The 111,282-nt window shown below is 72.3% G+C and carries 107 protein-coding genes and 1 tRNA gene (2 of these 108 running past the window's edge); 61 read left to right on the forward strand and 47 right to left on the reverse strand.

The features are described 5' to 3' along the window. The 5 genes from ACFYUZ_RS14180 to ACFYUZ_RS14200 form a co-directional block, all read right to left on the reverse strand. Positions 1-149, reverse strand: the 5' end (the start) of a protein-coding gene (locus ACFYUZ_RS14180) for a DUF6190 family protein (protein WP_389308753.1). It extends 388 nt beyond the left edge of the window; 149 of the gene's 537 nt are visible here — the first part of the coding sequence; it begins with the start codon at positions 147-149; the stop codon falls past the left edge of the window. After that, on the reverse strand, positions 139-1,317 hold the full coding sequence (locus ACFYUZ_RS14185; protein ID WP_389308755.1) for a pyridoxal phosphate-dependent aminotransferase: 1,179 nt from the start codon (positions 1,315-1,317) through the stop codon (positions 139-141). Before ACFYUZ_RS14185 ends, ACFYUZ_RS14180 begins: the two co-directional genes overlap by 11 nt. 220 nt (positions 1,318-1,537) lie before the next feature. Beyond that, positions 1,538-2,239: a DsbA family protein gene (locus ACFYUZ_RS14190; RefSeq protein WP_190160097.1), complete on the reverse strand. Its 702-nt coding sequence runs from the start codon at positions 2,237-2,239 to the stop codon at positions 1,538-1,540. 37 nt (positions 2,240-2,276) lie between these two features. Next, a complete protein-coding gene (locus ACFYUZ_RS14195; RefSeq protein WP_389308757.1) occupies positions 2,277-3,077 on the reverse strand; it encodes an MBL fold metallo-hydrolase in 801 nt (266 codons plus the stop codon). 69 nt (positions 3,078-3,146) lie between these two features. Further along, entirely contained in the window at positions 3,147-4,085 is a 939-nt protein-coding gene (locus ACFYUZ_RS14200) for a DMT family transporter (RefSeq protein WP_389308759.1), read from the reverse strand. A 122-nt stretch (positions 4,086-4,207) separates the two neighbouring features. On the opposite strand from ACFYUZ_RS14200, the gene ACFYUZ_RS14205 reads away from it, so the two are divergent. After that, the gene (locus ACFYUZ_RS14205) at positions 4,208-4,876 is read left to right on the forward strand and encodes a TetR/AcrR family transcriptional regulator (protein ID WP_389308761.1); all 669 of its coding nucleotides are present in this window, start codon (positions 4,208-4,210) and stop codon (positions 4,874-4,876) included. Here ACFYUZ_RS14205 and ACFYUZ_RS14210 read toward each other — a convergent pair. From ACFYUZ_RS14210 to ACFYUZ_RS14225, 4 genes are all read right to left on the reverse strand, one after another. Then, positions 4,859-5,548, reverse strand: a complete 690-nt coding sequence (locus ACFYUZ_RS14210; protein ID WP_389308763.1) for a TetR family transcriptional regulator — start codon at positions 5,546-5,548, stop codon at positions 4,859-4,861. The genes ACFYUZ_RS14205 and ACFYUZ_RS14210 overlap by 18 nt on opposite strands. Positions 5,549-5,762: 214 nt before the next feature. Further along, the gene (locus ACFYUZ_RS14215) at positions 5,763-6,677 is read right to left on the reverse strand and encodes a DMT family transporter (RefSeq protein ID WP_389308765.1); all 915 of its coding nucleotides are present in this window, start codon (positions 6,675-6,677) and stop codon (positions 5,763-5,765) included. Between the two features lie 79 nt (positions 6,678-6,756). Next, on the reverse strand, positions 6,757-7,452 hold the full coding sequence (locus ACFYUZ_RS14220) for an ArsR/SmtB family transcription factor (RefSeq protein ID WP_389308767.1): 696 nt from the start codon (positions 7,450-7,452) through the stop codon (positions 6,757-6,759). An 18-nt stretch (positions 7,453-7,470) separates the two neighbouring features. Next, positions 7,471-8,157 (reverse strand): TetR/AcrR family transcriptional regulator, encoded by a 687-nt coding sequence (locus ACFYUZ_RS14225; RefSeq protein ID WP_389308769.1) that lies wholly within the window; start codon positions 8,155-8,157, stop codon positions 7,471-7,473. Positions 8,158-8,227: 70 nt separating this feature from the next. On the opposite strand from ACFYUZ_RS14225, the gene ACFYUZ_RS14230 reads away from it, so the two are divergent. The 3 genes from ACFYUZ_RS14230 (at position 8,228) to ACFYUZ_RS14240 (ending at position 10,440) form a co-directional block, all read left to right on the forward strand. Then, positions 8,228-9,379 carry an acyl-CoA dehydrogenase family protein gene (locus tag ACFYUZ_RS14230; RefSeq protein WP_389308771.1) on the forward strand — a complete coding sequence of 384 codons (1,152 nt, stop codon included), beginning with the start codon at positions 8,228-8,230 and terminating at the stop codon, positions 9,377-9,379. A gap of 61 nt (positions 9,380-9,440) precedes the next feature. After that, positions 9,441-9,728 carry a YiaA/YiaB family inner membrane protein gene (locus tag ACFYUZ_RS14235; RefSeq protein WP_123450699.1) on the forward strand — a complete coding sequence of 96 codons (288 nt, stop codon included), beginning with the start codon at positions 9,441-9,443 and terminating at the stop codon, positions 9,726-9,728. 85 nt (positions 9,729-9,813) lie between these two features. After that, positions 9,814-10,440: a TetR/AcrR family transcriptional regulator gene (locus tag ACFYUZ_RS14240; RefSeq protein WP_389308773.1), complete on the forward strand. Its 627-nt coding sequence runs from the start codon at positions 9,814-9,816 to the stop codon at positions 10,438-10,440. On the opposite strand, the gene ACFYUZ_RS14245 is transcribed toward ACFYUZ_RS14240, so the two are convergent. After that, positions 10,431-10,892, reverse strand: coding sequence for a MaoC family dehydratase (locus ACFYUZ_RS14245; protein ID WP_190160086.1), 462 nt, complete (start codon positions 10,890-10,892; stop codon positions 10,431-10,433). The two genes, ACFYUZ_RS14240 and ACFYUZ_RS14245, sit on opposite strands and share 10 nt — an antisense overlap. Positions 10,893-11,012: 120 nt before the next feature. Here ACFYUZ_RS14245 and soxR point away from each other — a divergent pair, with 120 nt between their 5' ends. After that, positions 11,013-11,489: a redox-sensitive transcriptional activator SoxR gene (gene soxR / locus ACFYUZ_RS14250; protein WP_389308775.1), complete on the forward strand. Its 477-nt coding sequence runs from the start codon at positions 11,013-11,015 to the stop codon at positions 11,487-11,489. Positions 11,490-11,878: 389 nt separating this feature from the next. On the opposite strand, the gene ACFYUZ_RS14255 is transcribed toward soxR, so the two are convergent. The 4 genes from ACFYUZ_RS14255 to ACFYUZ_RS14270 all read right to left on the reverse strand — a co-directional run bounded on the left by ACFYUZ_RS14255 (position 11,879) and on the right by ACFYUZ_RS14270 (position 16,595). Beyond that, a complete protein-coding gene (locus ACFYUZ_RS14255) occupies positions 11,879-12,475 on the reverse strand; it encodes a hypothetical protein (RefSeq protein WP_389308777.1) in 597 nt (198 codons plus the stop codon). A 112-nt stretch (positions 12,476-12,587) separates the two neighbouring features. Further along, positions 12,588-13,790 carry a serine-threonine protein kinase gene (locus ACFYUZ_RS14260; protein ID WP_389309324.1) on the reverse strand — a complete coding sequence of 401 codons (1,203 nt, stop codon included), beginning with the start codon at positions 13,788-13,790 and terminating at the stop codon, positions 12,588-12,590. Between the two features lie 126 nt (positions 13,791-13,916). Then, on the reverse strand, positions 13,917-15,260 hold the full coding sequence (locus tag ACFYUZ_RS14265; protein ID WP_389308778.1) for an erythromycin esterase family protein: 1,344 nt from the start codon (positions 15,258-15,260) through the stop codon (positions 13,917-13,919). A gap of 78 nt (positions 15,261-15,338) precedes the next feature. Continuing rightward, positions 15,339-16,595 (reverse strand): exo-beta-N-acetylmuramidase NamZ domain-containing protein, encoded by a 1,257-nt coding sequence (locus ACFYUZ_RS14270; protein WP_389308780.1) that lies wholly within the window; start codon positions 16,593-16,595, stop codon positions 15,339-15,341. 142 nt (positions 16,596-16,737) lie between these two features. Between ACFYUZ_RS14270 and ACFYUZ_RS14275 the strand changes: the two genes are divergently transcribed. Both ACFYUZ_RS14275 and ACFYUZ_RS14280 read left to right on the forward strand, forming a co-directional pair. Continuing rightward, positions 16,738-17,520 (forward strand): SDR family oxidoreductase, encoded by a 783-nt coding sequence (locus ACFYUZ_RS14275; protein ID WP_389308782.1) that lies wholly within the window; start codon positions 16,738-16,740, stop codon positions 17,518-17,520. A gap of 78 nt (positions 17,521-17,598) precedes the next feature. After that, positions 17,599-18,192, forward strand: coding sequence for a TetR/AcrR family transcriptional regulator (locus ACFYUZ_RS14280; protein WP_389308784.1), 594 nt, complete (start codon positions 17,599-17,601; stop codon positions 18,190-18,192). Between the two features lie 7 nt (positions 18,193-18,199). On the opposite strand, the gene ACFYUZ_RS14285 is transcribed toward ACFYUZ_RS14280, so the two are convergent. Both ACFYUZ_RS14285 and ACFYUZ_RS14290 read right to left on the reverse strand, forming a co-directional pair. Continuing rightward, positions 18,200-19,414 (reverse strand): acyl-CoA dehydrogenase family protein, encoded by a 1,215-nt coding sequence (locus ACFYUZ_RS14285; RefSeq protein WP_389308786.1) that lies wholly within the window; start codon positions 19,412-19,414, stop codon positions 18,200-18,202. Between the two features lie 6 nt (positions 19,415-19,420). Next, positions 19,421-20,443, reverse strand: coding sequence for a phosphotransferase family protein (locus tag ACFYUZ_RS14290; protein WP_389308788.1), 1,023 nt, complete (start codon positions 20,441-20,443; stop codon positions 19,421-19,423). A gap of 131 nt (positions 20,444-20,574) precedes the next feature. Between ACFYUZ_RS14290 and ACFYUZ_RS14295 the strand changes: the two genes are divergently transcribed. After that, on the forward strand, positions 20,575-21,855 hold the full coding sequence (locus ACFYUZ_RS14295) for an enolase C-terminal domain-like protein (RefSeq protein ID WP_389308790.1): 1,281 nt from the start codon (positions 20,575-20,577) through the stop codon (positions 21,853-21,855). A 299-nt stretch (positions 21,856-22,154) separates the two neighbouring features. Here ACFYUZ_RS14295 and ACFYUZ_RS14300 read toward each other — a convergent pair whose 3' ends face one another. Beyond that, on the reverse strand, positions 22,155-23,066 hold the full coding sequence (locus ACFYUZ_RS14300; RefSeq protein WP_389308792.1) for an MBL fold metallo-hydrolase: 912 nt from the start codon (positions 23,064-23,066) through the stop codon (positions 22,155-22,157). Positions 23,067-23,146: 80 nt separating this feature from the next. Further along, the gene (locus ACFYUZ_RS14305; RefSeq protein WP_389308794.1) at positions 23,147-23,497 is read right to left on the reverse strand and encodes a winged helix-turn-helix transcriptional regulator; all 351 of its coding nucleotides are present in this window, start codon (positions 23,495-23,497) and stop codon (positions 23,147-23,149) included. Positions 23,498-23,568: 71 nt separating this feature from the next. Between ACFYUZ_RS14305 and ACFYUZ_RS14310 the strand changes: the two genes are divergently transcribed. Next, positions 23,569-24,204 (forward strand): NADPH-dependent F420 reductase, encoded by a 636-nt coding sequence (locus ACFYUZ_RS14310; RefSeq protein ID WP_389308796.1) that lies wholly within the window; start codon positions 23,569-23,571, stop codon positions 24,202-24,204. A 45-nt stretch (positions 24,205-24,249) separates the two neighbouring features. Continuing rightward, on the forward strand, positions 24,250-25,185 hold the full coding sequence (locus ACFYUZ_RS14315; protein WP_389308798.1) for an NADP-dependent oxidoreductase: 936 nt from the start codon (positions 24,250-24,252) through the stop codon (positions 25,183-25,185). Positions 25,186-25,228: 43 nt separating this feature from the next. On the opposite strand, the gene ACFYUZ_RS14320 is transcribed toward ACFYUZ_RS14315, so the two are convergent. The 5 genes from ACFYUZ_RS14320 to ACFYUZ_RS14340 all read right to left on the reverse strand — a co-directional run bounded on the left by ACFYUZ_RS14320 (position 25,229) and on the right by ACFYUZ_RS14340 (position 28,038). Then, positions 25,229-25,546: a DUF202 domain-containing protein gene (locus ACFYUZ_RS14320; RefSeq protein WP_389308800.1), complete on the reverse strand. Its 318-nt coding sequence runs from the start codon at positions 25,544-25,546 to the stop codon at positions 25,229-25,231. After that, positions 25,543-25,938 (reverse strand): YidH family protein, encoded by a 396-nt coding sequence (locus ACFYUZ_RS14325; protein ID WP_389308802.1) that lies wholly within the window; start codon positions 25,936-25,938, stop codon positions 25,543-25,545. The genes ACFYUZ_RS14320 and ACFYUZ_RS14325 overlap by 4 nt, the downstream gene beginning before the upstream one ends. Positions 25,939-26,057: 119 nt before the next feature. Next, the gene (locus ACFYUZ_RS14330; RefSeq protein WP_389308804.1) at positions 26,058-26,603 is read right to left on the reverse strand and encodes an NUDIX domain-containing protein; all 546 of its coding nucleotides are present in this window, start codon (positions 26,601-26,603) and stop codon (positions 26,058-26,060) included. A 12-nt stretch (positions 26,604-26,615) separates the two neighbouring features. Next, positions 26,616-27,380, reverse strand: coding sequence for a glucose 1-dehydrogenase (locus ACFYUZ_RS14335; protein ID WP_389308806.1), 765 nt, complete (start codon positions 27,378-27,380; stop codon positions 26,616-26,618). Between the two features lie 28 nt (positions 27,381-27,408). Further along, entirely contained in the window at positions 27,409-28,038 is a 630-nt protein-coding gene (locus ACFYUZ_RS14340) for a TetR/AcrR family transcriptional regulator (RefSeq protein ID WP_389308808.1), read from the reverse strand. Between the two features lie 82 nt (positions 28,039-28,120). On the opposite strand from ACFYUZ_RS14340, the gene ACFYUZ_RS14345 reads away from it, so the two are divergent. Beyond that, positions 28,121-29,776: an FAD-binding dehydrogenase gene (locus tag ACFYUZ_RS14345; protein ID WP_389308810.1), complete on the forward strand. Its 1,656-nt coding sequence runs from the start codon at positions 28,121-28,123 to the stop codon at positions 29,774-29,776. 155 nt (positions 29,777-29,931) lie between these two features. Then, a complete protein-coding gene (locus ACFYUZ_RS14350; protein ID WP_389308812.1) occupies positions 29,932-30,816 on the forward strand; it encodes a TIGR03619 family F420-dependent LLM class oxidoreductase in 885 nt (294 codons plus the stop codon). A 53-nt stretch (positions 30,817-30,869) separates the two neighbouring features. On the opposite strand, the gene ACFYUZ_RS14355 is transcribed toward ACFYUZ_RS14350, so the two are convergent. Both ACFYUZ_RS14355 and ACFYUZ_RS14360 read right to left on the reverse strand, forming a co-directional pair. Next, the gene (locus tag ACFYUZ_RS14355) at positions 30,870-32,267 is read right to left on the reverse strand and encodes a gluconate:H+ symporter (RefSeq protein WP_389308814.1); all 1,398 of its coding nucleotides are present in this window, start codon (positions 32,265-32,267) and stop codon (positions 30,870-30,872) included. Between the two features lie 55 nt (positions 32,268-32,322). Continuing rightward, entirely contained in the window at positions 32,323-32,847 is a 525-nt protein-coding gene (locus ACFYUZ_RS14360; protein WP_389308816.1) for a gluconokinase, read from the reverse strand. 157 nt (positions 32,848-33,004) lie between these two features. Here ACFYUZ_RS14360 and ACFYUZ_RS14365 point away from each other — a divergent pair, with 157 nt between their 5' ends. The 4 genes from ACFYUZ_RS14365 to ACFYUZ_RS14380 all read left to right on the forward strand — a co-directional run bounded on the left by ACFYUZ_RS14365 (position 33,005) and on the right by ACFYUZ_RS14380 (position 37,184). Next, a complete protein-coding gene (locus tag ACFYUZ_RS14365) occupies positions 33,005-33,706 on the forward strand; it encodes a FadR/GntR family transcriptional regulator (protein ID WP_041128413.1) in 702 nt (233 codons plus the stop codon). Positions 33,707-33,886: 180 nt separating this feature from the next. Continuing rightward, the gene (locus ACFYUZ_RS14370) at positions 33,887-35,347 is read left to right on the forward strand and encodes an amino acid permease (RefSeq protein ID WP_389308818.1); all 1,461 of its coding nucleotides are present in this window, start codon (positions 33,887-33,889) and stop codon (positions 35,345-35,347) included. A 122-nt stretch (positions 35,348-35,469) separates the two neighbouring features. Continuing rightward, positions 35,470-36,555, forward strand: coding sequence for an S-(hydroxymethyl)mycothiol dehydrogenase (locus ACFYUZ_RS14375; RefSeq protein ID WP_389308820.1), 1,086 nt, complete (start codon positions 35,470-35,472; stop codon positions 36,553-36,555). Next, positions 36,555-37,184 (forward strand): MBL fold metallo-hydrolase, encoded by a 630-nt coding sequence (locus tag ACFYUZ_RS14380; RefSeq protein ID WP_389308822.1) that lies wholly within the window; start codon positions 36,555-36,557, stop codon positions 37,182-37,184. The genes ACFYUZ_RS14375 and ACFYUZ_RS14380 overlap by 1 nt, the downstream gene beginning before the upstream one ends. Here ACFYUZ_RS14380 and ACFYUZ_RS14385 read toward each other — a convergent pair. Together ACFYUZ_RS14385 and ACFYUZ_RS14390 are read right to left on the reverse strand one after the other, a co-directional pair. Then, the gene (locus ACFYUZ_RS14385; protein ID WP_389308824.1) at positions 37,168-38,094 is read right to left on the reverse strand and encodes a pseudouridine synthase; all 927 of its coding nucleotides are present in this window, start codon (positions 38,092-38,094) and stop codon (positions 37,168-37,170) included. The genes ACFYUZ_RS14380 and ACFYUZ_RS14385 overlap by 17 nt on opposite strands. Positions 38,095-38,160: 66 nt before the next feature. Beyond that, positions 38,161-38,248: transfer RNA gene (locus tag ACFYUZ_RS14390), tRNA-Leu, on the reverse strand. A 209-nt stretch (positions 38,249-38,457) separates the two neighbouring features. Here ACFYUZ_RS14390 and ACFYUZ_RS14395 point away from each other — a divergent pair. The 3 genes from ACFYUZ_RS14395 to ACFYUZ_RS14405 all read left to right on the forward strand — a co-directional run bounded on the left by ACFYUZ_RS14395 (position 38,458) and on the right by ACFYUZ_RS14405 (position 41,098). Beyond that, the gene (locus ACFYUZ_RS14395) at positions 38,458-39,783 is read left to right on the forward strand and encodes a M20/M25/M40 family metallo-hydrolase (protein ID WP_389308826.1); all 1,326 of its coding nucleotides are present in this window, start codon (positions 38,458-38,460) and stop codon (positions 39,781-39,783) included. 128 nt (positions 39,784-39,911) lie between these two features. Then, positions 39,912-40,145, forward strand: a complete 234-nt coding sequence (gene chpH / locus ACFYUZ_RS14400; protein WP_015032475.1) for a chaplin ChpH — start codon at positions 39,912-39,914, stop codon at positions 40,143-40,145. Positions 40,146-40,285: 140 nt separating this feature from the next. After that, complete coding sequence (locus ACFYUZ_RS14405) at positions 40,286-41,098, forward strand: chaplin (protein WP_389308828.1); 813 nt, start codon at positions 40,286-40,288, stop codon at positions 41,096-41,098. An 81-nt stretch (positions 41,099-41,179) separates the two neighbouring features. Here ACFYUZ_RS14405 and ACFYUZ_RS14410 read toward each other — a convergent pair whose 3' ends face one another. Continuing rightward, positions 41,180-41,368: a DUF5703 family protein gene (locus ACFYUZ_RS14410; protein WP_015032473.1), complete on the reverse strand. Its 189-nt coding sequence runs from the start codon at positions 41,366-41,368 to the stop codon at positions 41,180-41,182. Between the two features lie 47 nt (positions 41,369-41,415). Here ACFYUZ_RS14410 and ACFYUZ_RS14415 point away from each other — a divergent pair, with 47 nt between their 5' ends. Further along, the gene (locus ACFYUZ_RS14415) at positions 41,416-42,075 is read left to right on the forward strand and encodes a hypothetical protein (RefSeq protein WP_389308830.1); all 660 of its coding nucleotides are present in this window, start codon (positions 41,416-41,418) and stop codon (positions 42,073-42,075) included. A gap of 58 nt (positions 42,076-42,133) precedes the next feature. Here ACFYUZ_RS14415 and ACFYUZ_RS14420 read toward each other — a convergent pair whose 3' ends face one another. Further along, positions 42,134-44,515 (reverse strand): helix-hairpin-helix domain-containing protein, encoded by a 2,382-nt coding sequence (locus ACFYUZ_RS14420; RefSeq protein WP_389308832.1) that lies wholly within the window; start codon positions 44,513-44,515, stop codon positions 42,134-42,136. Continuing rightward, positions 44,512-45,489 (reverse strand): aldo/keto reductase, encoded by a 978-nt coding sequence (locus ACFYUZ_RS14425; RefSeq protein ID WP_389308834.1) that lies wholly within the window; start codon positions 45,487-45,489, stop codon positions 44,512-44,514. Before ACFYUZ_RS14425 ends, ACFYUZ_RS14420 begins: the two co-directional genes overlap by 4 nt. 128 nt (positions 45,490-45,617) lie before the next feature. Between ACFYUZ_RS14425 and ACFYUZ_RS14430 the strand changes: the two genes are divergently transcribed. Beyond that, positions 45,618-46,667, forward strand: a complete 1,050-nt coding sequence (locus tag ACFYUZ_RS14430; protein ID WP_389308836.1) for an LLM class F420-dependent oxidoreductase — start codon at positions 45,618-45,620, stop codon at positions 46,665-46,667. A gap of 311 nt (positions 46,668-46,978) precedes the next feature. Continuing rightward, positions 46,979-47,764, forward strand: a complete 786-nt coding sequence (locus ACFYUZ_RS14435; protein WP_389308838.1) for a ferritin-like domain-containing protein — start codon at positions 46,979-46,981, stop codon at positions 47,762-47,764. A gap of 22 nt (positions 47,765-47,786) precedes the next feature. Here ACFYUZ_RS14435 and ACFYUZ_RS14440 read toward each other — a convergent pair whose 3' ends face one another. Continuing rightward, positions 47,787-48,779 (reverse strand): magnesium and cobalt transport protein CorA, encoded by a 993-nt coding sequence (locus ACFYUZ_RS14440; protein WP_389308840.1) that lies wholly within the window; start codon positions 48,777-48,779, stop codon positions 47,787-47,789. A gap of 176 nt (positions 48,780-48,955) precedes the next feature. Here ACFYUZ_RS14440 and ACFYUZ_RS14445 point away from each other — a divergent pair, with 176 nt between their 5' ends. From ACFYUZ_RS14445 to ACFYUZ_RS14465, 5 genes are all read left to right on the forward strand, one after another. Beyond that, positions 48,956-49,645, forward strand: coding sequence for a histidine phosphatase family protein (locus ACFYUZ_RS14445; RefSeq protein ID WP_389308842.1), 690 nt, complete (start codon positions 48,956-48,958; stop codon positions 49,643-49,645). Positions 49,646-49,711: 66 nt separating this feature from the next. Next, positions 49,712-50,302: a DUF3090 domain-containing protein gene (locus ACFYUZ_RS14450; protein WP_093876934.1), complete on the forward strand. Its 591-nt coding sequence runs from the start codon at positions 49,712-49,714 to the stop codon at positions 50,300-50,302. Then, a complete protein-coding gene (locus tag ACFYUZ_RS14455; protein ID WP_389309327.1) occupies positions 50,266-51,102 on the forward strand; it encodes an SCO1664 family protein in 837 nt (278 codons plus the stop codon). Before ACFYUZ_RS14450 ends, ACFYUZ_RS14455 begins: the two co-directional genes overlap by 37 nt. Before the next feature lie 166 nt (positions 51,103-51,268). Next, positions 51,269-52,498, forward strand: coding sequence for a cysteine--1-D-myo-inosityl 2-amino-2-deoxy-alpha-D-glucopyranoside ligase (gene mshC, locus ACFYUZ_RS14460; protein ID WP_389308844.1), 1,230 nt, complete (start codon positions 51,269-51,271; stop codon positions 52,496-52,498). A gap of 116 nt (positions 52,499-52,614) precedes the next feature. Then, a complete protein-coding gene (locus tag ACFYUZ_RS14465) occupies positions 52,615-55,674 on the forward strand; it encodes an NPCBM/NEW2 domain-containing protein (RefSeq protein ID WP_389308846.1) in 3,060 nt (1,019 codons plus the stop codon). An 87-nt stretch (positions 55,675-55,761) separates the two neighbouring features. Here ACFYUZ_RS14465 and ACFYUZ_RS14470 read toward each other — a convergent pair whose 3' ends face one another. The 6 genes from ACFYUZ_RS14470 to ACFYUZ_RS14495 all read right to left on the reverse strand — a co-directional run bounded on the left by ACFYUZ_RS14470 (position 55,762) and on the right by ACFYUZ_RS14495 (position 63,165). Next, positions 55,762-56,844, reverse strand: coding sequence for a PAC2 family protein (locus ACFYUZ_RS14470; protein ID WP_389308848.1), 1,083 nt, complete (start codon positions 56,842-56,844; stop codon positions 55,762-55,764). 154 nt (positions 56,845-56,998) lie between these two features. Beyond that, entirely contained in the window at positions 56,999-58,060 is a 1,062-nt protein-coding gene (locus tag ACFYUZ_RS14475; RefSeq protein ID WP_389308850.1) for an LLM class flavin-dependent oxidoreductase, read from the reverse strand. 132 nt (positions 58,061-58,192) lie between these two features. Next, the gene (locus tag ACFYUZ_RS14480; RefSeq protein ID WP_389308852.1) at positions 58,193-59,797 is read right to left on the reverse strand and encodes an FAD-dependent oxidoreductase; all 1,605 of its coding nucleotides are present in this window, start codon (positions 59,795-59,797) and stop codon (positions 58,193-58,195) included. A 6-nt stretch (positions 59,798-59,803) separates the two neighbouring features. Continuing rightward, on the reverse strand, positions 59,804-61,330 hold the full coding sequence (glpK, locus tag ACFYUZ_RS14485; RefSeq protein ID WP_389308854.1) for a glycerol kinase GlpK: 1,527 nt from the start codon (positions 61,328-61,330) through the stop codon (positions 59,804-59,806). A gap of 34 nt (positions 61,331-61,364) precedes the next feature. Beyond that, positions 61,365-62,123, reverse strand: a complete 759-nt coding sequence (locus tag ACFYUZ_RS14490; RefSeq protein ID WP_389308856.1) for an MIP/aquaporin family protein — start codon at positions 62,121-62,123, stop codon at positions 61,365-61,367. 277 nt (positions 62,124-62,400) lie between these two features. Next, positions 62,401-63,165 carry an IclR family transcriptional regulator gene (locus ACFYUZ_RS14495; protein WP_093876943.1) on the reverse strand — a complete coding sequence of 255 codons (765 nt, stop codon included), beginning with the start codon at positions 63,163-63,165 and terminating at the stop codon, positions 62,401-62,403. Between the two features lie 244 nt (positions 63,166-63,409). Between ACFYUZ_RS14495 and metH the strand changes: the two genes are divergently transcribed. From metH to ACFYUZ_RS14515, 4 genes are all read left to right on the forward strand, one after another. Further along, on the forward strand, positions 63,410-66,925 hold the full coding sequence (gene metH / locus ACFYUZ_RS14500) for a methionine synthase (RefSeq protein WP_389308858.1): 3,516 nt from the start codon (positions 63,410-63,412) through the stop codon (positions 66,923-66,925). A gap of 139 nt (positions 66,926-67,064) precedes the next feature. Continuing rightward, positions 67,065-67,763, forward strand: coding sequence for an HAD family hydrolase (locus tag ACFYUZ_RS14505; protein WP_389308860.1), 699 nt, complete (start codon positions 67,065-67,067; stop codon positions 67,761-67,763). Between the two features lie 444 nt (positions 67,764-68,207). After that, the gene (locus tag ACFYUZ_RS14510) at positions 68,208-69,797 is read left to right on the forward strand and encodes an ABC transporter substrate-binding protein (protein WP_389308862.1); all 1,590 of its coding nucleotides are present in this window, start codon (positions 68,208-68,210) and stop codon (positions 69,795-69,797) included. A gap of 67 nt (positions 69,798-69,864) precedes the next feature. Further along, a complete protein-coding gene (locus ACFYUZ_RS14515) occupies positions 69,865-71,448 on the forward strand; it encodes an ABC transporter substrate-binding protein (RefSeq protein ID WP_389308864.1) in 1,584 nt (527 codons plus the stop codon). A gap of 65 nt (positions 71,449-71,513) precedes the next feature. Here the strand turns inward: ACFYUZ_RS14515 and ACFYUZ_RS14520 are convergent, their stop codons facing one another. Both ACFYUZ_RS14520 and ACFYUZ_RS14525 read right to left on the reverse strand, forming a co-directional pair. Then, positions 71,514-72,191, reverse strand: a complete 678-nt coding sequence (locus ACFYUZ_RS14520; RefSeq protein ID WP_030691890.1) for a response regulator transcription factor — start codon at positions 72,189-72,191, stop codon at positions 71,514-71,516. Between the two features lie 58 nt (positions 72,192-72,249). Next, complete coding sequence (locus tag ACFYUZ_RS14525) at positions 72,250-73,152, reverse strand: RecB family exonuclease (RefSeq protein WP_389308866.1); 903 nt, start codon at positions 73,150-73,152, stop codon at positions 72,250-72,252. Positions 73,153-73,331: 179 nt separating this feature from the next. Here ACFYUZ_RS14525 and ACFYUZ_RS14530 point away from each other — a divergent pair, with 179 nt between their 5' ends. The 3 genes from ACFYUZ_RS14530 (at position 73,332) to ACFYUZ_RS14540 (ending at position 76,207) form a co-directional block, all read left to right on the forward strand. Next, a complete protein-coding gene (locus tag ACFYUZ_RS14530; protein WP_389309329.1) occupies positions 73,332-74,465 on the forward strand; it encodes a site-2 protease family protein in 1,134 nt (377 codons plus the stop codon). A gap of 18 nt (positions 74,466-74,483) precedes the next feature. Further along, complete coding sequence (locus tag ACFYUZ_RS14535; RefSeq protein WP_015032448.1) at positions 74,484-75,371, forward strand: tRNA (adenine-N1)-methyltransferase; 888 nt, start codon at positions 74,484-74,486, stop codon at positions 75,369-75,371. A gap of 257 nt (positions 75,372-75,628) precedes the next feature. Further along, complete coding sequence (locus ACFYUZ_RS14540) at positions 75,629-76,207, forward strand: hypothetical protein (protein WP_389308868.1); 579 nt, start codon at positions 75,629-75,631, stop codon at positions 76,205-76,207. Between the two features lie 4 nt (positions 76,208-76,211). Here the strand turns inward: ACFYUZ_RS14540 and ACFYUZ_RS14545 are convergent, their stop codons facing one another. Then, the gene (locus ACFYUZ_RS14545; RefSeq protein ID WP_389308870.1) at positions 76,212-76,523 is read right to left on the reverse strand and encodes a ferredoxin; all 312 of its coding nucleotides are present in this window, start codon (positions 76,521-76,523) and stop codon (positions 76,212-76,214) included. 240 nt (positions 76,524-76,763) lie between these two features. Here ACFYUZ_RS14545 and arc point away from each other — a divergent pair, with 240 nt between their 5' ends. The 5 genes from arc (at position 76,764) to prcA (ending at position 82,400) form a co-directional block, all read left to right on the forward strand. Beyond that, positions 76,764-78,530 carry a proteasome ATPase gene (gene arc / locus ACFYUZ_RS14550; RefSeq protein ID WP_389308872.1) on the forward strand — a complete coding sequence of 589 codons (1,767 nt, stop codon included), beginning with the start codon at positions 76,764-76,766 and terminating at the stop codon, positions 78,528-78,530. A gap of 180 nt (positions 78,531-78,710) precedes the next feature. Continuing rightward, a complete protein-coding gene (dop, locus tag ACFYUZ_RS14555) occupies positions 78,711-80,222 on the forward strand; it encodes a depupylase/deamidase Dop (protein ID WP_389308874.1) in 1,512 nt (503 codons plus the stop codon). A gap of 160 nt (positions 80,223-80,382) precedes the next feature. Next, positions 80,383-80,595, forward strand: coding sequence for a ubiquitin-like protein Pup (locus tag ACFYUZ_RS14560; protein WP_015032443.1), 213 nt, complete (start codon positions 80,383-80,385; stop codon positions 80,593-80,595). Between the two features lie 159 nt (positions 80,596-80,754). After that, positions 80,755-81,594: a proteasome subunit beta gene (gene prcB / locus ACFYUZ_RS14565; protein WP_352020559.1), complete on the forward strand. Its 840-nt coding sequence runs from the start codon at positions 80,755-80,757 to the stop codon at positions 81,592-81,594. A gap of 53 nt (positions 81,595-81,647) precedes the next feature. After that, positions 81,648-82,400 carry a proteasome subunit alpha gene (gene prcA, locus ACFYUZ_RS14570; protein ID WP_389308876.1) on the forward strand — a complete coding sequence of 251 codons (753 nt, stop codon included), beginning with the start codon at positions 81,648-81,650 and terminating at the stop codon, positions 82,398-82,400. A gap of 64 nt (positions 82,401-82,464) precedes the next feature. On the opposite strand, the gene ACFYUZ_RS14575 is transcribed toward prcA, so the two are convergent. Then, positions 82,465-83,484 carry a LacI family DNA-binding transcriptional regulator gene (locus tag ACFYUZ_RS14575; protein ID WP_389308878.1) on the reverse strand — a complete coding sequence of 340 codons (1,020 nt, stop codon included), beginning with the start codon at positions 83,482-83,484 and terminating at the stop codon, positions 82,465-82,467. Between the two features lie 133 nt (positions 83,485-83,617). Between ACFYUZ_RS14575 and ACFYUZ_RS14580 the strand changes: the two genes are divergently transcribed. The 13 genes from ACFYUZ_RS14580 (at position 83,618) to ACFYUZ_RS14640 (ending at position 97,341) form a co-directional block, all read left to right on the forward strand. Continuing rightward, entirely contained in the window at positions 83,618-84,889 is a 1,272-nt protein-coding gene (locus ACFYUZ_RS14580; protein WP_389308880.1) for an MFS transporter, read from the forward strand. A 69-nt stretch (positions 84,890-84,958) separates the two neighbouring features. After that, positions 84,959-86,320, forward strand: coding sequence for a Pup--protein ligase (gene pafA, locus ACFYUZ_RS14585; RefSeq protein ID WP_351193271.1), 1,362 nt, complete (start codon positions 84,959-84,961; stop codon positions 86,318-86,320). A gap of 117 nt (positions 86,321-86,437) precedes the next feature. Further along, a complete protein-coding gene (locus tag ACFYUZ_RS14590) occupies positions 86,438-87,379 on the forward strand; it encodes an FKBP-type peptidyl-prolyl cis-trans isomerase (RefSeq protein WP_389308882.1) in 942 nt (313 codons plus the stop codon). A gap of 58 nt (positions 87,380-87,437) precedes the next feature. Further along, a complete protein-coding gene (locus ACFYUZ_RS14595; RefSeq protein ID WP_389308884.1) occupies positions 87,438-87,815 on the forward strand; it encodes an FKBP-type peptidyl-prolyl cis-trans isomerase in 378 nt (125 codons plus the stop codon). Positions 87,816-87,941: 126 nt separating this feature from the next. Then, entirely contained in the window at positions 87,942-88,895 is a 954-nt protein-coding gene (locus ACFYUZ_RS14600) for a helix-turn-helix transcriptional regulator (RefSeq protein ID WP_389308886.1), read from the forward strand. Between the two features lie 16 nt (positions 88,896-88,911). Beyond that, positions 88,912-89,865, forward strand: a complete 954-nt coding sequence (locus ACFYUZ_RS14605; RefSeq protein ID WP_190160463.1) for a YafY family protein — start codon at positions 88,912-88,914, stop codon at positions 89,863-89,865. 100 nt (positions 89,866-89,965) lie between these two features. Next, on the forward strand, positions 89,966-90,229 hold the full coding sequence (locus ACFYUZ_RS14610; protein WP_123450571.1) for a hypothetical protein: 264 nt from the start codon (positions 89,966-89,968) through the stop codon (positions 90,227-90,229). A gap of 35 nt (positions 90,230-90,264) precedes the next feature. Further along, a complete protein-coding gene (locus ACFYUZ_RS14615) occupies positions 90,265-90,462 on the forward strand; it encodes a hypothetical protein (protein WP_389308888.1) in 198 nt (65 codons plus the stop codon). Between the two features lie 185 nt (positions 90,463-90,647). Beyond that, complete coding sequence (gene tatA, locus ACFYUZ_RS14620) at positions 90,648-90,935, forward strand: Sec-independent protein translocase subunit TatA (protein ID WP_030691908.1); 288 nt, start codon at positions 90,648-90,650, stop codon at positions 90,933-90,935. Between the two features lie 105 nt (positions 90,936-91,040). Then, positions 91,041-91,940, forward strand: coding sequence for a twin-arginine translocase subunit TatC (tatC, locus tag ACFYUZ_RS14625; protein WP_389308890.1), 900 nt, complete (start codon positions 91,041-91,043; stop codon positions 91,938-91,940). Positions 91,941-92,102: 162 nt separating this feature from the next. Next, entirely contained in the window at positions 92,103-94,931 is a 2,829-nt protein-coding gene (locus ACFYUZ_RS14630) for a DEAD/DEAH box helicase (RefSeq protein ID WP_389308892.1), read from the forward strand. A 165-nt stretch (positions 94,932-95,096) separates the two neighbouring features. Next, the gene (locus ACFYUZ_RS14635; protein ID WP_389308894.1) at positions 95,097-96,512 is read left to right on the forward strand and encodes a cytochrome P450; all 1,416 of its coding nucleotides are present in this window, start codon (positions 95,097-95,099) and stop codon (positions 96,510-96,512) included. A 25-nt stretch (positions 96,513-96,537) separates the two neighbouring features. After that, positions 96,538-97,341, forward strand: a complete 804-nt coding sequence (locus tag ACFYUZ_RS14640; RefSeq protein ID WP_389308896.1) for a class I SAM-dependent methyltransferase — start codon at positions 96,538-96,540, stop codon at positions 97,339-97,341. A 67-nt stretch (positions 97,342-97,408) separates the two neighbouring features. On the opposite strand, the gene ACFYUZ_RS14645 is transcribed toward ACFYUZ_RS14640, so the two are convergent. From ACFYUZ_RS14645 to ACFYUZ_RS14655, 3 genes are all read right to left on the reverse strand, one after another. Continuing rightward, positions 97,409-98,341 carry an ADP-ribosylglycohydrolase family protein gene (locus tag ACFYUZ_RS14645; protein WP_389308898.1) on the reverse strand — a complete coding sequence of 311 codons (933 nt, stop codon included), beginning with the start codon at positions 98,339-98,341 and terminating at the stop codon, positions 97,409-97,411. Positions 98,342-98,412: 71 nt separating this feature from the next. Next, the gene (locus ACFYUZ_RS14650) at positions 98,413-98,862 is read right to left on the reverse strand and encodes an ABA4-like family protein (RefSeq protein ID WP_389308900.1); all 450 of its coding nucleotides are present in this window, start codon (positions 98,860-98,862) and stop codon (positions 98,413-98,415) included. Continuing rightward, entirely contained in the window at positions 98,859-99,782 is a 924-nt protein-coding gene (locus tag ACFYUZ_RS14655) for a hypothetical protein (RefSeq protein WP_389309331.1), read from the reverse strand. The genes ACFYUZ_RS14650 and ACFYUZ_RS14655 overlap by 4 nt, the downstream gene beginning before the upstream one ends. Before the next feature lie 197 nt (positions 99,783-99,979). Here ACFYUZ_RS14655 and ACFYUZ_RS14660 point away from each other — a divergent pair, with 197 nt between their 5' ends. Next, on the forward strand, positions 99,980-100,690 hold the full coding sequence (locus tag ACFYUZ_RS14660) for a MerR family transcriptional regulator (protein WP_389308902.1): 711 nt from the start codon (positions 99,980-99,982) through the stop codon (positions 100,688-100,690). 40 nt (positions 100,691-100,730) lie between these two features. Here ACFYUZ_RS14660 and ACFYUZ_RS14665 read toward each other — a convergent pair whose 3' ends face one another. Then, complete coding sequence (locus ACFYUZ_RS14665; RefSeq protein ID WP_389308903.1) at positions 100,731-101,567, reverse strand: siderophore-interacting protein; 837 nt, start codon at positions 101,565-101,567, stop codon at positions 100,731-100,733. A gap of 91 nt (positions 101,568-101,658) precedes the next feature. Then, positions 101,659-102,564: a 5'-3' exonuclease H3TH domain-containing protein gene (locus ACFYUZ_RS14670; protein WP_389309334.1), complete on the reverse strand. Its 906-nt coding sequence runs from the start codon at positions 102,562-102,564 to the stop codon at positions 101,659-101,661. A gap of 275 nt (positions 102,565-102,839) precedes the next feature. Between ACFYUZ_RS14670 and ACFYUZ_RS14675 the strand changes: the two genes are divergently transcribed. The 4 genes from ACFYUZ_RS14675 to ACFYUZ_RS14690 all read left to right on the forward strand — a co-directional run bounded on the left by ACFYUZ_RS14675 (position 102,840) and on the right by ACFYUZ_RS14690 (position 107,140). Further along, entirely contained in the window at positions 102,840-103,916 is a 1,077-nt protein-coding gene (locus tag ACFYUZ_RS14675; protein WP_389308904.1) for a glycine betaine/L-proline ABC transporter ATP-binding protein, read from the forward strand. Further along, positions 103,909-105,720 carry an ABC transporter permease/substrate binding protein gene (locus ACFYUZ_RS14680; protein ID WP_389308906.1) on the forward strand — a complete coding sequence of 604 codons (1,812 nt, stop codon included), beginning with the start codon at positions 103,909-103,911 and terminating at the stop codon, positions 105,718-105,720. The genes ACFYUZ_RS14675 and ACFYUZ_RS14680 overlap by 8 nt, the downstream gene beginning before the upstream one ends. 141 nt (positions 105,721-105,861) lie before the next feature. Further along, positions 105,862-106,413 (forward strand): helix-turn-helix domain-containing protein, encoded by a 552-nt coding sequence (locus ACFYUZ_RS14685; RefSeq protein WP_389308908.1) that lies wholly within the window; start codon positions 105,862-105,864, stop codon positions 106,411-106,413. A gap of 13 nt (positions 106,414-106,426) precedes the next feature. After that, complete coding sequence (locus ACFYUZ_RS14690) at positions 106,427-107,140, forward strand: helical backbone metal receptor (RefSeq protein WP_389308910.1); 714 nt, start codon at positions 106,427-106,429, stop codon at positions 107,138-107,140. Here the strand turns inward: ACFYUZ_RS14690 and ACFYUZ_RS14695 are convergent. After that, a complete protein-coding gene (locus ACFYUZ_RS14695) occupies positions 107,067-108,227 on the reverse strand; it encodes a TDT family transporter (protein WP_389308911.1) in 1,161 nt (386 codons plus the stop codon). The genes ACFYUZ_RS14690 and ACFYUZ_RS14695 overlap by 74 nt on opposite strands. 70 nt (positions 108,228-108,297) lie before the next feature. On the opposite strand from ACFYUZ_RS14695, the gene ACFYUZ_RS14700 reads away from it, so the two are divergent. From ACFYUZ_RS14700 to ACFYUZ_RS14715, 4 genes are all read left to right on the forward strand, one after another. Next, on the forward strand, positions 108,298-109,239 hold the full coding sequence (locus ACFYUZ_RS14700; protein WP_389308912.1) for a LysR family transcriptional regulator: 942 nt from the start codon (positions 108,298-108,300) through the stop codon (positions 109,237-109,239). A gap of 282 nt (positions 109,240-109,521) precedes the next feature. Next, a complete protein-coding gene (locus ACFYUZ_RS14705) occupies positions 109,522-109,902 on the forward strand; it encodes a hypothetical protein (protein ID WP_389308913.1) in 381 nt (126 codons plus the stop codon). Between the two features lie 77 nt (positions 109,903-109,979). Then, positions 109,980-110,561 carry a carbonic anhydrase gene (locus ACFYUZ_RS14710; RefSeq protein ID WP_389308914.1) on the forward strand — a complete coding sequence of 194 codons (582 nt, stop codon included), beginning with the start codon at positions 109,980-109,982 and terminating at the stop codon, positions 110,559-110,561. A gap of 11 nt (positions 110,562-110,572) precedes the next feature. Continuing rightward, positions 110,573-111,282, forward strand: the 5' end (the start) of a protein-coding gene (locus ACFYUZ_RS14715) for a SulP family inorganic anion transporter (RefSeq protein ID WP_389308918.1). The gene runs 760 nt beyond the window's last position; 710 of the gene's 1,470 nt are visible here — the first part of the coding sequence; its start codon is at positions 110,573-110,575; its stop codon lies beyond the right edge, outside the window.

A 111,282-nucleotide genomic window follows, 5' to 3' on the forward strand; every position in this document is an offset into this window, starting at 1 on the left:
GCGTCCCCGGCGGCCAGCCGGCCGGCGAAGAAGGCCTTGGCGCCGGTGCGGACGGCGTCGTCCTCGCTGTGCATGCCCATGAAGAGGGTGGCGTCGACGAACACCGTGGGGGCGTGGTCGGTCGCTTCGGGGGTGGCGTCAGGCCGCATAGCGCTCGAGCACCTTCCGCATCCGCTCCATGGCGCCGGCGAACACCTCGGGCTCGCGGGCCAGGGCCAGGCGGACGAAGCGCTCGCCCTTCTCCTTGGAGTTCCAGTAGAAGAAGGTGCCCGGCAGGACGTACACCTCCTCGTCGAAGAGGACGGCCTGGAGCTGGGTGGCGGTCAGGTGCTCCGGCTTGATGCGGAACCAGGCGACGCTGGTGCCGACGACCGGCTCCTGGAACTCCAGGATGGTGCCGTCGAGGGCGGCGCGGGCGGCTTCGCCGTTGGTCTTGATGATGTCGCGGACGGAGGCGAAGCCGTCCTCGATGGAGTCCTCGATGTACTGCGTGACCATGTTGAGGACGAACGGCGAGACGTTCAGCAGGACGCTGGTGTGGAGGTTGTAGACCTCCTCCTGGATGTCCCGGCTGGCGGTGATCATGGCGCACTTGGCGTCCTGGATCGGCCAGGTCTTGCCGGTGTCCTCCATGACCATGTAGGTGACGCCGGACTCCTCCAGGAGCTTGTAGATGTCGACGCGGCCGATGCCCTCGTCGCACAGCGCGAAGGAGGCGAAGCAGAAGTCCATCACCAGGACCTTGTTGTGGTCCACGCAGTAGCGGACGACCTCGGCGAAGCCCTCGAGCTTCTCGGCGAGCAGGGTGAAACCGGTCGGGTTGTTCGGGTCGACCAGGTAGATCGCGTCCGCGTCGATCGACTCGACCAGGCGCTCGTAGATGGCGTCCTTGTCGTGCAGCACGGACTCGTCGACCGGCCCGAGCGGCACCTGCATGTTGCGCAGCAGGTCGACCAGGTTGTCGAAGCAGGGCTCCACCAGCTGCACGGACATCCCGCGCTGCTTCAGGAACATGCCGGCCACCATCGTGGAGACGCTGGCGGAGTAGGAGAGGAGCGTGCGGTCCATCGCCCGGGCGGTGGGCTGCTGGTGCAGGCGGAAGAAGGCGTCGATGAACTGGCGCTCGAAGTGGGCCTGCTGCTTGGACTCGGACTCGTGCCAGAGCTCGGGCAGCCGGGAGACGATCCGCTCCTGCGAGGCCGACTGGCGCTGGTGGGTGTGCGCGTCGGCCAGGTTGAACCGGGTCTTCAGAGCCTCGATCTCGTGCTGGGTGAGGTCGACGAAGGTGCTGACGTCTGCCTTGTCGGTCAACGACATGAAGAACTCCCGCTGTCGATACGAATCTCCGTCCGGAATTCCGGCGGCGTGAACGACTTTAGGAGCTTCGAGCGGCCTTGCGAATAACGGCCGGGTCACGCAATTAATAATCACCGCGATGTTCTGCGGAAGGGAAAAGGGAACGACGGCCAGGCATTCCTCGAAAAGGAATGCCTGGCCGTCGTTCTTTTTGTTGGGCCGCTTCTGGCGGCTTGTCCCACTATTCAGTGGCGGCCCGCAGCAGGATGTCCTCGTACACCTTCGGGTCGTCCGAGGCGATCACCGGCCAGCCGATGCCGTACGCGCCCTCCCAGCCCACGTCGATGCCGGGGTTGGCGTGGTCGGAGCCGTCGGGCAGGAACAGGTGCGGGCTGCAGTTCACGCGGTCGCTCTTGGACAGCGCGGCCTGGTCGGCGAGGGCCCGGCGGGCCCGTCCGTCGTCCAGCGCCTCGGTGAGGGCGTCGACGTCGACGGCGCCCGTCTCCGCGGCCACGTCCAGGATCACCTTGCGGTGGCTGATGCAGCGCGACTCGGCCCAGAAGGCCCGGCGAAGCCCGAGGTCGAGCTGCTCCGAGGCGTTCAGGCTCTGCTCCTTCGCGGCGAGCACCGCCTCCAGGGCGGGCAGCGTCGTCGAGGGGTACAGCCAGTCCTTGGCCTGCCACAGCTGCCAGCCGGCGGCCGGCTCCAGGCTGGCCATCCGGGCGACCTCGCTGTCCGTGCCGGGGCGCGGGCTCGGGGCGTCGTTCAGCAGCTCCAGCGGGAAGGCGCGCAGGTCGAAGGAGACCTGCTCCTCCAGGCCGAGGCGGGCCCGGGTGGCGTGCAGCCGGTGGATGGCGATGTGCGCGAAGGAACACCAGATGTCGGAGAAGACGGTGACGACTCCGCGCGGCGGGGTCAGGTCGGCGGTGGTCGGGTCGGACATGGTTCTCCTCTGTTCAGGTGCGCGGGCGGAGCGGTGCTCAGCCGGCGCTGGACTCGTGGGCGTCGAGCGCCGCCTCGAGGTCGAGGTCGGCGTCCGGCAGCCAGGCGGGCAGGGACGGGATGCGGGCCATCGCCTCGAAGAGCCGGGGCACGGCGCTCTCCTCGACGGTCGGCCCGTGGGCGCTGAGCAGTCGCGCGGGGCGCAGGGCGGCCAGCTCGCGCACGGGCCGCAGGAACTTCGCCTCGTCGACCAGCGCGGTCCACGGGGCTATTGCACGGTTCAGTACTTCGAAGCCGTGGAAGAATTCTTCCTCGGAAAGGTCGGTGAAGTCCTGGCGAATTTCTTCGACGACGGTGCCGAAGCTGTCGGAGCTGTAGAGCGTTCCATCGGAATGGTCGAACACGGCGAGGGTTCCGGGTGAATCGAAGGTGGGCGGCCGGTGGAAGCTCAGCTCGCGATCTCCGACTTTCACACGACTTCCCGGGTTCGCGGTTACTACCCGTTCCTGCGGAATGCTGAACTCCTCCGATATTCGCGTCACTGATATCGCGTTGGCCAGCACCTTCGCGCGCGGCGCGGCCTCGAGGATCCGGCCCAGCGCGCCGGTGTGGTCCCGGTCGTCGTGGGTGACGACGACCCAGCGCAGGTCGGCCGGGTCGATCAGCGACCAGAGGGAGTCCAGGAAGCCCTCCCGGTCGACGGGCATGCCGGTGTCCACGAGGAGCGGCTGTCCGGACCGTACGAGGAAGGCGTTCACCGGCTGGTCGCCGAGGCCGGGGATGGGCAGGGCCGAGGGGAGGACGTGGATGTCCGGCCCGGCGGTGTAGGAGGTTCTCACGATTCACCTTTCATGACGCACCGAGCGGGCCGGGGGCCCCGGGCGGAGGCCCGGGGGCGCCGGCCTCGGTCAGACGAGCTGGATGGTCAGGGAGCCGGCGATCAGCAGGGCGAGGCCCAGGGCGCGCGGCTTGGTCAGGGAGCGCTGCGGGAGCTTGAAGAGGCCCTTGTGGTCGATCAGCGCGGAGGTCAGCTGCTGTCCCGTCACGGTGAGGGCGATGGTCACGGCCGCGCCGATGGTGGGGATGAGCAGGAAGGTGCCGGTGACGTACGCGGCGGCGCAGGCGCCACCGAGCCAGCCCCACCAGGGCATCTTCTTCAGAGGGGCGATCTTGGGCTTCGGGGTCTTCCGGGTCGCGTAGAGCACCAGCAGGACGACGGCGATGGTGAAGGTCGCCACGGCGAAGCTGATCACGGCGACGGTGATGGGCTCCTTCAGCTGGGCGCGCAGCTGGGCGTTGACCGCGCCCTGCACCGGCAGCACGCCGCCGGCCACGATGCCGAGGGCGAGCCAGCCGACGCGGCCGGCGCTCGACATCTTGGGGGCGCCGGGAGGGGCCGCGGCCTTCATGCCCCGGATGATCACGACGATGCCCGCGAGGACGGCGAGGGCGCCGAGGACGATGCCGACGCTCAGGTCCTTCTGCTTCAGGCCGAGGAGGCCGAAGAGGTCGAGGGCGAGCGAGGCGAACATCTGGCCGGTGACGAAGAGTCCGACGGCGGCGAGGGCGCCGAGCCGTGGGAACAGCAGGATGCCGCTGGTGATGTAGAGGGGGCTGGCGAGTCCGCCGAGCAGCTGCCACCACTCCACGTCGGGCAGCTTGCCGAGCGCGCCGAGCGCGCCGGCCGCCACCGCGAGCACGACGAGCAGCGTGGTCGCGACGCCGAGCTGGATGGTCGAAGCGCCGTACGGGGTGCCGACGGCCGAGTTGAGCTGGAGGTTCACCGAGGCCTGGACGGCCAGGAGGCAGCCGACCAGCAGGGCCGCGGCGAGGAGCGCGGTGTGCATCTGGATCTCCCTGGGGCGGGATGGCGAGCGGGTAAGTGGACACTGAGTCCGTTTAGCATGCCATGCAACATGGCAAACGGACAAGGTGTCCACTTAGCCCCGGGGGAAGTAAGGTCTGGTCCATGAGCGAGGAAGAGCAGCGAAGTCGTGGAGCCGCCTCCGTGCACCGGGTCGGCGGCCTCCTCGGTGATCTGCAGGCCGCGGACGAACAGCCGGTCGCCCCGCGCAGACGGGCGGACGCGGAGCGCAACCGCGCCCAGATCCTGGCGGCGGCCGAGCAGCTCTTCGCGGAACAGGACCCGAGATCGGTCACCATGGACCGGATCGCCAAGGCGGCGGGCGTCGGCCGCGCCACGCTGTACCGCAGCTTCCCCGACCCGTCCTCGGTCGCCGTGGCGCTGCTCGACGAGCACGAGCGCCGGCTGCAGGGGCAGCTCATCTACGGACCGCCGCCGCTCGGACCCGGCGCACCGGCCGGGGAGCGGCTCGCGGCGTTCTATCTGGCGATGCTCGATCTGCTCGAACGGCATCTGCCGCTGGCGCTGGGGGCGGAGACCGGCCCCGCGCGCTTCCGGACGGGCGCGTACGGCTTCTGGCGCGTCCACGTACGCACCCTGCTGGTCGACCACGGGGTCGAGGACCCCGACCCGCTGATCGACATCGCGCTCAGTCCGCTGTCGCCCGAACTCTTCCAGTTCCAGCGACACCAGCTCGGCCTGTCGGCCGAGCGCATCGGATGTTCACTGACGGTCTTCGCCCGTCGCCTGCTGGAGTCAGGAGGCGGTCGCTGACCTGCCCTGCGAGGGTGCCTTCGGCGGCACCGGGGCCGCGGGGTGGACGAGCCCCGGCAGGATCAGCTCCCAGATGCGGCGGAGCCGTTCCTCGGCCGGATCGTGCAGGGCGCCGCTCTCGGCGGGCCATAACTCGTCGGCCGGGGCGCTCGGACGGCGCATCTCCAGCTCGACCCCGGTGATCACGTAGCCGATCAGCGCCGCGACCGCCGTCGCGTCCACGCCCGGCCGCAGGGCCTTCTCGGCCACCGCGTACCGCGCGAGACGGCCCACCTCGCGCCGCCAGGGGCATTCCTGCCCGGGCCCGGGGTCGGTCGACTGCAGCTCGCGGGCGAGGCGCTCCCCGGCCCGTGCCACGGGGTCGGTCTCGAAGAGCCGGATCAGCGCGTGGGTGGTGATCACCAGCTTGTCGATCGCGGTGCCGCCCACGCCCTCCATGGACAGACAGGCCGACTCGACCGTGATCCGGGTGATCGCGCGGGCCCGTCCGCGCACCGCGGTCGCCAGATCCGCCTTGGTCGCGAAATGGAAGACCAGGGCGCCCGTGGTCAGCCGGGCCTCGCCGGCGATCCGGGCGAGGGACGCCCGCTCGTACCCCACTCTGTCGAAAACCCGCGCGGCCGACGACAGGATCTCCTGTCTCGTCCGCTCCGCCCTCTGCTGAATCGCCATGAGCTCCCCCGTGGGCTTGCGAGAAGGTGCCGGAGCGTTATGTTCCGGCCTGCGCCTGTGACCGCCTCGAAACTATCCGGCCGGGGAGCGGCGAAACGTGGCTTCTCGCCCGCCCGGCCGGAACTGAGGCTTGACGCGGTCCTTCCTCCCAGGTCGCGGGCGCCCGCCCCCCACGGGCCGCCCGCGAACTGACCGGAACCGGAGGTATGGCCTGTCAGGTGGATTCAGCCGTTCCGGCGGTCACGGCGGCCCGCGCCCGGGAGCGGGATACGGCCACGCCCGCGAGGCACAGCGCGCCCCCGGCGAGCGTGAGCAGACCCGGCAGCTCGCCCAGGAACACCCACGCGAGGACCACGACGAGCGCGGGCACCGCGTACGTCGTCGCGCCCATCCGGCCCGCGGTCGTACGGGCGAGGGCGTAGGCCCAGGTCGTGAACGCGAGCGCGGTCGGGAACACCCCCAGGTAGACCATGTTCAGGGTCGCCGACAGCGGGGCCCGGCCCGCCTCCTCGACCAGCTGTCCGGCGAAGGGCAGGCAGGCCGCCGCCCCCACCAGGCACCCGAAGGTCGTCACCTGGAGCGCGCTGGCGTGCGCGAGCGCCGGCTTCTGGGACACGACCCCGCCCGCGTACGCCATCGCCGCGAGCAGACAGAGGACCACGCCGAGCACGGAGGCGTGCCCGCCGGAGCCGCCGCCGGACATCGACAGGCCGACGGTCACCGCCCCCGCGAAGGAGACCGCCATGCCCGCGAGCAGCCGGGGCGGCAGCGACTCCTTGAGGAACCGCGCGCCCAGCAGGGCGATCAGGATCGGCCCTATGTTCACCACCATCGCCGCCGTGCCCGCGTCGACCTCCTGCTCGCCCCAGTTCAGGACCACCATGTACGCCCCGAACCAGAGCAGCCCCGAGGTCACGATCCCCGGCCAGGCGGCCCGCGGCGGCAGCCCCTCCCGCCGCACCAGGAGCACGGCCCCGAGGACGAGCGCCCCGGCGAGCAGTCGGCCGAGCGCGAGCGCGCCGGGGGAGTAGGCCGCCCCGGCGCTGCGGATGGAGACGAAGGCGGAGGCCCACAGGACCACGGTGACACCGGCGGCGACCAGCGCGAGCCGGGAGGATTGCTTCTGCATGCCCCGACCGTAGGGGCTGGACCGTTCGGCGCTCACCGCAATATCGAGCGGGGCGGTGCGGGACGGGGCCCCGGCCCGTTCAGCGCAGGGCCGTCGTCGGGATGCCGAGGCCGGTCCGCAGGGCCGTCTCGCCCGCCGGCGTCACCTTCACCGCCCGCTCGGACCCGATCCGCACGCACCACCCGGCGTCGAGCGCGTGCCGGCAGAGCGCGGCGCCCGCGAGGCCGGCGAGGTGCGGGCGGCGCTCGGTCCAGTCGAGGCAGCCGCGCGCGACGGGCCGCCGCCCCTTCCGCACGAGGGGGATGCCCTGCTCGTCGAACCAGGCCAGGCCCCGGTCCGTGAGCGCGAACCCGGTGTCCTGGCGCAGCAGTCCGCGGTCCGTCATCGCGTCGGCGATCGCGATGCCGAGCCGTCCCGCGAGGTGGTCGTAGCAGGTCCGGCCGCGGGCCATCGCCTGCCCGGCGCTCGCGGCGCGCAGCGAGCGCGGCGGCGCGGGCACCTCGGGCTCGGACCGGGCGGCGAGGTCCTCCACGAGGTGGGCGATCCCGGGGTCGGCGAGGCGCACGTACCGGTGCCTGCCCTGCCGTTCCTCCGCGAGCACCCCGCCCGCCACCAGCTTCCCGAGGTGCTCGCTGGCGGTGGAGGGCGCCACCCCGGCGTGCCGGGCGAGCTCCCCGGCGGTCCAGGCCCGCCCGTCGAGCAGGGCGAGCAGGAACGCGGCGCGGCTCTCGTCCGCGAAGAGCGCCGCGAGCGCGGCGAGATCACTGGCTGCCATGGGGCAAGCCTGCCGCACTCACGCTTCGGCGCCGCCCGAACCGTCGGAGGCGGTCGCGGAGCGGCGGGCCGGGACCGCCTCGTACTGCAGCCGCAGACCGTCGAGCAGCGCCCGCAGGCCCGTCTCGAACGCGCCCTCGTCGACCTTCTGGCGGCGCTCCGCGAGGAGGTGGGCCTGGCCGAGGTGGGGATAGTCGGCGGGGTCGTAGGCCGTCTCGTCGTCGACGAAGCCGCGCGCGAAGGAGCCGAGGGCCGAGCCGGTGATGAAGTACCGCATCAGCGCGCCGATGGAGGTGGCCTGGGCCGGGGGCCAGCCCGCCCGGACCATGGCGCCGAAGACGGCGTCGGCGACCTTCAGGCCCGCGGGGCGGCGGCCCGGCCCCTGGGCGAGGACGGGGACGATGTGCGGGTGGTCGGCGAGGGCCGCGCGGTAGGAGACCGCCCAGTCGTGCAGCGCCGTCCGCCAGTCCCGGCCGTCGTCCGCCGCGAACATCGACAGGTCGATCTTCGCGCTCACCGCGTCCGCGACCGCGTCGAGGATCTCGTCCTTCGTGCGGAAGTGGTTGTAGAGCGAGGGGCCGCTCACGCCGAGTTCGGCGGCGAGCCGCCGGGTGGAGAGCGCCGCGAGGCCCTCCGCGTCCACGAGCGCGCCCGCCGTCTCGACGATGCGTTCTCGGCTGAGCAGGGGCTTGCGCGGTCGGGCCATGGCGCACATAGTAGGCCCGCACCAGAAAAACTAGCAGTGGTAATTAAATGGCCGAGTGGGGTGGCACCGCATGAATCTGGAACTGAGCGAGGAGCAGGAGGCCGTACGGCGGCTCGCCGAGGACTTCGTCGCGCGCGAGGTCACCCCGCACGCCGTCGCGTGGGACCGCGCCGAGCAGGTGGACCGCGCCGTCGTGAAGAAGCTCGGCGCCGTCGGCTTCCTCGGGCTCACGATCCCGGAGGAGTACGGCGGTTCGGGCGGCGACCACCTCGCGTACTGCCTCGTCACCGAGGAGCTGGGGCGCGGGGACTCCTCCGTGCGCGGCATCGTCTCCGTCTCCCTCGGCCTGGTCGCCAAGACGATCGCCTCCTGGGGCACGGAGCGGCAGAAGCGGGAGTGGCTGCCCCGGCTCGCCTCCGGCGAGGCGCTCGGCTGCTTCGGCCTCACCGAGCCCGGCACCGGCTCCGACGCCGGGAACCTGGCCACCCGCGCCGTGCGGGACGGCGACGCGTACGTCGTCAACGGCGGCAAGATGTTCATCACCAACGGCACCTGGGCCGACGTCGTGCTGCTCTTCGCCCGCACGAACGACACGCCCGGCCACAAGGGCGTCTCCGCCTTCCTCGTCCCCGCCGACACCCCCGGCCTCACCCGCCGCCCCGTCCACGGCAAGCTCGGCCTGCGCGGCCAGGCCACCGCCGAGCTCGTCCTGGAGGACGTCCGCGTCCCGGCCGACGCCATGCTCGGCCCCGAGGGCAAGGGCTTCGCCGTCGCCATGTCCGCCCTCGCCAAGGGGCGCATGTCGGTCGCCGCCGGCTGCGTCGGCATCGCGCAGGCCGCCCTCGACGCGGCCGTGCGGTACGCGGGGGAGCGCGAGCAGTTCGGAAAGCCCATCGCCTCGTACCAGCTGGTCCAGGAGCTCCTCAGCGACATCGCCGTCGACGTGGACGCCGCCCGGCTGCTCACCTGGCGGGTCGCCGACCTGATCGACCGGGGCCGGGACTTCGCCACCGCCGCCTCCAAGGCCAAGCTGTACGCCTCCGAGGCCGCCGTCCGCGCCGCCAACAACGCCCTCCAGGTCTTCGGCGGCTACGGCTACATCGACGAGTACCCGGTCGGGAAGCTGGTGCGCGACGCCCGCGTCATGACCCTCTACGAGGGCACCAGCCAGATCCAGAAGCTCATCATCGGCCGGGCGCTGACGGGGGTCTCGGCCTTCTGAGTACGTCGCTGAGTACGCGGACGGATGTGGCGCCCGCCACATCCGTCCGATCCTTGGCTCCATGAGCGACACACCGGTCAAGCAGCAGAACACCGCCGCCTACTACATGCAGGCCGTCATCTCCTTCGGGATCGCGATCGCCGCCGTGGCCATCGGCGTCTACCAGCTCGACGCCAGCGCCTGGGTCCGGGCCTTCCTCGCGATCTCGGTCCTCTACCTCACGACCTCGGCCTTCACCCTCGCCAAGGTCGTCCGCGACCGCCAGGAGGCCGGCCAGATCGTCAGCCGGGTCGACCAGGCCCGCCTGGAGAAGCTCCTCGCCGAGCACGACCCCTTCCAGAAGCTCTGAGGGCGGCCCGCCGCTCGGACTCTAAGCGCTTGCTCACCCTCGTTGTATGGTGTTCGTCCTGACGGGGTCCGAGAAGGAGTGTGGGATGAGCGCGGCGGAGGAGACGCCCGGGGGCGAGGACATGCCCTGGGACGAGGTCACGCCCGAGGCGGCCCGGCGGCTGCTCGTGGCCGCCGTCGAGGCGTTCGCCGAGCGCGGCTACCACGCCACCACCACCCGGGACATCGCGGGCCGCGCCGGGATGAGCCCGGCCGCGCTCTACATCCACTACAAGACCAAGGAAGAGCTGCTCCACCGGATCAGCCGCATCGGCCACGACAAGGCCCTGGAGATCCTCCGGGCCGCGGCCGACGGCGACGGCACCGCCGCCGAGCGGCTCGCCGACGCCGTCCGCTCCTTCGTCCGCTGGCACGCCGAGCGCCACACGACCGCGCGCGTCGTCCAGTACGAGCTCGACGCGCTCGGGCCCGAGCACCGCGCCGAGATCATCGAGCTGCGCCGCGAGTCCGACGCGACCGTCCGACGGATCCTCGAAGAGGGCGCGGCGGCGGGCGAGTTCGACGTGCTCGACGTGTCCGGCACCGCGGTCGCCATCCTCTCCCTCTGCATCGACGTCTCGCGCTGGTTCAACACGCAGGGCCGCCGGACGGCCGACGAGATCGGCGTGCTCTACGCCGATCTCGTCCTCAGGATGGTCGGCGCTCAGAAGTAGTAGCGGGAGACCGACTCGGCCACGCAGACCGGCTTCTCGGAGCCCTCGCGCTCCACGGTCACCGCCGCCGTCACCTGCACGCCGCCGCCCGCCTCCTCGACCTTCGTCAGGACCGCGGTGGCGCGCAGGCGCGAGCCGACCGGGACGGGGGCGGGGAAGCGCACCTTCTCCGTCCCGTAGTTGAGGCCCATCTTCATGCCCTCGACCCGCAGCACCTGCGGGACGAACAGCGGCAGGAGGGACAGCGTCAGGTAGCCGTGCGCGATCGTCGTGCCGAAGGGGCCGGTCGCGGCGCGCTCCGGGTCCACGTGGATCCACTGGTGGTCCCCGGTCGCCTCCGCGAAGAGGTCGATCCGCTTCTGGTCGACCTCCAGCCAGTCGCTGTGCCCCAGCTGCTCGCCCACCCCCGCGCGCAGCTCCTCGGCGGAGGTGAAGATCCTCGGCTCGGCCATGTGTCCTCGTCCCTTCTCGTACGGCATACCCGATGGTCGGTGTCTAAGCGCTTGCTCAGCATGTGGGGTGCGGGGGCCGCTGTCAACGGTCTCCTGCGGCCCACCAGTAGGGTTTCCCGAGTGCCGCATATTCCAGAGAAGCTCCACGAACTCACCGTCGGCCAGCTCTCCGCCCGCAGCGGGGCCGCCGTCTCCGCCCTGCACTTCTACGAGGCGAAAGGGCTCATCAGCAGCCGCCGCACCAGCGGGAACCAGCGCCGCTACGGCCGCGACACGCTCCGCAGGGTCGCCTTCGTCCGGGCCGCGCAGCGGGTCGGGATCCCCCTGGCCACCATCCGGGAGGCACTGGCCCAGCTCCCCGAGGAGCGCACGCCCACGAACGAGGACTGGGCCCGGCTCTCCGAGGCCTGGCGCACCGAACTCGACGAGCGCATCAAGCAGCTCGGCCGGCTCCGGGACCATCTGACGGACTGCATCGGGTGCGGGTGCCTCTCCCTGGAGACGTGCGTGCTGTCCAACCCCGACGACCGCTTCGGCGAACGGATGGCGGGCTCCCGGCTCCTCCCGGTGCGCCCCGCCCCGGGCACCACGACCTAGCCCCCCGCCGCCGTGCGGGCGGTGCACGGCGGGGCGGTGCCCCCGTCCACCGCCGTGTGGGCAGTCGTCCCGCTGGGCGGGACGGGTGGGCACACGGGACGGCGCCCTTTCGCGGCGCCTCCGCGTTCCGCGCCTGGACCCGCACCCCGGGCTCGGCGCGCAACGGGGTGCGGGTTCAGGCGCGGGAGCCTCTGGCGCCGGCAAGGGGCGCCGTTCCGTTGTGCCCACCCTCCCCCAAGCTCTCGGCTTCGCTCGAGCAGGGGGGACCCCCCTCGCCCCAGCGGAACGCCTGCCCACAACGGGGTGGCGGGGGCATCGCCCCGGTGAGTGCGGGCCCACGACGGGGGGCGGGGCGCCGCCCCGGCGGGGGCGCCCCGTACCGGAAGGGCTTACGCCGCTGAGGCCAGGCGGCGGTGTCGGTCGTCGCGGGCCCGCGCCAGCACCCCCGAGGTCAGGACCGCGCGCGGGACGCCCACCCCGCAGTCCCCGCACACCGGACCGCGCCCCGGTCCCGCCCATTCGATCCGCGGCCCCGCGCACACCGGGCACGCCTCGCCCGGTCCCCGCTCCAGGGCGCTGATGAGCCGTCGCAGCACCTCCGGCAGCGGGTCCGAGGGGTGCACCGCCGGGTCCTCGCAGCGGACCACGCCGTTCCCGCCCCAGACCCGCCGGTGCCAGTCGTCGAGCGCGCCGAGCCCGCGCAGCCCCTCCTGCTTCTCGCGCCGCCGCCGGGCGGCGAACCGCTCCTCGTACGCGAGCCACACGGCCCGCGCCTCCTCCAGTTCGTCGAGCGCGGCCACCAGCCGCCCCGGGTCGAGCTCCCGGTCCTCGGGACCGAACCTGTGCCGGCGGCACAGATGGTCCCAGGTCGCGCGGTGCCCGTAGGGCGCGAACCTCTCCAGGCACTTGCGCAGCGAGTACCTGCGCAGCGCCGTGTCGCACCCCGGATCGCGCACCTGTCTCGCGAGACTCCGGAAACCGGCCATCCCTCGCCACCTCCGTCGCTGTTCCTTCGGCGATATCAGAGGGACGAACGGGAGCCCCGCCGTGTTCCATCGAAAATCCGATGGGAGCCATCAGTGGGGCGGAAGGGACGGTTCACCGGCCCGTCCGGGACGCCGACACCACCACCCGGGCCAGCTCGGGACGGCATATGTCGCTGTGCGAGCGGACCGCCTCGGCCGCGTCCACGCTCACGCATCCCGAGCCCGGCACCCCCTCGCGCAGGACCTCCGCGAGGGTCCGCGCCACCGTCCCCGGCACCGCCTGCACGCCGTCGTGCCCGATCGCGCCCCAGCGCGGGTCGTCCGTGCCGAGCAGTCCCGCCCCGGCACCGGTCAGCGACGCGGAGTCGTTCGCCAGCCGGGACGCCAGCGGGTACATCACCCCGAGCGCCGTGTCGTGCCGCGAGTGGCAGGCCACCACCGGCCCCCGCACCCGGTGCTGGAGGTCCCGCAGCGCACCGGACCGCCCGGGGTCGTGCGGCAGCCGCGCCGCGAACGCGTAGTGCGAGAAGGCGCCCTGAAGGAGCGTCACGGAGGCGACCGGCCGGGCCCCGGCGGGCAGCCCCCGCAACGCGTACGCGACGAGCCGGGCGCCCATGCTGTGGCCCACGAGGTGGACCCGGAGTCCGGGGGCGGTCCGCGCGACCTCGCCGAGCAGCGCTCCGAGCCCGTGCTCGCCGACCTGCCCGGCCCGCTTCTTCATCACGTAGTACGTGGCCTGCCGCAGCGCCTCCCCGGCGCCCTTCCAGTACTTCCTCAGGCTCGCGCCGAAGGTCTCCGGCGGGCGTCCCTCCACGCCCTCCACCGCCCCGGTGAACAGGGCGCACACCGCCACCGGGTCCGCGACCAGGAAGTCCGGGACCGGCTCCCCCAGGGCCACGGACTCCACGCGCACGTCCGTGAGTTCCCGCAGCAGTGCCCCGAACTCGTCGAACGCCGACTCCGACGCGGGCGCCGCGTCGAGCAGCTCCATGAGCCGCCCGACGACCGGCTCCTTCTCCGGAAGGACCGTCACGAGCGCCCGGTAGTCGGGCACCGGCTCGTCCGAGAACATCATCGAGGGCCAGATCACCCCCGCGTACCCCGCCTCCACCCCGGGCGCGAGCAGCCCGGGGAAGGGGGCGAAGAAGTCGGAGCACAGGCGGGTGGCGCCGGACGGCGAGCTGTTCCACCCGTGGGCGAAGACCACCAGGTCGCCGACCCCCCGGCGCGCCAGCGCGGCCAGTTCCGAGGCCTGTCCCGGCGGCCCGTCGCCGTCCTTGTCGAAGGTGATCTCCCGGTACGGCTCCACACTCATCCCGGTCACGGCCAGACCGTCCCTCCACGTCGAGGGGGCCGCAGCGCCGAGTGCGCCCCGTGCGCGGGCGGCGGCTCCTCGGCGAGCATGCCCGCGCACGGTCCCGCTCAGACGTGCGACGCCGCGTCAGCGCAACCGGGCCGCCGAGATCCCGGGGAAGTGGATCAGCAGGTCGTAGGCGGCGGAGAGCCGCATCGGCACCGCGTCGCCGGGCCAGGGGAAGGCCGTCCCGATCTGCCGGACCGGCCGGGGCGCGGACAGCCAGTCGCGCGCCCCCGGAGCCGTACGCCTCATGTCCAGGTAGAACGGGCCGGACGCGACCCGGTCCAGGGTGTGGGCGCTGCTGTCGGGGCCGAGCGGGGCGACGGTGAAGACCCGGACCGGTTCGCCCGGGGCCCCGGTGTCGTGCGCGTTGAAGGAGCCCCGCCCGAAGGAGGCGCCCACGCTCACGTAGTCCCGGCCGAGGGCGTCCCGCAGGAAGGCGCCCTGGGGCCGGGGGTACCGGTCCGGGTTCGACGTCTCGTAGCCGACGTGCCCGTTGTGCGCGGAGAGCACGATCCGGTCGCCGGTCCGCCGCTGCCACCACACGGTGTTCTCGGCCATGACCCGGTCGCGGTAGAGCATCGCCGCGGCGACCCCCTCCGGTGCCGTCAGGTCGTGGGCGTACTCGGTGCCGACCTGGGCGATCGCGCGCGCGTGCTGCACCGCCCAGAGGTGCGCCTCACGCGCCCCGGGGCCCTTGCCGGGGCTCTGCCGCTCCAGGAGGGCGAGGGCGCGGTTCACGTCGCCGGCCATCCGCTGCCGCTCGGCGCGGGGCCGCTCCATGTAGCCCTTCATCCAGGCCTCGACCTCGCCCGTGGGCCGGGAGTCCCGGTACAGCTCCCGGAAGCGGGGGAGGAGCGCCGGGTGGACGCGGGCGACGTACGAGGCGACGGCGTCGAAGAGGTTCGGGCCGGCGTAGCCGAGGTCGTTGCCCATGAAGCGGACCTGGTGTGCGGGGTGGAGCCGGTTGTGCTCGCGCATCCAGAGGAAGAGGTCGAGGTACTCCTCGGTGTTCCAGAGGCGGTACGACTCCTGAAACTCGTCCCGCATGATCGCCCGGATGTCGCCCCGGCCGGTGCGGACCCACTCGTCGACGAGGAGGCCGGTGGACCAGTTGGCCTCCAGGGCGAAGGTGGTGAACCCCCGGGACTCCACGAGGTGTTCGAAGATCCGGTGCTTGGCGGTGAAGAACTCCGCCGAGCTGTGGGTGGCCTCGCCGAGGCCGACGACCTTGGCCGAGCCGACCATCCGGTCGAGCGGGCGCAGATCGGTCAGGGGCCGGGCGGAACGGGCGAGTTCCCGCGCGGGATCGGGGCCGGCCGGCGCCGCGGCGGCGGCCGCGGCGGGCGCCAGGGTGCCCAGGCAGGCGGCGAGGAGGAGCCCGACGAGCGGCAGGCGGTGCGGACGGCGGCGTAAGGAGAGGTTCATGTGCCCCAGCGTGGTCGGCGGGACGCCCGGGGGGCCATCCCGCCCGCACCCGTACCGCACGGGGGTTCACCCCCCCTCTCAGCGGTACAGCAGGTACTCCTCGCGCACCGCCCGGAAGGTCCTCAGGTCCGCTTCCCAGGCGCCGACGACCTCGTCCACGCCCGCGCCCGCGTCGATCAGGGTCCGCACCCGGGTCGACCCCGTCAGCTTGTCGATCCAGTGGTCGGCGCGCCAGGCGAAGCCGGACCACGAGTTCCGGGCGGTGACCAGGAGCCCGATGCCGGTCCGTACCGGGTCGAAGGACTCCCGGTCGTGGACGTGCAGCTGCACCCCGCCCACCGTCCTCCCCTGGAACTTGGAGAAGGTCGGGGCGAAGTACGCCTCGCGGAACCGGACCCCGGGCAGGCCGAGGGCGTTCGCCGCCTCCGCCCACCGCCGGTCGACGCCCTCGGCGCCGAGGAGTTCGAAGGGCCGGGTGGTGCCCCGTCCCTCGGAGAGGTTCGTGCCCTCGAAGAGGCACGTGCCGGAGTAGACGAGCGCGGTCTCCGGCGTCGGCATGTTCGGGCTGGGCGGCACCCACGGCAGTCCGGTCGCGTCGAAGAACTCCGTCCGTCGCCACCCCGTCATCCGTACGGTCTCCAGGGCGACGGGCGCGGCCAGGAACTCGCCGGCGAAGAGCTCCGCCAGCTCCGCCACCGTCATGCCGTGCGCCTGCGCGATCGGCTCCCGTCCGACGAAGGTGGCGAACGCCCGGTCCAGGACGGGGCCGAGCGCCGCCCGTCCGGTCACCGGGTTCGGCCGGTCCAGGACCACGAACCGCTTCCCGGCGAGGGCGGCGGCCGCCATGCAGTCGTACAGCGTCCAGATGTACGTGTAGAAGCGGGCGCCGACGTCCTGGACGTCGAAGACGACGGTGTCCACCCCGGAGGCGGTGAAGACGTCCGCCAGCGGCTGCCCGCTCTTCAGGTACGTGTCGTAGACGGGCAGACCGGTCGCCGGGTCGTCGTACCGCCCCTCGGAGCCGCCCGCCTGGGCGGTGCCCCGGAAGCCGTGCTCGGGGCCGAAGACGGCGACCAGGTCCACCCGCTCGTCGGCGTGCATCACGTCCACGACGTGGCGGGCGTCCGGGGTGACGCCGGTCGGGTTGGTGACGACGCCGACCCGTTCGCCCGCCAGGAGCGCGTATCCGTCGGCCGCGAGCCGTTCGAAGCCGGTCCGCACGCGGCCGTGACCGGACGCGACGGGGGCGGGGGCGGCGTTCGCGGCCGTGGAGCCGGCCGCCGCCGCCCCGAGGGCGCCTCCGGCGGCCAGCAGACTCCGACGCGACAGGCTCATGCGGGACCTCCTCGCCAGCGACACGAGCACGCACGCTAGCGCTCCTGACCGCTCCGGGGAACGAGGCGTGCGGAACGGGTCTTCCGCCACTCCATACCGACTGGTTAGTCTGTCCCGGTCGTCACAGCCGAGAGGTGGGTCCATGTCCGCGGACACGAACGAGCTCCAGGGCGCCGGTGTCGTCGTCACCGGCGCGGGCGGCGGCATCGGCGCCGCCCTCGCCCGCCGCTTCGCCGCCGAGGGCGCCCGCGTCGTCGTCAACGACCTCGACCCCGGGCGCACCAAGGCCGTCGCCGAGGAGATCGGAGCCGTCCCCGTCCCCGGCGACGCCTCCGCCGTCGTCGACGAGGCCCGCGAGGCCCTCGGCGGCACCGTCGACGTCTGGTGCGCCAACGCCGGACTCTCCTCGCCCGGCGACGCCTTCGCCGACGAGGACGTCTGGGCCGCCGCCTGGGACGTCAACGTCATGGCCCACGTCCGCGCGGCCCGCGCCCTCCTCCCGGAGTGGCTGGAGCGCGGCAGCGGCCGCTTCGTCTCCACCGTCTCCGCCGCCGGACTGCTCACCATGATCGGCGCGGCGCCGTACAGCGTCTCCAAGCACGGCGCGTACGCCTTCGCCGAATGGCTCTCCCTCACCTACCGCCACCGCGGCCTGAAGGTCCACGCGATCTGCCCGCAGGGCGTCCGCACGGACATGCTCACCGCCGCCGGATCCGCCGGCGAGCTCGTCCTCGCCCCCACCGCCATCGAGCCCGAGGACGTCGCCGACGCGCTCCTCGACGCCATCGCGGCCGACCGCTTCCTCGTCCTGCCCCACCCCGAGGTCGCCGGCTACTACCGCAACCGCGCCACCGACCCCGAGCGGTGGCTGAGCACCATGAACCACGTCCAGCGGACCTGGGAGACGGGCACCGGTCGGCCGTAGGCCCCGGCGGATGGGAAGATCTCACGGCGGGAACGCGTTCCCGTGACCGAAAACGATCATCGAGGAAGGCGGCGGAGCATGGCCAGGACGACGGAAGGGAGCGGCGCCCCCGTCCCCCAGAGGCTCCTCGCCGCCGCCACCCGGCTCTTCGCCGAGCGGGGCTACGACCGCACCTCCGTCCAGGAGATCGTCGAGGCCGCCGGGGTCACCAAGGGCGCGCTCTACCACTACTTCGGCTCCAAGGAGGACCTCCTCCAGGAGGTCTACTCCCGTGTCCTGCGCCTCCAGCAGGAGCGGCTCGACGCCTACGCGGACGCCGACGCGCCCGTCGAGGACCGGCTGCGCGACGCCGCCGCGGACGTCGTCGTCACGACCATCGAGAACCTCGACGACGCGTCCATCTTCTTCCGCTCCATGCACCACCTGAGCCCGGAGAAGCACAAGCAGGTGCGGGCCGAGCGGCGCCGCTACCACGAGCGCTTCCGGGCCCTGATCGAGGAGGGCCAGCGGACGGGCGTCTTCTCCTCCGCCACGCCCGCCGACCTCGTCGTCGACTACCACTTCGGCTCCGTGCACCACCTGTCCACGTGGTACCGCCCGGACGGCCCCCTCACCCCCGAGGAGGTCGCCGCCCACCTCGCCGACCTCCTCCTCCGGGCCCTCCGTCCATAAGCCGCGCCTACAGGTACTTCTTCAGCTCCCGGCGCGCCAGCGACCGCTGGTGCACCTCGTCCGGACCGTCCGCCAGCTTCAGCGTCCGGGCCGCCGCCCACAGCTCGGCCAGCGGGAAGTCCTGCGAGACACCGCCCGCCCCGTGCGCCTGCACGGCCTTGTCGATGATGTCGACGACCGCGCGCGGGGTCGCGATCTTGATGGCCTGGATCTCGGTGTGCGCGCCCTGGTTGCCGACGGTGTCCATGAGCCAGGCCGTCTTGAGGACGAGCAGCCGCAGCTGCTCGATGGTGACCCGGGCGTCGGCGATCCAGTTCTGCACCACGCCCTGCTGGGCGAGCGCCTTGCCGAAGGCGGTACGGGAGACGGCGCGCCGGCACATCAGCTCGACCGCCCGCTCCGCCATGCCGATGAGCCGCATGCAGTGGTGGATGCGGCCGGGGCCGAGCCGGGCCTGCGCGATGGCGAAACCGCCGCCCTCCTCGCCGACGATGTTCGAGGCCGGGACCCGGACGCCGTCGAAGACCACCTCGGCGTGGCCGCCGTGGGAGTGGTCCTCGTACCCGTAGACCTGCATCGCGCGCCGGACCTCGACGCCCGGGGTGTCGCGCGGCACGAGGATCATCGACTGCCGGCGGCGGACGTCCGGGCCGTCGGGGTGGGTCTTGCCCATGACGATGAAGATCCTGCAGTCCGGGTTCATCGCCCCGGAGATGTACCACTTGCGCCCGTCGACGACGTACGAGTCGCCGTCCCGCCGGATCCGGGTCTCGATGTTGGTCGCGTCGGAGGAGGCGACCTCGGGCTCGGTCATCGCGAAGGCCGAGCGGATCTCGCCGGCGAGGAGCGGCTCCAGCCACTGCTTCTTCTGCGCCTCGTCGCCGAACTGGGCGAGCACCTCCATGTTCCCGGTGTCCGGGGCGGCGCAGTTGAGGGCGGTCGGGGCGAGGTGCGGGCTGCGGCCGGTGATCTCGGCGAGCGGCGCGTACTGGAGGTTGGTCAGCCCGGCACCGTACTCCTCGTCGGGGAGGAAGAGGTTCCAGAGCCCCTGCCGCCTGGCCTCCGCCTTGAGCTCCTCCACGACCGGCGGGGCGTCCCAGGGGGAGGCGAGCCGGGCGCGCTGCTCCTCGGCGACGGCCTCGGCCGGGTAGACGTGCTCGTCCATGAAGGCGAGGAGTTTCGCCCGCAGTTCCTCGGTGCGGGCGTCGTACGCGAAGTCCATGGCGGATCAGCCTTCCTGAAGGGTGGTGAGGCCGTGCTCGATGAAGACGGGGACGAGTTCGCCGATGCGGTCGAAGCCGGCGCCGACCGTCTGCCCGAGGGTCCACCGGTAGTGGATGCCCTCCAGGATCACGGCGAGTTTGAACCAGGCGAAGGCCGTGTACCAGGCGAGCCCGGAGGTGTCGCGGCCCGAGCGGGCCGCGTAGCGCTCGACCAGCTCGGCCGCGCTCGGATGCCCGGCGGCGGTGGCGGTCGTGGAGATGGGGGAGCCCGGCAGGTCGAGCGGGGTGCTGTACATGACGAGGAGGCCGAGGTCGGTGAGCGGGTCGCCGAGCGTGGACATCTCCCAGTCGAGGACGGCCCGGATCCGGTCGTCCTCCCCGACGAGGACGTTGTCGAGCCGGTAGTCGCCGTGGATCACGGTCGGCGGCGGGGAGGCGGGCAGCGCGCGCCCGAGGGCGGCGTGCAGCTCGTCGATCCCGGGTAGTTCGCGGCCGCGCGAGGCGTCGAGCTGCTTGCCCCAGCGGCGCAGCTGCCGGTCCAGGAAGCCGTCCGGGCGGCCGAAGTCGCCGAGCCCCGCGGCCTCCGGATCGACGGCGTGCAGGTCGACGAGGGTGTCGACCAGGCCGAGGACGGTGGCGCGGGTGCGCTCCGGGCCGAGCGCGGCGAGCTCACGGGCCGAGCGGTACGGCGTCCCGTCGACGAAGTCCATGACGTAGAACGGCGCGCCGAGCACCGACTCGTCTTCGCAGAACAGGACCGTCCCGGGGACGGGCACGCCCGTCGCCCCCAGGGCGCTGATGACGCGGTGCTCGCGCCGCATGTCGTGGGCGGTGGCGAGGACGTGGCCGAGCGGGGGGCGGCGGACCACCCAGCGGCCGGTGCCGTCGCTCACGGCGTACGTCAGGTTCGACCGGCCGCCCTCGATCAGCCGGGCCTCCAGGGGGCCGGAGAGCAGCCCGGGCCGCTCGCGGTCGAGGAACCGGCGCAGCTGCTCGGGGTCGAGTCCTGGCGGCGGGGCGGAGCTCATGGGTGCGTACCTCCGGATCGGGTTCGTCGGCGCTCATGATGACCGACCAGTCGGTATGCAGTCCAGAGGAGGCGGCGGGAAAGCGTGTCCGCATCCTGGTGGCGGGTCTCATCCATGAATAGGGTTCACATATGGATGCGAAGCTGATCGTCGACGAAGTCCGGCTCACCCCGATCCTCATCTCCGACCCGCCCCTCCTCAACACCCAGGGCGTCCACCAGCCGTACACGCCCCGGCTCGTGGTCGAAGTGATCACCAGGGGAGGGGCGAGCGGACTCGGGGAGACCTACGGCGACGGCGTCTACCTGGACACCGCCCGGCCGCTGGCCGAGGCGCTGCCGGGCCGACTGGTCACGGATGTGAATGGCCTCTTCGCGCTGGCGTCGGAGACCGCGGGCACGGCGGACGCCGAGGTCTCCGAGCTCTCCGGGGACACCGGCGTCGACGCGAGCGGTCTGCGCGGGGTCCGCACCGCCGACAAGCTCCGGCTCTCCGTCGTCTCCGCCTTCGAGACCGCCTGCCTCGACGCGCTCGGCAGGACCCTCGGCCTGCCCGTCCACGCCCTCCTCGGAGGCAAGGTCCGCGACGAGGTCGAGTACAGCGCGTACCTCTTCCACAAATGGGCCGGCACCGACGACTGGGGCGCGGCCCTCGACCCCGCCGGCATCGTCGCCCAGGCCCGCCGCTTCGACCGGGAGTACGGCTTCCGGTCCTTCAAGCTCAAGGGCGGGGTGTTCGAGCCCGCGCGGGAGATCGCCGCGATCCGGGCGCTCGCCGACGCCTTCCCCGGCCGCCCGCTCCGCCTCGACCCCAACGGCGCCTGGTCCGTGGAGACCTCGCTCGCCGTCGCCCGCGAACTGAAGGACGTCCTGGAGTACCTGGAGGACCCGGCGAGCGGCACCGCCGCCATGGCCGAGATCGCCGCCCGCACGGACGTCCCGCTCGCCACCAACATGTGCGTGACGACCTTCGAGGAGGTCCCGGAGGCCTTCGCCGCCGGAGCGGTACGGATCGTCCTCTGCGACCACCACTACTGGGGCGGACTCCACCGCACCCGCGAACTGGCCGCGCTCTGCCGGACGTACGGCGTCGGGCTCTCCATGCACTCCAACACCCACCTGGGAATCAGCCTCGCCGCCATGACCCAGGTCGCCGCCACGCTGCCCGGCCTCCACCACGCCTGCGACACCCACTACCCGTGGCAGACGGAGGACGTCGTCACCACCCGCCCCGTCTTCCGGGCGGGCCGGCTCGCGGTCTCCGACGCGCCGGGCCTCGGCGTCGACCTGGACCGCGAGGCGCTCGCGACGCTGCACCGGCGCTGGCTCGACGACGACGGCACGTTCAGGGACCGGGACGACGCGGCGGCGATGCGAACGGCCCACCCGGACTGGACCCCGACCACGTGGTGACACCGGTGCGGACCGCGCCCGGCTGGGCGGTGCCGCCCCGCCCCGCCCCGTGTGGGCAATCGTCCCGCTGGGCGGGACGGGTGGGCACACGGGACGGCGCCCTTCAGCGGCGCCCCCGCGTTCCGCGCCTGGACCCGCACCGACAGCGGCGGCGCACAACGGGGTGCGGGTTCAGGCGCGGGAGCCTCTGGCGCCGGCAGGGGCGCCGTTCCGTTGTGCCCACCCGTTCCGCCCCTTGCGGAACGCCTGCCCACAACGGGGGTGGCGGGGGGCACCGCCCCCGTGGCGGGCGGGGGAGGTCAGGCGTGGCAAGCCACCGGCACGCCTCCGTTCATCGCCGCCATGTCCCCGAAGACCGCCACCGGATCGAGCGGCGACCCCTCCGGCAGCCCCTCCAGTTCCGCGTACGCCCGGTGCAGGTTCGCCACGAGCCGCTCGCTCTCGCGCCACGCGGCGAACTCGCCGAGCTCCGCCCGCCGGGCAGTCTCCAGGGGCGTCGCCCCCTTCGCGTACCCCTCGACGGCGAGCTCCCGCACCCAGAGCAGGTACCGCTCCGTGGTGTCGTACGCCGTGGGGTCGGTCACCCGTCCGTGCCCCGGCACCACCGTCGACGCGTCGAGGGAGCGCAGCAGGTCGAGCGCGCGCAGCGAACCGGCGAGCGAACCCATCGGCAGGAACGGCGTCCCGCCGTGGAAGATCAGGTCGCCGGTGAAGACGACGCCCTGCTCCGGGAGATGGACGATCGAGTCGCCGGTGGTGTGCGCGGCGCCGGGGTGGAGCAGCCGCACCTCGATCCCGCCGACGTACAGCGTGAGCCGCTCGCTGTACGTCACGGAGGGCGGCAGGATGTCGACCCGTCCGAAGTCGGTCTGCGGCCACAGCAGATGGAGCTGGTGGCCGGCCGCGAGCTGCTCGGAGCGGCAGTTCTCGTGTCCCACGATCCGCGCCTCGGGGCGGAAGACCCCGTTGCCGTAGGTGTGGTCGCCGTGGTGGTGGGTGGAGACGATGGTGCGGGGCAGCGGCAGCCCTTCGGCGAGCACCGCCTCGCGCAGCAGCTTCGCGCGCCGCTCGGTGGCGGCGGTGTCGACGAGCAGCGACTCGTCCGCGTCCCCGACGAACCCGGCGTTGTTCAGGCACCAGCCGCCGTCGGGCTGGACGAAGGCGTGCACGTGCGGAGCGAGCGTGACCACATAGGGATCGGTGGCAGACAAAGGGATTCCCCCGGATGAGAGCCCGACTGGACAGGGGGAAGACTGCCAGTCGGCCCCGGCCCGGGGGAAGCCGGAACGGACTACTCCTCGTCCCATCCCTGCGCCGCCGCGAAGGCGTCCCCGTACTCCGCCGACCACCGGCCCAGCGCCTCGATCGGTCCGAGCAGCGAACGGCCCAGCGCGGTCAGCGCGTACTCGACCCGGGGCGGCGTCTCCTCGTACGCCCGCCGTTCCACCAGGGCGTACCCCTCCAGGCGCCGCAGCGTCTCCGTCAGCACCTTCGCGCTGATCCCGCCGATCTCCGCCCGCAGTTCGCCGGGGCGGCGCGGTCCGTCCGCGAGGGCGTACAGCACGACCCCGTTCCAGGTGTGGGAGAGCAGGTCGAAGCCGAGCCGCGCCCGGCAGTCCGCGAGGAGCCGGTCGGTAACCATCTGGTAAGTCGCCCCCTGCCTACGGTCGTTCACGACAGCACGCGGCAACGGTACGTGAGGGAGGACGCCCCATGCGGGTGGGAGTACTGGGTACGGGAGCGATGGCACGGGCGCTCGGCGGCGGATGGGTCGGGGCGGGCCACGAGGTCCTCGTCGGCGGCCGGGACGCGGAGCGGACCTCCGCGCTCGCCGCGAGCACGGGGGCCGGGCCGGGCACCCTCGCCGAGGCGGCCCGCTTCGGGGAGGCGACCCTCCTGGCCCTGCCGTACGACGCGGTCCTGCCGGCCCTCGAAGCGGCGGGCCCCGTCGGCTCGTTCGGCGGCCGGATCCTGATCGACTGCACCAACGCCGTCGGTCCGGGACCTGTCCTCACCACCGGCGAGGGCCCCGGCGCCGCCCGCACCATCGCCGCGGCGACGGGAGCCCGGGTGGTGAAGGCCTTCAACCACGTGACGCCGGCGGTGTGGAGCCGTACCCCGCCCGTCTTCGCGGACGGACCGGTCGCCGTCCCCCTGTGCGGGGACGACGAGGAGGCCCTCGCGCTCGTCTCCGCCCTCGCCGCCGACCTGGGCTGCGCCCCGTTCGTCGCCGGTCCGCTGGCCCACGCGGACCTCCTGGAGGCGACGACCGCCTTCCTCATCGGCCTCTGGACCTCGGGCCGCGACCCGCGCGCCATGCTCCCGCCGCCGGCGGCGCTCGGCGGCTGACGCCCCGGCTTGCGGGCCGGCCCGGTCGCACCGAGGGTCGGGGGTATGAAGGCGATCAGTTACAGCCGGTACGGCGGCCCCGAGGTGCTGGAGTACGGCGAGCTGCCCGATCCGAAGGTCGGCCCCGACGAGGTCCTGGTCGAGGTGCGGGCGGCCGCCGTCAATCCCGTGGACTGGAAGGCGCAGGCCGGGTATCTCGACGGCATGCTCGACGCCGTCTTCCCGGTCGTCCCCGGCTGGGACGTCTCCGGCGTCGTGGTCCGGCTCGGCGTCTCCGTCCCCGAGTACGCCGTCGGGGACGAGGTCATGGGGTACGTCCGCGAGGACGTCCTCGCGCACGGCACCTTCGCCGAGTACGTCGCCGCCCCCGTCCGCACCCTCGCCCGCAAGCCCCGCGCCTTCGGGTTCGAGGAGGCCGCGGCCCTCCCGCTCGTCGGCCTCACCGCGTACCAGGTGCTCCAACGGCCCCAGGCCCTCGCGGTGCGCCCCGGCGACACCGTCCTCGTGCACGCGGCGGCCGGCGGGGTCGGCTCGATGGCCGTGCAGATCGCCCGCCACCTCGGCTGCCGGGTGATCGGCGCGGCCCGGGAGGCGGGCCTGGAGCGGATCGCGGAGCTCGGCGCCGAGCCCGTCCGCTACGACGAGGAGACCTTCACCGACCAGGTCCGCGCCCTCGCCCCGCAGGGCGTCGACGCCGTCCTCGACACCATCGGCGGACCGTTCCTGAAGCTCTCCGCCGGGCTCCTCGCCCCCGGGGGCCGCCTGGCCTCGATCGCCGACGGCGAGGTCCTCGCCCTCGGCGGCCGCTACTTCTGGGTCCGTCCCGACGCGGCCGACCTCGCGGTCCTCGCCGACCTGGCAGACGCGGGCGTCCTCACCGTACGGGTGGCGAGGACGTTCCCCCTGGAGCAGGCGGCCGAGGCCCAGCGCGCCAACGCGGCGGGCGGCCTGAACGGCAAGGTCGTGGTGACCGTCCCCTAGCCCTTCTCCGGGCCTGCTCCGCCGGACGGCCCCTGGCGCGGTCTCACCAGATCACCGTCGCCCCGAGGGCGGCGAGCGCGATCGTGCACACCGTGGCGAGCAGCGCGCCCCGACGGGAGAGCGGGAGCGGCCGGGCCGCGCCCAGGGAACGGATCCTGCGGTGGGCCACGGCCAGGAAGGCGACCCACACCAGGGACGAGAGCGCGAGCCCGGTCAGCTCCCGCGCCGTGACCTCGTCGCTGACCACCAGCTTCACGGCGAGCACCGCGACGACCGTGCACGACAGGGTCGTACGCCGCCACGCCAGCCGGGTCCGCTCCGGCTGGAGTCCCGGATCCCGGGCCTCACCGGCCGAACTCACCGTCCGGCCCAGCCGAAGACGACGAGCACCACCATCGCGAGGGCCACGACGGCCACCGCGAGGCTGAGCAGCGCCGGGAACCGGGACACCGGGAGGTCCTCGCCCCGGCGCATGGCCCGTTCGCAGCGCACCCAGTGGTTCACCGCCCGCAGGGCGCACAGCACACCGGCGGCGAGCAGCGCGAGCGCGAGCCCGACGCGCACGCCCCAGCGCAGGTCCGGCAGGAACTGGTCGACGGCGAAGCCGCCGCCGATCAGGGCGAGCGCGGTCCGGATCCAGGCCAGGAAGGTCCGCTCGTTGGCGAGGGAGAAGCGGTAGTCGGGCGTGTCGCCCTCGTCCCGGATCCGCTGCGGCGCGAACCACAGTCGCAGGCTCTGCACGAAATCGCTCACCTGTGCACCCTAACGGCCGGGTGATCGGCCCGCCCGGCACCGGCCGCGGGCCCCGTTCCACGAGATCGGCCCGCCGGCACCGGCACCGGCTCCCGGTCCGTTCCGCGCCGGCCCGGGTCTCAGCCCGCCGGACGCGCGCCGCCGTTCTCCTCCGCCCGCAGCAGCTCGTACGCGGCGAGGCCGTCCGGCACCCACTCCCAGGCGTCCGCCGTCCCGGGCAGCCGGGCGGCCAGCTCCTCGTCGGTGAGGAAGCCGTGCCAGGCGACCTCCTCGGCCTGCGGGTCGACCGGCAGTTCGCAGCGGACCTCGTAGACGGCCGACCACCACTTCCCGGCCACGCCCCCGGAGTCGTACAGGAACCGCGTCACCGGCTCGGGGCGGGGCAGCCCGGACACGCCGAGCTCCTCCTCGGCCTCCCGCAGCGCGGCCTCGTCGTAGGACTCGCCGGCGCCGACGACCCCGCCGACGAACATGTCGTACAGGGAGGGGAAGACCAGCTTCGTCGGCGTCCTGCGGTGGACGAAGACCCTGCCCTCGGCGTCCCGGACCCGGACGAAGACGCATCGGTGGATCAGGCCCCGCGCGTACACCTCACCGCGCGGGGCCTGCCCGATCACCCTGTCCTGCTCGTCGACGACGTCGAGGATCTCTTCGGAGGCGCTCATGCGCCCATGAAATCACTGCCCCATGACGTACTTGACCGTCGGACCGGTCGTCCAGCCGCCGTCCACGGCGAGCTCCGCGCCCGTCACGTACGAGGCGGCGTCCGAGAGGAGGAAGACGACCGCGCCCGCGATCTCGTCGGCCTCGCCGACCCGGCCCATCGGCGTGTTCGGGTACCTGCCCTCCCCGCGCTCGATGCCGACGGAGGCCGTCATCGGGGTGTAGGTCATGCCGGGGTGGACGGAGTTGACGCGGATCCTCGCCGTGCCGAGCTCCACCGCGCCGATCTTCGTCAGACCGCGCACGCCCCACTTGGAGGCGCCGTACCCGGCGGTCAGGGCCAGGCCCATCAGGCCGGCGGCCGAGGAGATGTTGACGATCGAGCCGCCGCCGGCCTCCTTCATCGCCGGGATCGCGGCCTTCATGCCGATGAAGACACCGGTCAGGTTGATGTCGAGGACCTTGCGGAAGTGCTCGACGGACTCGGTCTCCAGGAGCGCGCCGGTGGATATGCCCGCGTTGTTCACCAGACCGTGCAGCCCGCCGAACTCCGCCACCGCGAAGGCGACCGCCGCCGCCCACTCCTCCTCGGAGGTCACGTCGTGGTGGAGGAACCGGGCCCGCTCCCCGAGCGCCTCGGCGGTGGCCTTGCCGTCCTCGTCGAGGACGTCGGTGACCACGACGTTCGCGCCGGCGGCCACGGCCTGCCGGGCGGCCTCGGCGCCCAGGCCGCGGGCGCCGCCGGTGATGAGCACGGTCTTGCCGGTGAGGTCGTTCATGAGGGATCCCTTCGGGGTCTTCGGGTCTTCAGACGCTCCGGGGCTGTGCGGCCCGGAGAAGCGCGGTGGTGGTCTCGACGAGGTCGGCGAGGAAGAGCGGCTCGTCCGTGAGGGGCTCGGTGCCGTCGAGGTACTGCCGGGCCCGGTCCGCCATCGCCGCGCCCACCACGGTCAGCGCCAGGTCGAGGCGCTCCAGGAGCAGCGGCTCGGGCAGGCCGTCGGCGGCGAGCCGGTCCGCCATCCGCTCGATCAGGCGCCAGTAGGCGGTGCCGGCGAGCGTGGGGTGGGGGGTGCGGGTGCGCACGCCGCTCTCGTGGCTGAGCTGCGCGGAGATCCGCAGGCAGCGGCGGCCCCGGTCGGTGCGCAGCTCCCCGGACTCGGCGGTGACGAGTGCGGCGACCAGGTCCGCCAGGTCCTCGCCGGCGGCGTCGAGGAGGGGGGCGAGCACCTGTTCCGTACGGGCCTGGCGCCCGGCCATGACCGCGTCGAGCAGCCCCGCGCGCGAGCCGAAGTGGTACTGCACGGCGGAGGGGTTGGCCTGTCCGGCCCGTGCCACGACGTCGCGCAGCTGTGCGCCGTCGACGCCCTGGGCGGCGAAGAGCTCCTCCGCCGCGCGGATCAGTTTCTCCCGGGTCTCGGGCCCTGACGTCCTTGCCATGTCCTCATATTAATGCTCGACATTAGAAAACGGAAAGGCCGGACGGTTGACTCGATACATCCGTGTATCCAAGATGCGGTCCATGTCCTACGACGCTGATGTGATCGTGATCGGAGCGGGCCTCGCCGGCCTCGTCGCCACCGCCGAGCTGGTCGACGCCGGCCGCTCCGTGATCCTCCTCGACCAGGAACCCGAGCAGTCCATCGGCGGCCAGGCCCACTGGTCCTTCGGCGGCCTGTTCCTCGTCGACTCGCCCGAACAGCGCAGGATGCGCGTCAAGGACAGCCACGCCCTGGCCCTGCAGGACTGGTACGGCACGGCGGGCTTCGACCGCACCGAGGACCACTGGCCGAGGAAGTGGGCCGAGGCGTACGTCGACTTCGCCGCCGGCGAGAAGCGCGCCTGGCTCCACGCGCGCGGGGTGCGGTTCTTCCCCGTGGTCGGCTGGGCCGAGCGCGGCGGCTACGACGCGAACGGCCACGGCAACTCCGTCCCCCGCTTCCACATCACCTGGGGCACCGGGCCCGGCCTCGTCGCCCCCTTCGAGCGCAAGGTCCGCGAGGGCGCCGCCCGCGGGCTCGTCGACCTCCGCTTCCGCCACCGCGTCACCGGACTCGGCCGCACGGCCGGAGCCGTCGACACCGTCTCCGGCGAGGTCCTGGCCCCCTCCACCGCCGCCCGCGGCACCGCGTCGAGCCGCGAGGTGACGGGTGCCTTCGAACTCCGCGCCCAGGCCGTGATCGTCACCTCCGGCGGCATCGGCGGCAACCACGACCTCGTCCGCGCGCAGTGGCCCGCCCGGCTCGGCACCCCGCCCGCCAAGCTGCTCTCCGGCGTCCCCGCCCACGTCGACGGACTGATGCTCGGCATCGCCGAGAAGGCCGGTGCCCACCACATCAACCGCGACCGGATGTGGCACTACACCGAGGGCATCGAGAACTGGGACCCCATCTGGGCCCGCCACGGCATCCGCATCCTGCCCGGACCCTCCAGCCTCTGGCTCGACGCGACCGGCAAGCGGCTCCCCGTCCCGCTCTTCCCCGGCTTCGACACCCTGGGCACCCTCGAACACATCATGCGGACCGGCCACGACCACACCTGGTTCGTCCTCGACAAGCGCATCATCGGCAAGGAGTTCGCGCTCTCCGGCTCCGAACAGAACCCCGACCTCACCGGCAAGTCCGTCCGCGACGTCCTCGGCCGCGCCCGCGCCGACGTACCGGCCCCCGTGCGGGCCTTCATGGACCACGGCGTCGACTTCGTCGTCGAGGACGACCTTTCCGCCCTCGTCCGCGGCATGAACGCGCTCACCGGCGAACCCCTGATCGACGAGGCCGCCCTGCGCCGCGAGATCACCGCCCGGGACCGCGAGATCGCCAACCCCTTCACCAAGGACCTCCAGGTCACGGCGATCCGGGGCGCCCGCAAGTACCTGGGCGACAAGCTGATCCGCACGGCGTCCCCGCACCGCATCCTCGACCCGAAGGCGGGCCCGCTGATCGCCGTCCGCCTCAACATCCTCACCCGCAAGTCCCTGGGCGGCCTGGAGACCGACCTCGACTCCCGCGTCCTGACGGAGGGCGGCGAGCCCCTGGAGGGCGTGTACGCGGCGGGCGAGGCGGCCGGCTTCGGCGGCGGCGGGGTCCACGGCTACCGCTCCCTCGAGGGCACCTTCCTCGGCGGCTGCGTCTTCTCGGGCCGGGCGGCGGGCCGGGCGGCGGCGAAGGCGGTCGGCTGACGGGCCCCACCCGGCTGACGGGCCCCGCCCGGCTGACGGCCCCCCGGCCCGCGGTCCGACGGGCCCGCTGTCCGACGGGCCCGACCCCGCATGTGGTACGGGTCACACGCCGGGCCCTTCGTGTCGCGACCCTCCCCGGCGCCCAGGATGAGGCCATGGAGATAGGCATCGCACTGCCCCAGTACGGCACCCATGCCCGCGCCGACCGCGTCGCGGCCTTCGCGCGGGACGCCGAGGACGCGGGGTTCGACTCGTTCTGGGTCGGCGACCGCGCCCTGACCCCGGTCGAGCCCGGCGACCTCTACCCGGGGCACACGCCGGAGAACCCGTACCCCCACCAGTACAGGACCTTCCTCGACCCGCTGACCGTGCTCACCGTCGCCGCCGCCGCGACCTCCCGCGCCCGGCTGGGCATGAGCACCCTCAACGGGCCCTGGTACCCGCCCGTCCTGCTCGCCCGCTCCCTCACCTCGCTCGACCAGGTCAGCGGCGGGCGCCTCGACGTCGGTCTCGGCATCGGCTGGCTGCGGGACGAGTACACCGCCGTCGGCGCCGACTTCGGCCGGCGCGGCCCCCTCCTCGACGAGCTGCTCGACGTCCTCCACGGCTTCTGGACCCGGGAGGAGTTCGGCCACGAGGGGCAGCGGTGGACCATCCCCGTCTCGTACGTGGGACTCCGCCCCGTCCAGCAGGCCGGCCCGCCCGTCTACCTGGGCGGCTTCAGCCCCGCGGCCCTGCGCCGGGTCGGCCGCCGGGCCGCCGGCTGGGTCGGCGCCGTCCTGCCGCCCGGGGTGGCCGAGGGCCTGTGGGACGTGGCGCGGCGCGCCGCCGAGGAGGCGGACCGCGACCCGGACGCGCTGCGCCGGCAGATCCGCTTCAACCCCGCCCCCGGCGCCACGGCGGACGCGATCGCCGGCGTGCTCTCCGGCGTGCGGGACACCGGCGCCGACGGCTGCTTCGTCGACCTCCAGCAGTCGGTCGACTCGCCCGGCGAGGCCCTGGAGCTCGGGGTGAAGGTCCTGGGCCTGCTGCGGGGCTGAGCACGGCGGAGGGGCCCCGGACACCCGGGGCCCCTCCACGCGGACGAGGTCGGCTACAACACCAGCGACAGCAGCAGGACGAGCACGATGCCGACGACCGAGATGATCGTCTCCATCACCGACCAGGTCTTGATCGTCTGGCCGACGTTCATGCCGAAGTACTCCTTCACCAGCCAGAACCCGGCGTCGTTGACGTGGCTGAAGAAGAGCGAACCGGCACCGATGGCGAGGACGAGGAGCGACACCTCACCGGTCGACATGCCCTCGGCGAGCGGGGCGACCAGGCCGGCGGCCGAGATCGTCGCCACCGTGGCGGAGCCGGTCGCGAGCCGGATCGCGACCGCGATCAGCCAGGCGAGCAGCAGGGCCGGGATCGACCAGCTCTTCGAGAAGTCGAGGATCATCTGACCGACGCCGATGTCGATCAGGGTCTGCTTGAAGCCGCCGCCCGCGCCGACGATCAGCAGGATGCCCGCGATCGGGGCGAGCGACTTGTCGACGGTGGAGGACAGCTGCTCCTTGGTGAAGCCGGCCGCGCGGCCCATCGTGAACATGGCGACGATGACGGCCGCGAGCAGGGCGATCAGCGGCGAGCCGATGACGTCGGTGACCTTCTGCACGCCGTTCTCGGGGTCGTCGACCACGATGTCGACGAGCGCCTTGACCAGCATCAGGACGACGGGCAGCAGGATGGTCGCGACGGTGACGCCGAAGCCGGGGCGCTTCTCCAGGTCCTCGGAGGGCCGGGCCGGGATCATCTTCTCCGGGGCCTGGATGTCCACCCAGCGGGCGGCGTACTTGGAGAAGACCGGTCCGGCGATGATCACGGTGGGTATGGCGACGACCAGGCCGAGCGCGAGGGTCACGCCCAGGTTGGCGCCGACCGCGTCGATCGCGACCAGCGGGCCGGGGTGCGGCGGGATGAGGCCGTGCATCACGGACAGGCCCGCCAGGGCCGGGATGCCGATCCGCATCAGCGAGTAGTTGCCGCGCTTGGCGACCATGAGCACCACCGGGATCAGCAGCACGATGCCGACCTCGAAGAAGAGCGGCAGGCCGATCACGGAGGCGATCAGGACCATCGCCCAGGGCATGGCCCGCTTGCCGGTCTTCGCCAGGATCGTGTCCACGATCTGGTCGGCGCCGCCGGAGTCGGCGAGCAGCTTGCCGAGGATCGCGCCGAGCGCGATGAGCACGCCCACGCCGGCGACGGTGTTGCCGAGTCCGGTGCTGAACGACTTGATGGTGTCCGCGAGCGGAGCGCCGGCGAACGCGCCGAGCGCCAGTGAGCCGATGGTCAGCGCGAGGAACGCGTGCAGCTTGAACTTGGTGATGAGCAGGACGATGACGGCGATGCCGGCGAGCACGGCGATCCCGAGCTGGGCGTTGCCTGCCGAGGTGATCGGTTCGGCGGCGTCCGCTGCCAGGATCTCGACGCTGAGACTGGTCACGGTGTGTCCTTCGTACGGGCAGGTGGGGGACGGGGTGCGGGGGGCCGGGGGAGGGTCAGCCGGCCAGGCCGCGCAGGGCGGCGACGGCGCGGGCGGTGATCTCCTCCGGGGTGCCGGAGACGTCGACGGCGACGCCGGCCTCGTCCTCCTGCAGGGGCTGCAGGGTGGCGAACTGGGAGTCGAGGAGCGCGGTGGGCATGAAATGGCCCTTGCGTGCCGCCATCCGCTCCTCGATCAGCTCCCGGTCACCGGTCAGATGCAGGAAGACGACCCCGGGCGCGGCGGCACGCAGCCGGTCCCGGTAGATCCGCTTGAGCGCGGAGCTGCTCACGACCCCGCCGAGTCCGGCCCGGCCGTGCGCCCACTCCCCGATGGCGTCGAGCCAGGGCCCCCGGTCCGTGTCGTCCAGCGGGACGCCGGCCGACATCTTGGCGACGTTGGCCGCCGGGTGGAAGTCGTCGCCCTCGGCGTACGGCAGGCCGAGCGCCTCCGCGACCAGCGGACCGATGGTGGTCTTGCCGGTCCCGGCGACGCCCATCACGACGACGACCGGGGGAGCGGTGAGGGGGGTGGTGCTCATGGGGGGTGCCTCGCTGTCTTCATCGACATCGATTCGGTGAATCCGTCGCGCTCATGAAACCCATTGGGTACGACGTATTCAAGAGTCTGTGACATAAAAGTCGTACTTTTAATTCCCGGGTGTGATCGCCCGGACCCGCGCGCATAGGCTGATCACCATGACGACACCGGCCCAGGGGCTCCACTCCCACGTCCTGGCCACCCTGGGCCTCGCGATCACCGCGGGGGAGTACCCGCCGGGCACCGTGCTGCGCACCGACGAGCTCGCCCAGCGCTTCGACGTCTCCCGGACCGTCGTCCGCGAGGTCGTGCGGGTCCTGGAGTCCATGCACCTCGTCGAGTCACGCCGGCGCGTCGGCGTGACCGTGCTCCCCACGGCCAGCTGGAACGTGTACGACCCCCAGGTCATCCGCTGGCGGCTCGCCGGCGCCGACCGCCCCCGCCAGCTCCGCTCGCTCACCGTGCTCCGCTCGGCCGTCGAACCCGTCGCCGCCGGCCTGGCCGCGCTGAACGCCACCCCCGAGCAGTGCCGCGAGCTCACCGAGCAGGCCCTCGGCATGGTCGCCACCTCGCGCGGCCGGCGCCTGGAGGAGTACCTCGTCCACGACATCGCGTTCCACCGGGTCGTGCTCAACGCCTCGGGCAACGAGATGTTCGCCCGCCTCGGCGACGTGGTCGCCGAGGTCCTCACCGGCCGCACCCACCACCACGTGATGTTCGAGGACCCCGACCCGGCCGCCGTCACCCTGCACGTCCAGGTCGCCGAGGCCGTACGGGAGCGGGACGCCGCCCGCGCCGAGGAGCTCACCCGCCAGATCGCGGTCGGCGCCCTCCAGGAGCTGGACGTCCTCGCCCCGTAGTTCATCCGGGCGTTACCCGCCCGTAAGCTCTGAACTAGCTCAAATATGGGCGTTCAGTGACATGCGTCACAGTCAGTGGGGCGCCGTTGCCGTGAGTATGTGCGCTGGCCGTGCCGGGGAGACCCCCCATCCAGGTACGGCCGGGTACCGCACAGACCCCTCACGAAGGCGAACAACTCCATGACTGACCGCGTCACCGCGGCCGAGCCGCTGTCCGCCGCTCCGGCGAACCCGGCCGCCTCCCCCCACGTCGACGCAGGCGACGCCGGCTACCGCAAGGACCTCAAGTCCCGGCACATCAACATGATCGCCATCGGCGGCGCCATCGGCACCGGCCTCTTCCTCGGCGCCGGCGGCCGCATGTCCCAGGCGGGCCCGTCCCTCTTCATCGCGTACGCCGTCTGCGGCGTCTTCGCCTTCTTCGTGGTGCGCGCCCTCGGCGAGCTGGTGCTCTACCGCCCCTCCTCCGGCGCCTTCGTCTCCTACGCCCGCGAGTTCATGGGTGAGAAGGGCGCCTACACGGCCGGCTGGCTGTACTTCCTCAACTGGTCGACCACCGCCGTCGCCGACATCACCGCGGCCGCCACCTACGCCCACTTCTGGGCCATGTTCAGCGACATCCCGCAGTGGGTCCTCGCCCTGATCGCCCTCGCGGTCGTCCTCACCGCCAACCTCATCTCCGTGAAGTACTTCGGCGAGATGGAGTTCTGGTTCGCGATCATCAAGGTCGCCGCCCTGGTCGCCTTCATGCTCGTCGGCATCTTCCTCGTCGTGACCTCGCACGACGTCGGCGGCCACACCCCGGGCCTCGCCAACATCACCGACAACGGCGGCATCTTCCCCAACGGCATGATGCCGATGCTGCTGCTGATCCAGGGCGTCGTCTTCGCCTACGCCTCCGTCGAGCTCTGCGGCGTCGCCGCCGGCGAGACCGAGAACCCCGAGAAGATCATGCCGAAGGCGATCAACTCGATCATGTGGCGCGTGGGCCTCTTCTACGTCGGCTCCGTGGTCCTGCTCGCCCTGATCCTTCCGTACACCGCGTACTCCGGAGACCAGAGCCCCTTCGTCACCGTCTTCGACAAGCTGGGCATCCCCGGCGCCGCCGGCGTGATGAACCTCGTCGTCCTCACCGCCGCCCTCTCCAGCCTCAACTCGGGCCTGTACTCCACCGGCCGCATCCTGCGCTCCATGTCGCTCTCGGGCTCCGCGCCCAAGTTCACCGGCGTCATGAACAAGGGCGGCGTCCCCTACGGCGGCATCCTGCTCACCGCGGGCTTCGGCGTCGCCGGCGTCCTCCTCAACTACGTCATGCCCGGCGAGGCCTTCGAACTGGTCCTCAACTTCGCCTCCATCGGCATCATCGGCACCTGGGCCATGATCATGATCTGCTCGCTGCTCTTCGTGCGCAGCGCCAGGCAGGGCAAGCTCGCCCGCCCCGGCTACCAGCTGCCCTGGGCCCCCTACACCCAGATCGTGACCCTGGGCTTCCTCGCGGCCGTCCTCGTCCTGATGTGGATGGACGGCGGCATCAGCCGCACCACCGTGAACTGCCTGCCGCTCATCGCGGCGGCCCTCGTCGGAGGCTGGTTCCTGGTCCGCCGCCGGGTCCGCGCGACCTCCGCGGCGCACCAGGGCTGAGACTCCCCCCACGGGAGACGGCGGACCCCCACAGGCACGGCCTGCGGGGGTCTCGCCTTTTGTCAGGAGATAGTGGTACGCAAGAGCCTTACAAGATCCGGTCGGAGGAAGGGAAGTTCGCGATGCCGCAGCACGTCCAGGGGGTCATCGCCCCCGGCAGGAACGAACCGGTACGCGTCGAGACCATCGTGATCCCCGACCCCGGCCCCGGTGAGGCCGTCGTCAGGATCCAGGCCTGCGGCGTCTGCCACACCGATCTCCACTACAAGCAGGGCGCGATCAACGACGAGTTCCCCTTCCTGCTGGGCCACGAGGCCGCCGGAATCGTCGAGTCCGTCGGAGAGGGCGTCACCGACGTCGCCCCCGGCGACTTCGTGATCCTCAACTGGCGCGCCGTCTGCGGCACCTGCCGCGCCTGTACGCGGGGCCGCCCCTGGTACTGCTTCGCCACCCACAACGCGAAGCAGAGGATGACCCTGCTCGACGGCACGGAACTCTCCCCGGCCCTCGGCATCGGCGCCTTCGCCGAGAAGACCCTCGTCGCCGCCGGCCAGTGCACCAAGGTCGACCCGTCCGTCGCCCCCGAGGTCGCGGGCCTCCTCGGATGCGGCGTGATGGCCGGCATCGGCGCCGCCATCAACACGGGGAACGTCGGCCGCGGCGACACCGTCGCCGTCATCGGCTGCGGCGGCGTCGGCGACGCGGCGGTCGTCGGCTCCCGCCTCGCCGGAGCCGCGAAGATCATCGCCGTCGACATCGACGACCGGAAGCTGGACAAGGCCCGCGAGATGGGCGCCACCCACACGGTCAACTCGCGCACCGCCGACGCCGTCGAGGCGATCCGCGAGCTCACCGGCGGCTTCGGCGCCGACGTCGTCATCGAGGCCGTCGGCCGCCCGGAGACGTACGAGCAGGCCTTCTACGCCCGCGACCTCGCCGGCACCGTCGTCCTCGTCGGCGTCCCCAGCCCCGACATGAAGCTGGAGCTCCCGCTCCTCGACGTCTTCGGCCGCGGCGGCTCGCTCAAGTCCTCCTGGTACGGGGACTGCCTGCCCTCCCGCGACTTCCCGATGCTCATCGACCTGCACCAGCAGGGCCGCATCGACCTCGCCGCCTTCGTCACCGAGACCATCGGCCTCGGCGACGTCGAGAAGGCCTTCGCCCGCATGCACGAGGGCGACGTCCTCCGCTCGGTGGTGGTCCTCTGATGGCCGCCCGCATCGACCACCTCGTCACCTCCGGCACCTTCAGCCTCGACGGCGGCACCTGGGACGTCGACAACAACGTCTGGATCGTCGGCGACGACTCCGAGGCCATCGTCATCGACGCCGCCCACGACGCCGGGGCGATCCTCGCCGCGCTCGACGGCCGCGCCCTGCGCGCCATCGTCTGCACCCACGCCCACGACGACCACATCGACGCCGCCCCGGCCCTCGCGGCCGCCACCGGCGCCCGCATCCTGCTCCACCCGGCCGACCAGCCGCTGTGGAAGCTCACCCACCCCGACCACAGCCCGGACGGCGAGCTCGCCGACGGCCAGGTCCTCACCATCGCGGGCACGGACCTCACGGTCCTCCACACCCCGGGACACGCCCCCGGGGCGGTCTGCCTGTACGCCCCCGAGCTCGGCACGGTCTTCTCCGGCGACACCCTTTTCCAGGGCGGCCCCGGCGCCACCGGCCGGTCCTACTCGGACTTCCCGACGATCGTCGACTCGATCCGCGGGAAGCTCCTCACCCTGCCGCCGGAGACGGTCGTCCGCACCGGCCACGGCGACACCACCACGATCGGCGCCGAGGCCCCGCACCTGGAGGAGTGGATCAAGCGCGGCCACTGAGAGCCAGCCGGCTCTCGAACCGCACCTCGTCGCCCGTGAACGGGTCGGTGAACTCCAGCGTCCGCGCGAGCAGCCGCAGCGGACGCGCGAAGTCCTCCGGCCCGTCCTCACGGACCACCGGATAGACCGGATCGTCGAGGATCGGCAGCCCCAGGCCGTTCATGTGCACCCGCAGCTGGTGGGTCCGCCCGGTCACGGGCACCAGCCGGTAGCGCCCCAGCCCTCCCGCGTGCCCGAGGAGCTCGATCCGGCTCTCGGCGTTCGGCTCGCCCGGGACCTCCCTGGCGGCCATCACCCCGCGCTCCTTCTCGATCCTGCTGCGCACGGTCACCGGCAGCTCCACCGCCGGGTCGTACGGCGCCACCGCCTCGTACTCCTTGCGCACGGCCCGGTCGCGGAAGAGCGTCTGGTACGCCCCCCGGTCCTCCGGGCGCACGACGAACAGCACGAGCCCCGCCGTCAGCCGGTCGAGCCGGTGCGCGGGCTGGAGGCGCGCGAGCCCCAGGTCACGCCGGAGCCGGGCGAGCGCGGTCTCGGTCACGTGCCGCCCCCGGGGCATCGTCGCGAGGAAGTGCGGCTTGTCCACCACCACGATCCGCTCGTCGCGGTGCACGACCCCGATCGGGAAGGGCACGGGCGTCTCGGCGGGGAAGTCCCGGTGGAACCAGAGGTGCCGCCCCGCAGCGTACGGCTCGTCCCCGCCGACCGGCCCGTCGACCCCGACGAACCGCCCCTCCCGCAGCATCCCCTCGACCCGGCCGGACCCGACGGCGGCCCCGTACCGCTCGACGAGGTACTCCCGGACGCTCGCCCAGCGCCCCTCGGGGTCCTCCGGCAGCCGCACCCGGACGGGATCGATCCCGTACAGCTGGGGGAGCGGGGAGGCGGGAGCCTTGGATCTGCGTCGCACCGGTCCCACCGCCGTGATTCCTGCAGCCGTAACGAGAAGGACCCCACATGACGTGGGGTCCTTCGCTGGTGTCCGAGGGGGGACTTGAACCCCCACGCCCGATAAAGGGCACTAGCACCTCAAGCTAGCGCGTCTGCCATTCCGCCACCCGGACAAGGTGTCTGTCTTCCCGGCCGCTGGGCCCTTCCGACGAGGAAAACCATAGCAAACATTCGGAGCGGTCGATCACCACCCCCGGTCGGCCCCCGTCATGTGACAGCCGCATGTCGGAGGGCCGGCGCCCTTGGGTGCCGAGGGGGCCACGCGGGAGGATGGGGGCGACCACCAAGCAATCACGTGGGGCACGTAGTGGGAGGAAGCAGCGTGAGCGAGTCGAACACGGCCCGGAGCGTCAGCGGCGAGGACGAGGTGGTGGACCTCTGTCGCGACCTCATCCGCATCGACACCAGCAACTACGGCGACCACTCCGGCCCGGGAGAGCGGGCGGCGGCCGAGTACGTCGCCGAGAAGCTCGCGGAGGTCGGGCTCGAGCCGAAGATCATCGAGTCGCACAAGGGGCGCGCCTCCACCGTCGCCCGGATCGAGGGCGAGGACCCGTCGCGTCCGGCCCTGCTCATCCACGGGCACACCGACGTCGTCCCGGCCAACGCCGAGGACTGGACCCACCACCCCTTCTCCGGCGAGATCGCCGACGGCTGCGTCTGGGGCCGCGGGGCCGTCGACATGAAGGACATGGACGCGATGACCCTCGCGGTCGTCCGCGACCGGCTGCGCAGCGGCCGCAAGCCCCCGCGCGACGTCGTCCTCGCCTTCCTCGCCGACGAGGAGGCCGGCGGCACCTACGGCGCCCGCCACCTGGTCGACCACCACCGCGACCTCTTCGAGGGCGTCACCGAGGCGATCGGCGAGGTCGGCGGCTTCTCCTTCACCGTCAACGAGAACCTGCGCCTCTACCTGGTCGAGACGGCCCAGAAGGGCATGCACTGGATGCGGCTGACCGTCGAGGGCACGGCCGGCCACGGCTCCATGACCAACGACGACAACGCCATCACGGAGCTCTGCGAGGCCGTGGGCCGCCTCGGCCGCCACCAGTGGCCGGTGAGGGTCACCAAGACCGTGCGGAGCTTCCTCGACGAGCTGTCGGACGCCCTCGGCACCCCGCTCGACCCCGAGGACATGGAGGGCACCCTCGCCAAGCTCGGCGGCATCGCCAAGATGGTCGGCGCCACCCTCCGCAACTCGGCCGCCCCGACGATGCTCGGCGCCGGCTACAAGGTGAACGTGATCCCCGGCCAGGCCACCGCGCACGTCGACGGCCGCTTCCTGCCCGGCTACGAGCAGGAGTTCCTGGCCGATCTCGACCGGATCCTCGGCCCCCGCGTGAAGCGCGAGGACGTGCACGGCGACAAGGCCCTGGAGACCAGCTTCGACGGCGCCCTGGTGGACGCCATGCAGCTGGCGCTGCGCGCCGAGGACCCGATCGCCCGCGCCGTGCCGTACATGCTGTCCGGCGGCACCGACGCCAAGTCCTTCGACGACCTCGGCATCCGCTGCTTCGGCTTCGCCCCGCTCCAGCTGCCGCCGGAGCTCGACTTCGCGGGCATGTTCCACGGCGTGGACGAGCGGGTGCCGGTGGACGGCCTCAAGTTCGGCGTCCGCGTGCTGGACCGTTTCCTCGACGCCTGCTGAATTCGCCCACGCGTTTGTGCGTGACCGGAAAGAGTGAATGAACTCAAGGGCTCGTAGCCCTCATCATTCCCCCTCGTTACAGGTGGTGCGGTCCGCGGCTGGGGCCGCATTGCCAACTAGGAGGAATAATGATCAAGAAGGTCGTCGCTGCTGCGGCTGCCACCGGCGGTCTCGTTCTCGCGGGTGCGGGCATGGCCGTTGCCGACGCGGGTGCCCAGGGTGCCGCCATCGGTTCCCCCGGCGTGCTCTCGGGCAACGTCGTCCAGGTGCCGGTTCACGTCCCCGTGAACGTGTGCGGCAACACGGTCTCCGTGATCGGCCTGCTGAACCCCGCCTTCGGCAACACCTGCGTCAACGCCTGACGTTGTGCCTCGCCCCGTGAGGGTGTGAGCCGGTCCGGCCCCGGAGTGCGTGCCATGCACTCCGGGGCCGGTGGCCATTTCCGCCCCGGGCCGTCCGCCCGGTGGCACTCTTTCGAAGCCGAGCAGGCAGGGAACAAGCTATGCGACAGGTCACGCGCAAGGGCCTCATCACCGTCGCGGCCGCCGGAGGCGTTTTCGCCGCCGTCGGCGGCGGATATGCGCACGCCGATTCCGGCGCGAACGGTACGGCCATGAATTCCCCGGGCGTCGCGTCCGGAAATTCCGTCCAGGTCCCGGTGCACGCACCGGTGAACGCCTGCGGGAACACCGTCAACGTCATCGGACTGCTCAATCCGGCCTTTGGCAACACGTGCGCCAACACCTCCCCGTACGGTGGCGGATCCTCCGCCGGCGGGCACACCGGACACTCTCCCGGCGTGGGCTCCGGCAACCACGTCGAGGTGCCGGTCGACGTCCCGGTGAACGTCTGCGGCAACGACGTCACGGGCGTCGGCCTGGGCAACGCCGTCACGGGCAACGACTGCGCGAACGGCGGGGACACGGGCTACGGGGAGGAGGAGCCGGGCAACCCGGGGAATCCGGGCAACCCGGGGAATCCGGGTAATCCTGGGAACCCCGGTAACCCCGGTAATCCTGGGAACCCTGGTAATCCTGGGAACCCCGGTAATCCTGGGAACCCCGGTAACCCGGGTAACCCTGGGAACCCGGGTAACCCCGGCACTCCGGGTAACCCCGGCACCCCCGGTCACCCCGGCACCCCCGGCACCGAGGGCGGGCCGAACACTCCCGGTACCCAGGTCGTCACTCCGCCGCGTGCCGTCGAGGAGCTCGCCGAGACCGGCTCCGGTCCGCTCGGCGTGATCCTTCCCGCCAGCGCCGGGATGCTGCTCGCCGGCTCGCTGATCTACCGCCGCGCCCGCAGCGCCGCCTGAGCCACCGGCTCACGCACCACGCACAGGGGCCCCGCACACCACGGGGCCCCTTCTCGCCGTCTTCCCGTCGTCCGGTGCTTCCTACCAGGTCGCCCGGACCTGGCGGATGATCCGCCGCTTCAGCCGCACTCTGCGGCTCCCGTCACGGTGCAGGCTCAGACGGTCCAACTCCCAGTGTCCGTACTCGGCATGGTCGGTCAGGAGCCGCGTCGCCTCCTTGCGGGAGACACCGCGCGGCACGTACACATCGACAAATTCGTATTCCGGCATCGCATCTATTGTGCGGGCACGGGCCCGGTACGGATAGCGTCTGTCCCATGTCTGATGCTGCGCAGCCCACCGCTGCCGAGGTACGTGCCGCCGCCGAGGCGGTCAAGACCGCACTGGACCGTCACCTCGCGGCGGTCGAACGCCGCACGGGAGACGACGACACGGCCGTCTACGAGGCCTTCAACGCCCTCGCCGCGGCCGCCGAGACGTACGACGAACTCCTCTACGACCGCTACGACGAGGTCACCCCCTTCGAGATCCCCGGCACCGACGGCAACCTGCCGCCGTACGCCGGACCTGACGAACCCCACGCCCTCAGCCTCCTGATCCGCCGCGACTACGCCGTCGCCGAGCCCCAGCGGCTGCTCGCCCAGGCCCGCCGCGTCGCCGAGCTCGACGACGACGCGGACACCCGCGCGGTCGCCAAGGCCGGCGTCTCGCCGCTCGCCGCCCTCGGCGTGCTCTTCGGCGAGTACGAACCGGACGAGATCGCCTCCCGGCACAAGGAGTTCGGCCTGGAGGAGGGAGACTCCACGCTCTGGGTCACCGCCGCCGAGGAGCTCCCGGAACCGGGGGAGTGGCTGGCCGCCCCCTTCGACCACGCCGACCCCGAGCGGATCGTCTGCCGCTTCGACGTCAGCTCCGTCTTCGACGAGGAGGACGAGGACGAGCCCGTGGAAGCGGGAGCCTCCGGCGCGGACGCCTGACGGGACGCGGGAGGGCCGGGACACCGCGCGGTGTCCCGGCCCTCCGTCGCTTCCGGTCCTACTCGCCGTCGGCGGCCAGCAGGGCCTCCAGGAGCGGCCGCAGCCGCGTCGTGCGCTCCGGGGCCACCCCCTCGGCCACCGCGCGGGGCAGCGCCTGGTCCACGCCGTGCACGACCGACAGATGGCGCTCCGCCCGGCCGAAGGCCGTGTACACCCACGGCCGGCTCAGGCCGCCCGCGGCGTCCCCCGGCAGCACCACGACCACCGCGGGCCAGCGCGCCCCGGCCGCCTGGTGCGCGGTGAGCGCCCAGCCGTGCCGCAGCGCCGACTCCACCCGCTCCTTCGGTACGAGGAGCTCCTCGCCCCCGCAGCGCAGCCGCAGCCCCTCGGCGTCGGCCGAGAGGACCGTGCCCGACACCGTGCGCCCCGGCGCGGGCGCGTACGCCACCCGGTCCCCGGGGTCGTAGCCGCCGAACCGGCCGGGGCCGGGGTTGAGCCGCTGCTTCAGGGCGGCGTTCAGCGCGCGCGTGCCGACGGAGCCGCCGTGGCCGACCGTGACGACCTGCGTCTGCTCGGACGGCACCCCGAGGGCCCGGGGCACCGAGTCCGCCACCAGCTGGACCGTACGGTGCACGGCCTCGCCCGCGTCCCGCACCGGGACGATCACGACCTCCTTGCCGGGGGCCTCGACCTGGTTCAGCTCACCGACGCCGATGCCCGACACCAGCTCGCCGAGCGGCCCCGGGTCGGGGACGCGGGAGGCGATCCGCGGGCACACCCGGGACGCGAGGACGTCCGCGAAGACCCGGCCCGCGCCCGGTGCGCCGAGCACCTCGGGATCGCCGCTCAGCACCAGACGGCAGCCGTCCGGCAGCGACTCCACGAGCATCGCGCCCGTCTCCACGTCCAGCTGCGGGGCGTCGAGGACCACGAGCAGGTCCAGGGCGAGGGCGCCGTCCTCGTCCCGGCCGGGCCCGGCCGTGCCGGACAGCAGCGCGGCGACCGTCACCGCCTCGGCCCCCGCGGCGCCGAGCGCGCGGCGCCCGCCGTCCGCGTGGACGGCCACCAGGGCGCGCAGACCCCGCTCACGGGCCGCCGCGGCGAGCGCCACCGGCTCGGCGCGGGCGGCCTCCCCGCCCGTGTGCAGGACGAGGCCGTGCCCCCCGGCGGCGCGCTCCAGCTCGCCGCCCTCCCAGACGTCGGCCTTCGCCGTCCTGACCAGCCGGGCGAGGCCGTCCGCGAGGCTCTCCTCGGCCAGCGCGTACCGGTCGAGTCCGAGCAGGGCGGGCGCTGCGGGCTCCCGCTCCGCGGGGGGCGCGGACGCCCCCTCGACGTCCTCGTCGCCGTCGGGCTCCTCCGCCGTCTCCTCCTCCTGGAAGAGGAGGACCGCGCCCTCGGAGACCGCCGCCTCGACCGCCTGCTCGGGGTCGGGCACCGCGTGCCCGGCGAGCCCGGCGCGCACGGCCTGGACCTCCAGGGCCGTGTGCCCCTGGACGGCGGCCCGCTCCAGGAGCCACACGGTCAGGGCGACCGCGCGGCGCGGGTCGCCGGGGCCGCACGCGGGGCCGAGCAGCGCCCGCGCGAAACCGTCGGCCTGCTCCGGGAGGACCCCCGGCACCGCGAGCAGCTGCCAGGGATCCTCCCGCAGTGCCGGGGCCGCACCCTCGCCGAGCACGGCGGCGACCCGGCCGGCCAGCGCCTCCGGGGCGCCGCCCGCGGCGAGGACCTCGCGGACGGCGGCCGTGGTGCCGGGCGCCGGAGCCGCCGGCCGCTCCGGCGCGGGGGGCCGCACGACGGTCGTCGGGGCCGGCTCGGCGGCGGGGCGGCGGGGGGCGGGCTCGGGCGCCTCGTAGAACGCGCTGCCCGAGGCGGTGCCGCCCTCGACGGCCCGGACGGCGGCGAGGAGGTCGGCCGCGGTGCCGCTCAGCTTGGCGCCGCTCGCCACCGGGCCGCTCTTCTCGGCCTTCCGGGCCTCGATCCTGGCCCGCAGCTCCCGCTGCGCGGCGAGCTCGGCCTGCGCCTCGCTCACCTCGGACCCGTCGGCGCCCTCGCCGGCCTCCGCGTTCCCGCCGTCGGCGGACGCGGGCCCTTCGGCGGATTCCGGCTCTTCGGCCGTGGCGGTCCGGCTGTCGGGCTCTTCGGCGGACGCCGGTTCCTCGGCGCTCCCCGTCTTCTCGTCATCGGCGGACCGGTCACCGGCCTCTTCGCCGGATTCGGGCCCCTCGGCCGCGTCCGGCCCCTCAGCCGCGTCCGGCCGCCCGGGGGAGTCCGGCACCCCACCCGTACCGGGCTCTTCGGTCGGCCCCGGCCCCCCGGCGGGCTCCTCGGCGGAATCCGGTCCCCCGGCCGCGTCGGGGGCCGGGGTCCCGGCGGCTTCCTCCGGCAGGTCCTCGGTGGGCTCCGCGGCCTCGGGCGCGGTCTCCCCGGAAGGCTCGGTCACAAGGTGCTCCAGTCGTGATCCGGATAGCGGTGCACGGGCGCCGACACATCGTCCAGCGCCCGACAGATCTCGTCAGGAAGACTAAGCGCCTCCACTGACAACGCGGCCGCGAGCTGGCGCGCCGTGCGCGCGCCGACGATCGGGGCCGTCACCCCGGGGCGGTCGCGGACCCACGCGAGTGCCACGTGGAGCGGGGTCGTCGCGAGCCCGTCGGCCGCCGTCGCCACCGCGTCCACGATCCGGCTCGCCGCCTCGTCCAGGTACGGCTCCACGAAGGGCGCCATCGTCTCCGAGGCGCCCCGCGAGTCCGTCGGCGTGCCGCTGCGGTACTTCCCCGTCAGGACCCCGCGCCCCAGCGGGGACGAGGGCAGCAGACCTATGCCGAGGTCCATCGCGGCCGGCAGCACCTCCCGCTCGATCCCCCGCTGGAGCAGCGAGTACTCCAGCTGCGCCCCGGCGAGCCGCGTGCGGTCGCCGCCGAGCTGCCAGGTGCCCGCCTTGGCGAGCTGCCAGCCGCAGAAGTTCGACACGCCCGCGTACCGCGCCCGCCCGCTGCGCACCGCGATGTCGAGGGCCTGGAGCGACTCCTCCAGGGGCGTGTGGGGGTCGAAGGCGTGCAGCTGCCACAGGTCCACGTGGTCCGTGCCCAGACGGGCCAGGGAGGCGTCGAGCGCGGCGAGCAGGTGCCCGCGCGAGCCGTCCGTGCGCCGGTCGGGGTCCGGGACGCTGCCCGCCTTGGTGGACAGGACCAGGTCCTGCCGGGGCACCAGGCGCTCCATCAGGCGCCCGAGCAGATACTCCGCCTCGCCCCCGCCGTACACGTCGGCGGTGTCCACGAGGGTGCCGCCCGCGTCCCAGAACGCCTTCAACTGCTCGGCGGCGTCGTGCTCGTCGGTGTCCCGGCCCCAGGTGAGGGTGCCGAGTCCGATGCGCGACACACGCAGGCCGGTACGTCCGAGATGCCTCTGCTCCATGGGCGCGAGAGTACTGGCCAGGGCACCACGCGGAGAGAGCCTGTGGACAACGGCGCCCTGACGGATGGCTCGCACGCGCGCTAGAGTCCGGCCAAAGAGACGTTACCGATGGGTAAGGGGTGCGTGGAATGCGGCTCGGCATCAACCTCGGCTACTGGGGCGCCGGCATGGACGGCGACAACCTCGCCGTCGCCCAGGAGGCGGACCGCCTCGGCTACGACGTCTGCTGGGCCGCCGAGGCCTACGGCTCCGACGCCCCCACGGTCCTCGCCTGGGTCGCGGCGAAGACCGAGCGGATCGACGTCGGCTCCGCGATCATGCAGATCCCGGCCCGTCAGCCCGCCATGACGGCGATGACGGCGGCCACCCTCGACTCGCTCACCGGCGGCCGCTTCCGCCTCGGCCTCGGCGTCTCCGGACCGCAGGTCTCCGAGGGCTGGTACGGCGTGAAGTTCGACAAGCCGCTCGCCCGGACCCGCGAGTACGTCGAGATCGTCCGCAAGGCCATGACCCGGGAGCGGCTCAGCTACGACGGCGAGCACTGGACCCTGCCGCTCCCCGGCGGCCCCGGCAAGCCGATCAAGCTCACCGTCCACCCCCAGCGCGAGCACATCCCGCTCTACATCGCCGCGATCGGACCGAAGAACCTGGAGCAGACCGGCGAGATCGCCGACGGCGCCCTGCTGATCTTCCCCTCCGCCGAGCACCTGGAGGAGACCGCGCTCCGGCACCTGCGGGCGGGCCGCGAGAAGGCCGGTCTGACGATGGACGGCTTCGACGTCTGTCCCACCCTGCCGCTCGCCCTCGGCGACGACGTGACCGCGCTGGCCGACGTGTTCCGCCCGTACACCGCGCTGTACGTCGGCGGCATGGGCAGCCGCAAGCAGAACTTCTACAACCAGCTCGCCCGGCGCATGGGGTACGAGAAGGAGGCCGCCGAGATCCAGGACAAGTACCTGGCCGGCGACAAGACCGGGGCCGCGGCCGCCGTGCCGCACTCCCTGATCGACCAGACCACGCTGCTCGGCTCCGTCGAGCGGATCGCCGAGCGGATGACGGCCTACGCGGAGGCCGGGGTCACCACCCTCACCCTCGCCCCGGCCGGCTTCACCCTGGACGAGCGGCTGGCGGCCCTGCGGGCGGGCGTCGAGGCGATGGAGCGGGCGGGCCTGGCGTAACGCCCCGGGCGCGGCGCCGGACGCGGAGGACGGAGTCCGCGCAGGCGGTCGAAGCCCGCGCGGTCCCCGGTGGCCGCGCGGTGCGAGAGCGCCGTCGGGGAGGGGGTCCGCGGCCGTGGTGGGGGCTCGGGGGTCCTCCCCGCCACGGCCGTCACGCTGCACAACGCTCCACCGGGCCCCCGGTTACGGCCTCGGGCCTCACTCTTTCGGCCGAGTCGTCGTACCCTCCTGTTGCCCGACGCCCGGGACCCGACTTGACTCGGTCTCCCCGGACGTACCGGAGTGCGGACGTCCGCACGGAGGTGGCGGCGATGCTCACGGCCAAGGGCCTGTTCCAGGAAATCATCGACAACGACGAGTCCTTCCGGCTCTTCTGTTCCATCGCCGCGAGCGGCGAGTCCCAGGGCGGCTGGGAGAACGCCCGGATCGCGGCCCTCGTCGCGCCCGGCATGCGCGCCCTCGCGCCCAAGATCACCCGGCACGGCGCCGACGAGGACAAGCACGGCCGGATCTTCAACGCGCTGATGAAGAAGCGCGGCCTCGAACCCGTGCCCGTGCCCCCCGACACCGACTACACGATGCTGCTCGAACAGCGCGGCATCGGGCTCGCGCACGACAAGCTCCGCGCCGACCGGCCGCTGAGCGAGGAGGACGTGGTCGTCTACCTCGCGCACAGCAGGGTCACCGAGGAGCGCGCCGCCGACCAGATGCAGTTGCTCGTGAAGCACTTCGGCGACCACCCGGAGCTCGGCAGGGCGATCCGGATGATCTGCAACGACGAGGACAACCACCTCGCCTACTGTCACGAGGAGCTGCTCCGGCTCGCCCGCCGGGGCCACGGCCGGCTCATCCAGCGGACCCTTCGCGAGTCCGCGCTCGCCGAGATCCGGGTCTACCGCGACGTCAGCCTCGCCGTGATGCGCCACATGGGCCGCATCCTGAACTGGCCGAAGCCCAAGGCGGCGGTCCTCGCCGCAGGGATCCACGCCGTGTACGCGTACGAACGCGCCGCCGGCTGGCACAGGATGGTCGACCTGCGGATGCCCGAGCGGCTGAACGCCCTCGGCGGCCCCGCGACGCCCGCCCCCGCCTTCTGAGCGGGCCCGGCGAGGACGGGCCTCACATCCAGCCGCGCCGCTTGAACACCCGGTACAGCCCGACGACGATGCCCACCATCACCACGATCACCGCCGGGTACGAACCCACCCAGTGCAGCTCCGGCATGTGCTCGAAGTTCATCCCGTAGATCCCCGCGACCATCGTGGGGACCGCGGCCATGGCCGCCCACGCCGAGATCTTCCGCATGTCGTCGTTCTGCCTGACCCCCATCTGCGCGAGATGGGCCGACAGCACGTCGGACAGGAGCCGGTCGAGGCCCTCCACCTGCTCGTTGGAGCGCAGCAGGTGGTCGTTGACGTCGCGGAAGAAGGGCTGCGAGCGTTCGTTCACGAACGGCACCGCGCCGGCCGTCAGCCGGGCCATCGGCCCGGCCAGCGGACCGCTCGCCCGCCGGAACTCCAGGACCTGCCGCTTCGCCGTGTAGATCCGCTCCGCCGTGTTGGCCGGATTGCCCCCGCTGGGCGCGAAGACGTCCGCCTCCAGCTCCTCCAGGTCGACCTGGAGCTCGCCCGCCACGTCGAGGTAGTGGTCCACGATCGCGTCGCTCACCGCGTACAGCACCGCCGTCGGCCCGTGCTTCAGGACCTCCGGGTCCGCCTCCAGGCGGCGGCGCACCTCCGCGAGCGGCGCGCCCTCGCCGTGCCGGACGGTCACGACGAAGGAGTCGCCCATGAACACCATCAGCTCGCCCGAGGAGACCCGGTCGCTCTCCGGCTCGTACACGATCGGCTTGAGCACCACGAAGAGCGAGTCGTCGTAGACCTCCAGCTTGGGCCGCTGATGGGCCTTCAAGGCGTCCTCGACGGCCAGCGGGTGCAGCGCGAACTCCGAGGCGACGTGGTCGAACTCCGCCTCCGAGGGCTCGTGCAGCCCCACCCACAGGAACGCGTCCCCCGTCGCCCGCGCCTCCTCCAGGGCGTCGGAGAGGTCGGCGGGCCCGTCCGTACGGCGCCCGTCCCGGTAGATGGCAGAGTCCACGATCACTCGGCGCATTCTGCCCCGGAACGCCCCCGCCACGCACGCGCGTACGACACCGGTTCCGGCGGGCACCGCCGCATCACGCGCGCGTGGTCCGCCGGAGCCCTCGACGCCGTCACGCGCGCGCACCGGGGTCCCGCCGGCCCCGCGGGCCCGGCACCATCCGGAGGACACCCCCTAGGCTGGCCCGCATGGCCACGCTGATCCTCGTCCGGCACGGACGCTCCACCGCCAACACCTCCGGGGTCCTCGCCGGGCGCACGCCCGGGATCGCGCTCGACGAGCGCGGGGCCGCCCAGGCCGCCGCCCTCCCCGGCCGTCTCGCGGACGTCCCGCTCGCCGCGGCCGTCACCAGCCCCCTCCAGCGCTGCCGGGAGACCCTGCGGCCGCTCCTCGACGCCCGCCCCGGACTCCCGCTCCACGTCGAGGAGCGGATCAGCGAGTGCGACTACGGCGACTGGTCGGGCCGCAAGCTGGCGGAGCTCAACGACGAGCCGCTGATGGAGGTCGTCCAGGGGCACGCCTCCGCCGCCGCCTTCCCCGGCGGCGAGTCCATGCGCGCCATGCAGGACCGTGCCGTCGAGGCCGTACGGGAGTGGAACGCCCGCGTCGAGGCGGAGCACGGCGAGGACGCCACGTATCTCATGTGCTCCCACGGGGACATCGTGAAGGCGATCGTCGCCGACGCCCTCGGGCTCCACCTCGACCTCTTCCAGCGCATCCACGTCGACCCCTGCTCGGTCACCGCGATCCGCTACACGCGCCTGCGTCCCTTCCTCCTCCGCCTCGGCGACACGGGGGACTTCGCCGGTCTCGTCCCCCGGGAGCACCCCGGCGGCAGCGGGACGGCGGAGGTCGGTGGCGGTGCGGGCGCACCGTGATCCCCTTGCGCAGTAGGGTGGACGCGCCGTTGTAGTACGACTGTCGAGACCCAAGGAGCCGGGAACGTGTCCCGTCAGGTGTTCCTCTACGACCCACCGGAGCGTTTCGTGGCCGGTACGGTCGGGCTGCCTGGTCGCCGGACCTTCTTCCTCCAGGCGTCCGCCGGCGGCCGGGTCACCAGCGTCGCCCTGGAGAAGACCCAGGTCGCGGCCCTCGCCGAGCGCATCGACGAACTCCTCGACGAGGTCGTCCGCCGCACCGGCGGCAACGCGCCCGTGCCCGCCGTCGCCCCCGCGGAGATCGCGGACACGGCCCCCCTCGACGTGCCCGTCGAGGAGGAGTTCCGGGTCGGCACCATGGCCCTCGCCTGGGACGGCGAGGAGCAGCGCATGATCGTCGAGGCCCAGGCGCTCGTCGAACTCGACGTGGATTCCGAGGAGGACCTCGCCGAGGCCGAGGAGCGGCTGCTCCAGGACGAGGAGAACGGTCCGCCGATGCTCCGGGTCCGTCTCAGCGGGGCCCAGGCCCGGGCCTTCGCCAAGCGGGCCCTGGACGTCGTCAACGCCGGCCGGCCGCCGTGCCCGCTGTGCAGCCTGCCGCTCGACCCGGAGGGGCACGTCTGCCCGCGCCAGAACGGATACCGCCGCGGAGCATGAGCAGCCCCGAGAGCCCGCGCGACACGGAGCTGCTCGCGCGCGGTGAGCTGACCGTGCGCGGCCGGGTCCGAGAGGCGTCCAACGCCGTGCTGTACTGCTCCGTCGCCCACGAGGGGCGGGAAGCCGCCTGCGTCTACAAGCCGGTCGCGGGGGAGCGGCCCCTGTGGGACTTCCCCGACGGCACCCTGGCCCAGCGCGAGGTCGCCGCGTACGAGATCTCCGAGGCCACCGGCTGGGGCCTGGTCCCGCCGACCGTGCTCCGCGACGGTCCGTACGGGGAGGGCATGGTCCAGCTGTGGATCGAGGCCGACCCCGGCGCACGGCTCCTCGCGCTCACCGAGGACGAGGAGGCGGGCGAGGGCTGGAAGGCCGTGGGGCCCGCGCAGATCGACGAGGAGCGCACCGCGCTCCTCGTCCACGCGGACACCCCCGAACTGCGCCGCCTCGCAGTCCTCGACGCCGTCATCAACAACGGCGACCGCAAGGGCGGGCACCTGCTGCCGGCCCCCGACGGACGGCTGTACGGCATCGACCACGGCGTGACCTTCCACGTCGAGGACAAGCTGCGCACCCTGCTGTGGGGCTGGGCGGGCGAGGAGCTGCCCGCCGAGGCGGCCGGCGTGCTCGACTCGCTCGGCCGGTCCCTGGCCCCGGGAGCGCCGCTCGCCACCCGACTGGCGGAACTCCTGACCGGCGCCGAGGTCGAGGCCGTACGCGCCCGCGTGGAGGCGCTGCGGGCCACCGGGCGGCACCCGGAGCCCTCCGGGCAGTGGCCGGCGATTCCCTGGCCGCCCGTCTGAGCTCCCGGTCGCGTCCCTTCGACCGATTGTTTTCGGACACACTCCCCGAGGGGTCCTGCACCCCTGGGGGGTATGCACTCACGCCTCCGACCCGCAAGAGCGCCTAATCGGTCAAGATCCCGGATCCGGTTCGTATCCGGAACACCTGTCCGGTTACGCTCGGGTCATGCATGCCTGGCCCGCTTCTGAGGTCCCCGCCCTTCCCGGCAAGGGCCGCGACCTCCGGATCCACGACACCGCGACCGGCGGACGAGTGACCCTCGCCCCCGGCCCCGTCGCCCGTATCTACGTCTGCGGCATCACGCCGTACGACGCGACCCACATGGGTCACGCGGCGACCTACAACGCGTTCGACCTCGTTCAGCGCGTGTGGCTCGACACCAAGCGGCAGGTGCACTACGTCCAGAACGTGACGGACGTGGACGACCCGCTCCTGGAGCGCGCGATCCGCGACGGCATCGACTGGGTCGGCCTCGCCGAGCGCGAGACCGCCCTCTTCCGCGAGGACATGACCGCCCTGCGGATGCTGCCCCCGCAGCACTACATCGGAGCGGTCGAGGCCATACCGGGCATCGTTCCGCTCGTCGAGCGGCTCCGGGACTCCGGCGCCGCCTACGAGCTCGACGGCGACGTCTACTTCTCCGTCGAGGCCGACCCGCACTTCGGCCAGGTGTCGAACTACGACACCGAGCTGATGCGCCACCTCTCCGCCGAGCGCGGCGGAGACCCCGACCGCCCGGGCAAGAAGAACCCGCTCGACCCGATGCTGTGGATGGCCGCCCGCGAGGGCGAGCCGAGCTGGGACGGCGGCAGCCTCGGCCCCGGCCGCCCCGGCTGGCACATCGAGTGCGTCGCCATCGCCCTCGACCACCTCGGCATGGGCTTCGACGTGCAGGGCGGCGGCTCCGACCTGATCTTCCCGCACCACGAGATGGGCGCCTCCCACGCCCAGACCCTCACGGGCGAGTTCCCCATGGCCAAGGCGTACGTCCACGCCGGCATGGTCGCCCTGCACGGCGAGAAGATGTCGAAGTCCAAGGGCAACCTGGTCTTCGTCTCCAAGCTCCGCCGCGACGGCGTCGACCCGGCCGCCATCCGGCTCGCGCTCCTCTCGCACCGCTACCGCGACGACTGGGAGTGGACCGACCAGGTCCTGGAGACGGCCGTGGAGCGGCTCGGCCGCTGGCGCGCCGCCGTCTCGCGCCCCGACGGCCCGTCCGCCGACGCGCTGGTCGAGGAGCTCCGCGAGGCCCTCTCCGACGACCTCGACACGCCCACCGCGCTCGCCGCGGTCGACCGCTGGGCCGAGCTCCAGACGGCCGAGGGCGGCACCGACGAGTCCGCCCCCGGCCTCGTCTCGCGCGCCGTCGACGCACTGCTCGGTGTGGCCCTGTAGCGAGCAGGACCGCGCAAGTCGCTTTCAGGCAACCGCCCTTGGACTTCTCGTCGAAGTCCGAGGGCGGTTCCGTTTTGTCCTAGCGGGGATGCTCGTTCCTGCGCTAAACAACCTTCATGCAATCATCATCACGCATGAAAGTTGCGCTTGCCGAAGCCGTCCTCGGGCTCCTCACCGCCTTCGCGGGACCCGGCACCACCGCGTCGGCCGACCCGTCCGACACCACCGTCGGCGACGTCACCGGCTTCGCCGCCGACGGGGCCGTCTACCGGCTGACCGCCGGCCACGCGGAGGCCCGCGTCTCCTTCGTCACCGCCGACGCCTTCCGCATCGAACTCGCCCCCGACGGCAAGTTCACCGACCCCACCGGCACCGACATCACCCTGCCCCAGGGCCCGCCGCCGGCCACCCGCTGGCGCGACCTCGGCGACCGCTACGAACTCGCCACCGCCAAGGTGACCCTGCGCGCCACCAAGTCACCGCTGCGCTTCTCGGCCGTACGCGCCGACGGCACCCCCCTCTGGACCGAGACCCAGGGCCTCACCTGGAACCAGGACCGCACCGTCCAGACCCTCGCCCGCGGTGCCGATGAGCAGTTCTACGGCGCCGGAATGCAGAACGGCCGCGGCAACACCTCCCACCGAGGCAAGACCGTCGAGGTCGGCGTCGACTACAACTGGAACGACGGCGGCCACCCCAACTCCGTCCCCTTCTACCTCTCCTCCGCGGGGTACGGCGTCTACCGCAACACCTACGCGCCCAACACCTACGCCTTCACCGAACCCGTCACCACCAGCGCGAAGGAACGGCGCTTCGACGCCTACTACTTCGCGGGCGACGGGAAGGACGCCCTCAAGGACGTCATCGGGCAGTACACCCAGCTCACCGGCAAGCCCTTCATGCCGCCGGTGTACGGCCTGGAGATCGGCGACTCCGACTGCTACCTGCACAACGCCAACCGCGGCGAGCGCCACACGCTCGACGCCCTGAAGGTCGCCGACGGATACGTCCAGCACGACATGCCCAACGGCTGGATGCTCGTCAACGACGGCTACGGCTGCGGCTACGAGAACCTCGCCGAGACCACCGCGGGCCTCGGCGAGCGGAAGATGAAGCTCGGCCTGTGGACCGAGGACGGCATCGACAAGCTCGCCGACCAGGTCAAGGCCGGCCAGCGGGTCGCCAAGCTCGACGTCGCCTGGGTCGGCTCCGGCTACAAGTTCGCCCTCGACGGCTGCAAGGACGCCCACGCCGGCATCGAGGCCAACAGCGACGCCCGCGGCTTCACCTGGGCCCCGGAGAGCTGGTCCGGCGCCCAGCGCTGCGGCGTCCAGTGGTCCGGCGACCAGTCCGGCAGCTGGGAGTACATCCGCTGGCAGATACCCACCTACGCGGGCGCGTCCATGTCCGGACTCGCCTACACCACGGGTGACGTCGACGGCATCTTCGGCGGCAGCGCCAAGACGTACACCCGCGACCTCCAGTGGAAGATGTTCCTGCCCGTCACCATGACCATGGACGGCTGGGCCGCCGCCGACAAGCAGCCCTTCCGGTACGGGGAGCCGTACACCGGCATCAACCGCGCCTCGCTCAAGCTGCACGAGTCCCTCCTCCCGTACGTCTACAGCCACGCGTACCGCGCCACGAAGACCGGCGTCGGCCTCGCCCGGCCGCTCGCCCTCGAATACCCGGACGACCCGAAGGCGGCGACCGAGGCCGCGAAGTACGAGTTCCTCAGCGGCGAGGACTTCCTCGTCGCCCCCGTCTACCAGGACGCGGTGGAGCGCGATGGCATCTACCTCCCGAAGGGCACCTGGATCGACTACTGGAGCGGGCGCACCTACCAGGGCCCCGTCACCGTCGACGACTACAGCGCCCCGCTCGACACCCTGCCCCTCTTCGTACGGGCCGGGGCGGCCGTCCCCATGTGGCCCGGCTCCATCCGCTCGTACCAGGACCGCGCCCCCGGCGACCCGATCGCCTGGGACGTCTACCCGCAGGGCAGCTCCTCCTTCGAGCTCTACGAGGACGACGGCGTCACCCGAGAGCACCGCACCGGGAAGTACGCCACCCAGCGCGCCGAGGTCCGCGCCCCCGAGTCCGGCCCCGGCGACGTCACCGTCCGGATCGGCGCGAGCGAGGGCACGTACACCGGCAAGCCCGCCGCCCGGCCGTACGCCTTCACCGTCCACACCGGCGACGCGCCCGGCACGGTGAAGCTCGACGGACGCAAGCTGCCCGCCCTCGCCTCCCGCGCCGCCCTCGACGCGGCCACCGAGGGCTGGTGGTACGACCGCGACGAGCGCGGGGGAGTGGTCCGGATCAAGACCGCCGCCCAGTCCACCGGCCGCGCCTTCGAACTGCGCCTGACCGACACCAGCGCCGTCGGCGGGACCGTCCCCGGCGCCTCCGCCGTCCTCACCGCCCCCACCGGCCAGGAGCTCGGCGCCGGCACCCCCGGCACCGTCGCCGTGGACGTCACCGCCGGTACCCGGGACGCCACCGACGTACGCGTCTCCCTCGGCGCCCCCGCCGGCTGGCAGGTCACCCCGGCCGCCCCGATCGCCCGCGTCCCGGCCGGCACCACCCGCCGGGTCGAGGTCGCCGTCACCCCGGCGGCCGACGCCAAGCCCGGCGAGGCGGCCACCTTCACGGCGACCACCCGGTACCGCGCCGCGGGCACCGACCGCACCGCCGTCCAGCGGTTCGCGGTCGGCGTGATGCCCCCGGCGCCGACGGCCGACGCCTGGGCGAGCGACCTCGCCTGGCTGCGCTCCACCAACGGCTGGGGGCCGCCGGAGCGCGACCGCTCCAACGGCGAGTCCGGCGCCGCCGACGGCCACACCCTCACCCTGGCCGGGAAGACCTACGAGAAGGGCATCGGCGCCCACGCCGACTCCGACATCGAGGTCTACCTCGGCGGCCGCTGCACCACCTTCACCGCCGACGTCGGCATCGACGACGAGATCAACGGCTACGGGGACGTCGCCTTCTCCGTCGAGGCCGACGGCCGGGTCCTGTGGACCTCGCCCCGGCTGACCGGGGCCTCCGCGACCCTGCCCGTGAACGTCGACGTGACCGGCGCCCGGCACGTGCGGCTGCGGATCACGGACACCAACGGGTCGAAGAGCGGCGACCACGGCGACTGGGCGGCGGCCCGGTTCGGCTGCGCCTGACGCACGAGCGGGAGGGGCGCCCCCGGGCACCCCTCCCGACACGCGGACGGGAGGGGCGCCCCGGGGCACCCCTCCCGTCCTCTCCGTCTACCGACCGGTCCCGCCGTCGGGTCCGTCAGACCCGTCGGGTCCGTCGGTCCCTTCAGGCCCTCCGGCCCCTTCGGGTCCGTCGCCGGAGCCCTCGGAAGGACCCTCGCCGACATCCGTCCCGGGGACCGACTCCGGTCCCGGCTGTTCCGGCTTCGGCGGGCGCGTCCGGCCGCTCCCGGAGTCCCGCAGGAACTCGCCGCCCTCCGTCGCCACCCCCGGACCGGAGCCCGGACCCGCGCCCGGCTCGCGCCGCCGCAGATACCGCTCGAACTCGCGGGCGATCGCCTCGCCCGAGGCCTCCGGCAGCTCCGCCGTGTCCCGCGCCTCCTCCAGGGTCTGCACGTACTCCGCGACCTCGCTGTCCTCGGCGGCCAGCTGGTCCACGCCCAGCTGCCAGGCCCGCGCGTCCTCCGGAAGCTCGCCCAGCGGGATGCGCAGCCCGATCAGGTCCTCCAGGCGGTTGAGGAGCGCCAGGGTCGCCTTGGGGTTCGGCGGCTGCGACACGTAGTGCGGCACCGCCGCCCACAGGCTCACCGCCGGCACGCCCGCGTGCGTGCAGGCCTCCTGGAGGATGCCCACGATGCCCGTCGGGCCCTCGTACCGGGTCTCCTCCAGGTCCATCGTCCGCGCCAGGTCCGGATCGGAGGTCACTCCGCTGACCGGGACCGGCCGGGTGTGCGGGGTGTCCCCGAGCAGCGCGCCCAGGATCACCACCATCTCCACGCCCAGCTCGTGCGCGAAGGCGAGCAGCTCGTTGCAGAAGGACCGCCAGCGCATGGAGGGCTCGATCCCGCGCACGAGCACCAGGTCGCGGGGTTTCTCACCGCCGACCCGGACCACGGAGAGCCGGGTCGTCGGCCAGGTGATCTTCCGGACCCCGTTGTCCAGGAAGACGGTGGGGCGGTTGACCTGGAAGTCGTAGTAGTCCTCGGCGTCGAGCGCCGCGAACACCTCGCCCTTCCATTCCCGGTCCAGGTGGGCGACCGCGGTGGAGGCGGCGTCGCCGGCGTCGTTCCAGCCCTCGAACGCTGCCACCATGACCGGGTCGATCAGCTCGGGTACCCCCTCGAGCTCGATCACCCAGCGCCTCCTTATTCGAAGTTCCTGTCGTACGGCCCCACCTTACGGCTTTCCGGTGGTCCGCCCGCAGTCCCCGGACATCCCCGAAAACCCGTGCGGCCTTGATCGACTACCCAGGAACTCGCCTCCGCACACGGCCCTCCCGCACCTCCCCTCACTCCTCCCAGAGGGTGCTCGGCGCCTCCCTCCGCACCACGGGCGCGATCTCCTCGGCGAAGCGCTGGAGGGTCTCCGTCTGCTCGGCCGTCGACTGACCGAAGGTGTCGACCGTGACGGACTGCAGGTCGTGGCCGTAGTGCTCGTGGTAGCCGAGGATCTTGTCGATGATCTGCTGCGGCGAGCCGATCAGCTGGGGGCCGTCCGCGATCGCGTCCTCGATCGTGCGGAACGGGGTGTTGTACCCGGCCCTGCCCTCCAGGTGCGGCTTGAAGCTCTGCCGCACCTTCGCCTCGTACAGCTCCTTGTACCGGCTCACCGCCTGTTCGGGGGTGTCGGCGATGAGCAGCCCGCCGGAACCGGCCGCCACGCGCGCGTGGGCCGGATCGTGCCCGTACTCCTCGAACTTCTCGCGGTAGTGGGCGATGAGCCGCGCGTACGCCTCGCGCGGCTGGATCGCGTTGGCGGTGAAGAGCGGATCGCCGTGCTTCGCCGCGAGCTCGGGGGAGTTGAGGCTGGTGGCCGAGCCGTGCCAGATCCGCGGCGGACCGGCGTACGGCCTGGGGACCGTGGTCACGTTCTTCAGCGGCGGCCGGAACTCGCCCTCCCAGTCGACGCCCTCCTCCGTCCAGAGCCGGCGCAGCAGTTCGTACTTCTCCTTCTGGAGGTCCCACTGCCGCTCCTCGTCCAGGCCGAAGAGGTCGAAGTGACCGGCCTCCGCGCCCTTGCCGACGACGAGTTCGAGCCGGCCGCGGGAGAGCTGGTCGAGCGTGGCGTAGTCCTCGGCGACCCGCACGGGGTCGAGGATCGCGACCACGGTGACACCGGTGAGCAGCCGGATCCGGCTGGTGCGGGCGGCCAGGGCGGAGAGCAGCACGGTCGGGGACGAGGACAGGAACGCGCCCGCGTGCCGCTCGCCGACCGCGTACGCGTCGAAGCCGAGCCGTTCGGCGGTCTCGCCGAGCGCGACGACCTGCTCCAACCGGTCGGCGGCGGACAGCAGTTCGCCGGTGAGCGGGTGCGGGGAGTGGTGGACGATCGAGAGCACCTGAAACTTCATGCCCCCACTGTGCGCGCCGAGTGTTGCGCCCGTGTGGACGGCGCATGGCACGCCTAGGGGCGGCTCCCCGACGAGGAACCGCCCCTAGGCGGGCGGCCCTCCGGAGAGGAACCGCCCCTGCCGTCGCGGGAGTTACTTCCGCAGCATCGACTCGACCTCGGCGCGGACCTCGTCCGTCGCGAGACCGCGGATGGTCAGCGTCGTGCGGCGGCGCAGCACGTCGTCCGCCGTCTCGGCCCACTCGTGGTCGCGGGCGTAGGCGACCTGCGCCCAGATCTCCGGGGCGTCCGGGTGGATCCGGCGGGCGAGCTCCGGGTTCTCGTTCGCCATCCGGGCGATGTCGAAGGAGAGCGAGCCGTAGTGCGTGGCCAGGTGCTTGGCGGTGTCGGCGGCCATGCGGGGGCCGGGCGCCGGGCCGTCGACGAGCAGCCGGTGGGCGACCGCGTTCGGGTTGGCTATGCCGGGCAGCGGCAGCCGCTTCGGCAGCGCGGACACCGGCTCGTAGTCCTTGCCGAGCGGGTGGCCGGGGAGCTGCTCCAGCTTCTTCATGACCGTGCGGCCGATGTGGCGGAAGGTCGTCCACTTGCCGCCGGCCACCGACAGCATGCCGCCGCGTCCCTCGGTGACGACCGTCTCGCGCTTGGCCTTGGAGGTGTCGCCGGGACCGCCCGGGAGCACCCGGAGGCCGGCGAACGAGTACGTGATCAGGTCGCGGGAGAGCTGCTGGTCGCGGATGGAGAAGGCGGCCTCGTCCAGGATCTGGGCGGTGTCCTTCTCGGTGACCTCGACCTGGCCGGGGTCGCCCTCGTACTCCTCGTCGGTGGTGCCGAGGAGCAGCATGTCCTCCCAGGGGAGGGCGAAGGTGATGCGGTACTTGTCGATCGGGGTGGCCAGCGCGGCCTTCCACGGCGAGGTCCGCTTGAGGACCAGGTGCGCGCCCTTGGAGAGGCGGATGGAGGGGGCCGCGTTCGGGTCCTCCATCTTGCGCAGGTGGTCGACCCACGGGCCGGTCGCGTTCAGCACGAGCCGGGCGTTCACGCCGAACTCGTCGCCGGTGGTGCGGTCCTTCAGCTCCGCTCCGGTGACCCGGCCGCGGGTGAAGCGGAGGCCGGTGACCTCGGCGTGGTTGAGGACGGTGGCACCGGCGTCGACGGCGGCGCGGACGGTCATCAGGGCCATCCGGGCGTCGTTCATCTGGTCGTCGCCGTAGACGGCGACGGCCTTCAGGTTGTCGGTGCGCAGCTCCGGCACGTCCTGGGCGGCCTTGGCGGGGGAGAGGAGGTGCCCGACGCCGTCGCCGAAGGCCGAGAGGGCGCTGTAGGCGAAGACGCCGGCGCCGAGCTTGGCGGCGCCGTGCGGGCCGCCCTTGTAGACGGGCAGGTAGAAGGTGAGCGGGTTGGCGAGGTGCGGTGCCACCTGGCGGGAGACCGCACGCCGCTCGAAGTGGTTCTCCGCGACCAGCTTGACCGCTCCGGTCTGCAGGTAGCGCAGGCCGCCGTGGAGCAGCTTGGAGGAGGCGGAGGAGGTGGCGCCGGCGAAGTCACCGGCGTCCACCAGGGCCACCCGCAGGCCCGACTGCGCGGCGTGCCAGGCGGTGGAGATGCCCAGGATGCCGCCCCCGATCACCAGGAGGTCGTACGTCGCCTTGGAAAGCTGTTCCCGGGTCTCGGCGCGGCTCGGGAGGGAACCGGCAGCCGGGTGCGTCCCCAGGGCAGGGACGCTCTGCAGGGTGGTCATCTCGTATTACTCCTCGTCCTCGATCCAGCCCATGGTCCGCTCGACGGCCTTGAGCCAGCTCTTGTACTCGCTGTCACGCTTGTCGGCGTCCATGCGAGGGGTCCATTCCGCCGCCCGGCGCCAGTTGGCGCGCAGCGCGTCGGTGTCCGGCCAGAAGCCGACGGCGAGACCGGCGGCGTAGGCGGCGCCGAGGCAGGTGGTCTCGGCGACCATCGGGCGCACGACGGGCGCGTCCAGGAAGTCCGAGAGGGTCTGCATCAGCAGGTTGTTGGAGGTCATGCCGCCGTCGACCTTGAGCGCGGTCAGCTCGACGCCGGAGTCCTTCGTCATGGCGTCGGTGATCTCGCGGGTCTGCCAGGCGGTGGCCTCCAGGACGGCGCGGGCGATGTGCGCCTTGGTGACGTACCGGGTGAGGCCGGCGATGACGCCGCGGGCGTCGGAGCGCCAGTACGGGGCGAACAGGCCGGAGAAGGCCGGCACGAAGTAGGCGCCGCCGTTGTCCTCGACCGAGGACGCCAGGGTCTCGATCTCGGCGGCGGACTTGATCAGGCCCATCTGGTCGCGCATCCACTGGACGAGCGAACCGGTGACGGCGATCGAGCCCTCCAGGGCGTAGACCGGCTTCGCGTCGCCGATCTGGTAGCCGACCGTGGTCAGCAGGCCGCTGTAGGAGTTGATGATCTTGTCACCGGTGTTCATCAGCATGAAGGTGCCGGTGCCGTACGTGGACTTGGCCTCGCCCTCGGCGAAACACGTCTGGCCGAACAGGGCGGCCTGCTGGTCGCCGAGCGCGGAGGCGACCGGGACGCCGTCGAGGATGCCGCCCTTGACCGTGCCGTACACCTCGGCGGAGGAGCGGATCTCCGGCAGCACGGCGGCCGGGATGTCCATGGACTGCAGGATCTTCTCGTCCCAGGCCATGGTGTGGAGGTTCATCAGCATGGTGCGGGAGGCGTTGGTGACGTCGGTGACGTGGTGGCCGCCGTCGACGCCGCCCGTGAGGTTCCAGATGACCCAGGAGTCCATGGTGCCGAAGAGGATGTCGCCGCGCTCGGCCCGCTCGCGCAGGCCCTCGACGTTGTCGAGCAGCCAGCGGACCTTCGGGCCGGAGAAGTAGCTCGCGAGGGGGAGGCCGGTCTCGCGGCGGAAGCGGTCCTGGCCGACGTTGCGGCCGAGCTCCTTGCAGAGGGCGTCGGTGCGGGTGTCCTGCCAGACGAGGGCGTTGTGGACGGGCTCGCCGGTGTTCCTGTCCCAGAGCAGGGTGGTCTCGCGCTGGTTGGTGATGCCGATGGCCTTGACGTCGGCGGCGGTGATCTCCGCCTTCTCCAGGGCGCCGGCGACGACCTCCTGGACGTTGGTCCAGATCTCGGCGGCGTCGTGCTCGACCCAGCCCGGCTTCGGGAAGATCTGCTCGTGCTCCTTCTGGTCGACCGAGACGATCCGGCCGTCCTTGTCGAAGACGATGCAGCGCGAGGAGGTGGTGCCCTGGTCGATGGCCGCGATGAACGGGCCGGAGGTGTGTGCGTCGGTCACGGTGTGCTCCAAGGGGGTCTGGAAGAAGGACGGCTCAGGCGAACGCGATGTTGTAGATACCCGCGGCGAGGGCGCCACCGATCAGCGGGCCGGCGACCGGGATCCAGGCGTAGCTCCAGTCGGAGCCGCCCTTGTTCGGCAGCGGGAGCAGGGCGTGCACGATGCGCGGGCCGAGGTCACGGGCCGGGTTGATGGCGTAACCGGTCGGGCCGCCGAGCGAGAGGCCGATGGAGACCACGACGAACGCGGTGATCAGGGCGCCGATGACGCCGAGACCCTTGCCGCTGTCGTTGAGGCCCTGGGTGAGCACGGCCAGGACCAGCACGACCGTGCCGATGATCTCGGTGGCGAGGTTCTGCCAGGTGTTGCGGATCTCGGGGCCCGTGGAGAAGACGCCGAGCACCGGGCCGGGGCCCTCGATCGGCTTCTCGCCGAGGGTCTCCGGGTCCGTGAGGTGCGCCTGGAACTGGCCGTAGTAGGCCACCCAGACCAGCGCCGCGCCGATCATCGCGCCGAGCATCTGGCCCGCGACGTAGACGGGGACGTTGCTCCAGTCCCCGTCCTTGATCGCGATTCCGACCGTGACGGCGGGGTTCAGATGGGCCCCGGAGAGGGAAGCGGTCATGTAGACCGCCGTCATGACGGCGAAGCCCCACCCGAAGGTGATCGCGAGCCAGCCCGCGTTGCGGGCCTTGGAGGCCTTGAGCGTGACGGCGGCGCACACACCGCCGCCGAGCAGAATGAGAACGGCGGTACCGATGGTCTCGCCGAGGAAGATGTCGGAGCTGGACACCCGCGACTCCTTTGTCCTTCGTCCAGGGGAAGGCGAACCCCGGGTCCCTCCGGTGGTCCGCGCCCTCGTGTGAGGGCGTTGCCGGCCCTTGGCACTGTCACACCTTAGCGCCTATTGCCGTTAGGTGTTCGACAATGTCGACCGGTGAACGGAAGTTTTGTCCCCGGGTTAACAGCGCGTCAAGGGCCTGGGAAGCGAAAAACCCGCCGATAACGCGATCGTTACCGGCGGGTTCTGTTGCGTCGGGGGCGGTCCGTGACCACGCCCGCACGGGCGGTCAGAAGCGGTTCGCCCCCAGGTCCCGGGAGACCGCGCGGGCGCAGTCCCGTACCGCCGCCACCAGCTCGGGGCGCAGCTCCCCGCCCGGGCAGACCCGCTCCACGGCGCCCGTGACCGCCACCGCGCCCACCGGCATCCGCCGCCGGTCGTGGATCGGCGCCGCCACCGACGCCACGCCCTCCCAGGTCTCCTCCACGTCCGCCGCCCAGCCCCGGGCCCGCGTCATGTCGAGCAGCGACTCGAAGTCGCCGAGCTCCGTGGTCGTCCGGGGGGTGAACGCCTCCCGCTCGACCTCCAGCACCTCGCTGTGCGCCACCGGGTCGTACGCCGACAGGACCTTGCCGAGCGCCGTGGAGTGCAGCGGCTGCATGGCCCCCACCTCCAGGACCTGGCGGCTGTCGTCCGGCCGGAAGACGTGGTGCACGATCAGCACGCCCCGCTGGTGCAGCACCCCCAGGTGCACGCTCTCGCCGCTGGACCGCGCCAGGTCGTCCGTCCAGACCAGCGCACGCGCCCGCAGCTCGTGCACGTCCAGGTAGCTGTTGCCGAGCCGCAGCAGCTCCGCGCCCAGCTGGTAGCGGCCCGAGGCCGCGTCCTGCTCCACGAAGCCCTCCGCCTGGAGGGTGCGCAGGATGCCGTGGGCCGTCCCCTTGGCGAGTCCGAGCGAGGACGCGATGTCGGAAAGACCGAGTCGGCGCTCGCCACCCGCGAGCAGTCGCAGCATGGCCGCCGCCCGTTCAAGCGACTGGATGTTCTTCGCCATCGCCCGGCCCCTCACCCTTCTCATACTGTTCGACAATGCTGAACACTATCGGTCGATGCCGACCTTGCGTCACATCACACAGTGTCGGCCAAGGAGGGGCAGGACCGGGAGTCCCCGCACACAGGATGCCGTCCGGCCCGTGGGACGCCGTGTCCACCCCGGCCCCGGCGCGGTTACGCTGGCCCCGTGCACCCTCCCCCGAGGGCGCAAAGCCGACAGCCGTCGCATTCCAGGGAGCTCATCCATGGCCTCGTTGCCGACCCCTTCCGCTGACAGCCGGAACCGCGCCGCCGCCCTCCGCGAGGCACTCGCCAGCCGAGTCGTCGTCGCCGACGGAGCCATGGGCACCATGCTCCAGGCCCAGGACCCCACCCTCGAGGACTTCCAGAACCTCGAAGGATGCAACGAGATCCTGAACGTCACGCGGCCCGACATCGTCCGTTCGGTCCACGAGGCGTACTTCGAGGTCGGCGTCGACTGCGTCGAGACGAACACGTTCGGCTCCAACCACTCGGCCGCCGGCGAGTACGAGATCGCGGACCGGATCTTCGAGCTCTCCGAGGCGGGCGCCCGGATCGCCCGCGAGGTCGCCGACGAGTTCGCCGCCGAGGACGGCCGTCAGCGCTGGGTGCTCGGCTCGATCGGCCCCGGCACCAAGCTCCCCTCGCTCGGCCACATCGCGTACGACGTGCTGCGCGACGGCTACCAGCAGAACGCCGAGGGCCTGCTGACCGGCGGCGCCGACGCCCTGATCGTGGAGACGACCCAGGACCTGCTGCAGACCAAGTCCAGCCTCATCGGCGCGCGCCGCGCGATGGAGGCCCTGGGCGTGGACGTGCCCCTGATCTGTTCGCTCGCCTTCGAGACCACGGGCGTCATGCTGCTCGGCTCCGAGATCGGTGCCGCGCTGACCGCCCTGGAACCCCTCGGCATCGACCTCATCGGCCTGAACTGCTCGACCGGCCCCGCCGAGATGAGCGAGCACCTGCGCTACCTCGCCCGCCACTCGCGCACGCCCCTGATGTGCATGCCGAACGCCGGTCTCCCCGTGCTCACCAAGGACGGCGCGTACTTCCCGCTCACGGCCTCCGAGATGGCCGACGCGCAGGAGAACTTCGTCCGCGACTACGGCCTGTCCCTGGTGGGCGGCTGCTGCGGCTCCACCCCCGAGCACCTGCGCCAGGTCGTCGAGCGGGTCCAGGGCCTCACCCCGCCCGAGCGCTCCCCCCGCCCCGAGCCGGGCGCCGCCTCCCTCTACCAGACGGTGCCGTTCCGGCAGGACACCTCGTACCTGGCGATCGGGGAGCGGACCAACGCCAACGGGTCGAAGAAGTTCCGGGAGGCGATGCTGGAGGGCCGCTGGGACGACTGCGTGGAGATGGCGCGGGACCAGATCCGCGAGGGCGCGCACATGCTCGACCTGTGCGTGGACTACGTGGGCCGGGACGGCGTCGCGGACATGGAGGAGCTGGCGGGGCGTTTCGCGACCGCCTCGACGCTGCCGATCGTGCTGGACTCCACCGAGGTGGACGTCCTGCGGGCCGGCCTGGAGAAGCTCGGCGGCCGGGCCGTCATCAACTCCGTCAACTACGAGGACGGCGACGGGCCCGAGTCCCGCTTCGCCAAGGTCACCCGTCTGGCCCAGGAGCACGGCGCCGCCCTCATCGCCCTCACCATCGACGAGGAGGGCCAGGCCCGTACCGCCGAGCACAAGGTCGCCGTGGCCGAGCGGCTCATCGCCGACCTCACCGGCAACTGGGGCATCCACGAGTCGGACATCCTCATCGACACCCTGACCTTCACGATCTGCACCGGTCAGGAGGAGTCGCGGAAGGACGGCATCGCCACCATCGAGGCGATCCGCGAGCTGAAGCGCCGCCACCCGGACGTCCAGACGACGCTGGGCCTGTCGAACATCTCCTTCGGCCTCAACCCGGCCGCCCGGATCCTCCTCAACTCGGTCTTCCTCGACGAGTGCGTCAAGGCGGGCCTGGACTCGGCGATCGTCCACGCGTCGAAGATCCTGCCCATCGCCCGCTTCGACGAGGAGCAGGTCGCCACCGCGCTCGACCTGATCTACGACCGGCGTGCCGAGGGCTACGACCCGCTGCAGAAGCTGATGGCCCTCTTCGAGGGCGCCACCACCAAGTCGCTGAAGGCGGGCAAGACCGAGGAGCTCCTCGCCCTGCCGCTGGACGAGCGGCTCAAGCGGCGGATCGTCGACGGCGAGAAGAACGGCCTGGAGGCCGACCTCGACGAGGCCCTGGAGACCCGCCCGGCCCTCGACATCGTCAACGAGACCCTCCTGGACGGCATGAAGACGGTCGGCGAGCTGTTCGGCTCCGGCCAGATGCAGCTGCCGTTCGTGCTCCAGTCCGCCGAGGTCATGAAGACGGCGGTGGCCCACCTGGAGCCGCACATGGAGAAGTCCGACGCGGAGGGCAAGGGCACCATCGTGCTCGCCACCGTGCGCGGCGACGTCCACGACATCGGCAAGAACCTCGTCGACATCATCCTGTCCAACAACGGCTACAACGTCGTCAACATCGGCATCAAGCAGCCGGTCTCCGCGATCCTGGAGGCGGCCGAGGAGCACGACGCCGACGTCATCGGCATGTCGGGCCTCCTGGTGAAGTCCACCGTGATCATGAAGGAGAACCTGGAGGAGCTCAACGGCCGCGGCCTGGCCGCCAAGTACCCCGTGATCCTCGGCGGCGCCGCCCTGACCAGGGCGTACGTCGAGCAGGACCTCCACGAGATCTACCAGGGCGAGGTCCGCTACGCCCGCGACGCCTTCGAGGGCCTGCGCCTCATGGACGCCCTCATCGGCGTCAAGCGCGGTGTCCCCGGAGCCGTGCTCCCCGAGCTGAAGCAGCGCCGGGTGGCCAAGGGCGCCGGCACCGCCGCCCTCCAGGTCGACGAGCCGGAGCCCGGCGGCCGTTCCGACGTGGCCACCGACAACCCGGTGCCGACCCCGCCCTTCTGGGGCACCCGCGTCGTCAAGGGCATCCCGCTGAAGGACTACGCGTCCTGGCTCGACGAGGGCGCCCTCTTCAAGGGCCAGTGGGGCCTCAAGCAGAACCGGGCCGGCGACGGGCCGGCGTACGAGGAGCTCGTCGAGACCGAGGGCCGGCCCCGGCTGCGCGGCTGGCTGGAGCGCCTCCACACCGAGAACCTCCTGGAGGCGGCCGTCGTCCACGGCTACTTCCCCTGCGTCTCCAAGGGCGACGACCTGATCATCCTGGACGAGGCGGGCAACGAGCGGACCCGGTTCTCCTTCCCGCGCCAGCGCCGGGGCCGCCGCCTCTGCCTCGCGGACTTCTTCCGCCCGGAGGAGTCCGGCGAGACCGACGTCGTCGGCCTCCAGGTCGTCACCGTCGGCTCCAGGATCGGCGAGGCCACGGCCAAGCTCTTCGAGTCCGACTCCTACCGCGACTACCTGGAGCTGCACGGCCTCTCCGTCCAGCTCGCCGAGGCCCTCGCCGAGTACTGGCACGCCCGCGTCCGCGCCGAGCTCGGCTTCGGCGGGGAGGACCCGGACGACGTCCAGGACATGTTCGACCTCAAGTACCGCGGCGCGCGCTTCTCGCTGGGCTACGGCGCCTGCCCCGACCTGGAGGACCGCGCGAAGATCGCGGAACTGCTGCGCCCGGAGCGGATCGGCGTCCACCTCTCCGAGGAGTTCCAGCTCCACCCCGAGCAGTCCACCGACGCCATCGTCATCCACCACCCGGAGGCGAAGTACTTCAACGCACGGTGACCCCGCGGTGACGGCGCGGCGTAAATCCGCGCTTTCACGGTGATCACGACGTACACTTGTCGGTCCAGTGCAGGCCGGTCTTCCTCCCCGTACCGGGGAGGGGGGCCGGCCTTCTCGTCCCTCCATGGAGGTGTGCCGGATGACCAGCACGGTCCCCGCGTCCCTGTTCCGTACGAACGGCAGCTCCGCCCTGCAGGCGGTCTTCCTCGACATGGACGGGACCCTCGTCGACACGGAGGGGTTCTGGTGGGACGCCGAGGTCGAGGTCTTCGCCGACCTCGGGCACCGGCTGGACGAGGCCTGGCGGGACGTCGTGGTCGGCGGCCCGATGACCCGCAGCGCGGGCTACCTCATCGAGTCCACCGGGGCCGACATCACCCTCGAAGAGCTGACCGTCCTGCTCAACGAGAAGTTCGAGCAGCGCATCGAGCGGGGCGTCCCCCTCATGCCGGGGGCGGAGCGGCTGCTCGCCGAGCTGGCGCGGCACTCCATCCCGACCGCCCTGGTCTCCGCCTCGCACCGGCGGATCATCGACCGGGTCCTCGCCTCGCTCGGTCGCGACCGCTTCTCGCTCACCGTCGCCGGTGACGAGGTCGTCCGCACCAAGCCGCACCCCGAGCCGTATCTGGCGGCCGCCCAGGGCGTCGGGGCCGATCCCGCGCTCTGTGCCGTCATCGAGGACACCGCGACCGGTGTGGCCGCCGCCGAGGCGGCGGGCTGCCGGGTCGTCGCGGTGCCCTCCGTCGCCCCCATCGCGCCGTCCCCGGGCAGGGTCGTGGTCCGTTCGCTGGAAGAGGTCGACGTGCCGTTCCTGCGGACCTTGATCACGGGAATTTGAGCTTTCCCTGAGGAAAACGATCCGGTTAAAGCGATCGGGCCATTCACCGAAAAGCGTCTACGTGACCTTGGTCACTCAGAGTGCCGGACGGTGGGTGGCCCTTTCTCGTCCCCTGTCCCAAAACCGGACGTTTCGGTGCCCCCTGTGTCCCGATTGGGTAAGCGTCGTCCCCAACGTCCGGCGCATGGTTATAGAGACCGCCGCATCCATGATCACTCTTCGATTACGCCCCTGTACGGCCCCGGTCAAGCGATACCGGCGCCGCCCACTAATCTTTCGCGAGTACTTCGCCGCATAACCGCGTGCACCGGCGCATACCCAAGTCGCCGTGAACACAGGACCGATCGCAACACCCGGCCCGATCGCTCCCGCCCCGACCGGGCGGCAGGCGGCGGAGTTCCACTGACCGCTGTACCCCAGTGCCGGATGAGGAGATCGTCCCTGATGAACCGCAAGACCCTGGTGCTGCCGGCCGTGGCCGGACTGCTCGCCCCCCTGCTCGCCGCCTGCGGCGGATCAGAGGACGCCCGGGCCATCACCGTCGGCACCACGGACCAGTTCATCGTCACCGAGGACGCCCCCGCCCCGCTCGACCCGGCCTACGCCTACGACACCGGCGCCTGGAACATCCTCCGCCAGACCGTCCAGACCCTGCTGCACGTGCCCCGCGGCGGCGGCGAGCCCGTCCCCGAGGCCGCCCAGACCTGCGGCTTCTCCGACAAGGCCAGCGAGAGCTACCGCTGCACGCTCCGCTCCGGCCTCACCTTCGCCGACGGCACCCCCATCACGGCCGAGGACGTCAAGTTCTCCATCGAGCGCGTCCTGAAGATCAAGTCGGACAACGGCACGGCCGCCCTCCTCGCGAACATCGACACCGTGGAGACCCAGGGCACCGACGGGATCGTCTTCCACCTCAAGACCCCCGACGCCACCTTCCCGTACAAGCTCTCCACCCCCGTCGCCGGCATCCTCAGCAAGGACAAGTACGCCGCCGACAAGCTCCGCGACGGCTTCGACGTCGACGGCTCGGGCCCGTACACCATGAAGGTCGAGCGCGAGGGCGACAAGGCCACCCGCTTCGTCTTCACCAAGAACCCGGCGTACAAGGGCGACGTCACCCTGCGCAACGACAAGGTCGAACTGCGCCCCTTCGCCGACGCCGACGCCATGGGCGCGGCCCTGGAGCGCGACGACATCGACATGATGGCCCGCTCCCTGTCGCAGAAGCAGATCAAGGACCTGACCGAGACGCCCAAGGAGAAGATCCGGGTGACCGAGGTCCCCGGCCTCGAGATCCGCTACCTCGGCTTCAACACCGAGGCCCCCTCCGTCGAGCAGAAGGCCGTCCGCCAGGCCATGGCCGCCGTCGTCGACCGGGGCGCCCTCGTCAACCTCGTCTACGGCCCCACCGCCGAGCCGCTCTACTCGCTGATCCCCTCCAGCATCACCGGCCACGCCACCCCCTTCTTCGACGAGTACGGCGAGCCCGACCCCGCCCGCGCCGCCAAGATCCTCAAGGACGCCGGCGTCAAGACGCCGGTCAAGGTGACCCTCAACTACACCACCGACCACTACGGCGCCGAGACCGCCAAGGAGTTCGAGGCGCTCAAGAACCAGCTCGTCGCCAGCGAGCTCTTCGACGCCAAGGTCCAGGGCGCCGAGTGGTCCACCTTCCGCACGGCCCAGAAGCGCGGCGACTACGCCGTCTACGGCCTCGGCTGGTTCCCGGACTACCCGGACCCGGACAACTACATCGCGCCGTTCCTCGACAGCGACAACTTCCTCAACACCCCGTACGTGAACAAGACCGTCCGCGAGAAGCTCATCCCGCGCTCGCGCCGCCAGGCCGACCGCAACGCCGCGAGCCCCGTCTACGCGCAGATCCAGAAGATCATCGCCAAGGACGTCCCCGTCCTGCCCCTGTGGCAGGGCAAGCAGTACGTCGCCGCCCGCGACGACCTCAACGGAGTCGAGTACGCCCTCAACACCTCCTCCGACCTGCTGCTGTGGGAACTGGGCCGCGGCACCGCCTGACCCCTTCGTTGTCCCGGCCGCGCGCCCCTGCGCGGCCGGCCTGACAAGAGATCAAGAGGCAAGTTCTGTGAAGGCACGAAACAAGTGGCTGACGGCCCCCCTCGCCGCCGGCCTGTCCGCCGCCCTCCTCGGCGGCTGCGGCACCGAGCAGGGAAGCGGCTCCGGCGGCTCCGGAGGCGGCATACGCGTCGGCATGTCCGACGAGATCCTCGCCACCGACCCGGCGGCCGGCTACGACCCCGGCTCCTGGCTGCTGTTCAACAACGTCTTCCAGTCCCTCCTCGCCTTCCCGAAGGGCGGCTCCGAGCCGGAGCCCGAGGCCGCCGACAAGTGCGAGTTCTCCGGCGGCAGCAAGGTCTACACCTGCACCCTGCGCGACGGCCTCACCTTCTCCAACGGCAACAAGCTCACCTCGGAGGACGTCAAGTTCTCCTTCGAGCGCGCCCTCAAGATCGCCGACCCCTCCGGCCCGGCGCCGCTGCTCGCCACCATCGACACCATCGAGACCCCCGACGAGCGGACCGTCGTCTTCCGCCTCAAGGTCCCGGACGCCACCTTCCCCAGCAAGATCGCCTCCGGCGCGGGCTCCATCGTCGACCACCGCGACTACCCCGCCGACGCGCTCCGCACCGACGGCAAGGCCACCGGCTCCGGCCCGTACAAGCTGGACTCGTTCAGCGACACCGAGGCCGTCTTCTCCGCCAACCCCGGCTACAAGGGCAACGCCAAGCCCAAGAACGGCGCGGTCACCCTCAAGCTCTACCGCGGCGACCGCGCGGCCCTCGCCAAGGCCTTCACCGACGGCGACGTGGACGTCGCCTACCGAGGCCTCTCCGCCGACGACATCGCCGCCCTCGAGAACTCCGCCACCACGGCCGACAAGGGCATCGAGGTCATCCCCGGCAGCAGCGCCGAGGTCCAGCACCTCGTCTTCAACATGAAGGACCCGGTCGTCGGCAAGCTCGCCGTCCGCAAGGCCATCGCCCACCTCGTCGACCGCGAGGACCTCGTCGAGCACGTCTACCAGTCGACGGCCACCCCGCTCTACTCGATCGTCCCGGCCGGCATCGCCGGACACAACACCGCCTTCTTCGACACCTACGGCACCCCCGACGAGGCCAAGGCGAAGAAGGCCCTCCGCTCCGCCGGCATCACCGGCAAGGTGAAGCTCACCCTCTGGTCCACGCCCAGCCGCTACGGCCCGGCCACCGACCAGGAGCTCAAGGCCATCGCCGAACAGCTCAACACGAGCGGCCTCTTCGACGCCGACGTGAAGTCCGTCCCCTACGAGCAGTACGAGAAGGACATCGCCGCCGGCAAGTACGGCGTCTACGTCAAGGGCTGGGTCCCCGACTACCCCGACGCCGACAACTTCACCAGCCCCTTCTTCGGCGAGGGCAACGTGCTCGGCAACCACTACGAGAACGGCACCATCACGGGCAGCCTCCTCCCGAAGACCGCCGCCATCGCCGACCGCGCCGCCACCGCCGACGAGTACGGACACCTCCAGGACCTCGTCGCCGAGGAGCTCCCCGTCCTGCCGCTCTGGCAGGGCAAGCAGTACGCCGTCGCCCGCGAGGACGTCACCGGTCTCGAATGGACCCTCGACGCCTCGACCGTCTTCCGCTTCTGGGAGATCCGCAAGGGCTGACACCCCCTCCACGCACGGGGGCCCGGTACGCACCACGCGCACCGGGCCCTCCGTCGTTCCCGCGACTACTGGCCGCCGGCCCCCGGCCGCACCAGACCGCTCTCGTACGCGTACACCGCGGCCTGCACCCGGTCCCGCAGCCCCAGCTTCGTCAGCACATGACCCACGTGCGTCTTCACCGTCGTCTCGCTGACGAACAGGTCCGCCGCGATCTCCGCGTTCGACAGGCCCCGCGCCACCAGCTTCAGGACCTCCACCTCACGGTCCGTCAGGGTGTTCAGCGTGTCGGGCACCTGCTCCTCGCCCGTCGGCAGATGCGCCGAGTACTTGTCGAGCAGCCGGCGCGTGATCGACGGGGCCAGCATCGCCTCGCCCGCCGCCACCACGCGGATCGCCTGCACCAGCTCGTTCGCCGGAGCGTCCTTCAGGAGGAAGCCGCTCGCCCCCGCCCGCAGCGCCTCCACCACGTACTCGTCCAGATCGAAGGTCGTCAGGACCAGCACCTTCGCCGGACCGTCCCGCCCCGGACCCGTGATCTGCCGGGTCGCCTCCACCCCGTCCATCCGCGGCATCCGGATGTCCATCAGGACCACGTCCGGCTGCAGCGCGCGCACCTGCTCCTGCGCCTGCAGACCGTCCCCGGCCTCACCCACCACGGCGATGTCCTGCTCCGCCTCCAGGATCATCCGGAAGCCGGTCCGCAGCAGCGGCTGATCGTCGACCAACAGGACGCGGATCGTCACAAGGGCTCCTTCACGGGGCTGAGCTCACGCGGCACGCCCGACACGGCGCGGCCCGTGCTCAGGAAGACGGCCGGGCCGGGTCCATTCTGCCCTGCCCCGATTCACCCGACTCCGGCGGGCGCGCGGAAACGATCTTCAGGGGATAGACCGGGGGAGTCCCCCCGAACTCCGGGCAGACCGCCTGATGGTCACACCAACCGCACAGCTTCGTCGGCCGCGGCCGCCAGTCGCCCGACTCCGTGGCCAGCCGGATCGCGTCCCACAGCGCCAGCAGCTTCCGCTCCACCCGCAGCAGATCCGCCTCCACCGGGTCGTACGTCAGCACCTCCCCGCTGCCCAGGTACACCAGCTGCAGCCGCCGCGGGATCACCCCCTTCAGCCGCCACACCACCAGCGCGTAGAAGGTCATCTGGAACAGCGCGCCGTCCCGGTACTCGGGCCGCGGCGCCTTCCCCGTCTTGTAGTCGACGATCCGCACCTCGCCCGAGGGCGCCACGTCGACCCGGTCGATCACCCCGCGCAGCCGCAGCCCCGAATCCAGCTCCGTCTCCACGAACAGCTCGCGCTCGGCCGGCTCCAGACGCGTCGGGTCCTCCAGCGTGAACCACCGCTCGACCAGCCCCTCCGCCTCGCCCAGCCAGCCCGCGAGCCGCTCCCCCTCCGGATCCTCCGCGAACAGCTCGGCCAGCTCCGGCTTCGAGGCGAGGAGCCGCTCCCACTGCCCCGGCACCATCGACTTCGCCCGCGACGCCGTCCGCTCCGCCGCCGGATCGTCGAAGAGCCGCTCGAGCACCGCGTGCACCAGCGTGCCCCGCGTCGCCGCCGCGCTCGGCTTCTCCGGCAGCCGGTCGATCACCCGGAACCGGTACAGCAGGGGACACTGCATGAAATCGCTCGCCCGCGAGGGCGACAACGACATGGGTGCCCGGGGCTCCGCCGGCACCTGCTCGCTCGTACTCATGACAAGACCCTACGACCCGCCGCCGACAGCGGGCGGAATACCATCGACCTGGGACCCCGCCGCACTGCATGATCGAACCGTGACGCACCGACGCGGGTCACACCACGCGACGAAAGGAACCCGTGAACCAGGACGAGCCCAAGCCGCAGCGGACCGAGGAGCCCGGCGGCGGGATCCTCATGGGACGGCCCTTCGGCGTGCCCGTCTACGTCGCCCCCAGCTGGTTCGTCGTCGCCGCCCTGATCACCTGGGTCTTCGGCGACCAGATCGACCGGGTCCTGCCCGAGCTCGGCGCCGCCCGCTACCTCGTCTCCCTCTTCTTCGCCGTCGCCTTCTACGCCTCGGTGCTCGTCCACGAGCTCGCCCACACCCTCGCCGCGCTCCGCTTCAAGCTCCCGGTGCGCCGCATCCAGCTCCAGTTCTTCGGCGGCGTCTCCGAGATCGAGAAGGAGACCGAGACCCCCGGCCGCGAATTCGTCCTCGCCTTCGTCGGCCCCCTGCTCTCCCTCGTCCTCGCCGGCGTGTTCTACCTCTCGCTCTACGCGGTCGAGCCCGGCACCGTCCCCGGCGTCCTCCTCGGCGGCCTGATGATCTCCAACCTGATCGTCGCCGCCTTCAACCTGCTCCCCGGCCTCCCCCTCGACGGCGGCCGCATGCTCCGCGCCGTCGTCTGGAAGATCACCGGCAAGCCCATGAGCGGCACCGTCGCCGCCGCCTGGGTCGGCCGCGCCCTCGCCGTCCTCGTCCTCGTCGGCCTGCCCCTGCTCACCCGCACCGGCCTCCTGGGCAACTCCACCGACGACATCAGCGGCTTCGAGACCGTCACCGACGCGCTCCTCGCCGCCATCCTCGCCGCCATCATCTGGACCGGCGCCGGCAACAGCCTCCGCATGGCCCGCCTCCGCGAGCACCTCCCCGAGCTCCGCGCCCGCGCCCTCACCCGCCGCGCCATCCCCGTGGAACCGGTCACGCCCCTCTCCGAGGCCCTCCGCCGCGCCAACGAGGCCGGCGCCCGCGCCCTCGTCGTCGTCGACGCCACCGGCGAACCCACCGGCATCGTCCGCGAGGCCGCCATCGCCGCCGTGCCCCAGCACCGCCGTCCCTGGGTCGCCGTCAGCACCCTCGCCCAGGACCTCACCGACGGCATGCGGGTCCCCGCCGAACTCACCGGCCAGCCCCTCCTCGACCACCTCCGCGCCAGCCCCGCCACCGAGTACCTGGTGGTGGAGGACACCGGCGAGATCTACGGGGTCCTCGCCACCACCGACGTCGAGCGGGCCTTCGTCCGGGCCATGGCACGACCGTCCGCGTGACACCGGTACTCTGGTCACATGTCCGAACCGACCGGTGCCGCCCGCCGACGCGGGCCCTTCAAGGTCGGGGACCAGGTTCAGCTGACCGACCCCAAGGGCCGTCACTACACGTTCACGCTCGAAGAGGGAAAGAACTTCCACACCCACAAGGGTTCTTTCCCGCACGACGAACTGATCGGCGCCCCCGAGGGCAGCGTTGTCCGTACCACCGGAAACGTCGCCTACCTCGCGCTGCGCCCCCTGCTCCCCGACTACGTCCTGTCCATGCCCCGCGGCGCAGCCGTGGTCTACCCCAAGGACGCGGGGCAGATCCTGGCCTTCGCCGACATCTTCCCCGGCGCCCGCGTCGTGGAAGCGGGAGTGGGCTCGGGATCGCTGAGCAGCTTCCTCCTGCGCGCCATCGGAGACAGCGGCATGCTGCACTCCTACGAGCGCCGCGAGGACTTCGCCGAGATCGCCAAGGGCAACGTCGAGCGCTACTTCGGCGGCCCCCACCCCGCGTGGCAGCTGACCGTCGGCGACCTCCAGGACAACCTGTCCGACACCGACGTCGACCGCGTCATCCTGGACATGCTCGCCCCCTGGGAGTGCCTGGAGGCCGTCTCCAAGGCCCTCGTCCCCGGCGGCATCCTCTGCTGCTACGTGGCGACCACCACCCAGCTCGCCCGCACCGTGGAGTCCATCCGCGAGTTCGGCTGCTACGCCGAGCCGCAGCCCTGGGAGTCCATGATCCGCAACTGGCACGTCGAGGGCCTCGCCGTCCGCCCCGATCACCGCATGATCGGCCACACCGGCTTCCTCGTCACCGCCCGCCGCCTCGCGGACGGGGTCGAGCCCCCGATGCGCCGCCGCCGCCCCGCCAAGGGCGCCTACGGCGAGGACTACGAGGGCCCCAACAAGGGCTGAGTCCCGGAACCTGGCCGGCTCCCGGCACCGGGGCTGACGTCCCGACATTCACACCGCGCCGCCGTCGAGTTCCCCGCCCTCGCGGGAGAACTCGGCGGCGGCGTCCTCATGTTCGCCGCCCCGGGGGGCCGGGCGGCCGGACGTCCGCCGCGGGGCGAGATCCGTCGACCGACGTCCACCCCACCTGTTCCGTCCCCCTGTGACGTGTGGCACGATGCCGGGAACCCCGCCGCACCACCCCACAGGAGACGTCTCGCGTGCAGCCCTCCGCCGCCCCGGACCTCGCGGACCTCGCCCACACCCACGCCCGGCCGGCCCACTGGCTGGCCACCGCCACCGCGACCGCCGCGGTCGTCGCCCTCGCCGGACTGCTCCAGCCCGGCCCCGCCGGGGCCGGCACCGTCCAGGCCGCCGCCCCGCGCCCGGCCCCCGCTCCCGACGCCGCCACGGTCTCCTACCCCCTGGAATGCGGGGGAGGGCCCCGTACCGTCGCGAAGCGGGTCTCCGGAGACCTCGACGGCGACGGGAACCCCGAGACCGTTGCGGTCGTGCACTGCGAAGCCGGCTCCGGCACCCCGCCGAGCGGCGTCTACGTCCTCACCCGCGGCAAGGACGGCGGCACCCCCGCGCGCGTGGTGGCCACGCTCGTCGCACCCGAGCAGCACCGGAACGTCACCGAGCTCGCCGTGCGCGACGGAGCCGTGCGCGCCACCCTGCTCGGCTACTCGTCCCCCGACGTGCCCAGCTGCTGCCCCGACGAGGAGGAGCAGGTCAGCTGGCGCTGGCGGGGCGGCGCCTTCGTCCGCGGCGACGGGGTCGACGCGCTCGGCGTCTGAGCCGTCACTCGGCGTCGGGGCCGTACACCTCGACCTTGTCCGAGACCCGGCGCACATGGATGCAGTCGCCCGGGCACTCCTTCGCGGAGTCCACCACGTCCTGGAGCAGGGGCAGCGGCACCGGCGTGGTGGCCCCCGCGTCCTGGAGCAGCTCGTCGTCGGAGCTCTTCACATAAGCGAGCCCGTCGATGTCGAGCTCGAAGACCTCGGGCGCGTACTGCGCGCAGATCCCGTCACCGGTGCACAGGTCCTGGTCGATCCAGACTTCCAGCGCCTCCTCGGCGCCCGTCCCCGGGGCCTCGTGCTGCACGGTCATATCTCCTGCCGTTTCTGCTTCGCGCGATAAGTCGGGCCACCCCTGACGGGTGTTGACCGATGACGACGATACAACCGCCCGCTTTCAGACCGTGAAGGGTGGGTATTCCCCTGGCGAGAGGGGAAGCGCAAGGGTGAAGATCGGACACACCCCGGAGTCTTTTTGATCTAGGGGTTTCAATCACCACCCACGCAGGTAGGGTCAGGAAGCGTCCAGCTCCCCTTGGAGGAGGTGAGGACCGTGGCAGCCCACGACGACGACATCAACCGCGGCATCCGGCCGGGGCGGGGGTCTGAAGACCCCGCCGGTCAGGTTGCCTATCTCGAGCAGGAAATCGCCGTCCTGCGCCGCAAGCTCGCCGACTCTCCGCGCCACACGAGGATTCTCGAAGAGCGGATCGTCGAGCTGCAGAGCAACCTGGCCGGCGTGTCCGCGCAGAACGAACGACTCGCGAACACGCTCCGTGAGGCCCGCGACCAGATCGTGGCCCTCAAGGAGGAGGTCGACCGGCTCGCGCAGCCGCCGGCCGGCTTCGGTGTCTTCCTGCAGGCCAATGAGGACGGCACGTGCGACATCTTCACCGGGGGCCGCAAGCTCCGGGTGAACGTCAGCCCGAGCATCGAGCTCGAAGGGCTCAAGCGCGGCCAGGAAGTCATGCTCAACGAAGCGCTCAACGTGGTCGAGGCCATGGAGTTCGAGCGCGCCGGGGACATCGTCACCCTCAAGGAGATCCTCGAGGACGGCGAGCGCGCCCTGGTGGTGGGGCACACCGACGAGGAGCGGGTGGTGAGGCTCGCCGAGCCTCTGCTGGACGTCACCATCCGCGCCGGCGACGCCCTGCTGCTCGACCCCAGGTCCGGCTACGTCTACGAGGTGGTCCCCAAGAGCGAGGTCGAGGAGCTCGTTCTTGAAGAGGTCCCGGACGTCGACTACGACAAGATCGGCGGTCTGGGCAACCAGATCGAGCTGATCCGCGACGCGGTCGAGCTCCCGTACCTCTACCCGGACCTCTTCAAGGAGCACGAACTGCGGCCGCCCAAGGGCATCCTGCTCTACGGCCCGCCCGGCTGCGGCAAGACGCTGATCGCGAAGGCCGTGGCCAACTCCCTGGCCAAGAAGGTCGCCGAGGTGACCGGTCAGCCCGCGGGGAAGTCCTACTTCCTCAACATCAAGGGCCCCGAGCTCCTCAACAAGTACGTCGGTGAGACCGAGCGGCACATCCGCCTCGTCTTCCAGCGTGCCCGGGAGAAGGCGAGCGAGGGCACCCCCGTGATCGTCTTCTTCGACGAGATGGAATCCCTCTTCCGCACCCGCGGCTCCGGTGTCAGCTCGGACGTGGAGAACACCATCGTCCCGCAGCTGCTCGCCGAGATCGACGGCGTGGAGGGCCTGGAGAACGTCATCGTCATCGGCGCCTCCAACCGCGAGGACATGATCGACCCGGCGATCCTGCGGCCCGGCCGGCTCGACGTCAAGATCAAGATCGAGCGTCCGGACGCGGAGGCCGCGAAGGACATCTTCGCGAAGTACCTCACGGCCAACCTGCCGCTCCACTCGGACGACATCTCCGAGCACAGCGGCTCGAAGGCCGCCGCCGCCCACGGAATGATCCAGTCCGTCGTCGAGCAGATGTACGCGGAATCCGAGGAGAACCGCTTCCTCGAAGTCACGTACGCCAACGGCGACAAGGAAGTCCTGTACTTCAAGGACTTCAACTCCGGCGCGATGATCCAGAACATCGTCGACCGGGCCAAGAAGATGGCCATCAAGGCCTTCCTCGACCACAACCAGAAGGGCATCCGGGTCTCCCACCTCCTCCAGGCCTGCGTGGACGAGTTCAAGGAGAACGAGGACCTGCCCAACACCACCAACCCCGACGACTGGGCCCGGATCTCCGGAAAGAAGGGCGAGCGGATCGTGTTCATCCGCACGCTCGTCACCGGAAAGCAGGGCGCGGACACCGGACGCTCCATCGACACGGTGGCCAATACCGGCCAGTACCTGTAAAACGCCCACCGGCTGCGGATGTCCGGAAACCGGGCATCCGCAGCCGACGCATTCCACCCGGCATTTCCCGGCCTCACAGGGAAATGCCGCAACCGATCTCCCCACCAGCGCGGAGCCGTTCTAGGCTCATCGGTACCGCCGAGTCGCGCACCGTGAGCGCCGCCGGGCAAGGAGGGCCGCATGACCGTACGGCGAGTAATGGGCATCGAGACGGAGTACGGGATCTCCGTCCCGGGACACCCGAACGCCAATGCCATGCTCACCTCGTCCCAGATCGTCAACGCCTACGCGGCGGCGATGCACCGGGCGCGCCGCGCCCGCTGGGACTTCGAGGAGGAGAACCCGCTGCGGGACGCCCGCGGCTTCGACCTCGCCCGCGAGGCCGCCGACTCCAGCCAGCTCACCGACGAGGACATCGGCCTGGCCAACGTGATCCTCACCAACGGGGCCCGCCTCTACGTGGACCACGCCCACCCCGAGTACAGCGCGCCCGAGGTCACCAACCCGCGCGACGCCGTCCTCTGGGACAAGGCCGGCGAGCGGATCATGGCCGAGGCGGCCGAGCGCGCCGCCCAGCTCCCCGGGGCCCAGCCCATCCACCTCTACAAGAACAACACCGACAACAAGGGCGCGTCCTACGGCACGCACGAGAACTACCTGATGAAGCGGGAGACCCCCTTCTCGGACATCGTGCGCCACCTCACGCCCTTCTTCGTCTCCCGCCAGGTCGTCACCGGCGCGGGACGGGTCGGCATCGGCCAGGACGGGCGGGAGAACGGCTTCCAGCTCAGCCAGCGCGCCGACTACTTCGAGGTCGAGGTGGGCCTGGAGACCACCCTCAAGCGGCCCATCATCAACACCCGGGACGAGCCGCACGCCGACGCCGAGAAGTACCGCCGCCTGCACGTGATCATCGGCGACGCGAACCTCTCGGAGATCTCCACCTACCTCAAGCTCGGCACCACCGCCCTCGTCCTCTCGATGATCGAGGACGGCTTCATCACGGTCGACCTCGCCGTCGACCAGCCGGTCCGCACCCTGCACCAGGTCTCGCACGACCCGTCGCTCCAGTACCTGATCACGCTCCGCAGCGGCCGGACGCTGACCGCGGTCCAGCTCCAGATGGAGTACTTCGAGCTGGCCAGGAAGTACGTGGAGGAGCGCTACGGCTCCGACGCGGACGAGCAGACCATGGACGTCCTCTCGCGCTGGGAGGACACCCTGGGGCGCCTGGAGACCGATCCGATGAGCCTCGCCGGCGAGCTGGACTGGGTCGCCAAGCGGGAGCTCATGGAGGGCTACCGGCGCCGGGACGGCCTGGACTGGGACGCGGCCCGGCTGCACCTGGTGGACCTCCAGTACGCGGACGTACGCCCCGACAAGGGCCTCTACAACCGTCTGGTGGCCCGCGGGCGCATGAAGCGGCTGCTGGACGAGGCCGAGGTGGAGCGGGCCGAGACGGCGCCTCCGGAGGACACCAGGGCCTATTTCCGGGGCCGCTGCCTGGAGCAGTACGCCGACGACGTCGCCGCGGCCTCCTGGGACTCGGTGATCTTCGACCTGCCCGGCCGGGACTCCCTCCAGCGCGTGCCGACCCTGGAGCCGCTGCGCGGCACCAAGGCCCACGTGAAGTCACTGCTGGACCGCTGCCGGACCGCGGAGGAACTCGTCCGCGTCCTGTCCGGCGGCTGAACCGGGGGCCCGGTACGGGCCTGAAATGCCCCGGCGCTGGGAATCATGGAATCAGTGCCCGGGCGTTGTGGAAACTGCGGGGCCGAAATCAGACCCGACCTATAGGGTCTGATCTTGTACGGACTCAACCGAGCGGGCCGATTCGAGCGGGGTGAGGGATATGGCGACCAAGGACACCGGCGGCGGACAGCAGAAGGCGACGCGATCCACGGAGGAGGTCGAGGAGACCACCACCGAGGCGAGCTCCGACCTCAAGGAACGCCAGGAGAAGCTGAGCGACGACGTGGACTCCGTCCTGGACGAGATCGACGACGTGCTCGAGGAGAACGCAGAGGACTTCGTGCGTTCCTTCGTTCAGAAGGGCGGCGAGTAGCCGCCTCACGCGCCTGTCGTCCTCCGTCCCCGGAGCCCGGTGAAAGCCGTGGGTCCGGGGACGGATGACAAGCGGTGGCACGGGTAAGGTCCGTGCACAGCATCCAAGATCAGCCGGTGCCTCCCACGACCGGCCGACTGTCCCACCGGAAGGAATCGCGTGGAAGCCAACCCTCGAAGCACCGGGCGTCTGCCGGCGGCCTTCCTGACGCCGGGGTCGTCCTCGTTCATGGACTTCCTGGCGGATCACTCGCCGGAGCTGCTCCCGGGGAACCGGAAGCTGCCCGAGGGGATCGTCGAGGCCCCGCACGGCACCACCATCGTGGCCGCGACGTTCCCGGGGGGCGTCGTGCTCGCCGGTGACCGCCGGGCCACCATGGGGAACATGATCGCGCAGCGGGACATCGAGAAGGTGTTCCCGGCCGACGAGTACTCGGCCGTCGGCATCGCCGGCACCGCCGGCCTCGCCGTGGAGATGGTCAAGCTGTTCCAGCTGGAGCTGGAGCACTTCGAGAAGGTGGAGGGCGCGACGCTCTCCCTGGAGGGCAAGGCGAACCGTCTCTCCACCATGATCCGGGGCAACCTGGGCATGGCCATGCAGGGGCTCGCCGTCGTGCCGCTCTTCGCGGGCTGGGACGAGGGCAAGGAGAAGGGCCGGATCTTCTCGTACGACGTGACGGGCGGCCGCTCCGAGGAGCACGGCTTCGCCGCCACCGGCTCCGGCTCGATCTTCGCGCGCGGCTCGATGAAGAAGCTGTACCGCGCCGACCTGACCGAGGAGCAGGCCACCACGCTGGTGGTGCAGGCGCTCTACGACGCGGCGGACGACGACTCGGCGACCGGCGGTCCCGACATGGCCCGCCGGATCTTCCCGATCGTCACCGTCATCACCGACGAGGGTTTCCGCAGGCTCAGCGAGGCGGAGTCCTCCGAGCTGGCCCGATCGGTCACCGAGCGGCGTCTGGAGCAGCCCGACGGGCCGCGCGCCGCCCTGCTCTGACCGTTCCGTCGCCCGCAGAAGCCCTTCAGACCGGAAGAAAGGGACGGTAGCCGGTGTCCACGCCGTTCTATGTCTCACCCCAGCAGGCCATGGCGGACCGGGCCGAGTACGCCCGCAAGGGCATCGCCCGCGGCCGCAGCCTGGTCGTCCTCCAGTACACCGACGGCATCGTCTTCGTCGGTGAGAACCCGTCCCGTGCGCTGCACAAGTTCAGCGAGATCTACGACCGGATCGGCTTCGCGGCCGCCGGCAAGTACAACGAGTACGAGAACCTCCGCATCGGCGGTGTGCGCTACGCCGACCTGCGGGGCTACACCTACGACCGGGACGACGTCACCGCGCGCGGCCTGGCCAACGTCTACGCCCAGACCCTGGGCACGATCTTCTCCAGCGCGGGGGAGAAGCCCTACGAGGTGGAGCTGGTCGTCGCCGAGGTCGGCTCCGAGCCGGAGGGCGACCAGATCTACCGGCTGCCGCACGACGGCTCGATCGTGGACGAGCACGGCTCGGTCGCGGTCGGCGGGAACGCGGAGCAGATCAGCTCCTTCCTCGACCAGCGGCACCGGGACGGCATGACGCTGGCCGAGGCCCTGAAGCTGGCCGTGCAGGCCCTGTCGCGGGACACCAACGGCACCGAGCGGGAGATCCCCGCGGAGCGCCTGGAGGTGGCGGTGCTGGACCGCACGCGTCCGCAGCAGCGCAAGTTCAAGCGGATCGTCGGCCGCCAGCTGTCGCGTCTCCTGGAGGCGGACAACGCGGCGGCGGCGAAGACGGACGAGCCCTCGGACGAGGTGCCCGAGGAGTAGTCGCGGCTCTGCGACGGAGGGGCCCCGGTCCGGGTGGACCGGGGCCCCTCCGTCGTACCGGCGCTCAGGCGGCCGGTGCGGGGCCCGTGGAGCCGCGCGGGACCAGGCCGACGGGCAAGGAGACGGGCTCGGGCCGTTCGCCCGCGAGAACGGCGAGGAGCGCTTCCATGCCCCGGCGGCCGAACTCCTCGGCGGGCAGCCGGACCGTGGTCAGCTCGGGCTCCAGCACGGTCGCCAGGGCCATGTCGTCGAAGCCGGTGACCGAGAGGTCCTCGGGGACCCGCAGGCCGAGCCGGCGCGCGGCCTTGCAGACGCCGGCCGCGAGGATGTCGTCGTCGCAGATCACCGCCGTGGGCCGGGCGCCGGGAGCGGCGAGGGCCCGGCCGGCGGCCTCCCGGGCGTCCGCGACGTTCAGCGCCGAGCGCACGGTGCGCACGTCCGCGCCGCGCAGGGCGTGGGCGAGCACCTCGGCCCGCACGTCGAAGGTCCAGGACGGCGCGGCGGACGCTAGGTGGAGGAAGCGGCGGTGGCCGAGGGCGAGCAGGTGGTCGGTCACCCGGCGCATGCCGTCGGCGACGTCGAGGTTCACATGGGCGGCGGCTCCCGGGTCGGCCGGGTCGCTGTCGAGCATGACGAGGGGCAGGCCGGTGCCCCGGAGGGCCTTGAGGGCGTCGGTGGCCATCGAGGAGGCGATCACGCCGTCCAGGGCGGCCTGGGCCGAGGCGAAGGGGTCGCGGGCGGGGCCGACGCCGTCGGGGGAGGGGTAGAGGACGACGCCGAAGCCGTGCCGGGCCGCCACGGCGGCGGCTCCGGTGTACACGTGGGCGAAGAACTCGTTGGTGAGCGCGGGCACCACGAGGAGGGCCGTGCGGGTGCGGCCGAGGCGCAGGTTGCGGGCGGCGAGGTTGGGCCGGTAGCCCAGCTCGTGGGCGGCGAGGCGGACCGACTCGGCGGTGCGCTCGGAGACGCGGCCCCGCCACTTGTCGCCGAGGACGAGGGAGACGGTGGCCTGGGAGACGCCCGCGGTCCGGGCGACGTCCCGGCTGGTGGGGCGGGCGCCGCCGAGCGGGTCGTGGGACTGCACGGGGGGCCTCCGCGTGGGACGGTGGATCGGGGCGGGGGTGCGGGGTGGACCCGCGTACAGGCGACATGGTACGTATGACTCTGGACGTTATACGTAAAACCCCGGCCTGATGCCGAGGTGACGGGAGAGTGACATGGCCACCGAGGCCCCCGCGCACGGCGGCTATCTCGACATACTCCGGGCGCCCCACGCGGCCCGGCTCCTCGCCGGAACCCTCGTCGGGCGCCTGCCCAACGGCACCGGCCCCATCGCCATGACCCTGTTCGTCCGGGACCAGGGCGGCAGCTACACGCTGGCCGGCGGGCTCATCGCGGCCTACGGCGTCGCCAACGCCGTCGGACAGCCGCTCCTCGGCCGCGCCGTCGACCTCAAGGGCCAGCCCCGCGTCCAGCTGCCCGCCGCCGTGCTCTCCGCCCTCGGCATGGCCCTCTTCGCCCTCACCGGCATCGGGCACCTGGCCCTGGCCTACGCCGCCGTCGTGGCCGCCGGCCTCTTCACCCCGCCCCTGGAGGGCGGCCTGCGCGCCCTGTGGCCGAGCGTCCTGGGCCGCGAGGACCGGGTCCACCGGGCGTACGCCCTGGACGCCGTCGCCCAGGAGGTCATGTTCACCGTGGGCCCCCTCCTGGTGACGCTCCTGGTCGCCCTGCGCTCGCCCGCCGCCGCCCTCCTCGTCATCAACGTCCTGGGCATCCTCGGCGCCCTCGCCGTCGTCCTCTCCGAGCCGTCCCGCGCCTGGCGCTCCGCCGCCCGCGAGGCCCACTGGCTGGGCGCCCTGCGCTCGCCCGGGCTCCTCGCCCTCCTCGGCTCGTTCTTCTTCGTCGGCCTCGCCCTCGGCTCCATCACGGTCGCCGCGGTCGCCTACGCCGACGACCGGGGCACGCCCTCCGTGTACGGCTGGCTGATGGCCGCCCTCGGCCTGGGCGCGCTGGGCGGCGGCGTCCTCTACGGCGCGCGGCAGTGGTCCGGGGCGCCCGAGGGGCGGCTGCGGGTCCTCGTGGGCCTCCTCGCCGTCTGCTACCTGCCGCTGATGCTCACCCCCGGCCCCGTCGCCATGACCGGCCTCTCGGTGCTCTCCGGGGTCTTCCTCGCCCCCGCCCTCGCCTGCGCGTTCATCGTGGTCGACCGGCACGCCCCGAGCGGCACCGTCACCGAGGCCTTCTCCTGGCTGGTGACCACCTTCGGCGTCGGCGCGGCCCTGGGCTCCGCCGTCGCGGGGCCCGCGATCGAACTGGCCGGAACGGTGGCCGGGTTCGCGGTGGCCGGCGCGGGCGGGCTCGTCGCGCTCCTGGTCCTGCTCGCCACCGGGCGTGTCCTCGCCGCCCCCCGGACGGCCGAAGGAGTCGCGCGACACGCCGTCGCGGAGCCGGTCCCCACCGCCGTACAGACGGAAAAGAACACGCACTGATCGGAAAATGATCGAAACGGGGACGTCCAACCCGGTTTCAGCGCACGCCGTCAGGCGTAATGTTCAGACATGGACCGCCGCATTTTCGGGCTGGAGAACGAGTACGGCGTCACGTGCACGTTCAGGGGACAGCGCCGACTGTCTCCTGACGAAGTGGCGCGCTACCTCTTCCGCCGTGTCGTGTCATGGGGCCGCAGCAGCAATGTCTTCCTGCGGAACGGCGCCCGCCTGTACCTGGACGTGGGTTCGCATCCGGAATACGCCACACCGGAATGCGACAACGTGACCGAACTGGTCACCCACGACAAGGCGGGCGAGCGCATTCTCGAGGGCCTGCTCGTCGACGCCGAACGCCGCCTGCACGAGGAGGGAATCGCGGGCGACGTCTACCTCTTCAAGAACAACACCGACTCGGCCGGAAACTCCTACGGCTGCCACGAGAACTATCTCGTCGCCCGGCACGGAGAGTTCTCCCGGCTCGCGGACATCCTCATTCCCTTCCTCGTGACGCGGCAGCTCATCTGCGGCGCGGGAAAGGTCCTCCAGACCCCCCGCGGCGCGGTCTACTGCGTCTCCCAGCGCGCCGAGCACATCTGGGAGGGCGTCAGCTCCGCCACCACCCGCTCGCGCCCCATCATCAACACCCGGGACGAACCGCACGCCGACGCCGAGCGCTACCGCCGGCTGCACGTCATCGTCGGCGACTCCAACATGTCCGAGACGACCATGCTGCTCAAGGTCGGCGCCACCGACCTCGTGCTCCGCATGATCGAGGCGGGCACGGTGATGCGCGACCTGACCCTGGAGAACCCCATCCGGGCCATCCGCGAGGTCAGCCACGACATCACCGGACAGCGCAAGGTCCGCCTCGCCAGCGGCCGCGAGGCCTCCGCCCTGGAGGTCCAGCGCGAGTACTACGAGAAGGCCGTGGACTTCGTCGACCGCCGGGGCATCCGCTCCGGCACGGTCGCCCAGGTCCTGGAGCTGTGGGGCCGTACGCTCGACGCGATCGAGAGCGAGCAGCTCGACCGGATCGAGACCGAGATCGACTGGGTCATGAAGTACAAGCTCATCGAGCGGTACCGGGCCAAGCACAACATGACCATGTCGAACCCGAGGGTCGCGCAGATAGACCTCGCCTACCACGACATCCACCGTCGTCGCGGGCTGTACTACCTGCTCCAGAAGAACGGCCAGGCGGCCCGCATCTGCAACGACCTGAAGATCTTCGAGGGCAAGTCGGTGCCCCCGCAGACCACTCGGGCCCGGCTGCGCGGCGACTTCATCCGCCGCGCGCAGGAGCAGCGGCGGGACTTCACCGTCGACTGGGTCCACCTCAAGCTCAACGACCAGGCTCAGCGCACGGTGTTGTGCAAGGACCCGTTCCGGTCCGTCGACGACCGGGTGGAAAAGCTGATCGCCGGAATGTAGGCAGGTCGGATCGACCGGCAGGGCCCCGCACGTTCGGCGTGCGGGGCCCTCGACGTGACAGGAGGAGCGCCTAGAGTGTCGGCACAACTACTGTGCCGTCTGAGATCTGAGGAACACGTGCGCCGACTTGCCGGCCTTCTCGTCGTCCCGCTGCTGCTGCTCTCCACAGCGGCGTGCGGCAGCGACGACAAGGGCTCCGATTCCGCCTCGATGAAGAACGGGCTGCCCGCCATCACCGCGGGGCAGAAGTTCGGGGAGAAGCCGACCCTCGCCAAGGGCGAGGGCGACCCGCCCAAGGAACTCAAGGTCAACGTCATCAGCGAGGGCAAGGGCCCGGTGACGAAGAAGGGCGACGCGCTCTCGGTCAACTATCTGGGCCAGGCCTGGGACTCCACCACCCCCTTCGACAACAGCTTCGACCGCGGCGAGCCGTTCAGCCTGACACTCGGCGAGGGCAAGGTCATCAAGGGCTGGGACCAGGGCCTGGAGGGCCAGAAGGTCGGCAGCCGCATCGAGATCGGCATCCCGCCGGAGCTCGGTTACGGTGCGGCCGGCTCGCCGCCGAGCATCAAGCCCAACGCCACCCTCGTCTTCGTCGTGGACATCCTGAAGGCCGTGACGATCCCGAAGTCCGCCACGGGCACCGTGGTCGCCCAGGACGACAAGGACCTGCCGAAGGTCGGTACGAACACCGACGGCAAGGCCCCCTCGCTGACGGTCCCGAAGACCGACCCGCCGACCAAGCTGGTCTCGAACTACGTGCTCGAGTCCAACGGCGAGGCGGTCAAGGCCACCGACACGGTCGTCGTGAACTACGTCGCCGCCCTGTGGAAGGACGGCAAGGTCTTCGACTCGACCTACACCACGGGCAAGCCCGCGAACTTCCCGCTCGCGAACCTGACGCTGAAGGGCCTCAAGGACGGTCTCGTCGGCAAGAAGATCGGCAGCCGTGTCCTGATCGTCGCCCCGCCGTCCGAGGCGTTCGGCGACAAGGAGCAGCAGGGCATCCCGAAGAACTCCACGCTGGTCTTCGCCGTGGACATCCTGACGAAGGTGTAAGACTGTCCCGTTCGCGCGGAACGTCATCGCGCAGTTCATCGGTTTGAGGAGCAGTTCAGTGAGCATCGAGAAGCCCGAGATCGACTTCCCGGGCGGCGAGCCGCCGAAGGACCTGGAGATCAAGGACATCTGGGAGGGCGACGGCGAGGTCGCCAAGGCCGGCCACTTCGCGCAGGTCCACTACGTGGGCGTGGCCTTCTCCACCGGCGAGGAGTTCGACGCCTCCTGGAACCGCGGCACCCCGCTCGAGTTCAAGCTCGGCGCCGGCCAGGTCATCCAGGGCTGGGACACGGGCATCCAGGGCATGAAGGTCGGCGGCCGCCGCCAGCTGACCATCCCCGCCCACCTCGCCTACGGCGACCGCGGCGCCGGCGGCAAGATCGCCCCGGGCGAGACGCTGATCTTCGTCTGCGACCTCGTGGCCGTACGGGGCTGACCCGGTCCAGGTCGTTCCGGGGCCCCCGCCGTCCACGGCGGGGGCCCTCGGCTTTGGTCCCGACACCCCGGGGCGGTACGGTCGGACGTCCGAGAAGTGGAACCGGCGGAAGGGTGCGGGGCGTCGATGGCGATTGCCAAGTCCGAGCGGCTGATGAATCTCGCGCTGTGTCTGCTCGGGACGCGCCGTCCGCTGAGCAAGCGGGAGCTCCGCGGCTCCATCGAGGCCTACCTCGAAGCGAGCGGCGACGAGGCCTTCAACCGCATGTTCGAGCGGGACAAGGACGACCTCCGCGAGCTCGGCCTGGTCATCGAGACCGTCGAGAACCTGGAGGGCGAGACCGGCTACCTCGCCCGCCGCGACTCCAACCGGCTGCCGCCGATCACCCTGGACGCCGAGGAGGCCGCCGCGCTCGGCCTCGCCGCCAAGGTGTGGCAGCAGGCCCGCCTCGCCGGAGCCGCCAGCGGCGCCCTCCAGAAGCTCCGCGCCGCCGGCATGCCCGAGGCCGAGGACTCGTACGAGACCCAGCCCAGCGCCCTCGAACCGCGCATCCCGGTCCACGAGGCCGCCTTCGAGCCGCTCATGCTGGCCTGCCGCGACCGCCGGCCCGTCGTCTTCGACTACCGCAAGGCCAACGCGGCCCGCCCCGAGACCCGCCACGTCGAGCCCTGGACCCTGGAGTGCTGGCGCGGCCACTGGTACCTGGCCGGCTGGGACCGCGACCGGGGCGCCGAGCGCGTCTTCCGGCTCTCCCGCATCACCGGCAAGGTCCGCTCCCGCGCCGGCGCCTTCACCGCGCCCGTCCCCGACGTCGTGACCGTCCGGGAGACCGTCGAGAGCTGGGCCGGCGAGACCGCCACCCGCTCCGCCCGGATCCGGCTCCGCGCCGGCTGCGGCTACCCGCTGCGGGCCCGCGCCCGGGCCGTGACCGAGGGTGACGGCTGGGACGAGCTGGAGATCCCGTACGGGCACGGGCTCGACGCCTGGCTCGTCGAGTTCGGCCCCGACGTCGTCGTGCTGGAGCCCGCCGATCTGCGGGCCGATGTGGTGGAGCGGCTGCGCGCCGTGGCCAAGGGCTGAGGGGGAGACGTACCGCATGGCTGCCAACGCGATCGACCAGACGAGGCGGATGCTCTCGCTCGTCACCTATCTCCGTGAGCGCCCCGGCGCCCACGTCGCCGACGTGGCGCGCGCCTTCGGGATCACCGAGGACGAGCTGATCTCCGACCTGGACGTGCTGCCCATGTGCGGCACCAGCTTCCGGGGCGGCGACCTCCTGGACATCGACACCGACGGCGACCGGATCTGGTGGCACAACCCCGACGACGTCGCCGAGCCGCTGCGGCTCGCCGCCGACGAGGCCACCGCGCTGCTCGTCGCAGCCCGGGCCGTCGCCACCCTGCCGGGGCTCCGCGAGAGCGACCGGGACGCCCTCCTGCGCGCCACCGCCAAGCTGGAGGCGGCGGCCGGCGAGGCCGCCGGGGCCAGCGCCCGGCTCTCGGTGACCTTCGAGTCCGAGGGCGGGGTCTTCGCCGAGGTCGACCGGGCCATCTCGGAGCGCCGACGCCTGTGGGTGCGGTACTACTCGCCCGCGCGCGACGAGCTCACCGAGCGCGAGGTCGACCCGATCCGGCTCTTCGCCGTCGGCCACACCTACATGGAGGCGTGGTGCCGGCTCTCCGAGGCGCGCCGCACCTTCCGGCTCGACCGGGTCGTGGAGATCCGGATCCTCGACGAGCACGCGGCGCCGCCGGAGCTGGAGCTGCGCGACCTCTCCGAGGGCCTGGTGCACCCGTCCGCCGACGACCCCGAGGTCGTGGTCGAGGTGGGTCCCGGCGGGCGCTGGGTCGCCGAGTACTACCCGCACGACCGGGCCGAGGAGCTGCCGGACGGCGGACTGCGGATCACGCTGCGGACGCCGGACCCGGCCTCGCTGCGCAGGCTGGCGCTGCGGCTCGGCAGCGACGGGCGGATCGTCGCGCCGGCGGAGCTGGCCGACAGCGCGAGGACGGCGGCGGCCGCCGCGCTCGCCGCGTACGAGGGTGTGTGAGCGGTGGGCGAGTCCGCCGGTCACGGGGGCGTCCGCGCGGGCGTGTGACGTTCCCCGCCCCCGGGACGCTGTTACTGACGTGATGCCAGAGTCGAGAGAGATGAGGGAGATGTCCGTGATGCACGGTTTTGCGGCGTCCATGGCCCCGGTCCTCTTCAAGGCCGCCTGCCCCGACTGCCGCTCGCGCTTCGAACTCTCCGCGAGCGCCCTGCGCCTCGCCATCGGGGCGAGCCGCCGCACCACCTTCTACTCCTTCACCTGCCCCGAGTGCGGCAGCTCCGTCCGCAAGCCCGCGGGCGAGCGCATCGTCGAACTCCTCACCGGCGGCGGCGTCCGCACCCTGCGCCTCCACACCACCGTCTGAACGACCCGCGCCCGCCCAAGGTCTAGGCTCAGCACATGTTCTGGCCCATGCTCGCCATCGCCCTCGGCTTCCTCGGCATCGCCGTCCTCGGCGTCCTCGCCGTCAAGGTGTTCCTGGAGGTCCAGCGCCTCGGCCGTCAAGTGGCCCACGCCACACACCGGATCCAGCAGGCCGCCGAGGAGCTCGAGACCGCCACCGTCGGCCTCGCCCGAACCGGTGAGACGCTCCGCTGAGTCCGTCCCCCGCGCCGCGGCAAGCGGCGCCGGTCGCGGTCGGTGGGACGCAATCGGGAGTACGCAGGGGCATTGCCCCGCGTTTACTCCTGCGGGTTACGATCGCAGGCAGCGCGGTGGCCGGACGCATGTCCGACCTGCCGGGCACGTACTCCCTGTCGCCTCGGTGAAGAAGGTAAACAGCTATGGGTAGGCTCGGCCCCACCGAGATCATTCTCATTCTCGTCGTCGTCATCCTCCTGTTCGGCGCCAAGAAGCTCCCGGACATGGCGCGCTCGCTGGGCAAGTCGGCCCGCATCCTCAAGAGCGAGGCCAAGGCGATGAAGGCGGACGACCAGCAGAGCGCCCCCGCCGACCCCCCGCACGCCGGAACCGGCACGCAGGAGCCCGCCCCGCGCACCATCCAGGCCGCTCCCGGCGACGTGACCAGCGCGCGTCCCGTGACCGAGCCCTCGGACACCACCAAGCGCTGACCCGGTCCGCCGCGGCCGCCGCACCGGGCGGCGGCCTGCCGCACGAGATGAGGACGTGGGTTGCCCAAGTCTGCCCGCAAGCAGGAGAAGGATCCCGAGGGTCGGATGCCCCTCGTGGAGCACCTGCGTGAACTCCGCAACCGACTGGCGAAGGGTCTCCTCGCCATCGCAGCGGTGACGATCGTGGCCCTCGTGTACAGCGAGGAGCTCATGCAGTTCCTGACGAGATCGGTGCCCACCTGCGCACCGGGCGTCAACAGCAACGGCGGCAACTGCGCGATCGTCTCCTTCAACACGCTGATGGCCCCCTTCAGCACGACGATCCAGCTGTCCCTGACGGCGGGCCTCGTCGTCGCCAGCCCCGTCTGGCTCTACCAGCTGTGGGCCTTCGTCGCGCCGGGCCTGCACAAGAACGAGAAGAAGTACACGTACGCGTTCGTGGGCGCGGCCGTGCCGCTGTTCGCCGCCGGCGCCTACCTGGCGTACCTCATCCTCCCCGTCAGCGTGAAGGTCCTCATCAGCCTCACGCCCGAGGGCTCCGCGAACATCCTCTCGCTCGGCGACGTCCTCGACTTCACCCTGCGCATGGTGCTCGTCTTCGGCCTCGCCTTCGAGCTCCCGCTCGTGCTGGTGATGCTCAACCTCACCGGAGTCCTCTCCGGCCGCCGCATGGCCGGCTGGTGGCGCGGCGTGATCATGGGCGTCTTCGTCTTCGGCGCCGTCATCACCCCCACCACCGACCCCGTCGGCATGCTCGCCCTCGCCGGACCCATCACCGTCCTGTACTTCGGGGCCGTCGGGTTCTCCCTCCTCAACGACCGCCGGCGCCGGCGCGCCAACCCGGACGCCGAGCTCGACGACGACGAGGCCTCCTCGCTCGACCTCACCCCCGAGGCCGTCGGGGCCGTCGAGTCCGTGGGCGCGGCCCGCGTCCTGCCCGAGCAGGCCACCGGGGAGCACGGCGCGAGCGCGCAGCGGCTCAACGGTTACGACGACATCACGTGATCGCGTAGGCGGCGTCGTCCGATCGCGCAGGGGCCCCGGACCCGGTCCGGGGCCCCTCGGCGCGTCCCGGGGTACCTCGACACATCCCGGAATCGAGCCCTCCGCATCCCCTCGTCAAAGATCGCGTCACTGTCACAGGGGGCGGGTAGGCTCGACAACAAGATGACAGAGGACCTCACACCAGCCGAGGCGTACGCGGCCGCCCGCGCCCGCAACGCCGAGCGGCGCACCGCACTGGCGCCCTTCCGCGAGCTGTACGACTTCGATCTGGACCCCTTCCAGATCGAGGCGTGCCGGGCTCTCGAAGCGGGAAAGGGCGTGCTCGTCGCCGCGCCCACGGGCTCCGGCAAGACCATCGTGGGCGAGTTCGCCGTCCACCTCGCCCTCACGCAGGGCCGCAAGTGTTTCTACACGACCCCCATCAAGGCGCTGTCGAACCAGAAGTACGCCGACCTCGTCAAGCGGTACGGCCCCGACAAGGTCGGCCTGCTCACCGGCGACAACAGCGTGAACGGCGACGCCCCGATCGTCGTCATGACCACCGAAGTCCTCCGCAACATGCTCTACGCGGGGTCCCAGGCCCTCTCCGGCCTCGGGTACGTGGTGATGGACGAGGTCCACTACCTCTCCGACCGCTTCCGCGGCGCCGTCTGGGAGGAAGTGATCATCCACCTCCCCGAGTCCGTCACCCTCGTCTCGCTCTCCGCGACCGTGTCCAACGCCGAGGAGTTCGGCGACTGGCTCGACACCGTCCGCGGCGACACCGAGGTCATCGTCTCGGAGAGCCGCCCCGTCCCCCTCTGGCAGCACGTCCTCGCCGGACGCCGGATGTACGACCTCTTCGAGGAGGAGACCGACCACGGCGGCCGCGGCGCGTCCCGGCGCGAGGTCAACCCCGACCTCCTCCGCCTCGCCCGCACCGAGAACACGCGCACGTACAACCCGCGCGACCGGCGGCGCGGCAAGATGGTCCGCGAGGCCGACCGCGAGCGCGAGCGCCGCCAGCGCTCCCGGATCTGGACCCCCGGCCGGCCCGAGGTCATCGAGCGCCTCGACGCCGAGGGCCTCCTGCCCGCGATCACCTTCATCTTCAGCCGCGCCGGCTGCGAGGCCGCCGTCCAGCAGTGCCTCTACGCCGGCCTGCGGCTCAACGACGACGAGGGACGGCAGCGCGTCCGCGAGATCGTCGAGGCGCGCACGGCCGCCATCCCCGGCGAGGACCTGCACGTCCTCGGGTACTACGAGTGGCTCGAAGCCCTGGAGCGGGGCATCGCCGCCCACCACGCCGGCATGCTCCCGACCTTCAAGGAGGTCGTCGAGGAGCTCTTCGTCCGCGGCCTCGTCAAGGCCGTCTTCGCCACCGAGACCCTCGCCCTCGGCATCAACATGCCCGCGCGCTCCGTCGTCCTCGAGAAGCTCGTCAAGTGGAACGGCGAGCAGCACGCCGACATCACCCCCGGCGAGTACACCCAGCTCACCGGCCGCGCCGGCCGCCGCGGCATCGACGTCGAGGGCCACGCCGTCGTGCTCTGGCAGCGCGGGCTGGACCCCGACCACCTGGCCGGACTCGCCGGCACGCGCACGTACCCCCTGCGCTCCAGCTTCAAGCCCTCGTACAACATGGCGGTCAACCTCGTCGACCAGTTCGGCCGGCACCGCTCGCGCGAACTCCTGGAGACGTCCTTCGCCCAGTTCCAGGCCGACCGCTCCGTCGTGGGCATCTCGCGCCAGGTCCAGCGGAACGAGGAGGGGCTCCAGGGCTACCGCGAGGGCATGACCTGCCACCTCGGGGACTTCGAGGAGTACGCGCGGCTCCGCCGCGACCTCAAGGACCGGGAGACCGAGCTGGCCCGGCAGGGCGCCGCCCAGCGCCGCGCCCAGGCCGCCAGCTCCCTGGAGAAGCTCAAGCCCGGCGACGTCATCCACGTCCCCACCGGCAAGTTCGCGGGCCTCGCCCTCGTCCTCGACCCCGGCATCCCGGCCGGCCGCACCAACGGCCACCGCGGCTTCGAGCACCACGACGGGCCGCGCCCCCTCGTCCTCACCGCCGAGCGGCAGGTCAAGAGGCTCGCCTCCATCGACTTCCCGGTCCCGGTCGAGGCACTGGAGCGCATGAGGATCCCCAAGTCCTTCAACCCGCGCTCCCCGCAGTCCCGCCGCGACCTCGCCTCCGCCCTGCGGACCAAGGCCGGGCACATCAACCCCGAGCGCCACCACCGGCAGCGCTCCGCCGCCGCCGACGACCGCGAGATCGCCCGGCTGCGCACCGCCATCCGCGCGCACCCCTGCCACGGCTGCGACGAGCGCGAGGACCACGCCCGCTGGGCCGAGCGCTACCACCGCCTCCAGCGCGACACCCAGCAGCTGGAGCGGCGCATCGAGGGCCGCACCAACACCATCGCCCGCACCTTCGACCGGATCGTCGCGCTCCTCACCGAGCTCGACTACCTGCGCGGCGACGAGGTCACGGACAACGGCAAACGGCTCGCCCGGCTCTACGGCGAGCTCGACCTGCTGGCGAGCGAATGCCTCCGCGACCGCGTGTGGGAGGGCCTCACCCCGGCCGAGCTCGCCGCCTGCGTCTCGGCGCTGGTGTTCGAGGCGCGGCAGGCCGACGACGCCGTCGCGCCCAAGCTGCCCACGGGCAACGCGAAGGCGGCGCTCGGCGAGATGGTCCGGATCTGGGGCCGGCTGGACGCCCTCGAAGAGGAGTTCAAGATCAACCAGGCGGAGGGGGTCGGCCAGCGCGAGCCCGACCTCGGCTTCGCCTGGGCCGCCTACCAGTGGGCCTCCGACAAGAGCCTCGACGAGGTGCTCCGCGAGGCGGAGATGCCCGCCGGCGACTTCGTCCGCTGGTGCAAGCAGGTGATCGACGTCCTCGGACAGATCGCCGCGGCGGCGCCCAAGGAGAACAGCACGGTCGCCAAGAACGCCCGCAAGGCCGTGGACGCGTTGCTGCGCGGAGTCGTCGCCTACAGCTCCGTGGGCTGACGGTCCGGCGGTCGTCGAAGGGCCCGTGGCGTGCGCGCCACGGGCCCTTCGCATGCCGTCGACAGAGGTCGTCCACAGGTGCTCATCCACAGGGGTGGCGTGTGCGGGGCCGTTCCGCTTGCATGGACTCGCAAGCAGGGAAGGTCGGTTGGGGAGGGGACGTACATGACCACGCGAGCAGGTCATTCGCATGCCGGGACAAGGGGCGAGGGGCGGTCGACGGGGGAGGAGGCCTCGAGGGAAGCTCCGGTTGTCGTCGAGGGGCCGCGGGGCGTGCCCTTCCTCGGGAACCTGCCCGCCTTCGGCAAGAACCCCCTCGCCTTCTTCGAGGAGCTCCGGGGCCGGGGCGACTTCGTCCGCTGGCGCTTCGGCGGCAAGCCCTCGCTCTTCGTCGCGCACCCCGACGCGGTCGGCGAGCTCCTCACCGAGGTCGAGCGCACCTTCGACCAGCCCGACCTCGGCATCGCCTTCCGTACGCTCCTCGGCAACGGCGTCATCGTCTCCAAGGGCGCGGACTGGCGGCGCAAGCGGTCCCTGGTGCAGCCCTCCGTCCGCCCGAAGCAGGTCCGTTCCTACGCGGCGACGATGAGCGAGTGCGCCGTCGCCCTCGCCGACCGGTGGGATGACGGACAGCGGGTCGACGTCAAGAAGGAGATGGCCGCCCTCACCCAACTCGTCGCCGTCCGCACCATCTTCGGCGTCGACACGGCGGCCGACGCCGAGGCCATCGGCCGGGCCATGGACATCGCGCAGAAGGAGATCGGGGCCGAGTTCAGCGGCATCGGGGCGGTCCTGCCCGACTGGGTCCCCACGCCCGGCCGCGCCCGGATCAAGCGCGCCACCGCCGTCATCGACGCGGAGGTCTCCCGCGTCGTGTCCCGGCACCGCGACGGCGAGACCGAGCGCCCGGACCTGCTCAGCCGCCTGCTCGCCGCCCGGGACGAGACCGGTGCGGCCCTCTCCGACCAGGAGATACGGGACGAGACCGTCACCCTCTACATCGGCGGCCACGAGACCACGAGCTCCACCCTCGTCTGGGCCTGGTACCTGCTCTCCCGCAACCCCCGGGTCCGCGAGGCCCTCACGGAGGAACTCGACCGGGTCCTCGCCGACCACGAGCCCGGCTACGACGACTACGCCTCCCTGACGTACACCCAGGCGGTCATCAAGGAGACCCTCCGGCTGTACCCCACGATCTGGCTGATCACGGGCCTGGCCAAGGAGGGTGCCACCCTCGGCGGCATGCCGGTGCCCGTCGGCACCCGCGTCTGGTCCAGCCAGTGGGCGACCCACCGTGACCCCCGCTGGTACGGCGACGCCGAGGCCTTCCGCCCCGAGCGGTGGATCGATCGGGACGGCGAACCCGCCGAGGAGATACCGGAGTACGCCTGGTTCCCCTTCGGCGGCGGTCCCCGCGTCTGCCTCGGCACCCGCTTCGCCCTCGTCGAAGCGGTCCTCGTCCTCGCGGTCCTGGCACGCCGCTACCACCTGGACGTCGCCGCGGACGAGATCCTCCCGGTCCCGAGCCTCACCCTCCAGCCGGACCGCGACGTCCTGGCCACGGTCCACGCGCGGAAGTGAGGGGCGGCGACGCTATCGTCGCGGAATGGCTCAGGATCACGAGAAGTTCGACACCGCGATGGCCACCTGGAAGGAATGGCAGGACGCCCCCTGGGGCCGCCTCCGCTACGCGCTCGCCGAGGCGAACCTGATGCGCCACCTCGACGGGGGCCCCGGGGGAGGGCCGCTGCGGATCCTCGACCTCGCGGGCGGCGACGGCGGTGACGCGATGCGGCTCGCCGCGCGGGGGCACCACGTCACCGTCGTCGACCTCGCACCGGCCATGCTGGCCGCGGCGGAGGCGCGGGCCGCGGAGAAGGGGCTGAGGGAACGGGTGACCTGTGTCCGGGCCGATGTGCGCGCACTGCCGGCGGAGATCGCAGGGGGAGGCTTCGACGTGGTGCTGTGCCACAACCTGCTGCCGTACGTGGACGACGTACCGGGCACCCTGGCGGCGGCGCTGGCCCCGCTGAAGGAAGGAGGCCTGTTCTCCGTGATGGCGATCAACCGGCACTCGGCGCCGCTGAACATCGCCGTCCGGGAGCTCGACCCTGCCGCCGCCCTGGCGGCACTGGACAGCGACCTGCTGCGGAACGAGATGTTCGACTCCGACCTGACGCTCCACACGGCTGAGGAGATCGTCCCGGTCCTGGAGGGCCTCGGCTGCCGGGGCGTCCGCCACTACGGCATCCGCAGCTTCTGCGACTACCTCACCGACGACGCCCGCAAGTACGACCCGGCGTACTACGCGGACCTGGAACGCCTGGAGCTCGCGACGACCGCCCGTGCTCCTTACATGCACACGGCACGGCTCTTCCAGCTCACGGCCCGGAAGGGGACGGCCGCCTGACGGACGCTCGCCCGTCGGACGGCCGTCCGACGGGGCGCCTCCTGACGGCCCGTCGGCTCGGCAACCGTCAGCGCGCGGCGGTGGCGAGGGCTTCGGCCAGGTGCCGGAGGTCCTCGGCGGTCAGGACCCTGCCGCCGAAACCGGGGAGCGGGACGTGGAGGAGGGCGGTCCAGCGGTCGGGGACGGCGCCGGGGCCGTACACCGCGCCCGCGAGGGTGCCCGTCACGGCTGCCACCGTGTCGGTGTCGCCGCCCAGGTCGACGGCCGCGGCGAGGGCCTCCTCGAAGGAGCCGGTGGTGCGCAGCGCCCAGACCGCCGAGCCGAGGCAGGGCCAGACCGCCCCGTTGAACTCGGTGGCGTCGGACGGCTGCCAGTGGGGGGCGAGCACGGTCGCCCAGCGCTCCCGGTGCACGGGGTCCACCTCGGCCAGCGTGGCGGGCAGGGCGGCGAGGGGGTCCTCGCCGAGGAGGGCGACCCGGACCAGTTCGTGGAGGATCGCCGTGCCCTCCCAAGCGGCGCCGTCGCCGTGCGTCAGGGCGGCGATCCGCCGGGCCGCCTCCATCGTCCGCTCCCGCCCCCGCCCCGCGAAGCGGACGGCCGAGGTCGAGGCCCGCATCAGCGAACCGTTCCCGGCGGCGCGCCCGTCGACCTCGAAGTGCCGTGCGGCCGCGACGTCCCAGGGGTCACCGCCCAGCAGGACCTGCTCGGTCTGGAGGCCGATGTCCTTGGGGTCGGCCGCCGCCCAGCGGCGGAACCGGGCGAAGACGTCCGGCAGGTCGAGGCCGCCCCGTTCGAGGAGGGACTCCCCGAGCAGGACCGCCATCTGCGTGTCGTCCGTCGCCTCGCCCGGATCCCAGCCGCCGCCCCCGCACAACTCCCCTACGCCGCCGGGGAATCGCTCCCGGAAGACACCGGGCAGACCGAACTCGAAGGGGGCGCCCAGCGCGTCCCCGACGGCGGAACCCAGTACGGCGCCGACGGCGCGGTCGATGTCCGGCATCCGGCCAGGGTAGACCGCGCGCCCTCGCCCGCCGCCGCGGCTCTGCGGCGGCCGGCGGGCCGCCCGGGCCGTCATGCCGGGGCGCGCACCGGGCGTCGCTCCTTCCCGGTCGTCCGGAGCGCGCGGACGGCCAGGAAGACGGGCAGGCCGACAGGGGAGAGGAGGACGGTCAGGAGGAGCACCGGGGCCATCAGGAGCGGGGAGATCGAGAGGCGGCGGGACTCTCGGTACATCCACTGGCCGAGGAGGAGGTCCCAGGCGATGACCTGGGCCCAGAGGGCGCCCGCGCCGTCCGCGAGGGCGGTGAGGTCGCGGAAGACGTCGATGTCGGGGCTGCTCACCGCCGCCCACAGTGCGGGCAGGACGGGGGCGGCGAACACCGCCCAGAGGGCCAGGACCGGCAGGACGGTCAGCGGTGAGGCCGCGAGCCGCTCCGTGCCCCGCCAGCGCGGCGCGAAGATCATCAGCAGCCAGACCGGCGCCGCGAGGAAGAACGTCAGCTCGAAGAGGAACCCGGTCATGCCGCGACCTCCTCGGCGCGGGCGGTGGAGGCCGTGGAGGCCGTGGAGGTGGTGCGGAGGGACAGCGCCGCGGCCGCCCCGCCGAGCAGCACGATGGCCCCCGCGCCGGCGAGCGTCGCGCCGTCCGGCGCGAACAGGGCCTGACCGCGCAGTGCCTGCCAGGTCAGCAGGACGAAGGTCGCCGCGTACGCCGCCGAGGCCGTGAGCGTGAGGCGCAGCCGGACTCCCTCGTCGGCCAGACGGGCGAGGCCGGGGAAGCGGGCGGAGCGCGCGGCGAGGGCGGTGAGGACGATCAGCAGCAGCGGGAGCACCTGAAGGGCGTGCATGCCGAAGAAGTGGGCGATGCGCAGGTCGCCGCCGGTGGTCGCCCAGCCGGTGAGCGGCATCGACGGGCCGCCGTCCGGGACGCCGACGCTGTGGGCGCCGACGATCGGCGAGTCGTCGACGGCCAGCTGCTCCGGCGTCGGACGGACCATCAGGAAGCCGACGGCCGTGCCCGCCAGGGCGATCAGGGAGGACAGCCGGACGGCCCAGGCCATCGCCCGGTCGAGGATCCGGGCGCGGAGCAGCAGCACCGCGATGACCAGGGCGCTCAGCCACAGCACGACGACGGTGGCGCCCATGATCTGGAAGACGGCGCCGTCGAAGGGGGTCGCCTGGTTGAAGTGGCTCTGGGTGCCGCGGATCACCTGGAGGGTGATGAGCGCCATCTCGACCGTACTCGCGACGGTGATCACCGTCCCGGCCCACCAGCCGATCCGTCGGCCGCGGGGGAGCAGCGAGAGCATCCAGGCCAGCGAGAGGCCGTAGGCGATGAAGGAGACCGAGAACTTGAACGGTTTGGTCCAGATGGGGACGCCGACCAGCACCCGGTCGTCGACGACGACGCCGACGGCGGAGACGAGGGCGAGGACGCCCATCGAGGCGACGAACCAGACCAGGGGGCGGTGCAGCCGGAGAGGCGGGGTGACGTGGGCGCGTGGGCTCGACGAAGACATACGGATCCCCCCGTGGGAAGGTATGGATAGTGGCACTCGCCACTATCTGATAGCGCCACTATCTATGATGGGAGTGTCGGTCGGCAAGGCCGGAGAGGGATCTGGAAGGTGAACGCGCTGTGCGCATCGGAGAGTTGAGTCGCAGGACCGGGGTGTCGGTGCCGACGATCAAGTTCTACGTACGGGAAGGGCTGCTGCCCGCCGGCGAGCTGACGAGCCCGAACCAGGCGTCGTACGGAGAGAGGCACGTGCGGCGGCTCCGCCTGATCCGGGCGCTCCTCGACGTGGGCGGCCTGTCGGTGGCGGCGATCCGCGGGGTGGTCACGGCGGTCGACGACCCGGAGCGGCCGGTGCACGACGTGCTGGGCGCGGCGACCAAGCCCCTGGTGCCGCGCTACGAGCGCGAGGCCGGAGACGGCATCGAGGAGGCGCGGAAGGCGGTCGCCGGGCTGATCGCGGCGCGGGGGTGGCACGCCGACCCTTCCGGGCCGGCGTCGGACGCCCTCGCGGCGACCCTCGTGGCGCTCGACGAACTCGGGCACGGCCGGTTCGTCGAGGTCCTGGACGCGTACGCGGACGCGGCGGAGGAGGTGGCGCGGGTCGACCTGGACTACGTGGCGCACCATGTGGCGCGGGAGGAACTCGTCGAGAGCGCGGTCGTCGGCACGGTCCTCGGCGACGCGATCTTCTCCGCGCTGCGCCGCCTGGCCCACATGGAGGCCTCCAACCGCCTCTTCGGCCGGACGGCGGAGGACGGGAAAGCGGGGAGCGGAGAAGCGGAGGACGGGGAAGCGGTGGGTGGAGGAGCGGAGGACGGGGGAGCGGAGTGACGAAGGGGCCCGGGGCTCTCGGCGCCCCGGGCCCCTCGGCTCAGCTCTCCTGCTCGCGCTCCACCTGGTCGTTCCACTCGCGCTTGATCGCGCGCCACGCCTCGTCCGACTTGCCCAGGCGCCAGTAGCCCGAGATCGACAGGCGCTCCCGCGCCACGCCCCGGTCGAGCCGCAGGTGCCGGCGCAGCTCCTTCACGAAGCCCGCCTCGCCGTGGACGAAGGCGTGCACGTCGCCCGCCGGGAAGTCCAGTGCCCTGACCGCCTCGACCAGCGCCTCGCCCGTCGGACGGTCCCCCCGGTGCAACCACGTGACGTCGACGCCCGCCCCCGACGCCAGCTTCTGCTCCTCGGCCGCGTCCGTGACCTCGAGCAGGACGTGCGCCCTCGCCCCCTCGGGCAGCCGCTCCAGGGCCGCCGCGATCGCCGGGAGCGCGCTCTCGTCGCCCGCGAGCAGGTGCCAGTCCGCCGCCGGGTCCGGCGCGTAGCCGCCGCCGGGGCCGAGGAAGCGCACCGTCTCGCCCGCCTGGGCGCGCGCCGCCCAGGGGCCCGCCAGGCCCTCGTCGCCGTGGACCACGAAGTCGATGGTCAGCTCCCGGTGGACCGGGTCCCACGCCCGCACCGTGTACGTCCGCGTCGTCGGCCACTGCTCCCGGGGGAACTCCGCCCGGATCCGCTCCATGTCGAACGGCTCGGGGTAGACGACCCCCTCCGGGGCGAACAGCAGCTTCACGTAGTGGTCGGTGTAGGTGCCCGCCGAGAAGCCGTCGAGCCCGGGTCCGCCCAGCACGACCCGCACCATGTGCGGAGTGATCCGCTCGGTGTGCACCACACGGGCTTCGGTGGCCTTCGGTGCCTTGCGGGCCGGCTGCTCTGCCACGACGGGCTCTCCTGACTCTGCGTACTTAGGTATGCCTAAGCTAGCATCCTCCGGCAAGAGGGGCTCGACGTGGCCCCGGCGGCCCCTCCCGTCAGCGCTCCAGGACCGGCAGCAGACGGCCCACCGCACCGCCCAGCCCCCAGCGCTTCACCAGCGCCTCGAGGGCCTCCGGGTCGCGGGGGGCGGCCGGCAGGGCCGGGTCGAACTCCGGGAGCGGCACGTCGGCGGCGACCCGCACCACCGTCGGCGCCACGTCCAGGTACGCGGCCGCCTCCACGATCCCGCGCCGCTTCGCCGGCGTCAGCTTCGACGTCCGGTCCTCCGCCGCCGCCCGGACGCCCGCCAGGTCCCCGTACTCCGTGATCAGCTGGGCCGCCGTCTTCTCGCCGATGCCCTTCACGCCGGGCAGTCCGTCGCTCGTGTCCCCGCGCAGCGCCGCGAAGTCCGCGTACTGGTCGGGCCGCACCCCGTACTTCGTGCGGATCAGCTCCGCGTCCACCAGGTCGCAGTCGCCGACGCCCTTGCGCGGGTACAGCACGCGGACGCCCCGGGCGTCGTCCACCAGCTGGAACAGGTCGCGGTCGCCGGTGACGATGTCCACCGGCCCGCCGGCGCGGCCCGCCAGCGTCCCGATCACGTCGTCCGCCTCGTACCCCGCCGCCCCGACCCGAGCGATGCCGAGCGCGGCCAGGACCTCCTCGATCACCGGCACCTGCGGGGACAGCGTGTCCGGGACCTCCTCCACGTCCGCGCCCGTCTCCGTCTCCACGGCCACCCGGTGCGCCTTGTACGAGGGGATCAGGTCCACCCGCCACTGCGGCCGCCAGTCCTCGTCCCAGCAGGCGACCAGATCGTCGGGGCGGTGGTCCTGGACGAGCCGGGCGATGAAGTCGAGCAGCCCGCGCACGGCGTTCACCGGGGTGCCGTCCGGGGCCCGGACGGAGTCCGGCACGCCGAAGTACGCGCGGAAGTAGAGGCTGGCGGTGTCGAGGAGCATCAGGCGTCGCGTCACACCCCGATCATGCCGCACCCCACCGACAGGGCCCTCCGTTCCGTGCGCGGGCCCTTTCCGAACCCCTCGCGTGACCCCCGTCACCTTTGCGTTTGCACCCTGTGAAGCAGGGCATGCGCGAGCCCGGAGCGGAACCCGGTACGGGATTCAACGAAAAGGATCTCCGTACGCGACGGGCCCGCGGGCCGATCCCGCCCGCTCCACGGCCCAGCCGCGCGGGGGTGGTGGGGCCGTTCTTCGTTCCTACCCGTGAGGTGTATGTGTCCAGGCTCCAGGCCGACCATCTGTACAAGGTGTTCGGCAGACGACCCGACGAAGCCGTCCGCAGGCTCGCCGACGGCGCCGATCGCGAGGAGCTGCGCGCCGAAGGAACGACCGCCGCCGTCGTCGACGCCGGCTTCGTCGTCGAACCCGGCCAGATCTTCGTCGTGATGGGCCTGTCCGGCTCCGGGAAGTCCACCCTTCTCCGCATGCTCAACGGCCTGCTGGAACCGACCGCGGGCCGGGTCCTCTACGACGGCCGCGACCTCACCGCGCTCTCTCCCCGCGAGCTGCGCGAGGTCCGCTCCAGCAAGATCAGCATGGTCTTCCAGCACTTCGCGCTGTTCCCGCACCGGAACGTCCTGGAGAACGCCGCCTACGGCCTGGAGGTCCAGGGGGTGCCCCGTGCCGAGCGCGAGACCCGCGCCGCCGAGGCGCTCGAACTGTGCGGCCTCGCCGGCTGGGAGAAGTCCTGGCCCGACGAGCTCTCCGGCGGCATGCAGCAGCGCGTCGGCCTGGCCCGCGCCCTCGCCACCGACGCCGACCTGCTCCTCATGGACGAGTCCTTCAGCGCGCTCGACCCGCTGATCCGCCGCGACATGCAGGACCAGCTCCTCGTGCTCCAGCAGCGGCTGAAGAAGACCATCGTCTTCATCACCCACGACCTCAACGAGGCCATGCGCCTCGGCGACCGGATCGCCGTCATGCGCGACGGCAGGATCGTCCAGCTCGGCACCGCCGAGGACATCCTGGTCCGCCCCGCCGACGACTACGTCGCCTCCTTCATCCAGGACGTCGACCGCTCCCGGGTGCTCACCGCCGCCTCCGTCATGACGGAGGCCGCCGCCCCGGCCGACTGCCCCGCCGGCTGCGCCTGCCGGCCCGTCGGACCCGACACGCTCATCGCCGACCTGTGCGCCACGGCCGCCCTGGCCCCGCACCCGGTGACCGTCGAGGACACCGACGGCTCCGTCCTCGGAGTCGTACCGACCGAACGCCTCCTCGCCGTCATGGGAGGGATCGGTGCGACGAACATCCCGTCCCCCGAGAACCAGGAGGTGACGGCCCATGCCTAGGCTCCCCCTCGGCCAGTGGGTCGACAGCTCCGTCGACTGGCTCCAGGCCCAGTTCTCCTGGCTCTTCGACGCCGTCACCACCGGCGTCACCGGCCTCTACGACGGCATCGACGCGGTCCTGTCCGCGCCCCAGCCGCTGCTGTTCGCCGGCATCCTCGCCGTCGTCGCCTGGTGGCTGCGCGGCCTCGCCGCCGGTGTCCTCGCCTTCGCCGGCTTCGCGCTGGTCGACTCGGTCCAGCTGTGGGACGAGGCCATGGCGACGCTCTCGCTGGTCCTCGTCGCCACCCTCGTCACCCTGGTGATCGCCGTACCGCTCGGCATCTGGGCGGCCCGCTCGAAGAGCGTCAGCGCCGTCCTGCGGCCCGTCCTCGACTTCATGCAGACCATGCCGGCGATGGTCTACCTCATCCCCGGCATCATCTTCTTCGGCGTCGGCGTGGTCCCCGGCATCATCGCCACCATCGTCTTCGCGCTGCCCCCGGGCGTGCGCATGACCGAACTCGGCATCCGCCAGGTCGACGGCGAACTCGTCGAGGCCGCCGAGGCGTTCGGCACCACCCCGCGCAACACGCTGCTGCGCGTCCAGCTGCCGCTCGCCCTGCCGACCATCATGGCCGGCGTCAACCAGGTCATCATGCTCGGCCTCTCCATGGTCGTCATCGCCGGCATGGTCGGCGGCGGCGGCCTCGGCGGCGCCGTCTACCGCGCCATCGGCAACGTCGACATCGGCCTCGGCTTCGAGGCCGGCGTCTCCATCGTCGTCCTCGCCATGTACCTGGACCGGATGACCGGCGCCCTCGGCCGCCAGGTCTCCCCGCTCGGCCGCCGCGCCGTCGCCAAGGCCCGCGCCGCGCTGGGCGCCAAGCGGCCCGGCGCCAAGCTCTGGGCCCACCGCCCGCAGCCCGTCACCGCCCTCGTCGGCGTCGTCGTCCTCGCCCTCGCCGCCGGCGGCATGGGCTTCCTCGGCGGCTCCGGCGGCGCGGCCTCCGCCGCCTCGGGCCCGAACGGCGGCCACGGCAAGAAGGTCAGCATCGGCTACATCCCCTGGGACGAGGGCATCGCCTCCACGTACCTCTGGAAGGAGCTCCTGGAGCGCCGCGGCTACGAGGTCGAGACCAAGCAGCTGGAGGCCGGCGCCCTCTACACCGGCCTGGCCGGCGGGCAGCTCGACTTCCAGACCGACGCCTGGCTCCCCGTCACGCACCAGCAGTACTGGGAGAAGTACAAGAACAAGCTGGAGGACCTCGGCTCCTGGTACGGCCCCACCTCCCTGGAGCTCTCCGTCCCCTCGTACGTGAAGGGCGTCGACTCCCTCGCCGACCTCAAGGGCAAGGCCGGACAGTTCAAGGGCCGGATCGTCGGCATCGAGCCCAGCGCCGGAATGATGGGCATCCTCAAGGACAAGGTCCTCAAGGACTACGGCCTGGAGGGCGAGTACAAGGTCGTCGACGGCTCCACGCCCGGCATGCTCGCCGAGCTGAAGCGCGCGTACGACCGCAAGGAGCCCGTCGTCGTCACCCTCTGGTCCCCGCACTGGGCCTACTCCGCCCACGACCTGAAGAAGCTCGACGACCCCAAGGGCTCCTGGGGCAAGGGCGACGGCGTCCACACCCTCGCCCGCAAGGGGTTCGCCGCCGAGAACCCCGAGGTCGGCACCTGGCTGAAGAACTTCTCGCTGACCGAGAAGCAGCTCACGGACCTCGAGGCCGTCATCCAGGAGACCGGCAAGGGCAAGGAGCAGCAGGCCGTCCGCGCCTGGCTGGACCGGAACCCCGGCCTCGCGGAGAAGCTCGCCCCGCAGTAGGGCCCTCCGCTCACTGGCCGAAAAGGGGTGGTCGCCGAACGTGATCGGCGACCACCCCTTTTCGGCACGACGCGAAACCCCGCCCCAAAGCTGCGTAAGGTTCAGGTAACCGACCGGTACGAGCAGAGGGAGGGAGCCGACATGGACGAGAAGGAAGCGCCCCGCGTGGGCGCGGCCGTCAAGAGGCGCCGCAGAGCGCTCCAGCTGACCCTGGCCGTCGTCGCCTCCCGCAGCGGCCTGTCCGTGCCCTTCCTCAGCCAGGTCGAGAACGATCGCGCCCGGCCCAGCCGCCGCTCCCTCGAACTCGTCGCCGAGGCACTGGAGACCACGGCCGGCGAGCTCCTCGCCGCCGCCGAGGCCTCCCGCACCGTCGACGTCGTACGGGCCGGGGACCCCTCGCCCGGCCTGCCCCCGGGCGTCCGGGCGCTGGTCCGCGGCCGCCACCAGCTGCACGCCCTGGAGTTCACCGGCGAGCAGGACGCGGGCCGCGAGTTCCAGCACCGGAACGACGAGCTCCTCTACGTGGCCGACGGCGCCGCCGAGGTGGAGGCCGAGGGCCGCGCCCACCGGCTCGGCCGCGGCGACACGCTCTACCTCTCCGGCGGCGTACGGCACCGCTGGCGCGCCACCGAGCCCGGCACCCGCCTCCTCGTCGTCGCCGTCGGCGACCACGTCGAGGCGGAGGTGGAGTGAGGGCCGCGTCCCGATGAGAGTCGTCTCCCTGGTGCCGTCCCTCACCGAGGCCGTCGCCGTCACCGCCCCCGGCGTCCTCGTCGGCGCGACCGACTGGTGCAGCCACCCCGCGGGACTCGACGTCGTCCGCGTCGGCGGCACGAAGAACCCCGACGTCGCGGCGATCGCCGCGCTCCGGCCCGACCTCGTCGTCGCCAACGAGGAGGAGAACCGCGCCCCCGACCTCGCCGCCCTGCGGGCCGCCGGACTCGACGTCCTGCTCACCGAGGTCCGCACCCTCGACCAGGCGCTGCGGGAACTGGAGCGGGTCCTCGCCGCCTGCGGTGCCCCCCGGCCGCGCTGGCTCGACGAGGCGGAGGCCGCCTGGGAGTCCGTCGCGCCCCTGGAGCCGGCCACCGCCGTCGTGCCGATCTGGCGGCGGCCCTGGATGGTCGTCGGCCGTGACACCTTCGCGGGCGACCTGCTCGCCCGCCTCGGCGTCCGGAACCTGTACGCCGACCACCCCGAGCGCTATCCGCGCGTCCCCCTCGACGAACTGCGCGCCTGCGCCCCCGACCTCGTCGTCCTGCCCGACGAGCCCTACCGCTTCACGCGCGACGACGGCCCCGAGGCCTTCCCCGGGACCGCCGCCGCCCTCGTCGACGGGCGCATGCTCACCTGGTACGGGCCGTCACTGGCCGAGGCCCCGCGGGCGCTCTCCCGGGCCCTTCGAGCAGCGCACCGCTGAACAGCCCGCGCACGGTGTGGAAGCCGGCCACCAGCCAGGCCGCCACGAGGAACGCGTACAGGACCGTCGCCAGCCACCGGAACGCCGCCAGACCGGTGTGCCCGGCCAGGCCCTCGGCGCCGGTCACGCAGGTCCCGACCGGGAAGGTGAACGCCCAGAAGGTCATCGCGAAGCCCATGCCCCGCCGCCGCGCCCGCAGCGCCATCGCCCCGGCGAGCGCCAGCCACAGCAGCGCGAAGCCCATCACGGGGACCCCGTAGAGGACGGCGAAGGCGGCGAAGCCCTGGGCGTACGGGGCGGGCAGCACGCCCGCGGCCGTGTCGGCGAACTTGTTCGCGGCGGTCGTCGACTGGCCCAGCGGGCCGAGGACCAGGAAGAGGGCGGGGGTGAGCGCGAGCGGCAGCGGGCCGCCGGTGACGAGCCGTCCGAAGACCAGCGGCAGCATGACCAGGGTGGCGAGCAGACTGACGCCGAACAGCGCGTGGCAGCCGATCAGCAGCGTCTGCTGCGCCTGTCCGGCGGGCAGGTGGGGCACGAGCAGCGGGCCCAGCGCGGCGGACACCATGGGGGCGACCACCGGCAGCAGCCACACCGGCGACGCGCCCTCGATCCGGTGGTGCACCACCATGAGGTACGGGACGGCCACCGCGGCCGCCAGGCCGATCGCCGTGCCCGCGGTGAACAGGACGGCGTCGAGGGCGAGGGCCGCCGGAAGCCCGACCCAGTCCCGGCCCACGATCACCGCCCCGCCGCCGACCGCGAGCAGCGCCATCGACAGACAGCCGTAGAACGGCGCCATCGCCGGGTCCATGAGGTGGGCCCGGGCCTGGTCGCGGTGGCGGGCCCAGTGCGCGGCGCGGGCGGTGAGCAGGGCGATCAGCATCGCGAGCGACAGGGCCCAGACGGCGGCGCAGGCCGTACGGAGGCCGGGGACGTCCAGCGGGAGGGCGGCGCCCGCGTTGGCGACGATGGCCGTGCCCATCACGGAGGCGTACCAGTTGGGTCCGAGGTGGCGGACGGAACGGGTGGCCCGGGCGCCGGGGGTGGTGGCGCGAAGGGAGGGAAGGGAAGGTGCGTGGCTTGCCATGTCCCGATCGTTTCGCGCCGGAACGGCCCCCACCAGGAACGTTGCGACTATGAGGCCATAAGCTGACCTTATGAGCAGCGAGCCGGGCCAGACGCCGACCCAGTCCTCCCACCGGGGCCTCTCCCACCGGGTCCCGGACCTCGGCGCGCTCGAACTCCTCCTCGCCGTCGCCCGCCACGGGAGCCTCGGCGCCGCCGCCCGCGAGGTCGGGATCACCCAGCCCGCCGCCAGCAGCCGCGTCCGCTCGATGGAACGGCAGCTCGGCGTGGCCCTGCTCGACCGCTCCCCGCGCGGCTCCCGGCTCACCGACGCCGGCGCCCTCGTCACCGACTGGGCGCGGCGCATCGTGGAGGCCGCCGAGGCCTTCGACGCGGGCGCCCAGGCGCTGCGCGGCCGGCGGGACTCGCGGCTGCGGGTGGCCGCGTCCATGACGATCGCCGAGTACCTGCTGCCCGGCTGGCTGATCGCGCTGCGCGCCGAGCGCCCCGACACCGCCGTGTCGCTCCAGGCCGGGAACTCGGCGGCCGTCGCGGAACGCCTCCTCGCGGGCGAGGCCGACGTCGGCTTCGTCGAGGGGCTCGCCGTGCCGGACGGCCTCGACGGCGTCGTCGTCTCGCACGACCGGCTCGCGCTCGTCGCCGCGCCCTCCCACCCGTGGGCCCGGCGCCGGAGCCCGCTCGACCCGGCCGAGCTCGCCGCGACCCCGCTGGTCCTGAGGGAACGCGGCTCCGGCACCCGGCAGGTCCTCGACGCGGCGCTCTCCGCGCACGGCGGGCTCGCGCAGCCGCTCCTCGAACTCGCCTCCACGACCGCGGTCAAGGCCGCGGCGGTGAGCGGGGCGGGGCCCGCGGTCCTGAGCGAGCTCGCGATCACCGAGGAGCTGGCGTCGCGGCGCCTCGTCGCCATCCCGGTGGAGGGGGTGCTGCTCCGCCGCGACCTGCGGGCGGTGTGGCCGACGGGCCACCGCCCGACGGGCCCGGCGCGGGACCTGCTGTCGCTGACGCGGGGGTAGGGGCCTCTTCCCGGTCGCCGGACCGTCGGTCCGGTTCCGCCGGTGCTCCCCGCCGTCGGCCGACCCTCCGGGAGGCTTCGCCGTTACATGATCGGCGGTTGCCGTTCAAGAGTCGGTGCGCGTCAAATATTCTCGGGTTTTCGGGCTCACTTCCACCCGTAACGTTCGGTTAACCCTGCAAGCGACTTTGCTGAGTTATCGTCTTCTTGACTGATCGTTGACCAATCGTTGGTGATCCCCACACCTGGTGAATCGTCCCGGGGGAGGCATATGCACCCAGCAATGACGGCCCGGACGAGGCTTTCGATCCTCGCCGTCCTCCTCGTCGCCCTCCAGCTCCTCACCACCGCCTCCTTCGCAACCGCACACACGCCTCCGCACGCCGTGGCCGAGGCGCCGCTCGGGACGAAGTCCTCCGGGGCGACCCCGCACGACGAGGTCGTCACCGGTCGCGACGCCGAGCCGCCGGGAGACCCGATCGGTCCCCCGCGCACCCGCGACCGCCACCGCACCGCCGACAAGCCGGCCGCGTCCGGACGCCCGTCGCCGCCGCGCTCCGCCCCCACCGCACCCCGACCGCCCACGCGCGGTGCCGCGGATCCCTCCCCGGCGCGCTCGCCGGGCCTCCACTCCACGGCTGCACTCCAGGTGTTCCGCTGCTGAGCGGTCCCCACGACCCCGCACACCTGCCCCGCACACCCGACGCGTCACCATGACGCGCCAGGAGGAGCCACCACGCCATGCAACCCCTCATCGACAACGCGCGCACCTTCGGACGGCGCCCCGAGGAGTTCGCCCCACTGGCCGAAGGCCAGTCCCCCGAGGTCCTGTTCATCACCTGCGCCGACTCCCGGGTCGTCCCCGCCCTGATCACCGGAGCCCGGCCCGGCCAGCTCTTCGAGCTGCGCACCGCGGGCAACATCGTTCCGCCGTACGGCTCCGGCACCCCGACCGGTGAGGCCGCCACCATCGAGTACGCCATGGAGGTCCTCGGCGTCCGGAACATCGTGGTCTGCGGCCACTCGCACTGCGGCGCCGTGGGCGCCGTGGTGCGCGGCGACGACCTGGACGCCGTCCCCGCGGTGCGCGACTGGCTCGCGCACGCCGCGGAGGAGCCCCGGTGCGCCGACCCGGCCGACCCGACGGTCGCCGAGGCCGTGCAGCACCACGTCCTGACGCAGCTGCTGCGGCTGCGCTCCTACCCCTGCGTCCGCAAGGGCCTCTCGTCAGGGCGGCTCAGCCTGCACGGCTGGTACTACGAGGTCCACACCGGAGCCGTACGCGAGCACCGCGCGGACACCGACGCCTTCGAAACGCTGTGAGGGGCGCCGACATGACCAAGTTCCCTTACTTACGCCAGGACTTCGCCGCCTCCCTCGTCGTGTTCCTCGTCGCCCTCCCCCTGTGCGTCGGCGTCGCCGTCGCCTCGGGAGTCCCGGCCGAACTCGGACTCGTCACCGGCGTCGTGGGCGGCATCGTCACCGGTCTCCTGCGGGGCAGCAGCCTGCAGGTGTCCGGACCGGCGGCGGGGCTGACCGTGCTGGTCTTCGAGGCCGTCACCGAGTTCGGGCTCGCCACGCTCGGTGTGATCGTCCTCGCCGCCGGGCTGCTCCAGCTGGCCATGGGCGCCCTCAGGCTGGGCCGCTGGTTCCGGGCGATCTCCGTCGCCGTCGTCGAGGGCATGCTGGCCGGTATCGGCCTGGTGATCATCGCCGGTCAGCTGTACGCGGCGGCGGGCCTGAAGGCTCCCGCCTCCGGCGTCGACAAGATCCTGGGGCTCCCCGGGGCCGTCTTCGACGCCTTCGGGGGCACCGCGGCGCCGGTCTCGCTCGCCGTGGGCGCGGGCACCATAGCCGTGCTGGTGGGGTGGAAGCACCTGCCGAAGCGGGCGCGGACCGTGCCGGGCGCGCTCGCCGCGGTGATCCTGGCGACGGCGGTCACCCTGGCGTTCGGCCTGCCGGTGGCCACCGTCGAGGTGAACGGCCTGGTCGGTTCCGTCCGGCTGCCCGGCGCCGACGCCCTCGGCGAGCTGGCCGACCCGGC

The sequence above is a fragment of the Streptomyces sp. NPDC004266 genome, from assembly GCF_042874095.1.
Taxonomy (GTDB): domain Bacteria; phylum Actinomycetota; class Actinomycetes; order Streptomycetales; family Streptomycetaceae; genus Streptomyces.

Coding starts and splice junctions, on each gene's coding strand:
- chpH (WP_015032475.1), top strand. CDS start 39,912: ATGATCAAGAAGGTCGTCGCTGCTGCGGCTGCCACCGGCGGTCTCGTT.
- ACFYUZ_RS14650 (WP_389308900.1), bottom strand. CDS start 98,862: ATGACCGGGTTCCTCTTCGAGCTGACGTTCTTCCTCGCGGCGCCGGTC.
- ACFYUZ_RS14615 (WP_389308888.1), top strand. CDS start 90,265: ATGTTCTGGCCCATGCTCGCCATCGCCCTCGGCTTCCTCGGCATCGCC.
- ACFYUZ_RS14255 (WP_389308777.1), bottom strand. CDS start 12,475: ATGGCCGGTTTCCGGAGTCTCGCGAGACAGGTGCGCGATCCGGGGTGC.
- ACFYUZ_RS14465 (WP_389308846.1), top strand. CDS start 52,615: ATGCAATCATCATCACGCATGAAAGTTGCGCTTGCCGAAGCCGTCCTC.
- ACFYUZ_RS14350 (WP_389308812.1), top strand. CDS start 29,932: ATGGAGATAGGCATCGCACTGCCCCAGTACGGCACCCATGCCCGCGCC.
- ACFYUZ_RS14285 (WP_389308786.1), bottom strand. CDS start 19,414: ATGGACTTCGCGTACGACGCCCGCACCGAGGAACTGCGGGCGAAACTC.
- ACFYUZ_RS14270 (WP_389308780.1), bottom strand. CDS start 16,595: ATGAGCCTGTCGCGTCGGAGTCTGCTGGCCGCCGGAGGCGCCCTCGGG.
- ACFYUZ_RS14245 (WP_190160086.1), bottom strand. CDS start 10,892: ATGGCCGAGCCGAGGATCTTCACCTCCGCCGAGGAGCTGCGCGCGGGG.
- ACFYUZ_RS14475 (WP_389308850.1), bottom strand. CDS start 58,060: ATGAAGTTTCAGGTGCTCTCGATCGTCCACCACTCCCCGCACCCGCTC.
- ACFYUZ_RS14365 (WP_041128413.1), top strand. CDS start 33,005: ATGACGACACCGGCCCAGGGGCTCCACTCCCACGTCCTGGCCACCCTG.
- mshC (WP_389308844.1), top strand. CDS start 51,269: ATGCATGCCTGGCCCGCTTCTGAGGTCCCCGCCCTTCCCGGCAAGGGC.
- ACFYUZ_RS14535 (WP_015032448.1), top strand. CDS start 74,484: ATGTCCGAACCGACCGGTGCCGCCCGCCGACGCGGGCCCTTCAAGGTC.
- ACFYUZ_RS14340 (WP_389308808.1), bottom strand. CDS start 28,038: ATGGCAAGGACGTCAGGGCCCGAGACCCGGGAGAAACTGATCCGCGCG.
- ACFYUZ_RS14630 (WP_389308892.1), top strand. CDS start 92,103: ATGACAGAGGACCTCACACCAGCCGAGGCGTACGCGGCCGCCCGCGCC.
- ACFYUZ_RS14220 (WP_389308767.1), bottom strand. CDS start 7,452: ATGGCAGCCAGTGATCTCGCCGCGCTCGCGGCGCTCTTCGCGGACGAG.
- ACFYUZ_RS14545 (WP_389308870.1), bottom strand. CDS start 76,523: ATGACCGTGCAGCACGAGGCCCCGGGGACGGGCGCCGAGGAGGCGCTG.
- ACFYUZ_RS14560 (WP_015032443.1), top strand. CDS start 80,383: ATGGCGACCAAGGACACCGGCGGCGGACAGCAGAAGGCGACGCGATCC.
- ACFYUZ_RS14370 (WP_389308818.1), top strand. CDS start 33,887: ATGACTGACCGCGTCACCGCGGCCGAGCCGCTGTCCGCCGCTCCGGCG.
- ACFYUZ_RS14230 (WP_389308771.1), top strand. CDS start 8,228: ATGAATCTGGAACTGAGCGAGGAGCAGGAGGCCGTACGGCGGCTCGCC.
- ACFYUZ_RS14335 (WP_389308806.1), bottom strand. CDS start 27,380: ATGAACGACCTCACCGGCAAGACCGTGCTCATCACCGGCGGCGCCCGC.
- ACFYUZ_RS14425 (WP_389308834.1), bottom strand. CDS start 45,489: ATGGAGCAGAGGCATCTCGGACGTACCGGCCTGCGTGTGTCGCGCATC.
- ACFYUZ_RS14705 (WP_389308913.1), top strand. CDS start 109,522: ATGACGGCCCGGACGAGGCTTTCGATCCTCGCCGTCCTCCTCGTCGCC.
- tatC (WP_389308890.1), top strand. CDS start 91,041: ATGCCCCTCGTGGAGCACCTGCGTGAACTCCGCAACCGACTGGCGAAG.
- ACFYUZ_RS14295 (WP_389308790.1), top strand. CDS start 20,575: ATGGATGCGAAGCTGATCGTCGACGAAGTCCGGCTCACCCCGATCCTC.
- ACFYUZ_RS14345 (WP_389308810.1), top strand. CDS start 28,121: ATGTCCTACGACGCTGATGTGATCGTGATCGGAGCGGGCCTCGCCGGC.
- ACFYUZ_RS14680 (WP_389308906.1), top strand. CDS start 103,909: ATGCCTAGGCTCCCCCTCGGCCAGTGGGTCGACAGCTCCGTCGACTGG.
- ACFYUZ_RS14445 (WP_389308842.1), top strand. CDS start 48,956: ATGGCCACGCTGATCCTCGTCCGGCACGGACGCTCCACCGCCAACACC.
- ACFYUZ_RS14235 (WP_123450699.1), top strand. CDS start 9,441: ATGAGCGACACACCGGTCAAGCAGCAGAACACCGCCGCCTACTACATG.
- ACFYUZ_RS14710 (WP_389308914.1), top strand. CDS start 109,980: ATGCAACCCCTCATCGACAACGCGCGCACCTTCGGACGGCGCCCCGAG.
- ACFYUZ_RS14290 (WP_389308788.1), bottom strand. CDS start 20,443: ATGAGCTCCGCCCCGCCGCCAGGACTCGACCCCGAGCAGCTGCGCCGG.
- ACFYUZ_RS14505 (WP_389308860.1), top strand. CDS start 67,065: ATGACCAGCACGGTCCCCGCGTCCCTGTTCCGTACGAACGGCAGCTCC.
- ACFYUZ_RS14405 (WP_389308828.1), top strand. CDS start 40,286: ATGCGACAGGTCACGCGCAAGGGCCTCATCACCGTCGCGGCCGCCGGA.
- ACFYUZ_RS14510 (WP_389308862.1), top strand. CDS start 68,208: ATGAACCGCAAGACCCTGGTGCTGCCGGCCGTGGCCGGACTGCTCGCC.
- tatA (WP_030691908.1), top strand. CDS start 90,648: ATGGGTAGGCTCGGCCCCACCGAGATCATTCTCATTCTCGTCGTCGTC.
- ACFYUZ_RS14380 (WP_389308822.1), top strand. CDS start 36,555: ATGGCCGCCCGCATCGACCACCTCGTCACCTCCGGCACCTTCAGCCTC.
- ACFYUZ_RS14260 (WP_389309324.1), bottom strand. CDS start 13,790: ATGAGTGTGGAGCCGTACCGGGAGATCACCTTCGACAAGGACGGCGAC.
- ACFYUZ_RS14655 (WP_389309331.1), bottom strand. CDS start 99,782: ATGGGCGTCCTCGCCCTCGTCTCCGCCGTCGGCGTCGTCGTCGACGAC.
- ACFYUZ_RS14280 (WP_389308784.1), top strand. CDS start 17,599: ATGGCCAGGACGACGGAAGGGAGCGGCGCCCCCGTCCCCCAGAGGCTC.
- ACFYUZ_RS14265 (WP_389308778.1), bottom strand. CDS start 15,260: ATGAACCTCTCCTTACGCCGCCGTCCGCACCGCCTGCCGCTCGTCGGG.
- ACFYUZ_RS14410 (WP_015032473.1), bottom strand. CDS start 41,368: ATGCCGGAATACGAATTTGTCGATGTGTACGTGCCGCGCGGTGTCTCC.
- ACFYUZ_RS14200 (WP_389308759.1), bottom strand. CDS start 4,085: ATGCACACCGCGCTCCTCGCCGCGGCCCTGCTGGTCGGCTGCCTCCTG.
- ACFYUZ_RS14605 (WP_190160463.1), top strand. CDS start 88,912: ATGGCTGCCAACGCGATCGACCAGACGAGGCGGATGCTCTCGCTCGTC.
- ACFYUZ_RS14700 (WP_389308912.1), top strand. CDS start 108,298: ATGAGCAGCGAGCCGGGCCAGACGCCGACCCAGTCCTCCCACCGGGGC.
- ACFYUZ_RS14530 (WP_389309329.1), top strand. CDS start 73,332: ATGGGACGGCCCTTCGGCGTGCCCGTCTACGTCGCCCCCAGCTGGTTC.
- ACFYUZ_RS14430 (WP_389308836.1), top strand. CDS start 45,618: ATGCGGCTCGGCATCAACCTCGGCTACTGGGGCGCCGGCATGGACGGC.
- ACFYUZ_RS14185 (WP_389308755.1), bottom strand. CDS start 1,317: ATGTCGTTGACCGACAAGGCAGACGTCAGCACCTTCGTCGACCTCACC.
- ACFYUZ_RS14600 (WP_389308886.1), top strand. CDS start 87,942: ATGGCGATTGCCAAGTCCGAGCGGCTGATGAATCTCGCGCTGTGTCTG.
- ACFYUZ_RS14210 (WP_389308763.1), bottom strand. CDS start 5,548: ATGGCGATTCAGCAGAGGGCGGAGCGGACGAGACAGGAGATCCTGTCG.
- dop (WP_389308874.1), top strand. CDS start 78,711: ATGACCGTACGGCGAGTAATGGGCATCGAGACGGAGTACGGGATCTCC.
- ACFYUZ_RS14275 (WP_389308782.1), top strand. CDS start 16,738: ATGTCCGCGGACACGAACGAGCTCCAGGGCGCCGGTGTCGTCGTCACC.
- ACFYUZ_RS14215 (WP_389308765.1), bottom strand. CDS start 6,677: ATGCAGAAGCAATCCTCCCGGCTCGCGCTGGTCGCCGCCGGTGTCACC.
- ACFYUZ_RS14690 (WP_389308910.1), top strand. CDS start 106,427: ATGAGAGTCGTCTCCCTGGTGCCGTCCCTCACCGAGGCCGTCGCCGTC.
- ACFYUZ_RS14315 (WP_389308798.1), top strand. CDS start 24,250: ATGAAGGCGATCAGTTACAGCCGGTACGGCGGCCCCGAGGTGCTGGAG.
- ACFYUZ_RS14495 (WP_093876943.1), bottom strand. CDS start 63,165: ATGGCGAAGAACATCCAGTCGCTTGAACGGGCGGCGGCCATGCTGCGA.
- ACFYUZ_RS14310 (WP_389308796.1), top strand. CDS start 23,569: ATGCGGGTGGGAGTACTGGGTACGGGAGCGATGGCACGGGCGCTCGGC.
- ACFYUZ_RS14240 (WP_389308773.1), top strand. CDS start 9,814: ATGAGCGCGGCGGAGGAGACGCCCGGGGGCGAGGACATGCCCTGGGAC.
- ACFYUZ_RS14205 (WP_389308761.1), top strand. CDS start 4,208: ATGAGCGAGGAAGAGCAGCGAAGTCGTGGAGCCGCCTCCGTGCACCGG.
- ACFYUZ_RS14190 (WP_190160097.1), bottom strand. CDS start 2,239: ATGTCCGACCCGACCACCGCCGACCTGACCCCGCCGCGCGGAGTCGTC.
- ACFYUZ_RS14580 (WP_389308880.1), top strand. CDS start 83,618: ATGGCCACCGAGGCCCCCGCGCACGGCGGCTATCTCGACATACTCCGG.
- pafA (WP_351193271.1), top strand. CDS start 84,959: ATGGACCGCCGCATTTTCGGGCTGGAGAACGAGTACGGCGTCACGTGC.
- ACFYUZ_RS14435 (WP_389308838.1), top strand. CDS start 46,979: ATGCTCACGGCCAAGGGCCTGTTCCAGGAAATCATCGACAACGACGAG.
- ACFYUZ_RS14480 (WP_389308852.1), bottom strand. CDS start 59,797: ATGACCACCCTGCAGAGCGTCCCTGCCCTGGGGACGCACCCGGCTGCC.
- metH (WP_389308858.1), top strand. CDS start 63,410: ATGGCCTCGTTGCCGACCCCTTCCGCTGACAGCCGGAACCGCGCCGCC.
- ACFYUZ_RS14225 (WP_389308769.1), bottom strand. CDS start 8,157: ATGGCCCGACCGCGCAAGCCCCTGCTCAGCCGAGAACGCATCGTCGAG.
- ACFYUZ_RS14670 (WP_389309334.1), bottom strand. CDS start 102,564: ATGCTCCTCGACACCGCCAGCCTCTACTTCCGCGCGTACTTCGGCGTG.
- ACFYUZ_RS14330 (WP_389308804.1), bottom strand. CDS start 26,603: ATGAGCGCCTCCGAAGAGATCCTCGACGTCGTCGACGAGCAGGACAGG.
- ACFYUZ_RS14695 (WP_389308911.1), bottom strand. CDS start 108,227: ATGGCAAGCCACGCACCTTCCCTTCCCTCCCTTCGCGCCACCACCCCC.
- ACFYUZ_RS14635 (WP_389308894.1), top strand. CDS start 95,097: ATGACCACGCGAGCAGGTCATTCGCATGCCGGGACAAGGGGCGAGGGG.
- ACFYUZ_RS14375 (WP_389308820.1), top strand. CDS start 35,470: ATGCCGCAGCACGTCCAGGGGGTCATCGCCCCCGGCAGGAACGAACCG.
- ACFYUZ_RS14525 (WP_389308866.1), bottom strand. CDS start 73,152: ATGAGTACGAGCGAGCAGGTGCCGGCGGAGCCCCGGGCACCCATGTCG.
- ACFYUZ_RS14685 (WP_389308908.1), top strand. CDS start 105,862: ATGGACGAGAAGGAAGCGCCCCGCGTGGGCGCGGCCGTCAAGAGGCGC.
- ACFYUZ_RS14610 (WP_123450571.1), top strand. CDS start 89,966: ATGAGGGAGATGTCCGTGATGCACGGTTTTGCGGCGTCCATGGCCCCG.
- ACFYUZ_RS14305 (WP_389308794.1), bottom strand. CDS start 23,497: ATGGTTACCGACCGGCTCCTCGCGGACTGCCGGGCGCGGCTCGGCTTC.
- ACFYUZ_RS14640 (WP_389308896.1), top strand. CDS start 96,538: ATGGCTCAGGATCACGAGAAGTTCGACACCGCGATGGCCACCTGGAAG.
- ACFYUZ_RS14415 (WP_389308830.1), top strand. CDS start 41,416: ATGTCTGATGCTGCGCAGCCCACCGCTGCCGAGGTACGTGCCGCCGCC.
- ACFYUZ_RS14440 (WP_389308840.1), bottom strand. CDS start 48,779: ATGCGCCGAGTGATCGTGGACTCTGCCATCTACCGGGACGGGCGCCGT.
- ACFYUZ_RS14360 (WP_389308816.1), bottom strand. CDS start 32,847: ATGAGCACCACCCCCCTCACCGCTCCCCCGGTCGTCGTCGTGATGGGC.
- ACFYUZ_RS14645 (WP_389308898.1), bottom strand. CDS start 98,341: ATGCCGGACATCGACCGCGCCGTCGGCGCCGTACTGGGTTCCGCCGTC.